This is a genomic window from Corynebacterium crudilactis, assembly GCF_001643015.1.
In the GTDB taxonomy this organism is placed as follows: Bacteria; Actinomycetota; Actinomycetes; order Mycobacteriales; family Mycobacteriaceae; genus Corynebacterium; species Corynebacterium crudilactis.
In genome coordinates, this window is record NZ_CP015622.1 from 2,133,846 (window position 1) to 2,249,188 (window position 115,343).

The window sequence follows — 115,343 nt, forward strand, 5'->3', positions numbered from 1 at the left end:
AAGCTTGTGGGGCCTCCCTCTTCCTCTAGGGAGGCCCCACAAGCTGGTCTGTTATAACCCCAAGGGGGAATGCTTAATCTACAATCCTTAGCTCAACTTCAAACCGGTATTCATCAGCTAGACATTCCAGCATTCCTCGAAGCTTGCCGAGTTCCTGCGGAGTTCCAGTGATCACCTCTCTGCACTCAGTAAGGCCAAGCACAAATGGATCACGACGCCATGCCGTAAACCACCGTGCGGTGAGCGGGTCCTTGCTAGAGCCGGAAAGCTCCGAAGGGCTCGGAATACACACCACCATTGAAGATTCCACGGTCTGGCGGAGCTCCTTTGGCATGCCACTGATTTCTAAAACAGCAGTATGCATGGGCAGAGCAACGTCATCGATCGAATCAGCTATGGAAGTTTTCAGTTGGGGTAACCCCATGTCCTCCCAGAAGTCCGCCGTAAGCAAATCCGCCTGATGACGGGTCCTGGTGGGCACGGTTAATGCATTGTTCGTCATGTCGGTTTCCTTCGGCAAAACTTAACTGCCTTCAGCCGCCACAAGTAGTTAATGAGTACATGCGGAAACTAAAGGAAGTAAGACGAGGTTCGTCTTCCCCAACGGCCTCGAGCTTGCATCAAAATTCCTTTAATGACTACAAACGCGATTGTTGTTCAGTTCCGAGACACCGGCAACCCTCAACTTCAGCTTTATCCCCCGTTCGCTAAAGCTAAAGTAAAGGTTTAAACTTTTCCAAATTTCCCCCATTTACGCATGTCACAGAAGTAACATCCGTCCCAACAGGCACCTTTATGCACTGTAATTACGTGGAAAGTTTATGAATTTAACTCAGCCCAGACCTCATCATTAAACGCAGTCCACAGCGGTTTAGCCCAAGAGCCAAAATTTCGGTCAGTTAAAACAACCCCGACTTGACCTGAGCCCGGCACAGTCCATATATAAGTTCCGGATTGTCCAAAGTGCCCCACGGTATTTTCCGGCATCGTATCTCCAGTCCAATGCGGAGCTTTCTGTCCCTTGATTTCAAAGCCCAATCCCCATGGGCATGGCTTCTGCATGCCATATCCAGGAACTGTGCCGATAAGGTCTGGGAACTGCACGCGAAAAGCCTCTGCAAGGGTCTCTGCCGCAATCAAAGTCGGTGCGATGAGCTCTTGGCCAAACTTAGAAAGATCAGCCACCGTGCTACGCGCCTCATGGCCGGCAGATCCCCACAGCTCTGAGCTTTCCATTCCAAGAGGGATAAATACTGCTTCGCGGAGATAGTCAGCAAAAGGCATCTCAGCTTCGGTAGCTACAGCATCAGCCAAGATGTCCATGCCAGCAGAAGAATAGATACGGCGCTCCCCCACGCCCTTTTCTGCAACAGGTTTACCAAAGGCCACACCAGAAGCATGTGAGAGCAAGTGCCTTACGGTGGAACCATCTGGGCCGAGTGGAGAATCAAGCTCAAACACGCCTTCCTCAATGGCCACGAGAAAGCCATAAGTAGCGAGGAGCTTTGTCACACTCATGAGTTCAAAAACACGATCAACATCGCCGTAGTGCTGCACAGCACCATCGGAAATGACACTTGCCGCAACATTGTCGACAGGCCAAGATTCAAGCGTCTTAAAACTCTGCATAAATCCAGACCTTAGCAACTAATCTGTTAAACCCCTGGCAACACAACGGAGTATGTTAATAAAATTCTTTTGGGTTTCGTTAGCTCGGGAATGAAGAACAGCCTAACCAAGCTCCCGAACCCCCAAGGTTTCCAGACCGTACTGGGAAAATTTCTGAGTTACTCTTCCACCAGCTCTTCTCCCATATCGGCAGGGATAGAGCTCATCAACAAGGCTTCCAATGCAGACGTCTAATCAGAAGGCGACTCTCTCCGCCACGCTCCTAGCCATTCCTGCGCCTTCCAGCTGAAAAGATCTTATAGCCGCAAAGTGTGAAGCTCCTTGAGATCTAGTAGCGCCTGCACATTCTGGAGAGTGTCCAAATTTCCCCATATATGCAAAGCGCGCAGCCCCGGGAAATCATGGGCAGTCTGTGCGATATCCAATTCCGCACTCTCCCCGATTTGGAGAATCTGGAGCTTCTCCACTCTGGTTAAGCATGGCAGGCACCTGCTGCAATTACATTTAGCTCAGCTCCTCCGCGAGGTGTCACAAGATGAAGCACATATCCAGAAGCGCCGACCGCCTCGAAAGTGAGTCGTTCAATTATTCGCGGCAAACGAATTTCAAGAAAATTGGTGGGATCAAGGGACAACTGCGAAAGTGGACTACTGCTGAGATTAAGCATGTCCTGTGGCTGAATCCTCGGCAGGGCTAACACCACAATCTGTGGTAATGCCTGCACAATTGTCTCAACTGGTAATGCTTGCAGTCCAGCAGTGATTCCACTCAGATCCAGGCTGTGCAATCTAGTAATTTTCCCCAGCTATAAAACATCAAAATCATCTGCACAATGAGCATTGGAAGCCATAAATGACGTGCTCGAAACATGCAATTGAATGGGATCTCCCGCAGTGATTCCAAGAGAAGAATATGCCCAAGTTATGCCCTTCAAGGAAAAGGTTTGCGCTGATGATGCTTGCACAGCCAGCACCGGCTTCACTCGCGAGAACGATAAGCTTGCACGTGAGCGCGTATTCCACTGCTCGTCAGGTTGTAGTGATTGTTTACTAAACTAATCCAAGGCCACAACTATTTTTCCGACGCGAGCATCTCCCAGAAGCTACCATGCCGCCCAATGATCAATACGTGGCTCAAAACATGCGAAATAATCACCTGCGAAAACCCTACGAAGCCCATTTCCTAAAATTAAATTCATGTAATGGGGTTATCTGAAACATGCCAACGAAGCTTAAATACGGACTAATATCGCACAGAGTAGTGTACAGAAAAATAGGCCCTGACCTGCAGAGCAATTAACCCCCGCTCATCACATGGATGATCGGGGGTAACACGTGGGGCCACCGGGGCTCGAACCCGGGACCAATGGATTATGAGTCCACGGCTCTAACCGACTGAGCTATAGCCCCTACCGCTACACGCTAGTGCAACTAGATCAGTATAACTATGTCCGCATTTCAAGTTGAATTAAGCCCACCTGAATTGCCCCTTTTCCACAATTTTCAAGAATGTAGCGCATTATCTTTAGTTATACGCTTGAGCTTAGGAGTAACCATGATGCATCTAAACAGACGCCGATTCTTGCAGTCCGCCGCAGTATCTGCCTGTTTAACAACTTTTTCGGTGGCACCCACACGTGCTCAGGAATCGCATTTTCAGCATGGCGTCGCTTCTGGAGATCCCACTTCAGATTCCGTCATCTTATGGACACGCCTTACCCCAACCTTTGATGCAACTCCGGGCAGTGGACGCGGCCCGGACGCTGTAATCACTTGGGAGCTCTCCCCCTCACCAGAATTTTCCACAATTATTCGCTCTGGAACTGTCATCACCACAGCCATACGCGATCACACAGTCCACATTCATGTCACTGGGCTCAGCCCCGCGACCCGTTATTTCTATCGCTTTATCTCTCACACTGGCGAAATCTCCCCGATGGGACGCACTCAAACATCTCCGCTTATCGACGCTCCCCTCCCGCACCTCCGCTTCGCCCTTGCCTCGTGTGCCAATTGGGAAGCAGGATTCTTTGCGGCCTACGGCGACATTGCCCGGCGCGCTAATGCAGGAGAGCTTAACGCGCTGATCTTCTTAGGTGATTACATCTACGAATATGCCACCGGAATGTTTGCAGGAAATGCCGGTGTCGTCCGACAGCATCGACCACTTCATGAAGCGACGACTCTCAATGACTACCGCACCCGGTACGGGCACTACCGAAGTGATACCCACCTTCAAGCAGCTCACGCAGCGCTTCCATGGATTGCGATGTGGGATGACCACGAATCAGCAAACAATGCACACCGTGAGGGGGCAGAAAATCACTCCGCCCACGAAGGATCGTGGCAGCAGCGCCAAGCAGCGGCACGGCAAGCTTTTTTAGAATGGATGCCTATCCGACAAGAAAGCACCTTGTTTCGAACTTTTACTTTCGGCGATCTCGCTACGCTGTCTTTGCTAGATTTACGTAGCTTCCGCGATGTTCCACCATCCCGCGAGCAATGGTTACAGGGACAACGTGCAGAAACTATGATGGGATCCCACCAATTTGAATGGCTCAAAACCAATGTAGAAAACACCACTACAGCGTGGAATATCATCGGCAGTTCCGTCATGGCTGCTCCGATGTCTCTCACCGGCCAACCATTTTTCCAACTGCCAGAACCGATCCCCGCAAATTTGGATCAGTGGGATGGCTATTCACATGAAAGAGATCAACTGCTTTCCATACTCACCGATTCCGCTACCCCCACGATGTTTCTTTCTGGAGACATCCACTCTGAGTGGGCAAATAACATCCAGTTCAATGGCCAAAATATTGGTGTTGAAGTGGTGTGCAGCTCAATTACCTCAGCAAATGTTAACGATTTCGCCAAACTCCCCGAAGATAATCCGGTATCTCTTCACGCGGAACAAGCAATTCGCACCAACAGTCCCCATGTGCGACATGTGGATCTGGATGCCCATGGCTATGCCACGGTGGATTTAAGCCACGAAGCAGCACACATGACATGGCATCGAGTGGCTGATTTATCACTTCCAGGGTCAGCAGTGACTCCAGTTATTGCACTTGAATGGAAACCATCCTCAGGATTCACCCATTGAGCTGCTGATTTGTATGTTTTTCAATGTTGAAGATATAGTTACATCTCGTTGCAAGGAAGCAGTTCCTGAAACATATTCCTCCATAGCTCAGTTGGCAGAGCATTCGACTGTTAATCGAAGGGTCACTGGTTCGAGCCCAGTTGGAGGAGCAAATTAAACCCACTGTCTTCGGACAGTGGGTTTTTTGCTTCAGCATCTCTTTTCAGGTTTAATCCTCAACTCCTCGTCGGTGGCCTCTTCGCTTTCGACTTCAGTCCACTGTCTTGAAATGCTCTAGATAAGTCAAAGCCGTTTTAAGGCCCTCAATTTCTGGGTTGCACATTTTTTACCTAGAGCAGTCCCCCTAAAGCTCTTAAAATCAATTCTAGAAGGTCACTTTTTGCGAGATTTAACTGGCAATTTCTACTGATTTCAACAAAACCGGACACAGGTGACAAGAGCTGAGAATTTCTTCGATCTCCCTCCTTCTTATCACTCCTGTTTGGTTTCCAGATCTACCGAGCTCACCATGCTAAAAACAGCATTCGCTACCCTCAATTTTGTATCTTCCGCGCTCCTGGCTATGATTGATAATCGTTACAAGGAAGCAGTTCCTGAAACATATTCCTCCATAGCTCAGTTGGCAGAGCATTCGACTGTTAATCGAAGGGTCACTGGTTCGAGCCCAGTTGGAGGAGCAAATTAAACCCACTGTCTTAGGACAGTGGGTTTTTGTGTTGAATTGGGACATCGGCAAGCAATTTTTGGTCTAATCTGGCTGCATGACGATTCCCGGAGCCTCTACGCAAACAGATATTCCTCTAGACACACTTCTTGAGGATTATGCTTTGCTTTCAGATACGCACACCGGCGCGCTGCTTTCCAACTTAGGCAGCATTGATTGGTTGTGTCTTCCGCGTTTTGATTCCCAGGCGATGTTCACCAGACTTCTTGGCGATCGGGAGCACGGGCATTGGAGCATTCGTATTGTAGAGGGCGAAGTAATTAGCCAAAGTTATCTTGGCGATTCCTTCGTAGTGCAGACTGTATGGCGCTCAGAAACAGGCACTGCTCGGGTTATTGATTTCATGCCGATTCATGGCAATGAAGAGCCTGATATCACTGATCTGGTGCGTTCCGTGCACTGTGTTGAGGGTGAAGTTGATGTGGAGTCGATTCTTCGCCTGCGTTTTGATTATGGTGAATCCACTCCTTATTTCCGGACTAGCGCGGTTGATGGCATCAGCATTGTGCAGGCTGTTGCTGGCCCCAATGCGGTGTATGTCCGTGGCCCGGAAATGCCGCATCGTCCTTCCAAGGACTGCCATAGTGGTGCATTCACGCTAAAAGCTGGAGACACATTGGAGTGGGTGCTCACGTGGGCGCCTTCTTTTGATCCACATCCTCCAATGCCCGATTACACGCGTTCGTTGGAAAGCACATTGAATTTCTGGTCAGACTGGGTCTCCAAGCTTCCTCACCAGCAGTTATATGATGCTGAGGTGCGCCGTTCAATGCTGGTGTTACGTGCACTTACAGATATCAGAACTGGCGGTATTGTGGCAGCACCGACTACTTCCCTGCCGGAGGATTTCGGTGGTATTCGAAATTGGGACTATCGCTTTGTCTGGCTGCGCGATTCAGCACTGACTATTGAAGCTCTTGTGGAATACGGTTTTTCTCAAGCTGCGCTGCAATGGCGCACGTGGTTGTTGCGTGCAATTGCTGGAGATCCTGAGAATCTGCGCATCATGTACGGGCTCGGTGGCGAACGGCACCTCCCCGAACGCGAGCTCCAGCACCTTCGCGGATACGAAAACTCTGCTCCAGTTCGTGTGGGCAATGGTGCCGCGGAGCAATACCAAGCTGATGTTGTTGGTGAGGTGATGGTGGCGTTGGAAACGATCCGTCGTGCAGGCTGCCTTGAGGATGAGTTTTCGTGGGGTATGCAAAAAGCAATCCTAGATTTCCAAGAAACCAACTTTGATCGCATGGATCAGGGAATTTGGGAGATGCGCTCGGAGCCGCAGTATTTCACTCATGGACGCGCGATGATGTGGGCTGCCTTTGACCGTGGGATTAAAGCTGTCGAGGAATTTAACCTCGATGGTCCTGTGGAGCGTTGGCGGGAACTGCGTGCGCAGCTCCGTGAAGAAATCATGACAAAGGGTTTCAACGAAAAGATCCGATCTTTTACCCAGTGCTACGACAACGAACAGGTCGATGCTTCGCTGCTGCAGCTTGCCCAAATAGGCTTCATCGGGTTTGAAGATCCAAAAATGCTCAGCACTGTAACGCGCATTGAACAAGAGCTTCTCGACGCCCACGGCTTCCTTCACAGGTATCACACCGACGGGTCTGACGGCCTTGCAGGCGATGAGTATCCATTCCTCATTTGTTCATTCTGGTTGGTGGAACAATACGCCAGGTCTAATCGTTTAGATGATGCCAAAGAAAAAATGGATCGTATTCTTGCGGTGCAAAGTCCGCTGGGGCTGCTTGCCGAGGAGTATTCCACAGATCATAAACGTCTAGCTGGAAACTATCCGCAGGCCTTTTCTCATATTGGTCTTATCAGTGCTGCACGAGCTATTAATTTCGAAGAAGCGCGAAACAGGTAGAGTCGATAGTGTCGTTTCTGGCACAACCATTTATTTTAGGGAGAGTTATCCACACATGATCCAGTTAGTGATAGGCGCTGCAGCAGGCTATGTGCTTGGCACCAAAGCTGGTCGCAAGCGTTACCACCAGATCAAAAAAGGATACGAAGCAGCGATTAACTCCCCCGCTACCAAAGCGGCTGTGAGCGCAACGCGCAAGGCAATTGCCAACAAGCTTGATCCGCAGCCGCGCATGAAGGAAGTAAAAAACCTGCGCACCAATGATGGGCACGAAGTCCTCGAACCGGATCAGGATTAAATTATCCTCTGAACGCGCGGGCGAGTAATTCCCGGCGCGCCTGTTCTAATGCGACCAAATCGGAAAATAGTGAGTTGTACGCTTGCTCGTCTTCCGAAGGTCGCATTCTTTGTAGCTGCCCCTTCAAAATAGCAATTTGATTACCCACGCGTGTTTCCTGCAACCGCGATAACACGCCATCTGTGTAGGACTCCAGATCTTGGGCTTCCACCTCAATTGGCTCCATAGCAAGCTCTGAGACCAACGAGGTACCCAGTAGGTCGGTCATATTCTCTGATACTGCTGGAAGCCAATCTGTGCCGTCTAATGCCCGTTCGCAGCCACCTGCGGCAGAGATAGCATCACGCACCATGCGGTATGCCGGGTTGGTGAAACAATCTGTAGGCAACCCATCAAAGTAATTGCCTGCCAGTTCTGGGTATTGCAACGCAATTTTGAGGGATTCCCGTTCTTGCCACAGCACTGGGTTTCGGGGGTTGGGCAACGTCATGGTTGCTCGTTTGCTTTGATCTTCCAGAGGCTGATCAAAACGAGGAGCACGAACAGGCTTTTTATCGCGCTTCGGACGGCGCGCTTCTTCATGGACTTGTCGAAGGACTTCAGCAGGGTCAGACCAGCCCACCCAACCAGAGAGCAGTCGCGCATATTCAGATTGCAGGGTGCGGTCACGAATATCAGCGACGATGGGTACAGCACGTCGCAGTGCTGCCAGTCGGCCTTCCACGGTGTCTAGTGTGTATTCACTGATGATGGATTGAATCACGAACTCAAACATTGGGATGCGACGGGCAACCAGATCACGCACGGCAGCATCGCCTCGTTCAAGACGCATATCGCAAGGATCCATGCCATTGGGAGCCACAGAGACGAAAGATTGCCCCGTGAACTTCTGGTCGCCTTCAAAGGCGCGCATGGCGGCTTTCTGCCCTGCTTCATCGCCGTCGAAGGTATAAATCAGCTCACCGCGGAAGTAATTATCATCCAGCATCAGGCGCCTGAGCATCTGCAGGTGTTCTTCACCAAACGCGGTGCCACATGATGCCACTGCGGTATCAATGCCGGCAGCATGCATGGCCATGACATCGGTGTAGCCTTCCACGACTACTGCTTGGTGTCCGGCAGCGATTGCTTTTTTAGCGGTATCTAGACCGAACAACACCTTTGATTTTTTGTACAGCAGGGTTTCCGGCGTGTTCATGTACTTGCCCATTTTGTCATCGTCGAAAAGCTTTCGAGCACCAAAACCAATGACATCGCCCGACAGATTTTTAATCGGCCACAATAGCCTGCGCTGGAATTGATCAATGGGGCCACGCTTGCCCATTTTGCTCAAGCCTGCAGCTTCCAGCTCTTTGAACTCAAAGCCTTTTTTTAAAAGATGCTTGGTCAACACATCCCAGCCGGCGGGAGCATAGCCACATTCGAAGTGATAAATGTGCTGTTGTCCGAATCCTCGCTGCAACAAGAAATCTCGCCCTGGTTGGGCTTCAGTGGTTTCTAATTGTTCGCGATAAAACTGGTGTGCAGCTTTATTTGCCAAAATCAGGCGTTGACGGGTTCCGGGTTCTTCTCGACGTCCGGGGCCACCGCCCTGGTAATTAATTTGGTATCCGATTTTCTCCGCACACACTTCCACGGCTTCGGGGAAGGAGATGTGTTCCATTTCCATCAGAAAGGAGAACACATCACCGCCTTTTCCGGTGGAGAAACAGTGGTAGTAACCACGGTTGGGTCGGACATGAAAAGACGGCGTCTTTTCATCTTTAAAGGGGGAAAGCCCCTTGAGCGAATCTGCACCAGCTGTTTTTAGCTGTACATAGTCACCCACGATCTCCTCGATCGGGGTGCGCTCGCGGATTGCCTGAATGTCACTTTCCGAAATACGTCCCTTTGCCATGCCCATCACTTTAGCCCGTCCTATCAATGCGCCTATATTGGTTGTATGCAAAACGGCAAGAAGACCCTCGGAGGAGTACTCGGAGTCATAGTTGTGCTCGCTGCTGCGTGGTTTGGAATTGATCTTTCAACTTCAAATCAACCATCAAACATGGCAACTCCTACTAGCTCTAACACTCCAACAACAGAGCCTATTTCCAGTGATGATGGAGGCAGCTGCTCTTTAACTGAGCTTCCCCAAAAAGCTGATGAAGTGGTCGACGATATTCTCGCTGGTGGCCCTTTTGATTATCCCAATAATGACGGCGTGCGTTTTGGTAACTACGAAGGTGTACTGCCAAAACAAGCCAACAACTACTACCGGGAATACACAGTAGAAACCCCAGGACTTAATCACAGAGGCCCTTTGCGTATTGTCACCGGTGGTTCCAACGCTCAAGACCCTGAGGTGTGGTACTACACCTCAGATCACTATGAGTCCTTCTGTGCCATCGTGGATGCGGAGAACTAGATGAATATCGTGTTGCAAGGTGCATTTAAAACTCGGCAAGAGTTTTTTGATCTTTTGGGTGCTGCGGCTTGGGGTATCGAGCGCCCCGCTCCCACAAATCTAGATGGAATGGTCGATCTGATCCGTGAAACCGGATTGGAAAAAATCACGGTGCGCGGTGCTTGGCATATCCTTGATGAAGATACTGAAAGAATTGAAGAAGTCTGCGATGATCTCGGTGTAGATCTTCGCTTTGGTCATCCTGCATAAACATCACAAGTGCCGCCCCTGTAAGGGGCGGCACTTGGCGTCGATAAGCAAAAATCTTTTACTCTACGGTGACAGACTTTGCCAGGTTACGTGGCTGATCCACGTTGTAGCCCTTCGCGGTTGCCACAGCACATGCAAAGATCTGCAGTGGAACGGTAGACAGCAGCGGCTGCATCAGGGTTGGTGCCTGCGGAATGCGGATGATGAAGTTAGCGTAATCATTTACTGCCTCATCGCCTTCTTCAGCGATCACAATGGTGACAGCGCCACGAGCACGGATTTCCTGAATATTGGAGACAACCTTGGCATGCAGAGAATCACGACCACGTGGGGAAGGAACGATCACGAAGACCGGCTGTCCTTCTTCAACCAGTGCGATTGGACCGTGCTTGAGTTCGCCTGCAGCAAAGCCCTCAGCGTGGAGATAAGCGATCTCCTTGAGCTTCAGTGCACCTTCCAGCGCAACAGGGAAACCAACGTGACGACCCAAGAACAGCACAGACTTCGCATTAACCATGTCCTGGCCAAGCTTCTTAATCTGCTCTTCCTCATCAATCACGCGCTGGATCTTGTCTGGCATTTCGCGCAGGCTTTCCAGCACAGATGCAACCTCATCGGAGAATTGGTTGCCACGCAGCTGCGCCAAGTACAAACCCAACAGGTAAGAAGCGGTGATCTGAGCAAGGAATGCCTTGGTGGAAGCCACCGCAATTTCTGGACCAGCATAGGTGTACAAAGAAGCATCTGCTTCACGTGGAAGCGTAGAGCCTACAGTATTACAGATGGCGATAACCTTGGCGCCCTGTTCACGTGCGTGGCGCACAGCCATGAGCGTATCCATGGTCTCACCGGACTGAGACAGCGCAACCACGAGAGTCTTCTCATTCAGGATTGGGTCGCGGTAACGGAACTCGTGTGCCAGTTCCACCTCAGTTGGAATGCGGCACCAGTGCTCAATAGCGTAACGAGCAACCTGGCCTGCATATGCAGCAGTACCACATGCGACAACGACGATTTTATCAACGCTACGCAGGGTAGCTTCATCGATGCGCAGTTCATCAAGGACAAGCTTGCCATCCTCATCGAGACGACCCATCAGGGTGTCACGCACAGCAGCTGGCTGATCATGGATTTCCTTATCCATAAAGGAATCGAAGCCGCCCTTTTCCGCAGCTGCAGCATCCCATTCAACATCAAAAAGCTTACCGGCTGATTCGGTGCCATCGAAGTTAGTGATCTGGTAATCATCTGCAGTGATGGTGATGATCTGATCGTTGCCAAGCTCCACAGCCTTGCGAGTGTAGTCAATGAAACCAGAGACATCTGAGCCCAGGAAGTTCTCGCCTTCACCCAAACCAATAACCAAAGGAGAGTTACGGCGGGCTGCCACAATGCGATCGTTGTGATCAGCATGGATAGCCAGCAAGGTGAACGCACCATCTAGACGCTGAGCAGTCAACTGCATTGCTCGGGTCAGATCACCTTGAGCTTCATTGTTGTAGATTTCTGCGAGCAAAGTCGCTGCCACTTCAGTGTCAGTTGCAGACACAAAGTTATAGCCCTTTGCATTCAGTTCTGCGCGAAGTTCCGCGAAGTTCTCAATGATGCCGTTGTGAACCACTGCTAGCTTGCCACCAGCAACAACATGTGGGTGCGCATTAGCATCAGTTGGTCCACCGTGGGTTGCCCACCGAGTGTGGCCGATTCCTAGAATGGAATCCGCCAAAGGAGCCCGAGCGATTTCTGCATCAAGGGCCGCTACCTTTCCTGCCTTCTTGCGGTAGCTAATTTCTCCGTCTGCGTGAACGGCAATACCGGCGGAATCATAGCCGCGGTATTCAAGTCGGCGCAGTCCTTCCAAAACTACGTCAAGCGCAAAGTAGTCACGGGAGTCGCCCGCCTGGCCAATATATCCAACAATTCCACACATGGGCACGACTTTACAACAACTTTTTCCACATCACTTAATGAACCAAACCGGCGAAACTCCGCATTCCGCTGACCTGTACAAACTCAAGAATCTAAGGTAGGGGAAACCAAAACGCACTCCCGATTGGGAGTGCGAATACACATTTTTTGGCAGCTAGTTTTACGGCAACTCAACGCTTAAGCTTTGGCAAAAACCTCAGATAATGCCTCAAACAATGGATGACCAGCAGCAACTCCAGTAAGTTCAATTACTAAAGCATCCGTTGTCTCACGGTTGCCACGTGCTGCAGCAAGACGTGACTGCAGCTCAGCTGCTTCCGCATCCGCGTCCACGTCAAAAGCCAATGCAGCAGCGACTGCAGCGACAAGATTGTTTGGCGTGTAACCACGTTCAGCAAGTTCAGCAGCCGGGCCGATAAAGCGCTCAGGTGCCGAAATCTTACGGATCGGTGCACGCCCCACGCGCTCTACCGTGTCAGGGAGGAAAGGGTTCGCAAAACGATGCAGAATCTTGTCCACATAAGCCTGCTGAACCTCCGGTTCAAAACCAAACTTATCGACGAGCAACTGCTTCGTCTCCCCCAGCACTGCGGCTACCTTGCGCTGTACGTCTGGATCTTCCAAAGCATCAGAGATCTTTGAAATACCTGCTTGATAACCAAAATAAGCGGTTGCAGCATGTCCGGTATTAACGGTGAACAACTTACGAGTGATGTATGGAGCAAGATCTTCCACCCAGGTAATGCCTGGAATATTCGGAACATTTTCACCAAATGGTGCAGATTCCACTGCCCACTCATAATAAGTTTCCACGGTCACATCCAGGCCTTGGCCCGGAGCTTGGTTAGGCACAATCCGATCAACTGCAGTGTTAGCAAACACTGCAATCTGATCAACCTCAGGGAATTCCGCACGTACTGCCTCTGCCAAACCATCAGTTGCGTTGATAGCGTTTTCACATGCCATCACCGCTACTTTGGTGGTATTGCCTGCTTCTGCTCGAGCTTTCAAGCCTTTAGCGATAGTCGGTGCGATGATTTTCAGCACTGTTGGTCCCACGGCGGTGGTAATAACATCCGCATCCAGAATCTGCGCTTGCAATCCTTCTAGATCCGAACCTGAATTCACACCAGAGAAACCGGAAACTTCAATGTCACGAGGCTCCTGCCCCACTTCATGAACCGTGTAGGTATCTTCCGCGTTGAGGGATTCAATTAATGCCTCAGCAACATCCGCGAAAACAATGTCATAGCCCGCTTCGTGGAGCAAAACGCCAACAAATCCGCGGCCAATGTTTCCGGCGCCAAAATGCAGTGCTTTCATCAGTTATTTACCTTTCCAAAAATTTCCAAGATTTCTTCTGCAGTTGTGGCTTGCTCCAGTTGAGCAACCGACTGCTTGTTGCCAAAAATCTTGGCTATCTTTGACAACAGTCCAAGGTGAGAACCATCGGCACCTGCGATACCAACAACAAACTTGGCTGGCTTTCCACCCCAATCAATAGGGTCGTCATAGCGAATGAAGGAAATAGCCGAACCATGGATGGAATCCTTGGCTTCATTGGTGCCATGAGGGATCGCTAGTCCATTGCCCATGAAAGTGGACACGGACTTTTCACGCTCGTGCATAGCATCAACATACGCCTGATCAACAGCACCTGCAGCCACCAGAATCTGCCCGGCTTCATCGATGGAGGAAGCACGATCAATCGCAGCACCACCCAACACAATGTTGTCCAAAGTAAGGATCTTGTTGCTGGTGTCTTCGGAAGCCGCAAGGGTAGCTGTGGCTGTGGTGGCGGCAGCTCCCGCTCCAGCAGTTCCTACGGGTTCTGCTGGCGTTGGTGCAACAGCGCCAGCAGAGCCTGCACCGGTACGCTGCTCGCGGATCATCTCCACGATCTCGTCGTATCGAGGAGAAGCCATGAAATTATCCACGGACACGTGAAGAGCCGACGGAGTGGGTTGTTGCGCACGGTTGAGCAAATCTTCATGAACCACGAGCAAATCGTATTCATCTTTGAGGTTATTGATCGCCGAGTTGGTGACAACAATATCTCCAGCAAAACCTGCGTCTTTAATCTTGTTGCGCAACACGGATGCTCCCATTGCAGAAGAACCCATACCGGCATCACATGCAAAGACAATCTTGTTGATCTGTGGAGCCTGCGCAGCAGCACCTGCGCCTAAAACTCCAGCGACAGAAGACTTCTTGCCCTTCATCGCTTCCATCTTTGCGGTTGCCTCAGTGATATCTTCTTCGCTCTGCTTGGAGAACTTCAAAATTGCTCCAGCAATAACGAAGGAGACAATGGCAGCACCTGCGACACCGCAGGTAACCGCCAAATAGGAATCCGAAGCGGTGGATGCATAAACCGCAATGATCGATCCTGGTGCGGCTGGGGAACGCAGACCTGCGCCCATGATGGTGTTGATAAATACACCAGTCATACCGCCACCAATGGCTGCAATGATCAGTGCTGGCTTCATCAAAACGTATGGGAAGTAGATCTCGTGGATACCACCGACGAAGTGAATAATGGCAGCTCCTGGTGCGGTTGCACGTGCAGCACCGCTACCAAAGAAGATATATGCCAACAAAATTCCTAGACCTGGTCCAGGGTTTGCTTCCAGAAGATAAAGAACAGACTTGCCTGTTTCCACAGCTTGATCTGCTGCCAACGGAGTAAGAACGCCGTGGTTAATGGCGTTATTAAGGAAGAGCACCTTGGCAGGTTCGATGAGTACTGAAGTCAGGAAGAGCAAGTTGTTGTTGATGAGGAATTCAACTGCAGAACCAGCAGCTTTCATGAAGATATTCATCACTGGAGTCAGCAAGAACATCGATGCCACTGCACCGATGGCTGCAAAAATACCAGCGGAGAAATTATCCACAAGCATTTCAAAACCAGGCTTAATCTTTCCAGCCCACAAGCCATCGAGCTTTTTCATCAGCCACGCAAAAAGTGGACCACAGATCATGGCACCGAGGAACATTGGTGAACCACTGCCGTCTTCACCAATAAATACTGGTGAAGAGGTACCAAGAATGACACCCATGGTGGCAATGGCACCAACAACGCCACCGCGGACATCATAAATAAGACGTCCACCGGTATAAGCGATCAAGATTGGCAGTAGATAGGTAACCATTGGCCCAACTAGGCTGCCAATTTTTTCATTCGGGAAAAATCCATCCGGAATGAACAGTGCTGTAATAAGGCCCCAGGCGATGAATGCACCAATATTGGGCATAATCATCGAGGATAGGAAGGTACCAAATTTCTGTACCGCTACCCTTGCACCACTCTTCTGGGGTTGTGCTTCAGTAGTTGTTGACATTTCCCAAACTCTTTCTCTTGAGTAGACAACTTTCATGTTTTCCCTCAAGCTAACCTCACTCACGTGATGTATGTCTAGGAGAAAAACACAGAAATCGGAAATGTTTCCAACTTGAAACCCACATAAATGATCACATCTTTTTCAAAAAAACAAGAGAAACCCACATACGCTGTGATTCAACACACTGCAGATGTGAGCTTCTCCCTTCTAAAACACTCCACCCCCGGGGCTAGGCAAAATCCTTCAATTTTCGCTACACAATTCCAATAGGCTGAACTCAGCCAAGAAATCCTGATATATCGGCCGCATTTTTAGCTAACCGCTCCAGCCTAGATTCCGTCATTGAAGCAATCTGATCCACCAAAACGCGAATCCGAGCTGATTCAGACTCTGCCTCGATAAACCATTGTCGATACATCGGATCTAATGATCCAGGAGCGCCTAGAACAAGATAATCAAACACTCGGAAAATCCGGTCACGCTGCCGATTTTGTCTGGCTAGATGGCCTGGATCATCCATCACATAAAGCACCGCCAGGGTCTTCAACAATTTCACTTCTCGCGCGGCAACCTCGGGAATGATCAGATCCCCATACATGCGCCCCATATTGGTCTTTGCATGTGCCATTTTTGTAGCTTCAATTGTGGAACCCACATATCTGCCCACTAATTCTGAAGTCATCGCTTTCAACGCAGCATAAGAACGCAAGGAGAAATCAAAATCTGCAGCAGCTGCCACCACTGGAAGCTCTCGTAGAGATGCTGCACCTTCGATTAATTCAGCAGCTGTGCCACCAAAAGCCACTGCCCCTTTTTCTGCCAGCGCAGCCAATTCCACCAAATCCCAGAGCACACTCAAATCAATGCGTCCGGAAACAATGCCATCTTCTACATCGTGCACGGAATAGGCAATATCATCAGAAAAATCCATGACCTGCGCTTCAATTGGAGGGCGTAGATCTTCATGGCCTTGTCTAATCCAGGCAAGGATATCTGTGTCCTCATCATAGGCACTGTATTTTTTATTCACGCTGCCATCTGCGTTTGTTTTCGCCCACGGGTATTTACACGCAGCGTCTAGGGCTGCACGCGATAAGTTCAGCCCGAAGCTTTCTCCATCCTCCGATACTATTTTTGGTTCCAGCCGAGTCAGGATGCGCAGTGTTTGCGCATTTCCTTCAAAGCCACCGCATTTAGCGGCAACCTCATTAAGTGCTTTTTCCCCGTTGTGCCCATAGGGCGGATGCCCTATGTCATGGCACAGACCAGCCAAATCGCACAGATCTGGATCCAGATCTAGACCTGCACCAATTCCCCGAGCAATTTGGGCCACTTCCAAAGAATGCGTCAGACGAGTGCGCGGAGTGTCTCCATCATTAGGGCCCACCACTTGAGTTTTGTCAGCCAGGCGCCGCAAAGCTGCGGAATGCAGCACGCGAGCCCGATCTCGGGCGAAAGCACTGCGGGAATCTTCAGTGCTGGCCCGCAGCTTGCTTGACTTGGGGCGCTCAGGGAGGCGTCGAAAAGCGTCTGCCTCAGAATATGGGTACATCTACTTTTTCAGCCTCCGGAGCTGCTCGTGGCGCGCACGCCGAGAAGGGCGCAACAGGCCTTGGATAAAACGCAAACCTTCTTCCACTTTATCGGCCACCGGCTTGCCAAATAGATACGACACGTCTTGGACCACTATCCCGCCCCATTCATGGGACAACGTCAGAAAATAAACTATCGACGGAAACTTCGTGGGACTACAGGTAGTCGGTGAAGGGTACGCTTCAAACCCCATGCGTCGCGCCATGCGCACCGCCCGATAAGAATGATTAGGATCAGTCACAATAAGCACCCGACCAAGCTCAGCTGGGCTTAGTGCAGCAAAAGACGATGCCGTGTCATTACCAATCGCGGACACAACAATCAGCGCTGGCTCCACACCAGCATCGATCAAATAGTCTCGTGCCACTTCAGCTTCAGTAAACCGATCCCCGGGAAGCTTTCCTCCCACGGTATATATGCTCTGCGTGTGGTGAAGCTGCCACAAGGTAGCAGTATGTTTCAGCCTCGCCTCAAACTGTTTCGATGGGCGCCCATCGTATTGCGCCGTGCCCAACACCACAATCGAATCAATGCTGCGCTGATCATTGGGGGTACTGCACTGTGCAAAAAGCGCTACCCGCAACGCTGGTTGCGCAATTGCAGCCACTAGTCCGCAGGCCAAGAGAAATCTACTCACCTTAACTAGTGTGCCAGCCGTACTCGTCTAAAGTGGGGGCCATGAACTTTAGTCTGGTACAACTTCAGAAAAATATCCGCCGCATATCAGTAACTGTGGCGCTTGGAGCTGGTGCGCTTTTTATAAGCAGTCCGTTTCTTAATGTTGACCCGGCCCATGCCACAGAGATCCACATTGTGGCTGAAGCTCCAGAATTTTACCAAGAAAATGTCACAGACTACACCGGACAGATTTCTTCATCTGATGTCTCCAATATTCAGGCAGCCATCGATGATGTAAAAGCCTCTGAACAAAAAGTTATTTTCGTTGTCTTCCTTAATTCTTTTGACGGTGTCTCCCCCGAAGCCTGGACGCAGCAAACTGTCGAAGCCAACGGCGGAAGCAACGTCCTTGTGTATGCCCTCGCTCCAGAAGAACGGCAATACGGCATTTACGGTGGTGCGCAATGGTCTAATGCACAGCTAGATGCAGCCGATAGCGCAGTCTTTCAAGCATTGACACAGCAAGATTGGGCAGGTTCAGCCGTTGCGCTGGCAGACGCTGTTGGATCTGGTTCTAGCTCCGGATCAGGTGCTGGGCCTGGCTCTAGTTCTGGTTCCGGCTCTTCCGGCGCTTGGCTTGCAGCTGCAGGTGTCGGAACAGCTGCAGCTGGTGGCGGAATTTGGGCATATTCCCGCAACCGAAAGAAGAAAACTGGCGCAGCAAATCTAGAAGATGCACGTGACATCGATCCACGCGATACCAACAGGTTAATGCGACTGCCAATGGAAACTCTAGAAAACTTAGCCCAAGAAGAACTCACTTCTACAGACGAATCCATCCGTCGTGGCAAAGAAGAGCTCTCCATTGCTACCGCCGAGTTTGGCCCAGAGCGCACCCGCAATTTCAACCGCGCCATGAACCACTCCACTGGCACGTTGCAAAAGGCCTTTGAAATCCAACAACGCCTCAACGATTCCATCCCAGAATCCGATGCTGAGCGTCGTTCCATGCTGGTAGAGATCATTTCTTCTTGCGGCCAAGCCGATGATGCACTTGATGCCGAAGCCAAAAACTTTGCCGATATGCGCAATCTACTGATCAATGCGGGCAGTAAATTGGATGAATTTACCCAAAAGACCGTTGATCTACGCACCCGCCTTCCACAAGCACAAGAAACCCTCACGGGGCTGCGTACTCGCTATGCACCTGAAGTAATTGACAGCATCGACGACAACGTCGATCTCGCCAATGCTTCACTCAACGAAGCAGAAAAGGTACTGCCACAAGCCCACGAATTAGAGTCCAAGCCAGCAGGACAACAGGGCGGGCTTATCGACGCCATCCGACTCATCGAGCACGCCATCACTACTGCAGACAAACTTCTCGAAGGCGTTGAGCATGCCGATGAAAATATCTCTACTGCCAAAGCAAACGTGGCTGACCTCATCCAAGAAATCTCCGATGAAATCAATGAAGCAGCCCAGCTTAAACAAACTGCCGCAGCAGATGGCGCTCGCGCCGATTGGGCTGCACTCGATGATGCTGTTCGCTCCGCAAGCTCAGTACTAGTCACAGCTTCAGCCGATGCAGAAAAGGATCCTCTGGGAACCTATACCGAACTCGTCGATATTGATTCAGCCCTTGATGTCCAACTCGACGCTGTCCGTGCCACAGCCGCAGATCAATCCCGCCAGCTGCGAGTATTTGATCAGCAATTGGAATCTGCAGGTAAACAGATCCAAAAGGCAGAAGATCTTATTTCCACCCGTGGCAAAATCGTTAAAGCTGAAGCACGTACTCACCTAGCAAACGCACAAAAGCTGTATGCCATGGCGCAGCAAAACCGTACCCGCGATACCCGTGCAGGAATTGATTACGGACGCCAAGCAGCAGTAGCTGCCCAGCGAGCAAGTAAATCAGCCCAATCTGACATCACCACCTATAACAATCGCAATAACTCCGGTGGAGGCACCACTGGCGCAATTGTGACTGGCATGGTTATCAACTCAATCCTCAACAGTGGTCGCGGAGGCAGCGGTGGCTTTGGTGGAGGATTTGGCGGAGGTGGAGGTGGAGGCTTTGGTGGTGGCGGTAGCTTCGGAGGCGGAGGTGGAGGCGGTGGCTTCCGAGGTGGACGCTTCTAACTCTTATTGTTAGGACACTAGTAAAACCAGACTGGGCGACCAAGACAAGAAATTCTTCTGGAATCTCGGTCAGTGTGTCCGGTTACAAACTTGAGAAACAGACCAGGTGACCAAGACTCTATATTCTTCTAGAGTCTTGGTCACCTGGTCTGTTTTAGCTTTCAAGTCCTAGATCTTTGGCCGGCGCACCGCAGAATCCACCAGGACACATGCCCAGCTTAAAAAGACTGCATCCACAAATGGCAGTGCATCGCTACCTGCAGTGCCCACAATGAACTCAACTTTTCCGCTGGTCATTGGGCGTAACCGCGCCACTTCGACACCATTGTTGGTGATCACGCGTTCTTTACGCCACGGTGACATCCTCTTCAGCGAATAGGATCGACGACCACACACTGCGGTTAATTCACTTACGGTGAAAGAGTTTTGGGTCATGGTATAAACCTCACCGCCTGACAGGGTTGCGCGACAGCGGAAACGCATGGTGCCTGGGGTCGATTCAATCAAGAGGCGTTCGCGATCCACGTAGAGCACGTCCGAGCGGACGTCGGCGATGACCTCGCCGGACTCGTCGAAAAGCTCATTGCCGAGCCACACCCATGTTTCTTCCGCATGGCTGCCGAAGATGCCTGCTCTGGGGCGCTGAGCGTCTACCATTGCATGGTCCTTTAGTTAAAAGTAAGAAAGATGATGATTGGCGTCAAAATGAGCAAGAATAACGTCAATCCCCAGCTAGAACCCAACATTCTGGATTCAAGAGTCTTGCGGGTAACCCAGGACAAGAAGATTTCCTGGTCCTTATCTATCGCTGCGTCTGTTTCAAATTCTAGGATTGCGCGACGCATGCCATTATTCAAGCCAGTGAATTGAGCAACTTTGTTTTCATCAGCATCATCGATGATCCAATTGTTTTTCTCTTCATTGATAGCAACCATCGTGGTGCCATCCATGTCGATCTCAATGCGCTTGGACTTGGTGAAAGTCTTCTCGCCAGCTTGAGCACTGAATACACGACCATCTGGAAGCTTAGCGGTTGCGGTTCCTCCAATATCAAAGGAAAGCTCCCATTGCTGATTATCAACCTGTGCAGTGGTCTCAAATGCCTTGCTGGGAACTTCACCGAAAGTGGCTAATACTTCTTCATCAGCGCCACGAAGTACGTTAATAAAAAGCTTTCCTTCGTTCTTGAAGCGCTTGCCCCAGGACGTATAGGAGGTCACAATCAGATCCTTCGATGTCATGCGAACAGAATAGCACCGGCTTGAATAAGCCGGTGCTATTTGTTGCTGTGATTAGAGTATCGCTTTTGCGATCTAGCAGCCGATGAGGCGCTGAGCCAAGTAGCCCTGCAGCTCATCGAGTGAAACACGAACCTGCTCCATGGTGTCGCGCTCACGCACGGTTACAGCGTTATCCTCGAGAGAATCGAAGTCAACGGTGACACAGAACGGGGTGCCGATTTCGTCCTGACGACGGTAACGGCGACCAATTGCACCAGAGGTGTCGTAGTCAACGTTCCAGAATTCACGCAGCTCTGCAGCCAGCTTTTCCGCCAAAGGCGTCAAAGTATCCTTCTTGGATAGTGGCAAGACCGCAATCTTGACCGGCGCCAGGCGACGGTCAAGCTTTAGAACGACGCGCTTATCGACGCCACCCTTTGAGTTTGGTGCTTCGTCTTCGTAGTAAGCATCCATCAGGAACATCATCATTGCACGGCCAAGACCTGCAGCAGGCTCAATGACGAATGGAATCCAACGTTCGTTGGTCTCCTGGTCGAAGAAAGATAGGTCTTCTCCGGAGCCTTCAGAGTGCACGCGCAGATCGTAATCAGTACGGTTTGCAACGCCCTCAAGCTCGCCCCACTTGGTGTTGGCAAAGTTGAATGCATACTCAATATCAACAGTGCGCTTGGAGTAGTGAGACAGCTTCTCTTGTGGGTGTTCGTATAGGCGTAGATTCTCAGGCTTAATACCCAAGTTGATGTACCACTGGTGACGAGTATCAATCCAGTACTGGTGCCATTCTTCGTCCTCGCCAGGCTTGACGAAGAATTCCATCTCCATCTGCTCGAACTCACGAGTACGGAAGATGAAGTTACCTGGGGTGATCTCATTACGGAAAGACTTACCAATGTTGGCAATTCCGAATGGAGGCTTCATGCGTGAAGTGTTCATCACGTTCTTGAAGTTCACGAAAATACCTTGAGCGGTTTCAGGGCGCAGGTAGTGCAGACCCTCTTCATCATCCACAGGACCTAGGAAGGTCTTCAGCAAGCCAGAGAAAGCCTTTGGCTCAGTCCAGTTTCCTGGCTGTCCGGTCTCTGGATCCTTGATATCAGCCAGGCCGTTTACTGGTGGGTGGCCGTGCTTCTCTTCATAAGCTTCCAGCAGGTGGTCTGCACGGTATCGCTTATGGGTGTTTAGGGACTCAACCAGTGGGTCAGTGAAGACCTCAACGTGGCCGGAAGTAACCCATACCTGGCGAGGAAGGATAACTGAGGTGTCAACACCTACTACGTCTGGGCGGGAAGTAACCATTGAACGCCACCACTGACGCTTGATGTTTTCCTTCAGTTCTACGCCCAGTGGGCCGTAGTCCCATGCAGAGCGGGTACCGCCGTAGATCTCACCACAGGGGTACACCAGTCCACGTCGTTTACACAGGTTAACCACGGTGTCGATGATCGATTGCTGAGCCACGTCGGATGCTCTCCTCCACGTCGAATGAAAAAATAACTGTCCCCTTTAGGACATACCCAATCAATCCTAGCCCAACAAGACACCACCCCTCCCCTGACCCCCGATATTGCGAAGAGCCGGAATTCGATAAATATTTTCTCGTTTCCTCCAACAATGATTCCAAGACCAGGTAAAATAGCAAGCGTGCTAGATCCAATTCGGATCTAAATGGACGGAAGGATTTCTCCCGTGATTCACAACTCCAATCGGAATTTCATAGCCTCATTAGAAAATTCTGAATCCTCCGCTTCAACTACTCTGAATGATCTTGCTTCACCCAAGAACATCAAGGCTATGAGTTCACTCATCAGGGCACTCGATTCACCACTTCGAATCCAAATTATCCTCGCTTTGAATGAACGCCCACACTTTGTCCACGAGTTGGTCAAACTAGTTCAAAGTTCCCAACCACTCGTGAGTCAGCATCTGAAAGTTCTAAAATCTGCAGGCATCGTTGATGCACAACGGCAAGGTCGGCAAATGACTTATTCCCTTGCACAGGGCCGCGTCCTAGACATCCTCCTGCTAGCACTCGAAGCTAGCTCCAATACACCTGAGTAGACTGTCCATGTACGTTTTGTGTCGTTGAGGAGGATTATCGGTGGGTATTAATCGCATCAGCCAAGGCTCTGCCCCGAAGCTGGGAGTGCGAAGCACCAGACAGCGAAAAGCCGTAATCGATGTCTTGGAGGAAATCGATAACTTCGCCTCCGCCAAGGAGATCCATCTAGAGCTTTCCTCACGCGAACACAATGTCGGATTAACCACGGTCTACCGCACGCTTCAATCATTAGCCGATATCGGAGCCGTAGATGTGCTTACTGTCACTGGCGGAGAAACTCTGTACCGCCAATGCCACGCGGAAGGCCACCACCACCATTTGGTCTGCACGAACTGCGGACACACTGTAGAAATTGACGGTGGCCCTGTCGAAACATGGGCACAAGAAATTGCTACCAAAAACGGGTTTAGCCTGAGTAGCCACGAAGCTGAAATCTTTGGACTCTGCCCAGCTTGTAATCAAAAGCAGAGCTAACGCCACTAACACTAACTGCCGAACAGATATCTGTTCGGCAGTTTTTCGTTCTTATAAAATACCCCTTGTTTTCGAATGTTTGTTTGAGTATTCTGGGTGCTAACAACAACGATCAGGAGGGAGAAACACATGAGCGCACTCACCACACACGTAGCTACCGTCACTACCGCGCTGCATGCTATCTCCAACCATCTGGGCACGTTCATCACTGATGATGACACCACACCTGAGCAGTACGCCACCCTCGAAGATGATCTCATCAACCTCGAAAACGCCATCAACCACCACGCCACCATCGCAGCCCAAGCTGCTGCCCTGGCAGAGCGAACCAATGCCGCCCACACTATCGGTTCCACACACCTCATCGACTACCTCACCACCACCTTCGGTCTCTCCAAAGCACGCGCCCACCACCGCATCACCCTCGCACACTCCCTCTATCCCAAACCGACCACGCCTAGCCCTGGCAGTAACGGTGATAAGTCAAATGGCGGACCTGACGGTAGCTCAAATGATGATGACTCGGGTGATGATGACCCCGACCCAGAACCCGAAGCTGAACCCGGACAGGAGCCTGCATCAGGGTCTGAACCTGGAACTTCTGGTGGCGCTGGTACTCCTGAGCCCACTCACCCCGGTGGAACACATATCAGCGCCGAAAAACACGCCATCATCACCGACGAACTCACACACCTCAACCCCAACACCACACCCAGTTATAAGGACCTACGCGACCAAGCGCTGGGCCAAGCCATCTGGCGCACCCCAGAAGACCTCCGCACCTGGCTGCGACACCAAATCACCACAGCCAACACTGTCTACCCCAACCCCATCACCGCCATGGGCAAACGCTACCTCGCCCTGAGCAAACCCGATGCCAACAACATGGTCCGCATCCACGGACTCATCCCAGCAAGCACCGCAGCACTAATCACTGCGAACACTGCACCGCTGACCAAACGTGGTGACCTGGTCGATATCCCCGCAAGTGATGACACCCGTAACCGAGGGCAACGCTACGCCGACGCACTGCACCACATCATGGACACCTACAACCACGGCATTGTCACCCCAGCACGCGGAGGCACAGCCAGCATTATCATCTCCATGACCACTGATGATATTGATGACATCAACCACAGTGATGCCAGCCCGTTGAACACGCTCTACCCCACCAACACCGGCTACTCCTTGAACCTAGCAGAGATCATGAACCTCATCGCCGCGAAATACGACTTCGCTGTATTACTGGACGGGGCTACCGGGCAGCCACTTAATGTCCACCGAATGCAACGCAATGCGAACCTGACCCAACGCATCGCCGTGTTCGCCTCAGAACTAGTGTGTTCTGCACCGAACTGTGACAGACCTCAGTTAGAGTGCGAGATCCATCATCTTGATCCCTGGATTCGAGGTGGGCTAACCAACCTAGTCAACCTGACGCAGCAGTGTTTTAACCATCATCCGCGCAATGATGACACGCGCAGTGGAGTCAATGGCAAGGGATTTATGGATCGTGATCCTGTGACTGGTCGAGTAGGGCATTATCCACCCGGTGGGGATAATGGTCCGGTGTTTAATCGCTCGGCGGCCGCTGATGCATCGGGTGGTGCGTGGGCACGACGAAAACACCGTGCTACTGGCCCGCCGGGAGGACAACAACCACCTGATCCTCCCGGCCCCTATCCCAATGATGGTGGGTTATTTCACCGACCCGCATCCTAAACAACAACCATGAGCACCAGGTACACAGTCATACCCAGACACGCTACTCAAGCACAGTGTCCAGACACGCCCAAATATGACCACTCCAAAACTTTAAAGAATCATGCCAAATAGCAAGCCAAGCACATAGGTCACTGATGCTGCACCGTAGCCAATGGCAAGCTGTCGCAACGCTCTGACTCCTGGTGGTTTTCCAGAGAGCAAGCCGGTTGTAGCCCCTGTTGCCATCAAGGAAATTCCCACCAAGATTAGTGAGGTAACCGCAGCTACTAGGCCTTCCAGTCCAAAGACATACGGAATAATTGGGAGGAATGCGCCCACAGAGAACGCCAGGAAACTGAACGTAGCAGCCGAACGAGCAGAGCCCGCACTTTGCACTTCTGTGCTGCCGAGGACGTTATCGCTCACGCGCTTTTGCTCGCCGATCTTGGCAAGCACACGTTTTGCTTTCACTTTAGCTTCGTCCTCGCTCATGCCGCGGGCTCGGTAGACCAGCTCTAGTTCGTTCGATTCGACATCGAGTGCGTGGAGGGCTTCGCGGGCTTTGGGGTCCGGGAGGGAGGCGTCGAGAAGCTCTGTTTGGGAACGCACAGAGATGTACTCGCCGGCGGCCATGGAGAGGGCACCGGACAGCAGGCCGGAGACGCCCGTAATGAGCACGATTTGGGCGGGCACGCCAGTGGCCATAACACCTATGACGAGTGCCACGTTAGAGACAAGGCCATCGTTGATGCCGAATACCGCGGCGCGGAAGTTACCGCTCATGCGTTCACGGCCACGGCTAGCTAGTCCTCGCACCACTTCTGCATGGATGCGCTCATCGGCGCTGATGTGCTGGGGTGCATCAATATCGTCGTCGTAGGGGCTGCGTGTTTCTGCTGATTGGATGAGTGCAAGGGTAAACACGGAACCAAAACGGCGCGCTAAAAAGCCCAACAGTTGAGTTTTTGCATCAGGTTTTGGCGGGTTCTGAGCCGCATCGCCGAGCTGTTCCACCCAATAATCTGCGTGGCGGTCTTCGGCATCTGCAAGTGTGAGAAGGATTTCTTGCTCTTCCCCACTGCGACGCCTGGCAAGGTCGCGGTAGGCGGCCGCCTCAGATCGCTCGTTTGCCAGGTAGCCACGCCAACGTTTGATTTGTTCTGGTGTGGGCTGGTTGGTGGACATTATGCACTTCCGAATCTACGATCCCGTTTTGCGTATTCAAGGACTGCGTCAAACAAGTCTTGTTTTTTAAAGTCGGGGAACAGCTTATCCTGATACACCATTTCGGCGTATGCAGATTGCCACAGCAGGAAATTAGAGGTGCGTTTTTCGCCAGAGGGACGCAGGAAAAGATCCACGTCGGGCATATCGGGTTCGTCCAGGAAGTTGGCGAAGGTTTTCTCGTTGATCTGCTCAGGGCGAAGTTCTCCGGCAGCAGCGAGTCGGGCGATTTCGCGGGTGGCATCAATAATTTCTGCGCGACCGCCGTAATTCACACACATGGCCAGCGTCATGGTGGTGTTGTCTTTGGTCAGTTCTTCTGCAGATTCCAACTCGCGGATCACTGAACGCCACAGACGCGGACGGCGGCCAACCCACCGCACACGGACACCTTTTTCATGCAAGCTATCGCGCTGGCGGCGCAGTACATCGCGGTTAAAGCCCATGAGGAAACGCACTTCATCGGTGGAACGGCGCCAGTTTTCAGTGGAGAAAGCATAGGCAGAAAGGTAGGGAACGCCGAGTTCAATGCAAGCGTCGACGACGTCAAGGAGAACTGCTTCGCCGCGCTTGTGGCCTTCGGTGCGTTTCATGCCACGGTCGGTAGCCCAGCGTCCGTTTCCATCCATGACAAGCGCAATGTGCTCGGGTAGGAATTGGGCAGGAATTTGGGGTACTTGAAATTCGCTCACCTAAACTATTCTGCCATGTGAGCTTTCTAAGCTTGGTCTAGTACCGCCAATGTGGGTAGTTTCCGCTCAATATGCCACTGCAGATGCGCGGTAGTCAGGCGGTGGATGGTGCTTTGCTGCTCGGGATGCTCGAGAGGAATGCGTGCTGTGTGACCATTGGCTACAAGCCACATCATGTGCAAAGTTTCTGCTGGTACAGCTATGCTTCCGGCTTGTCGGCAATACAAACACACTGCCCCACCAGCACCGGGATTAAACGCAGTGTGTGGTCCGGGACGTCCACAGGAAGCACAATCAAACAGGCTTGGTGCCCAGCCTGCATGGTTCATGGCACGCAGCATGAATTCATCCAAATCCAGCACAGGTTCGGCGGAATCTTGGATGTTTTTCAAAGCGCGGGTGGTTTCTTCAAAAAGATGCGGATCTTTTTCCAGACCAGCAATGTGAGTGGCGATCTCTAAAATTGCCGATGCGCAGGAATATCGAGTGAAATCTTCGATGATTCCGGAAGCGTAATAAGCAACCGTATCGGCCCCTGAAATGGTGGATAATTTCCGGCTGGGATAAAGCTGTACATCTAATTCAACAAAGAGCTGAAGCCGCGAGCCGAACCGTGATTTGGAACGGCGCACGCCTTTGGCAACACCACGCACAATGCCGTGGTTTCGGGTGAGCAACACAATGATCCGGTCAGCCTCACCGAAATCATAGGTTTTGACAACAAGTGCCCGGTCCCGAAAACTCTCTCTACGCATTGTTCCCGATTAGAAACCTAGGCGGTTCAATGCCTTTGGATCGGACTGCCAGTTCTTCAGCACCTTGATGCGCAGGTCAAGGAACACATTCTGGCCAAGCATCTTGATGATGTCCTGACGGGAAGTGTGAATGATGCGGCCAAGACGCTGGCCCTTGTGCCCCACGATGATGTCTTTTTGTCCAGGGCGCTCAACATAGATGATCGCGTGCACAGAAAGCACACCGTTGCGCTCAGGGTCTGGAAGGATCTCATCAACTTCAACTGCCACGGAGTGTGGCAGTTCATTTTTCAAGCCGGACAGCGCAGCTTCACGGATTGCTTCTGCGATGCGGGTGTCAGTGTCTTCATCGGTGATGTGATCATCAGGGTAGAACTTCGGGCCCTCCGGAAGCAGCTCGGTCATCACCTTAATGAGCGTTTCGACGTTTTCTCCTGAGGTCGAAGACACAGGCACAACTTCGCTGTTGCCACCGAGCAACTCATGCAGTGCCATCAGCTGGGCTGCCACCATGTCGCGGGACACGCTGTCCGCCTTAGTGACGATGCCGAGGATGGGAGTTTTTGGCGATACATTTCGTACAGCGTCAAGGATCCAACGGTCGCCTGGGCCAATCTTTTCATTAGCTGGGACAGTGAAACCAATCAGATCAACATCAGCGTAGGTATCTTTGACTGCTTCGTTCAGACGCTCACCCAGCAGGGTGCGTGGACGGTGCAGACCTGGGGTATCCACCACAATGATCTGTGCATTCTTGCGGTGTACCAAGCCACGGATTGGGTGACGAGTAGTCTCTGGCTGGTTAGCAGTAATCGCGATTTTCTCGCCGACCAGTGCGTTGGTCAAGGTGGACTTACCGGTGTTTGGGCGGCCCACGAAGCTGACGAATCCGGAGCTAAAGCCCTCAGGAGTATCGGTAAAACTCATAAATCCTCTTTAAAGATTGGGATGATCGAACCAGCCACTTCTAGAATGAAATGTGGGCTGGTTTCCTTGGACGTCCCAGCATAGTCCTGTAGTTAGCTAAAAAGAATTCTATGCTTCAGATTCTGCATCAAGATCGCCCACTACAACTACTGCTGAGTGCATGCGTAAACGACCTCGACGGTTTTTTGCGCCTTCGGCAGTGAGCTTTAAGCCACAGGATTCCACTGTTGCTCCGGGCAGTGGTACGCGACCCAGTTCGAAAGCAATGAGGCCACCGATGGTGTCCACCTGGTCTTCGATCTCATCGCCGAACTCGATTTCTTGTTCAAGTTCTTCTTCGATATGGTCCTTGAAATCTTCCAAAGATAACCGTGAGACCACGCGATATATGCGCTCCCCGATCTTTTCTATGGGCGCTACTTCGCGGGCATCGTACTCGTCGGCAATTTCGCCAACGATTTCTTCCAAAATATCTTCAATGGAAATCAGGCCAGCCACGCCACCATATTCATCGACAAGAATCGCGATATGCGTGTGGGCTTCCTGCATTTCTTGTAGCAGTGCGTCCAAAGATTTGGAATCCGGCACGAAAGTGGCCTTGCGCATAACTTCATCAACAGTGACGGATTTACCACCATCGGTGGCATAGTACGTCTGTTGTACCAAATCTTTGAGGTAAACAATACCAATAATGTCATCGACGTTTTCGCCGATCACGGGGATTCGGGAATGCCCAGAGCGCACACACAAAGCTGTTGCTTGCCCAGCAGTTTTTCCTGATTCGATCCAAATCATTTCCGGACGTGGCACCATGACCTGGCGAACGGTGGTGGATGCCAGATCAAAAACCGATTGGATCATGCGGCGTTCTTCAACTTCTACGATGCCGTGTTCCTGAGCGATATCGACCATTTCGCGTAGTTCAACTTCAGTAGCATATGGTCCATTCCGGAAACCTGGTCCAGGCGCAATGACATTCCCGATCCAGATCAACGCACGTGCAATGGGGCCAAGTACTTTAGCAAGACCGCTCAATGCCACTGCAGAACGCAGCATCACGCTGTAGGGATTTTTGCGTCCAACGGTTCTTCCAAACACGCCGACCACGGCAAAAGTTAGTAGAGCTACCACCATGATGGCGATAACAATGCCCCATGCCCAGCTCTTCATCACGTTGACTGCAATAGCTCCAGCAAACACAGCGGCAGAGGCATCGAGCAGCGTGCGCAGCATGATGAGCATGTTGATATGAAGTGCACGTTCATCAATCACGTGCAATAAATATGCTGAACCTGAGGCTTCATCTTTGTGCATTTGTTCAACGCGAGCACGAGATACTGTAGAAAGCGCAGATTCAACAGCACCTAGAAGGCCAGAGAAGAGCAACGCAACAACGGTCGCGATGCTCAGCCATATGACGGAGGATTCCACCTAGTTTTCAGCTCCGCTATCTTTTTCCATCTGCTCATCTAAGTCCAAGCGATCAGCAGCGGTGGGGAAAGCTCCAGCGCCGGATGGCTTTGGTTGGAAGCTGATGGCGCGGGATTCCACGTTGTCGTACCAATCTGCAAGCAGTTCATTTTGCAGTGCGAACATTTCGCGTTCTTCCGCAGGATCAACGTGATCATAGCCAAGCAGGTGCAGGCTGCCGTGCACGGTAAGCAAGGCAAGTTCATGTGCTAAATCGTGGCCAGCTTTTGTCGCCTGTTTTGCAGCGAATTCTGGGCACAACACAATATCGCCCAGCATGGCAGGGCCTGGAGTTACGCCATCTGGTCGGGAATAACCAGGTGTGAGCTCATCCATAGGAAAGCTCATCACATCGGTGGGGCCTGCCAGATCTAGCCATTTCACGTGCAGATCTTCGATGGTATCGAGGTCCACAATGTGGATAGAAGCCTCGGCGTCTGGGTGGATATCCATTTCACCCAAAGCAAAGGATAAGACATCGATGAGCATTTCTTCATTAACGCCGTCGTAGCCAGATTCATTGAATACTTCAATACTCATTATTTATTTTTCCTCCTGACGATTGCGCTTAACTTCACGCTCTTCATAGTCTTCATATGCATCAACAATGTGTCCCACCAGTTGGTGCCGGACCACGTCTGCAGAGGACAGCTCAGAGAAGTGCACATCTTCTACTCCGCGCAGGATATGGCGTACCAAACGCAGTCCTGATTTTTGCCCACCAGGAAGGTCTACCTGCGTGATATCGCCGGTAACCACCATTTTGGAGCCAAATCCCAGTCGAGTGAGGAACATCTTCATCTGAGCTGGGGTGGTGTTTTGAGCTTCATCCAGAATGACGAAAGCATCATTGAGGGTGCGTCCACGCATATAGGCAAGTGGCGCAACTTCGACGATGCCGGCTTCCATCAGTTTTGGAATAACTTCAGGCTCAACCATATCGCGCAGCGCATCGTGGAGTGGGCGCAGATATGGGTCAATTTTCTCGTTTAAGGTACCGGGCAAAAAGCCTAGTTTCTCGCCGGCTTCGACAGCTGGACGAGTCAAAATAATACGACTGACCTGCTTTGACTGCAAAGCTTGTACCGCTTTGGCCATGGCCAAATAAGTCTTACCGGAACCTGCGGGGCCTACTCCAAACACAATTGTGTTGACATCAATGGCGTCCACATAGTGCTTTTGGCCCAGTGTTTTCGGACGAATCACTTTGCCACGTCGGGCAATGATATCGCCGGTTAAAATTTCTGAGACTGACTGTGGAGTTTCCACGTTGATCATGCTGATCACATTTTTTGCCGTGTCCGGGCTGATCACATGTCCACGGCGAGCAATAGCTTGCAGTTCCTCAAAGATTTTTACGGCTCGGGCAATTTCATGCGCCGGACCGGTGAGCTCCACACGGGTGCCCCGCACGTGAATATCGCAATCAATTTGATTGTCCAACACACGCAGGTTTTCATCGTTAATACCTAAAACTGTTTGAGCAAGTGCTTGCTCTAGGTTTAAAACAGTGGTGAGCACTTCAGTGCGGTTTTTTCGCGGTGCAGTCACAGTGCTGGTTCGGCCTGCTTTCTGGGAATCACTAATACCTTGAGTGGAAAATTTTCTTCAATATTACCAGCGAGCGGAAAGCACGCCGATTGCTGCAAGAGCCACCATGCCTGCCGATGCTGTGCGCAATACTTCAGGCCCAAGCTTGACGGTGTGCGCGCCAGCTGCCACGAAACGAGAAATCTCTGCCGGAGCTACACCGCCCTCAGGTCCGATGATGACCACGAGGTTGCCAGAAAAATTCAGCTCGCGGATAGCTACGGTGGCTTCTTCATGCAGGATGATTGCCAGATCGGCATCATTAATAAGCTTTTCGACGCCCTCCTCGCCCACTACGCCAAGGATGTGCGGGATCGTTGCGCGTCGTGATTGCTTGGCAGCTGCTTCCGCAGCTGCCTGCCACTTCGCCAGTGATTTAGCCTCTTTGCCGCCCCATTTTGCCACACAGCGCGATGCTTGCCATGCCACAATTTTATCGGCGCCACCTTGGGTGAGCAGATCGATGGTCAGCTCGGAACGCTCTGATTTCGGGATCGCCTGCACGATGGTGACATGTGGGTTCGGAGCGGGAATTTCTTCCACTACATCCACCACTGCAGTCAACTGGTCTTTACCGCTCAAAGCGGTGACCGTGCAGGTGCGGGCGGTGCCACGTCCGTCGATAAGCGAAATCTCTTCGCCGACCTGGATCCGTTTGACGGTGACCGCATGACGGCCTTCCGGACCACGAAGCTCGATAACTTCGCCCGGCTTGGCTTCCGAATCAGAGATAAATACTGGCAGTGACATTATTTACGGAACTTGTTTCGCAGCTTGTCGAAGAAACCTTCTTCTTCACCTTCGCGGTGCACTGCAGAGTTTTCGCTGCGGTGTGCGCGGATTTCCTCGAGCAGCTCGCGGGTACGCTCATCCAAATCGGTTGGCACGAAGAGATCAACGTGCGCCATGAGATCGCCGTGGCCTTCTGCACGCAGCTTCGGCATACCTTCACCACTGAGGGTCACCACATCATTAGGCTGTGTGCCTGCAGGAATGATGATCTTTACATCTTCGCCAGTCAAGGATTCCACGTCCAATTCAGTGCCAAGGGCGGCATCAATCATTGGAACGCGGATGCTGGCGTGCAGGTTATCGCCATCGCGAGTAAACACAGCATGTGGTCTCACCATGACTTCAATGTAGAGGTCACCAGCAGCGCCACCGCCTGCACCAACTTCACCTTGACCAGCCATGCGAATGCGCATACCTGACTGAATGCCCGCAGGGATATTTGCAACGATATCGCGGCGTGCACGCACACGGCCATCGCCAGCACATTCAGTACAAGGATCTGGAATGATCTCGCCGGTGCCATCACAGGTATGACATGGACGTGAAGTCATCACGTTGCCCAGGAAGCTGCGTTGTACTTCCTGAATTTCGCCCGCACCCTGGCAGGTGCCACAGGTAACTGGCTTTTTATCAGACGCAGAACCTGAACCATGGCATTTGGTACACAGCACAGCAGTGTCCAAAGTCAGATCCTTCTTCGCGCCCTTGTAAGCCTCTTCCAAAGTGATGGATGTGCGCCACAAGGTATCGCTACCTGGCTGCACGCGAGAACGAGGACCACGAGAGCCACCGCCTCCGCCGCCGAAGAAGGCATCAAAGATATCGCCTAAGCCACCGCTTCCGCCGAAGCCGCCACCGAAACCACCTGCGCCAGCTCCGCCACCTTGCTCCATTGGGTCGCCGCCCATATCAACGATGCGACGCTTATCAGGATCGGTGAGAACCTCATGCGCAACGGAAGCTTCGCGGAATTTCTCCGCTGCCTCTTCACCAGGATTGACATCCGGATGGTATTTGCGGGCAAGCTTTCGGTACGCCTTTTTGATCTCTGATTCGGTTGCATTGCGATCGACGCCGAGAATGCCGTAATAGTCACGTGCCACGGTGGGTGATACTTCCTTTAGCTTCTAAACAGATTAATCAAAACAAATGGTCTACTATACCCGCGGCTACTCGCCGGCGAGAACACGACCAACATACTTAGCAACGGCGGACACCTTAGAAATTGTTCCCGAATAGTCCATATACGTAGGACCAACCACCCCCAAAGCACCAAGTGTGCTGCCCTGGGAACCGTATCCGGTCGTGATAACTGTTGCACTGCGCAACTCTACAACTTCATTTTCGCCGCCAATATGCACCTGAACTTGATTCAGATCAGTAACATTGGACAGTAGTTTCAGCATAACCACCTGTTCTTCCAATGCCTCCAAAACTACAGGCAAACTCGCTGAAGTTTCACGGCTCAAACGAGTGAGATTCGAGGTACCTGCCAAAATCAAACGGTCTGAAGGCTGATCAACAAGAGTATTGACCAACACTTCACAACATCTGCGCATGGCATCGCGGATATCCATGGGTGCCTGATAGGCCAATTCATCCAAGACATCAGAAGCAGCCGCCAACGTCTTTTCGCCCAATGCACCATTGAGTAAATCACGCAGCACATTAACTTCTTGCATCTCTAGTGGTTCTTCTAATTCCACATTGCGCTGATCAACACGACCGGTATCCGTGATCAGCACTAGCAGCAAACGCATGGGAGAAAGCGGTACCACTTCGCAGTGCTTCACGCGCGCTGTTTTTAATGTTGGCAATTGCACAACCGCGGCTTGGTGGGTGAGCTGTGAGAGCAATTGCACAGATCTGCGCAGCACATCTTCTAAGTCCACTCCACCTTCGAGGAAACCCAAAATTGCACGACGCTCTGCCAAAGAAAGCGGTTTGATGTCATGGATGGAATCGACGAAGAGCCGGTAGCCTTTTTCCGTTGGCACTCGACCAGAGCTTGCGTGCTCTTGGATAATAAAGCCATCGGATTCCAGCACCGACATGTCATTGCGGATCGTCGCGGAACTCACATTGAGCTTATGGCGCTCCAGGAGTGACTTAGATCCGACAGGTTCCTGAGACGCAATATAATCAGCGACGATGGCCCGCAACACTTCGTATCTGCGTTTCTCTGTTGCACTCACCATGCTTGATACCCTACTAAAATTTTAGTCTTCTTCACTGAGCAAAATATCAGCAATGATTCCGTCGGCAAGCAATCTTCCGGCTTCTGTGACCGCTAAATTGTCTGAAGCATTGATATGCAACAAGCCGCCGGCAATATGGCGATCAATCACCGGGCGTGCTGAGGGAGCAAAAAGCGCCATCGGAACGCCCTGTTTCAAGCGCAGCCCAAGCATGACCCTTTCGGTGTGGTGATCTTGTGCGCTCAACAATTCAGTTTCTTTAATCGGCAGCTCCCCCGCCGCAATTTGTGCAGAATAGCGCGCAGGGTGCTTGATGTTATAGAAACGACGATCCCCCATATGCGAGTGCGCACCAGGGCCTGCACCCCACCAATCACCATCTACCCAATAGCCCATGTTGTGCTTGCATTCACCGCCTGGTTTCGCCCAGTTGGATACCTCATACCAATCAAATCCAGCTGAACGCAGGCGGTTATCAATCAGTTCAAACCGATCAGCGTAGACATCTTCATCAGGGGCTGGCAGCTCACCTTTACGCACTTTACGAGCCATCGCAGTGCCGTCTTCCACGATCAAGGAATACGCAGACACATGATCCACATTGGCCTCTAAAACAGCATCCAGAGTGGCACGGACATCATCATCGGTTTCCGTAGGAGTGCCATAAATCATGTCTAGATTGACATGATCAAAACCCGCCAGACGCGCTTCTTTGGCTGCGGCGACCGGGCGGCCTGGAGTATGCGTGCGATCCAGCACCTTTAATACGCTTGACGACGCCGACTGCATGCCGAGCGAAATCCGGTTGTAACCAGCCTCCCGCAGCGAGCCAAAAAACTCTGGAGAGGTGGACTCCGGATTCGATTCAGTGGTGACCTCTGCACCAGTAGCGATGCCAAAGGTATTGCGGACTGCGTTCAGCACCCGAGTAAGCCCGTCAGCACCAATCAATGATGGAGTACCTCCACCAATGAAAATAGTTTCAGCCTGACGAGGATCACTCAAAGAGGCCACAGCCATCTCAAGCTCAACCTCTAGTGCATCAAGATAAGTATCTGGGCCCGCAGTGCTGCCTAATTCCCCCGCAGTATAGGTGTTGAAATCGCAATAACCGCACCGAGTTGAACAAAACGGCACATGAATATATACACCAAAAACTGACATGCACACCAGCCTAGCGCTTGCCCCCTATACATGATTAATTCATGTTAAACATAGCGTTTTGTTAATAAAGAGGTAGAGTGCACAGTATGAAACGGAAGATGGCTGCAATAGCGCTGGCAACAGCACTCTTATTGGGGGCTGCACCAGCGCACGCTTCCGAAAAGACCGAGCCCAGCACCGTTGCAGAGTCCGTTGCTTTAGATCCGAAAAAAGAAATCAAGGTTTCTACCCCCAATTACTGGGAAGATGCTGAAGCAAAACCTGGCGATATCATTCGGATTCCCTACCGAGGAAATCACACATACAGTGATCTCAAAGTCGAAGCTGCAGAACCTTTTCAGGATTTCAGCACCCTCATCGAGCTAGATAACAGCATTGTGATTGCGGTACCAAAAACCCTCACTGGCGTTGCCTCTGTGGCTCCAGTGTTCACGGTGTCCGATAAATTCGGTGAGATCGATACCTTCTCAATCACCGTGCAAGTTAATCCTCTGACCCAAACAGAACAAGAGCACCGTTCTGCGCTCTTTGATGTTATTTCTCAAATTGCTAACCGGATGCCTCATCTGCCCTTCGTGGCAGAGTTACTGAAGTACTAAAACTTTAAAGGAGGGGCCCTGAGATATTTTTATCTCAAGGGCCCCTCCTTTTCGTTCTTGTTGCCCTAAGACACCGCGTTGCGCTTTTGCGCAAGCTTGGCTGCAACCCGGGCCACCACGACGTCGATACGCGCGCGTTCGAGCAGGAATCTCGGTGGATTACTTCCACGCATGGTGCGCACATAGGCAGGATTCGCAGTGCCCACTGCATCGATCCACGCTTTTGTGGCACTTTCGACAACTGCGGCGACTCTGCCATAAAGCAAAGGCAATGACAAGGAATCCAAATCATTGGCTACCTTATCGGTCTCAGCCAACACCCATTCCACGGTTGCTTCCAACCGTTTCACCACAGCATCTGTACGGGCGTTGAGCGCAGTAGATAAATCGCGAACATCAACGAGGCCGGCATCAATATCGAAATCGCGTTCCAGCTCAAAGGCAGTGAGGCGTTCAGGCTTATCGACGTCCACCTCTACCAATTCGCGGGCGCTCACCGTGCCCTGACGAATACCAGTGGTGAGTGCATGACGCAGGCCGGAAAGCTCAGCCACGACGGTGCGGGAATCATCGCGGGCTTCAACGATGATCTCATCAAACTCGGCAAGGCAATCTTCTACCAACTCAAGGTCCCAGTCTGAGACTGCTTCCATGATGTGCTCGATATACTCAGCGACTTCATCGCCGATATTGTAAATCTCCTGAGTTAATTCTCGGTGGCGTAGCTGTGCTGTTGTCCCGCTCATCGCTTTCCAACACACCTTCCTTTTTGCTTGCCTAGCTAGTTTTCTAACCAGTTTCTCAGCTGGTTTCCAGCTAACTTGTGCATCATTCACTTCAGGAGTCACATGGTTCACAACCATGATTTTCATGCCCTTTAGTGCATTTCAACACCTCAAGACCCTCAAGTAACACTTGAGAGTTTCTCTCAACGGATTCTGACTTTATGTGAAACAGCTTGGAAAGGTGTGATGACGCGCCGGTGTGTCGAAACTTTTGAAAAGTGAAAAATAACTTCAGCGCACCGGCACATCAAAAGGGTCACAAAAAGCTCAGCGTGTTACCACGGCAGCGCTGGAATCCCCACCATGGCAGATACCAACTCATTAAGGATCTGGATTGGTTCACCACGTGTTTGTTCATCAGACAATCGAGACAAGTAGCGATCCACCACCTTCACCGCAGCAGGCTGCCCAATACATTCCGCTACATACTGAGGGTTATCCTGAGCGAAAAGCCACTCCGGATCACCAAAAGTAAGTCCCGGATTCGAGCCCAATGTGAAGAATTCTTCATCACCTTCTGACCCCTTAGCTGCGATATATGCAAAATCTTCCATCACGCCAAGAGCGAAAAGAGTAGGCTCCTCGCCAACCTCCGTGCGAGTCCATGCTGATCCGTCCCAATCGAATTGGGTCTCTGTAGTACTCATCATCGGTTGTAGATGTGTTCGATGGCGTCTGCGTAACGGCGAACCACGACATTACGCTTGACCTTCAATGTCGGAGTCAGTTCATCGTCTTCTTCAGTCAGATCGCGGTCCAGAATGTAGAACTTCTTAATCGCTTCCGAATGAGACACAGTGGCATTGGCATTGTTTACGGCATCTTGAATTTCTGCACGCAAGGCAGGATCTGTCGCGATTTCCGCGACCGCACGGGACTCAGAAATATTGTGGTTCAGCTTCCAGCGCTTCAACATATCTGGATCCAGGGTGACCAACAGACCAACAAAAGGCTTACCATCGCCGACGATCATGGCTTGGCTCACCAATGGATGAGCACGCACAATATCTTCCATCGGTCCTGGGGAAACATTCTTGCCACCAGCAGTGACAATGAGATCTTTCTTTCGACCAGTGATAACCAAGTGGCCGGTATCTAGAAGCTCACCCAAGTCACCGGTGTTAAACCAACCGGCATGGAGTGAATCTGCAGTTGCTTCTGGGTTATTCCAATATCCCTTGAACAACATCTCACCCTTGAGCATGATTTCGCCAGCATCATTGATCTTGACGGTCATGCCACCCAAAGGCTTACCCACAGATCCGATCTTGTGGTCGGTGTAATCCACCGCAGCGGCAGCCGCAGTTTCAGTCAATCCATATCCTTCATAAATTGGCAGACCGATGCCACGGAAGAAGTGCATGAGCTCCTGCCCCATCGCAGAACCACCAGAAATGGCGTACTGCACATCGCCACCAACAGCTGCACGAATCTTGACATAGACAAGCTTGTCAAACACCTTGTGTGCCATGACAAGCGCCTTGCTTGGGCCTTCTGCAGTATCAAGCGCCATCGAGTACTCAATGGCTGTCTTTTCTGCACGCTCAAACATAATCCGCTTAACTATGCCACCATCAGCAGCATTGGACGCAGCAGCATTGCGTACTTTTTCGAAAACGCGAGGGACACCCAAGATTAGATTCGGACGGGAACGCTGTAGCTCCAAAGTCAATGTGCTGAAATCAGACCAATGTGACTGCGTTGCACCAGTAATGGCAAAAGCAAGGTGAACTGCACGAGCAAGAACGTGCGCCAACGGAAGGAAGGTAAGCAACCGTGAGCCTGGCATAGCAATTGCGCCGACCTCATTGGTAATCAAACCACGAACTTCTGCCAACCAGTTGTAGTGAGTAAGCTCGCAGCCCTTTGGACGTCCAGTGGTACCAGAGGTGTACACCAACGATGCAAGGTCTGCGGCCTTGGTGGCGTTGATGCGTTCCCATACCAATGCATCATCAAGTTCGCGACCTTCAAATTTCAATGTTTCTAGAGCAGAAGCATTGATCTCCAAAAGACGACGCAACTTCGATGGTGAATCCTTCAGCCCTGGGGTGCCGTCTTCACCAATCACCAGATTCTTCATCAAATCAGTGTGATCAGGAGTTTCAGTGATGGCTAGAACCGCACCAGAATCTTCAATAATCCATTCAATCTGAGATAGTGAAGAAGAGCTGTAGATTGGCACGCTAACTGCGCCTGCTGCCCAGATAGCAAAATCAAGCACTGCCCATTCATAACGCGTATTAGACAACAATGCGACGCGGTCGCCTTGTTCCACGCCAACGGACAAAATGCCCTTTGCTACTGCAAAAACCTCATCCTGAAACTCTTTGGCAGTAACATTCACCCACTCGTAATTAGCCGGCTTAGTAAACAGCACACCGTATGGACGGGTCTTGATTTGATCAAGCAACGCCGTCAAACAGGTTTCAGATTCTCCAATGGTGTACTGGGCAGGTTCAGTGTATTCCTGCAGTGTATTCTGTGAAGTCATGGTGAGATTTGGCCCTTTCTTCAATCGGCTATATGCGTTTAGACGCCTGTTAAATCGTTTTCTCAATTACATTTCAGTGTGCCAATAACTTCTTGTAGCCACACCAATCAGGGTGTATAAGCCCAATCTAAACATCGTCTTTCGAAGTATTTTCCTTACAACCTACCTTTTAGTTGACGATATGCTGTGCTTACACACTATTGATGGCATGATGTTGTGTTGTGACTGCTCGCGGATTTTTGAATGAACTCGCCGACCTTTACGGCGTAGCAACTTCCTACACTGACTACCAAGGTGCCCACGTTGAGGTCAGCGATGACACTTTAGTGAAGATCCTGCGTGCCTTGGGTGTGGATCTAGGCCAAATCAATAACACAACTGAGTCTTCTGACACCTTGGATCTTGATTCAGCAACTTCCCACCCCAGCGATGACATCATCCAACGCGCAATTGCACGCTTCCACGATGATGAATTCTCCCGATCATTGCCACCATCTGTGGTTGCGGTAGAAGGCGATGAAGTAGTTTTCCCAGTACACGTGCACGATGGTTCACCAGCTTTGGTTCATATTGAATTAGAAGACGGCACCACTCGTGAGGTCTCTCAGGTAGAAAACTGGACTCCGCCACGAGACATCGATGGCATCACCTGGGGTGAAGCTTCATTCAAGCTCCCTGCAGATCTTCCACTTGGGTGGCATAAGCTGCACTTAAGCTCAAATCAGTGCAGCGCGGAATGTGGTTTGATCATCACTCCTGCACGTCTTTCTACTGCAGATAAATATCTCAAATCTCCTCGTACTGGTGTGATGGCTCAGATTTACTCTGTGCGCTCCACGCTATCCTGGGGCATGGGTGATTTCAATGATCTAGGAAACCTCGCGAGCGTTGTCGCCCAAGATGGTGCTGATTTCCTTCTCATCAACCCAATGCATGCTGCTGAACCTTTGCCGCCAACCGAAGATTCTCCATATCTTCCTACCACCAGGCGTTTTATCAACCCGATCTATATCCGGGTGGAAGATATTCCTGAATTCAACCAGCTTCCAGTAGATCTTCGTGATGATGTCGCAGAGATGGCTGAAGAATTCCGTGAGCGCAATCTCTCTTCAGAGATTATCGAGCGCAATGATCTCTACGCAGCCAAGCTCCAAGTGCTACATGCTATTTTTGATATGCCTCGCTGCGGCGACCGTGAAACAGATTTCGCTCACTTCGTGCAGCGCGAAGGCCAAGGTCTGATCGATTTCGCAACATGGTGTGCTGACCGTGAAATTGCACAATCTGAATCTGCTCATAGCACCAAACCTGATCGCGATGAACTCACCATGTTTTATATGTGGTTGCAGTGGCTGTGCGATGAACAATTAGCTGCAGCTCAAAAGCGTGCTGTCGATGCAGGCATGTCCATTGGCATCATGGCCGATTTGGCTGTTGGTGTGCACCCAGGTGGTGCAGATGCGCAAAACCTCAGCCACGTTCTCGCGCCTGATGCTTCTGTGGGCGCACCACCAGATGGCTACAACCAGCAAGGCCAAGACTGGTCACAGCCACCATGGCATCCACTGCGTTTGGCGGAGGAAGGCTATATTCCATGGCGTAACCTTCTGCGTACGGTACTCCGTCATTCCGGCGGTATCCGCGTAGACCATGTGCTGGGTCTGTTCAGGCTTTTTGTGATGCCTCGTATGCAATCGCCGGCCACTGGCACCTACATCCGCTTCGATCACAATGCGCTAGTCGGCATTCTGGCTCTGGAAGCAGAGCTTGCTGATGCCGTTGTTATCGGTGAAGATCTCGGCACTTTTGAGCCATGGGTTCAAGATGCTTTGGCTCAGCGCGGTATCATGGGTACCTCTATTTTGTGGTTCGAGCACTCTCCTAGCCAGCCAGGACCCCGCCGCCAAGATGAGTACCGGCCGCTCGCTCTTACCTCGGTGACCACACATGACCTTCCGCCAACCGCTGGCTATTTGGAGGGCGAACATATTGCCCTTCGTGAGCGCTTAGGTGTGCTCACTACCGATCCGGCGTCAGAAGATGCGGAAGATCTCCAGTGGCAGGCTGAAATCCTTAATACCGCTGCAGCTGTTGGTGCACTGCCCGCACGCGAATACATTGGGCTGGCAAGAGATGAACGCGGTGAGCTGGGTGAACTCCTCCAAGGGCTTCATACCTTCGTGGCTCATACCCCTTCAGCATTAACATGTGTTTCGCTGGTAGATATGGTCGGTGAGAAGCGTGCACAGAACCAACCCGGCACCACCAAGGATCTCTATCCGAATTGGTGCATGCCGTTGTGCGATGCGGAAGGCAATCCAGTTCTCATTGAATCACTGCGTGAAAACGAGCTGTACAACCGAGTAGCGCAGGCCAGCAAACGAGATTAGGGCTGCTTAGGTTGTGGTGTCCACGGTTCTGATGAACAATGATCTTCTCATTCATCTACACCTTTTAAGAGAGCCACCACCCCATGCGACTTCTTGGTCGAATCCTTAAAACCACGTCTGCGCTTTGGCCGTATTACCTCGGGATCATTGTTATCTCCATTGTGATTGCGGCCTTGTCGTTGCTTTCGCCTTTTATTCTCCGCGAAGCAACAAATTCCATCGTCGCGGCAGTCACCGGCGAAGTCACGGTTGATTCTGTCACCCGCACCATTGTTTTCTTGAGCATTGCGCTGTTCGTTGCCAGTCTTTTAAGCACGGTGATGACAAATATTGGTGGCTATATCGGCGATGTCATGGCCTCTCGTATGCGCCAAATCCTGGCTACCCGTTACTACGCAAAATTGCTGGCGCTGCCACAGAAGTATTTTGATAACCAAGTTACGGGCACCATCATCGCCCGACTTGATCGATCAATCAACGGCATTACGCAGTTCATGCAGAGCTTTTCTAATAACTTCTTCCCCATGCTCATCACCATGGTGGCGGTGCTTATTATCTCGGCTGCCTACTACTGGCCTCTCGCGATTTTGCTGGCTATGCTGTTCCCCATTTATATGTGGCTCACGGCGTTGACCTCAAAGCGTTGGCAGAAATATGAAGGCGAAAAGAACCATGAAATCGATGTGGCCAATGGTCGCTTCGCCGAGGTTGTTGGCCAGGTCAAGGTAGTCAAGTCTTTCGTCGCGGAAACTCGTGAGCTCTCTGATTTCGGTGGCCGTTACGGCAAAACAGTAGCCATCACCAAACCGCAGTCCAGCTGGTGGCACCGCATGGATACCCTCCGCGGAGCTGCTCTTAACATCATCTTTTTAGCCATCCATCTGCTGATTTTCTACCGCACGCTGCACGGTTACTTCACCATCGGCGATATGGTCATGCTGATTCAGCTGGTCACCATGGCACAGCAGCCGGTCTACATGATGAGCTACATCGTTGACGCTGCCCAGCGCGCCATCGCCGGCTCACGCGACTACTTCGAGGTCATGGCCCAGCCCATTGAGCCCACCGCTAATAAAGAGCTTGTCGACGCCACCTCCGCCTCAGACACCCCACGCGTGAGCCTGGCTTCGGCCACTCCATTGCCTGCCGGTGAACCAGCAATGGAATTCAACAACGTGACCTTTGCCTACGAAGAGGGCAAACCAGTCATTTCAGGAGTCTCTATCACAGCTCGCCACGGCGAACGCATCGCTTTGGTGGGAGAATCCGGCGGTGGTAAATCTACCCTGGTCAACCTGCTGCTCGGACTATACAAACCCAACAGCGGAAACCTCTCTGTCTGCGGCATTGATGTCACAGACCTCACTTCTGAAGAACTCCGCGCTTCAGTGGGTGTGGTGTTCCAGGATGCGAGTTTGTTCTCTGGATCCATCGCCGAAAATATTGCTTATGGTCGCCCCGGCGCATCCCGCGAAGAGATTATTGCAGTAGCAAAGAAAGCCAACGCGCACGAATTCATCTCTGCATTCCCCGAAGGCTACGAAACTGTTGTTGGCGAGCGTGGACTCAAGCTATCTGGTGGCCAAAAACAACGCGTCTCGGTTGCCCGCGCCATGTTGAAAGACGCTCCCCTCTTGGTACTCGATGAAGCAACTTCCGCCCTGGACACCAAATCTGAACAAGCAGTTCAAGCTGGTTTAGAGCAGTTGATGGAAAATCGCACCACCTTGATGATCGCCCACCGCCTATCCACCATCGCTGGTGTAGACACAATCGTGACCATCCAAAACGGCCAAGTTGATGAGATCGGATCGCCTGCCGATCTAGCGGTTTCAGGCGGTATCTATTCCGAATTGCTCCGCCTCACCAACTCCACGGCCGAAGCTGACCGCAAACGCCTGCGTGCCTTTGGTTTTACAGGCGATGCTCCTGTGGAGGAAGAGGACTAAACACCTTCTGGGTCGATAGACCAAACCACAGTGCCCACGCCAGCGACAAAACTAGGATCTGGGCACCTGTGACCGGTTTCGAAGCCAGATAACCAAACCAGGCTGCCCACGGACTGAACTTTTCGGCTTCGTGGGCACTCTCGTTTGGTTTCGCCCAAAACCCAAGTTTCGCCCCTTAAAAAGTGCCCTCCTAGAATCGATTTTAAGCGCCGCACAGCAGCCGACCCATATAAATAATCATTTTAAAAAATCAGGGCTTCATATAGGCTCCGTCCCCAAAGACCAAAAATTCCCAGCACCTCAAAGGTACTGGGAATTTTTCAAGCTCTTAGATCAAAGAAAATGCCCATGCAATAACAACGATGACCAGCAAGACTACCAGCGCTTGGGTGACACGGGACTGTGGGTACTTGCGCTTGCGTTTAGGTAGCTCTTGGTCTCTTTTGCGGAGCTCTTCTGGGTTAGCCATGGTTTGCTTCTTGTCCCTTTCCGGAGATTTTTGATGTTCCGATGCGCTGCGTCCAGGCTCCGAGGATGTCAACAACGCGGAGCAGAAGCACTGCTAGCAACGCGCAGATCACGACGGATCCGAAGATGACAATCGGTGACTGGATCCACAGCGGGGCTGTTGTTAAAAGCTGTGAGATCCTGTCAATGAATGCAGTCATGGGGTATTAGCCTACACTGGGTTGGCTAGATTGCCCCAGCCAGACCGCGGCGGCGAAGCAGTGGTCCGAGGTCTTTGGAACGTCCGCGTAATTGCTCGAAAGCTTCGCTGTAGTCGGAGGCTGCGCCGCGAGATAACACCAGGTCACGGAATTTTTGGCCAGTGATTCGAGCTGCTTCATCAGTGCCTGTTACACCGGCGGCACCTTCTTCGCGGAACCAATCGAAGCCATCGGCGTCAAGTGCTTCTGCCCACAGGTAGGAGTAGTAGCCAGCGGAGTAGCCGCCAGCAAAGATGTGGTTGAAGTAGGTGGAGCGATAGCGTGGGGCAACGTTTTCTACATCGAGGCCAGCGGCAGCAAGGGCATCTGCTTCGAATTGATCAATGTCATTTATTGCTGCAGCTTCCTCGGCCGATAGTGAGTGCCATGCGAGGTCGATGATGGATGCGGCAAGGTATTCAGAGGTGGCAAAGCCTTGTCCGAATTGGCCGGCTGCTTCTACTGCTGCCAATAACCCATCTGGGATGACTTCGCCGGTGTCTACGTGGCGGGCGTAGTTACGCACGACGGCTGGATCAAGAGCCCAGTTTTCGTTGATCTGTGAAGGGAATTCCACATAGTCACGAGGCACAGAGGTGCCAGAGAAGCTTGGGTAGCGCACTTTGGAGAGCAACCCATGCAGGCCATGGCCGAATTCATGGAAGATGGTGGTGACATCATCAAGGCTGAGCAGTGCTTCGCCTGAAGTTGGCTTGGTGATGCCCATAACGTTGATCACGACTGGTTTGGTGCCCAACAGTTCGGATTGGTCAACGAAGCTAGACATCCAGGCACCGCCGCGCTTGGATGGTCGGCCGTAGTAGTCAGTGAGGATCAAGCCGATGCCGGAGCCGTCGGCGTCGAGGACTTCCCAGACATCCACGCCGTCGGCATAACCGACTAGATCTGTGCGCGGTTCTACGGTGATGCCGTAGAGGCGGTGCGCAGCGTAGAAAACGCCGTCGCGGAGTACTTGGTTGAGTGGGAAATAGTTGCGCAGCTCGGTGTCATCGAGGGCATAATCGCGGGCGCGTACTTTCGCTTCCCAGAAGCTCCAGTCAGCGGCGCCGACTTTTTCCCCGTGTTCTTCGGCTTCTTCAGCAGATAGTTTGTATTCTGCCTTCGCGTTGGCAGAAGCTGCTGGGGCCAGATCATAAAGCAAGGCGCGCACGGCTGCGACATCATCGGCGGTTTCTTCTTCGATGACATAATCTGCGTGAGTGTCATAACCAAGAAGTGTGGCGCGTTCTGCACGCAAGCGCACGGTTTCTAGGAGTACGTCTTTGTTTAAGGTGGCTCCGCGCTGCTGGGATGCTTCATAGAGCTTTGCGCGCGAGGCTGATTCAGTTAAGACGGACTGTTCGGATTGCACGGTGGGCAGTTCCAAAGGAACCACAAACCCGTCTGTGCCTATTGTTTGGGCATAATCAGAGGCTGCAGAGACACGAGCAGAGCTGAAACCACCCAACTCTGTTTCTGCAAAGTTGACCGCCAGATCGCGGGTGTCTTTTAAGAGGTTACGGCCGAACTGTTCGGACAGCGCCGAGAGTCGCTGGTTGATGGTGCTCAGCTGGGCCTTTCCGGTGGCGTCGAGTGCTGCACCGCGACGTCGAAAAGCACGCTTGGTGTGGGCCAGCAGGCGTTGCGATTCCTCGTCTGCCGGTGCGGTTACGGCCTCAATGCGTGCGAAAAGCGCGGTATTGTGGAAAATCGCGTCCGAATGCGCGGAGAGCTGCGGCGCGATGGCGGCTGCGATCTCATCCATCTCTGGGGAGGAATCGGTGCCCTGTAGGTTGAAAAATACAGCGGCTACGCGGTTGAGTGCAAGGCCTGCACTCTCCAGCGCTTCAATGGTATTTGACCAGGTAGGAGCATCAGGATTAGTGGCAATAGCAGCGATTTCCGCATCATGTTCGGCTAAGGCGATCTCAAATGCCGGCAGAAAATCCGCCACCTCAATATTCGCGAAATCCGGAAGCAAATAAGGCAATGTGCTGGGCTTGAGCAGGTGATCAACAGTCATAGTCTTCGATCCTAGTTGCTAAGGTTTTGTTTATGTCTGCCACCTCTTCCGTCACTGTTCAATGCCCGGCGGGAACTATCACCGGCGAGCCTTTGTATTTCCGCTCGATTCCCTATGCCCAAGCCCGCCCTTTTGAGGATGCGGAAAAGCTGCAACCCTTGAACATTGATGCGCGCGGAAAGCATGAGGGGCTCTATTTATCGCTGGCAACGCCACAAGCACGCTTCGGTGCGGATGCTCCGGTGCTTGTCTATATTCATGGTGGCGGCTACGACAGCGGCACGCGGTTTGATGCCCGCACCGATCCAACATTTTTTCGGGAACAGGGATTTGTGGTGGTCTCAGTGGATTATCGTGTGGGTCTTGATGGTTTCGCACGCTTCCACAATGATGAGGAAAATCGCTATCGCGGCATTGATGATTGTGCGCTGGCGTTGGAATGGGTGCAGAAAAACATCGAGCATTTCGGCGGCGATCCCACTAATGTCACTCTCATTGGGCAGTCCGCCGGCGCTGGGATTGCGCTCTGGCTTGCGCGCCTCGACCACTATAAAGGTGCTTTTCGACGCCTGGTTGCGCTTTCCCCCAGCTTCCCACGCCAGCCATTTGCTGCCCGAAAAGGCGCGCTCCGCCGCGCACTAGGAAAACCCATCACTCGTGCTGCACTAGCAAATATCACACCGGAGCATCTGGAGAAAGGCTATCGACGCTTCACCCGCCGTTTCTTCAATGACCTGGCGTTAGGCCCCACTCCCTATGATCCAGATGAATTAGCTGATATCGATCTCATTATCTCCTCCACCCGCGATGAAATGTACAACCACCACATTGGGCAATGGTTTGATAGCCGTGGACGTGGCAGCAAACTGGGCGCACGCCTTCTGGGAGTAAGCAATCCGGCGGCCTATATTAAGGCAGCCCGAGCCATCGATGATCGCGTTGTGGGCCGGATGATTGGTGATTCCATGATTCGCCGTTTTGTTGTTCAAACAGAAAAAGGTTGGTGGGTTGAATTTCCCGGGAAGCACTGTGAAGATCTTTCGCTAATTTTCCGCCACGATTCCGAAGCACATCATCTCATCGCTGATTTTGCCCGCGCTAAAGCTCCCACGTGGCCTGCCTATTCACCAGACAATCGCGTGGCTCTCTCGCTTGTTGACGGCGGCCCCGGAAAGATCGTGACGGATCCCCTGAAAATGGTACGTTTGGCGTTCTAAGCTCTGCAAAGTCCATGCTAAGTCTCTATCCTGGCAAGCATGACTGATACTTCTCCGTTGCCTTCTCAGCAGAGTTCAGCACTTATCCCTGAGCTCTCTGTTCGCCCGATCCTTGATGCTGATGGCCTTATCATTGAGCATGAATCAGAAGAGTTTCCTGTCCCTACCCCAGCACCTGGTGAACAACCCTGGGAAAAGAAGGACCGCGAGTGGTACAAAGACGCTGTCTTCTATGAAGTTTTAGTCCGCGCCTTCTACGATCCAGAAGGCAACGGCGTCGGCTCGCTCAAAGGCCTGACTGAAAAACTGGACTATATCCAGTGGCTCGGTGTTGATTGCATCTGGATCCCGCCGTTTTATGATTCACCACTGCGCGATGGCGGCTACGATATCCGCAATTTCCGTGAGATCCTTCCTGAGTTTGGCACCGTGGATGATTTCGTCGAATTAGTAGACCAAGCCCACCGCCGTGGCCTGCGCGTTATTACTGATCTAGTCATGAACCACACCTCTGATCAACACGCTTGGTTCCAGGAATCCCGGCGCGACCCCACCGGCCCCTATGGCGATTTTTATGTCTGGGGAGATGATCCTGCCCTGTATGCGGAAGCACGCATCATCTTTGTGGATACTGAAGAATCCAATTGGACTTATGATCCAGTGCGCAAGCAATACTTTTGGCACCGCTTCTTCTCTCATCAGCCAGACCTGAACTACGATAATCCGGCTGTTCAAGAAGCCATGTTGGATGTGTTGCGCTTTTGGTTGGATTTGGGTCTTGATGGTTTCCGTTTAGATGCCGTGCCTTATCTTTTCGAACGCGAAGGCACCAACGGCGAAAACCTGAAAGAGACGCATGATTTCCTCAAATTGTGTCGCTCTGTTGTGGAACAGGAATATCCGGGCCGTATTCTGCTTGCGGAAGCCAACCAATGGCCTCAAGATGTCGTGGAATATTTCGGTGAAAAAGAACGTGGCGATGAATGCCATATGGCCTTCCACTTTCCCCTGATGCCGCGCATTTTCATGGGCGTCCGCCAAGGATCCCGCGTTCCCATCAGCGATATCCTTGCCCATACTCCAGAGATCCCCAAGACAGCACAATGGGGCATTTTCTTACGTAATCATGATGAGCTCACCCTAGAGATGGTCTCTGATGAGGAACGCAGCTATATGTATTCCCAATTCGCCGCTGAACCGCGTATGCGGGCCAATGTGGGAATCCGCCGACGTCTCTCCCCGTTGCTGGAAGGAGATCGCAACCAGCTAGAGCTACTTCATGGGCTGTTGTTATCGCTGCCTGGTTCACCCGTGCTGTATTACGGAGATGAAATTGGGATGGGCGATAATATCTGGCTTCCCGACCGCGATGGTGTGCGCACTCCCATGCAGTGGTCCAATGATCGCAATGGTGGATTTTCAAAAGCAGATCCAGAGCGTCTCTATTTACCGGCAATTCAAAATGATCAATACGGCTATGCCCAGGTCAATGTGGAAAGCCAACTTAATCGTGAAAACTCGCTGCTGCGTTGGCTGCGCAACCAGATTGTAATTCGTAAACAGTACAACGCTTTCGGCGCTGGTACGTACCGTGAAATAGATTCCACGAATACCGCCGTGCTCACCTTTTTAAGAGAACACCGTGGACAAACCATTTTGTGTGTCAATAATATGAGCAAACACCCTCAAGCAGTTTCCCTAGATCTACGAGAATTTGCAGGCCATACCCCTCGGGAAGTATCCGGTGGGCAGCTGTTCCCCACTATTTCTGAACGTGAGTGGACAGTTACTCTTGCACCTCATGGCTTCTTTTGGTTTGATCTCACCGCCGAAGAAAAGGATGACCTCGAATGAGCATTGCGCAACACATCATCACTGAGCGTTTCTACGGCGCAAAATCTCACACCATCGACAACGTAGATATTGTCCTTTCCCAACCTTGCGGAAACAACACTCTTGCCATCGTGCGCATCAACAATGCTTATTATCAGCTTCTAGTCGATGATGACGGTAAAGATGTGCTGGGTGATCATGTGTCAGAAGTAGGAGCAAGTTTTGGCACATGGTCCGGTAACAGTGCATTTCCTACAGGTCCCTTCCATGAACTGGGTTCAGAACAATCCAATAGTTCCTTTATTAGCGCTGATAACCAGGTCATCGTGAAATACTTCCGCAAGTTGGAAGCAGGTCTTAATCCAGATGTGGAATTGCTCTCGAAGATCTCCGACTGCCCTAATATCGCACCGGTCTTGGGTTTTTCTGAAGCCCAGCTGCATGGGCATGATTACACCTTGGTGATGGCTCAACAGTTTATTCCGGGCGATAATGCCTGGAAGCATGCGCTGCGCACGACCGCTACCAGCTTCGCTGCAGATGCTGAGAAAATTGGCCAAGCAACTCATAACGTGCATGCCGCGCTGTCCGAAGCTTTTCCCACAGCCGTAGTACCTGTAGATAATCTTGCGGCGGCACTCATCGCACGCCTAGATCTGCTGATCGCTCAAGCCCCAGAACTGAAACAATTCAAACAGCCTGCGATAGAGATCTACCAAGCTTTGGAAGGTAACGCCCGCATCCAACGTATCCACGGCGATCTGCACCTAGGCCAGTTACTCAAAACAGCAGAAGATTATGTGCTCATTGACTTTGAAGGAGAACCAGCCAGGCCGCTAGCGCAACGCCGCCTCCCTGATTCCCCATTACGTGATCTCGCTGGCATCATTCGCTCCATCGATTACGCAGCCAACCTTGATGGTTCGCATGATCAATGGGTTACTGAAGCAACCGCATTCTTCCTCGCTGGATACGGTTCCATAGACGATCAAGAACTCCTGAATGCCTATATCTTGGACAAAGCGCTCTATGAGGTTGCCTATGAAATAAACAACCGCCCCGACTGGGTAAATATCCCACTCGAAGCGGTTGAAAAGCTTCTTGATTAACTCTTATTCTGCGTCAAACGCTTCCAAGATAGCTTGGCGCAGCTCCGGAGTACTGAGCTGATCTACCATCCATGGGGAAAACGCGAACGGGGTGGCATCAACAGCATCGAAAAGCTTCTGCGCCTCAATCCACTCGAATTCCTCCACCTCATCATCCAATGGTTCTACGAATTCGCCCACTGCCAAACGCACCAGGTGGACTGGGCACAACTCCCACTCCACGATGCCAGAAGCATCCTCAGCGCGGTACTGGTAATCAGGCAGAATCTCCTCAATATCTAAGAAAGAATCCACCTCCAGGCCCAGCTCAGACACACCACGGCGACGAATCGCATCCGCATTCGTCTCATCCGGGCCAGGATGTCCACACATTGAGTTTGTCCACACACCTGGCCACGTCTTCTTCGACAACGCACGACGCGTCACCAAAAGCTCCCCACGTGGATTCAAAATGTAGGTAGAAAACGCAAAATGCAATGGTGTATCCGTCGTGTGCACCGTAGCTTTCGGCGCGGTTCCAATAGCGTTACCCTCGGAATCAGCTAGTACAACCAGTTCAACCTCAGTAGTCATGCCACCAAGTTTAGCCACAGCACAGTGTTAACCTCGCACCCAGTCACCAATCACACCTGGTACAACCGGCCCACGATCACCCAATAGCGCCGCAATATTGCGATCTTCTTCAACAGCAGAAGTCACCGATTTCACCTTCCCAGTATTCTTCTGCCCAGCGCCGACGCCTCCCGCGCCACCCATGGGCATCATCGGCATCATGCCTCGACCAATATTGCTTGTCGACGCTTTCCCACCCCCTGGAACAGCCGCCCCTGCCATGCCAGCCCCCAACTGAGAACTAGCTCCCACCGACGGCCCCGTGGTGTGTCGCCCCTGTTTATTCTGTGATCCGGCACCACCCACACTGCTCATACCACCGGCACCACCCATCATCATCGGGCTGGCCCCACCACCACTCATGGCAGAAGCACCATGAGTACGCGCCCCCATCAAAGAATCCGATTTAATCCCCGAACCAGCAGGACTCATCCGACCACTATTCGTAGAATTCCCCAGCCCTGGAGCCGGACCACCAATCATGCCGGAGTGTGAACCTACACCTGATCCCATGTTGGATCCCACACCACCAGAAATTGATTGCGACATCGGCAATGATCCACCACTACCACCAACTAAATTCTGACCAGCCGAAGCCGCAGCAGTAAACATCTTCTCAATATCGATCCCCTCAACCTGCTCAGACACAGCACCAAAACTCCCCGCCCCAGTAACCTGCGATATAGCTTCTTTCACTACACCACCCAACTTAGATGCACCCGCCGGTGTCAACCCCGACGAACTCCACGCAGCTCCCCCACCAGCAATCTCTTCCATACCAAGAGCAATCTGACCCGAATCACCATTCGATCCACGCATCTGCATCAAATTGCTCACCGGCGGAATACCTGTCAACACATCCGCCTGAAACGTAGCCTGAAACGACGCCAAAAACGCCCGCTCCGCAGCAATCCGTTTAAAAGGATCCAAAATAGCCTTAATAGACGCCGCCGCCATAAACACCTGCATCCGGTGCCCCATATAAATCCGATTCAACGTCCCCACCGACACACCCATCATCCGCGCATTCGCAGCAAACGTCGCCCCCGCAGCCGACACCTCATTAATCCGAGCAGCAGCCTGCTCAAAAGTCTCCCCAGAATTCTCCGCCAATACTTCACCTGCAATCGACGCCAACGAAGCAGACACATTGCCAATAGCCGACGCCATCGAGCTCCAAGAACCCTGCGCCTCCAAAACCGCCCCCGAGTTGGTTCCGGAAAATTGACTACACAACGCATCCAACGACATCGAAGGAAGAACCACCGGCGGATTAAACACGAAAGACTCAAACCTCGGTGCCGGCCGCGCCGGGAACATTACCGACTCTTCTACAACCTTGCCACCGATATCCGCAATATCCATCCCCCTTGCGAATAACTCATCTTGGCCGGTTAAAGCCTCACCAGATGCTTTTAACCCTGCCGATAACCACTCAATCTGCTCTGCGTATGAATTCAGAACAGAGTTCGCTGCACCAATACCTCCGTTAATTACTCGGCTATGTCCAGATCCCAATTGGTCAAGGCCGGATACTGTGGAAAATGCAGCTAAAGCTGCTGATTTCAGTCCTGATTGCGATGCGGTTATCGCTTGATGCTGAGCCTCTCTTAATTGAGACACCGCGCCGCTGATTGATGAGGGATCAATTTTCAATGTCATGGAATTCCCCTTAGTTGCTTAATAAGATCTTCTAGAATTACTACGGCATCAGAGCACAAAATTTCCGGCTCCCATCCTTCGCCCAATTCGAGGTAGTCAACAGTAAAACGGCCCCACGGATAATCCACCGCAGCCTCGCATTGACGACCAGTTTCAGTAATTTGATGCACATAAAGATCTGGATTTTCCTCGGATCCCCAATCCAAAGTTTCAAGATCTAAATTTACAAAATGTTGACGGTCTACTTGATCAGTTGAGACAAGCCACGTCCCCGAAAAATCCTCTCGATCAGATTTTCCAAAACTACAGCCCAAACCTGTAGAGCCTAAATATGAATCTTCAACTATCAGGTCTCCAAGACCGGCTTGGTGAAACTGTTCTTGGGTAAGTACCTCACACGGATGAAATTGGCTGGCCAAAATGTCATTGCTCGGCTCGTTAAGAGAAGCCACCTCTGATGATGAGGACTCTGCAGTAACAGTGACTGTTGTAGGAGTAGATGATTCACTCGTACAACCGCTGATGGTCAATGCACAGCCGCATAAGAGCAGCCAGGTTCGTCGCATGAAAATACCCCGAATCTTCGTAGTCGTGGCGAGCACCTTGGAAAGGCACTCATAAGCGTTAGACTGCAAAAGTTCGGGGTAGGTTCCCTAAAATTCAAAATATGTTTGAATCTATGCCAAATTATTCAAATTTCCTGAATAGATAACATTGCCGATGTGGAATTCTGCAGACCACAACGAGCCATTAGAGGTGTTGAATGCGTACTGCAGGTTGGTTGTCGCACCGGCTCCCAGTGGAAGATCGAGTGGAATATTGTCATCACCAGATAAAGGTTCGATGCTGGTTTGGGAACCGTTGTAATCATCGATTTTCAAAGTTGGGGCTTTGAAAGCATCGGTAGGAAGTGGTGCATCGTTCAGGTTTTTCACGGCGATGTGAATAATGGATCCGCCGTTGCTGCCATATCCGGTGCCACGGAAGATGAATTCGACATTCAAACCCGGATCTTTAATCTTGCTATCACCACTTGGAACCGTGATGGGATCAACTTCTTCCGCCTGAAATACTGGAGTGGCAGAGGTAGTTACCTCAATAGTTTCATCCGGCGATACAGTAGTTTGGCTATCAGCACTTTCGCCCGAACAGCCTGCTAGAAGTGCGACTGCCAACAGTGCGGGAATGGTCCTCAACTTCACTTCGGGCTCCTTCTTAGTAATAGGTTCTTAGAAAAGTTTACTAGCCTAGAGCGTATGCGATTTCCTGAACTCAAAGAACTAAAGAATCGCCGGACTCTGAAATGGACCCGGTTTCCAGAAGATGTGCTTCCTTTATGGGTAGCTGAAAGCGATTTCGGTACATGCCCACCGTTGAAAGAAGCCCTGGCAGATGCTGTAGAGCGTGAGGTATTTGGGTATCCACCAGATGCAACTGGGCTCAATGAAGCGCTGTCAGGTTTTTATGAACGCCGTTATGGTTTTGCGCCAAAACCAGAAAATATTTTCGCGATTCCAGATGTGGTTCGTGGTTTAAAGCTCGCAATTGAGCATTTCACCAAGCCAGGTTCTCCCATTATTGTTCCGTTACCTGCGTACCCGCCTTTTATTGAGTTGCCAAAGGTAACTGGCCGTCAAGCAATCTACATCGATGCGCATCAGTACGATCTGAAAGAGATTGAAAAGGCCTTTGCAGCTGGTGCTGGATCACTGTTGTTCTGTAATCCGCATAACCCACTAGGCACTGTTTTCTCCGAAGAGTACCTTCGAGAGCTCACTGATATAGCAGCGAAGTACGATGCCCGCATTATCGTTGATGAGATCCATGCGCCACTGGTTTATGAAGGCACACATGTTGTTGCGGCTGGTGTTTCCGAAAATGCGGCCAAGACCTGCATCACTATTACTGCAACATCTAAAGCATGGAACACTGCTGGGTTGAAGTGCGCTCAGATTTTCTTTAGCAATGAAGAAGATGTGCAGGCATGGAAGAACTTGTCGGATATTACTCGTGATGGTGTGTCCATCCTGGGGCTTATCGCGGCAGAGACTGTGTACAACGAGGGCGAAGAATTCCTGGATGAATCTCTTGACATCCTTAAAGATAACCGCAACTTTGCAGCAGCTGAGTTAGAAAAGCTTGGCGTTAAGGTTTATGCACCTGATTCCACCTATTTGATGTGGCTGGACTTTGCTGACACGAAAATTGCGGAGGCTCCTTCTAAGATTCTGAGGGAGGAGGGTAAAGTCATGCTGAATGACGGTGCGGCTTTTGGTGGTTTCAAAACCTGTGCGCGTCTTAATTTTGCTTGTTCAAGAGAAACCCTTGAGGAGGGGCTGCGCCGAATCGCCAGCGTTCTATAAATTATGAAAAAAGCTGTCCTGATTACTTCTTTGATGCTGTTTTCCATGTTCTTTGGAGCTGGAAACCTCATCTTCCCGCCAATGCTTGGTTTTTCGGCAGGAACTAACTACCTACCAGCTATCTTAGGATTCTTAGCCACGGGAGTTCTGCTCCCAGTTCTGGCCCTAATTGCGGTGGTGGTGTCGGGAGAAAGTGTCAGAGACATGGCCTCTCGAGGCGGCAAGGTCTTTGGTCTGCTGTTTCCTATTGCTGCTTATCTGTCCATCGGCGCGTTTTACGCGCTGCCGAGGACTGGAGCGGTGAGCTATTCGACGGCGGTAGGCGTCGATAATGCGCTTTATTCAGGCATTTTTAACCTGATTTTCTTCGGTGTTGCGCTTGGCTTGTCATGGAATCCGAATGGCATTGCTGACAAATTGGGCAAATGGCTCACGCCTATTCTGCTTGCATTGATTGTTGTGCTGGTTGTTTTGTCGCTGATCAAGCTCGATGGCACGCCAGGTGAACCTACAAGTGCATACGCTGTTCAGCCAGCTGGCGCTGGTTTGCTTGAGGGCTACATGACCATGGATGCGATTGCTGCGTTGGCGTTCGGCATCGTTGTTATTGCCGCATTCAAATATCAAAAGGTAGAAAAGGTTCGTACAGCTACAGTCGCAGCCGCATTGATTGCTGGTATTTTGTTGGCTGCAGTTTATTTGGGGCTTGGTTCCATTGGCCAGATTGTCACCGGTGAGTTCGGTGACGGCACGGCAATTTTGAATCATGCGGCGGCCTCCACGATGGGCGAAATTGGACGTATTATTTTCGTGGCAATTTTGATCCTTGCGTGTATGACCACTGCAGTTGGCCTGATCGGTGCTACTTCAGAATTCTTTAATTCTCTGCTTCCGGGCATCAGCTATCACGTCTGGGCCGTAGTATTTTCCTTGATTTCCTTCGGTGTTGCCACGATGGGACTCGATACTGTTCTGTCTATCGCAGCTCCAGTGATTAACTTCATTTACCCATCCGCAATTACTTTGGTGTTCCTGACACTGATTGAGCCGCTGCTCTTCCGCTTCAAGTGGACCTATTTGCTGGGTATTTGGACCGCTGTTGCGTGGGCTCTGCTGCTGGCTGTCCCAGCGCTGGTTCCTTATGTTGAGTGGGCTCCGCTGCACGAGATGTCTTTGGGCTGGGCGGTGCCTGTTCTTATCGCTTCTGCCATTGGTTTGGTTATTGATGGGAACAAGAAACGCTCCCGGACTGTTGCACAGAAGGAATCCATTTCCGTCTAATCGCTAACCGCGAGGAGTGCTTGCATGTCTGTTCCACTTTCACTGATTGATTTTGCCACCATTTTCGAAGGTGAAAGGCCCGGTGACAGCTTCAAGCGCTCAGTTGCCTTGGCTCAAAAAGCTGAGAGTTTAGGTTTCAAACGCATTTGGTACGCAGAGCACCACAATATGGAGAGTATTTCTTCGGCTGCTCCTGCAGTGCTTATTTCTCATATCGGTGCACATACCACCACGATTCGTCTTGGTGCCGGTGGTGTGATGCTTCCAAACCACTCCCCTTATGTCATCGCGGAGCAGTTCGGCACGTTGGCTGAGCTTTACCCAGACCGCATTGATCTTGGTCTGGGTCGTGCTCCAGGCACTGATATGAACACACTGCGTGCCTTGCGTCGCGATCCACAATCTGCCGAGAATTTCCCATCCGATGTTGTCGAGCTGAATTCTTATCTCACCGGTAGGTCTCGTCTTCCAGGTGTCAACGCAATTCCAGGCAAGGACACCAACGTTCCGCTGTATATTCTTGGCTCTTCCCTCTTTGGTGCACAATTAGCTGCACAATTGGGTCTGCCATATTCCTTCGCCTCACACTTTGCACCAACTCATCTGGAACATGCGGTGCAAACTTACCGTGATAATTACCAGCCTTCTGAGCTGCATCCTGAGCCTTATGTGATCGCTGCAGTCAATGTCACCGCAGCAGATTCCACCGAGCAGGCGCAAAGCGATTTCTACGAAGTTGCCCGTGCCCGCGTGAAGAACATGGCGTTGCGTGGCCGTCAGGTAACCGATGAACAGCTCGATGAACTTATGGATTCACCGGCAGCACGCCAAATTGTAGAAATGTTGCACTACACAGCAGTCGGCACCGGTGCGGAAGTCAAGGACTACCTTGAGGGCTTTGTAAAGACTGCACAAGCAGATGAACTGATGATCTCCTTGCAGTCCCCTAACACTGAAGCAACCTCACGCAGCATGGAAATCTTGGCTCAGTCCTGGCTTTCCTAGCCTTTTGAAGGGTTATCGCGTTTATATATATAAAATCCCCTTATCTCCCTTGTCGGATAAACAAGGGAGATAAGGGGATTTTATTAGTTAATCTTAACCAAGGTTCGGAGTCCCGGATGAGGTTGTGCAAATTCCTGTGGCAGGTCTTCCAAAGAAATCGGACCGCTGAGCAATTCTTCCCAAGGCAAGGACACAGCAGCTAAGAAATCAACAGCTTCTTGTAAATGCCGAGGTTCGTAATTGTGCACACCAGTGATCGTGCGCCAGCCACGAACTAGCCACTCTGGATCAATCCCAATATCACCTGCTGGGGCAACACTGCCTGCTAGCACAGCAGTTCCGCCGATGCCAAGTGTGGAAATCGCACTGCGTACTCCAGCTGAAACACCAGAAAACTCTAGGGAGATTTCTACTTCCCTCCCCTTTTTTAGGGGCTGGGCGCCCAAAGCAAGTGCTTGCGCCATGCGTTCCTCAGATGGATCAAACGTAAACACGGTCCGTGCACCACGAGCAAGCGCAGCCGCCACAGCAACCAAACCGAGCATGCCTAATCCATTGACAAAGACATCGCGGCCAGTAATCTCTCCAGCTGCTTCCAATGTGGCCATCACCGTTGCCACCGAGCAACCAGCAATGGACGCAGCCTCATCAGAGACCTCTTCTGGAACCTCCACCACAGTGACACCGGCTGGAAGCACAATGTGAGAAGCATATGTTCCAGACAATGCCCACGCACTGTCATATGATTCGTGCCCGACTTTCAGCACCTGCTCACATTTCGCAGTGAGCCCGCGTTGGCAATTAACACACTGCCCACAAGTTGAGGTCACGCTAAAAACTATCCGCTTATCGACGCCCGGCCCTGCCACGATAGTTCCCACTCCTTCATGGCCGAGCACAGAGGGGCACGCCCCGGCGCGCCGTCCAGAGACCGTGTGCCGGTCGGAGCCGCACACTGCGGCTATGTGCATTTCAACGAGGCGGTCGCCTTCATTAAGCTCTGGCGTAGAGATGGTGGTGAATTCGAATTCGGATCCACCAGCCCATTTTTGAATGTTGATCGAAGTCACGAGTTTTTATGCCTACTTGAGGATCAGCGCTGGAATAATCGCAACGGAATCAATGATGAAATCCGCGCCCTCTTTTTGGAAATCTTCTGTGGTCAAATGCCCGGTGAGTACACCGACGGAGGTAACTCCTGCAGCCAGAGCTGACTGAACATCGGCAGAGGTATCGCCGGAGCTGATTACTTTTGAGGTATCTTCCACTCCCAGGTCTGCCATTACTTTTTGGATAAGCAATGGTGCAGGGCGTCCCTGTTCTACTTCATCGCCTGCGGCAAAAGCATCAATGGTCTTGCCTACTTCCCAGCCCATTGAGCTGAGGATAAGATCCGTGATCTCACGGGAAAAACCAGTGGTCAATGCAACTTTAACGCCGTTATCACGCAAGGTGGCTAGGGCTTCCTCGATGCCTTCCAAAGGCACAGGTGGGTTCTCGGTGTAGGTGCGTCGAAGTTCTTCGCGGAACCACGCCCACGCATGGTTGTGGATGTCTTCGGTACGGTCTACGCCACCGATGTCCAGGAGCTTGCCAATCGCATAGTACTTTTCAGTGCCCATGAATGCTTGGAATTGCTCATCGGTGTATACCGCTCCTTCACGCTCTGTGGCTTGACGCAATACGCGGTACACCTCATCGCGATCGTTCACGGTGGTACCAGCCATATCGAAGACTGCGAGTTCAAACATGTGGGTGCTCCTTGGAGAGAGAAAGAGGTGCTGCTTTTTGAAAATCCACCAAGCAGCGCAGGTAGAGGAAAAGAAAATTTGGTTAACGAACAACCTTGCGCAGCCACATAGACAGCGCTTCAACGATAAGAACTACTGCGACCATCAGGATGAGAATCATCATGACAACATCGAATTGGTTAATGCGGGATGCATTGAGCAACAGGAAGCCAACGCCACCGGCACCAACTACACCAAGCAGTGTTGCGGAGCGGATATTAGTGTCCAACAGATACATGGTGTGTGCCACGAAAGCTGGGGCGGCTTGTCGGACCGTTGCGGAGAAGAAAATCTGCATTTCACTAGCGCCAGCTGCACGAAGGGCGTCTTGAACCTTTGTGTCTGTTTCTTCCAAAGAATCGGCAACCAGCTTGGAGAGCAAGCCAATGGCGCCTACAGAAAGCGCCAGCGTTCCGGCGACACCTCCCAATCCGGAGATAACCACAAAGATGATGGCCAAGATGAGCTCTGGGATTCCGCGGACAACCACGATGATGACGCGGAAAGTCTGATAGACAAACTTATTTGCCACTACGTTTCTCGCCGCAAAAATACCGATCGGGATAGCGATAATGCCGCCGATTAAGGTTGCAGCAAGCGAGATCTGCAAGGTGATAACCAGCTGCTCAAGCAAATTGGTGAGGGACCCTCCAGTCGATGGAGGGAAAAACAGTGCCAAAGTCTTTGGCAGATTTAGCAGGCCATTCCAAAGATCCTTCAGAGACATATCTACGTGGATGAAAGATGCAATGGCAAGGACGATCACCAGGATGTATGCGCCGAAGCGTCGGAAGCGTTCAGTGCTCCACGGTGGAGTGAGTTTCAGATCATTGACGCCAGTTTCGCGGTTTTTGTTGAAGATTTGGTCAACCCAGGTACCGCCGGTGATGCCGCCACCAGCATTGCTCATCAGTACTGCACGAATAGAACCAGAAACCAATTCGATGACAATGCACAAAGCAAGCACGATGATTGCCAAGGCCATTCCGCGTTGGTAATCCAACACACGCAAAGAATCAGCGATAGCTAAACCAATACCACCAACGCCCACATAACCAAGCAGCACGGAGGTACGCAGGTTGATATCAAAGCGGTGGAGTGCTGTCGCGATCAACTGTGGCATGAGAACTTGCGGGATCGAGGTCAAAATCTGCTGGGAACGAGTTCCACCTGCAGATTCGATAGATTCCCGAGCCCCATCATCTAGTTCTTCAATGGCGTCGGCATACAGCTTGGCCACCATGCCGACAGAGTGAATACCCATGGCAATGATGCCAGCGGTTGCGCCCAACCCGAACATGCGCAGGAAGATAATGGCCAGCACCAGATCAGGGATTGCACGGCACAGCACAATAACTGCTCGAGAAGTCCACTGCATGCCCTTGCCTGTGGTGGTGTTTCGAGCTGCCAACAGTGCAGTTGGAACTGACAACACTACAGAGAGCATCGTGGCAAGAAAGACGATCGCTAGCGTTTCAAAAATAAGCGACAAGGTCTCGCCCAATGGAGGAAAATCCAAGGGGAACATCCGGCTGACAAAGTTAGATGCATTTTCGAAAGAGCTGATGATAGTGCCGAGGTTAATTCCCAAAGAATTAACCGACCAGATGCCACCGATTAGCAACAGCACGAGAACAACTCCCGCTGCCATGCTTTCAATCGAGGTCTTCTTTTTTATTGGCATTACTGGGGTCTGTGTGGAAGTAACGATCCTCATCTCGCTACTCCAGTTTCGCTCTTTTCTTCTTCATCCAAATCCATTCCAGAAACACTGGAGTAAATTTCAGATGCAGCTTCTGCAGTTAAACCTGCAGTTGGGCGATCCAACACAACTTTGCCACTGCGCAAACCAACAATTCGGTCTGCGAAATCAATGGAGAGCTGAACCTGGTGCAAGGAACTGATCACGGTTAGGTTATCTTCTGCAGAAATCTGCCGAAGAAGGTTGATCACATCGAGTGCAGAAACTGGGTCTAGAGAAGCGACGGGCTCGTCGGCAAGCAAAACCTTAGGGTGCTGCATCAGAGCGCGGGCGATGGCAACGCGCTGCTGCTGGCCGCCGGAAAGAGTATCAGCGCGCTGATAAGCGCGATCTGCCAGACCAACACGATCTAGCTTCTCCATAGCTTCCTTGCGGACAGACTTTGGATACATCATCAGCGAAATACGTGGGCCTTTAAGCGAACCAAGCTGACCAGTGCACACATTTTCTAGTACTGACATCGGACCAACCAGGTTGAAATGCTGGAAGATAACGCCGATATCGCGGCGTAATTCGCGCATCCCCTTCTTGTTCAGGGAGCCAACATCTTGTCCAAGTACACGCACTCTGCCGGAGGTTGGAGAATGCAAGCCATTGAGATGGCGAAGGAGCGTTGATTTTCCCGATCCCGATAGTCCCAGCAAAACGGTGATCCCACCAGTTTTGAAACCGAGGTTTACATCATCGAGGCCGAGTACTCCGCCACCGAAATCTTTAGTGACATGATCCATCTGTACTGCGTAGATATCGTCAAGTTCAGGTTGCATTGCTGGGGTGACATGAGCATTAGTCATAAAAAATCTACTCCTTCTCCGTAGCCTCTGGGGTTACCCGATGTTGCGGCAAGCGTCGGCTTGAGTGACTTCACACAGATCACGGATGCCATCAAAATCAGAATCATCTACTGGCACGAAACCGTAGGTGATCTCTTCTGGCAGGACGCAATCTTCTTCTGAGGAGCAGATTCCCGCTTCAACGAGAGCTGGGATATTTGCCTTGGTGCGTAGGATCTCGGTGATCTGATCTGCGAGTTCTGGATCAAGGGTGTCGTGGTTGATGGAAATTGGATCTTCGGTGATTGGATCAGATTCCCAGATTTCCTTGAATGCGCCTGGCTCAATCTGTCCGGACTTTTCCAAAGTCATCAGCATGGTGTCGTGTGCAAATGCGACATCACAGGTGCCAGCATCAAGAGAGAGCAGGGATGCATCATGTCCACCGGACAGGATCTGTTCTAGATCAGTGTCCATGTCGATATTGACATCCATCAGGCCTTTCATTGGAACCAGGTAGCCGGAGGTAGATGCAGCATCCACGAAGCAGACGGTCTTGTCACGAGCTTCTTCGAGGCTGGTGATGTCAGAATCTGCGCGCACATATGCCAAAGAGGTGTAGGCCGGTGCGATATCTTTCTCATCAGTTGGAGAAGCTACTGCTTCCATGTTGATGCCAGAATCCTTGCCAATGACATAAGCAAACGGGCCAAAGGAAGCAACATCGATCTGGCCGGCACGCATGCCCTCGATTACTGCTGCATAATCTGAAGCATTTTGAAAGACAACCTCTTTGCCAGTCTCCTGTGAGATCAGGTTGGTGATGTGTTCATAGGAGGTTTCCAGGGTGGCTGCTGATTCAGAAGGAACAGCAGCAAAAGTGATCTGGTCTTCACTGGAAGAGGAGCCACAAGCAGCAAGTAGCGGAGCTGCGATTGCGGTGATGCCTGCGATACGGGTGATGCGAGAGGTGAAGAGCGTTGTAAGCTTCATGGAATTTTTTGAGCCTTTCAGGCGGTATGAGATTTAAATTTTGGAGTTGTACCAGTATTGACAAGTTGTGTTGAGACAGCATTAAGTCTGACGGGCACATCTGAGGATGAGAGGTTGGAAGCTACTGAATTTCACTGTGGAAGCCACGCAAATTTCCAACCTTTTTATTATGTAATACCTTTACAGTCTTGTCTATACAAGTTGGTAAAAGTTAATTAACTAGACACTTAATGTTCAACAATGCCTAACCAGTTCCTTCAGAAAATACCTAGTAGTGATACATTTCAGGGAAACTTGGCGTTCTCAAATGTTCATATGGAGTTAACAAGTTGAGCGAGGATACAGCCACAAGGAAGCACCCCTACCTCCCGATGACCATCCTGCTCCCTCTTAAAAATCTCCCCGAATAATACGGTCAGCCAAGCCGAATGAGTAGGTCATGCCAATACCAGAGGCGACAACTGCGACCGTCGTACGAGCATCAGGCTTTTCCAAAATGAGATCCGTTTTAACGCTATTTGCATAACGTCCCAGCCAGCGCTGCTTAATCACAGGCTTGCCAATTCCCAGATAATTGGTTGCCTTATCCAGAAGCAACTGCGCAATGCGCTCATCAATAAACGGTTCTGGAGACTTGGCATAAGCATGCGAATCTCCAATAAGTAGTCCTTCAGGAATTCCTGTCACCATAAGGTTTGCAATGCATCCTGTAAGTTCAGGCTCCCGCACTGCAAGCTCAGCCCTGAGCGCCTCATGGCTCGGCAGGACAGAAAATCCTCCATACCGAGCCAAGGAAGTGCCCGTCAACATGGAGAAATCGGAAGAAAACCTCTCCGGACGCTCAATGAGCGACATGACAAGCGTGCATACTTCCAATTCATGACGCTCTGCCATTTCAGGAAAGAGATCAACGAGCTCAAAGTTGGTGCACACCACTACTTCTTCAGCATTAAAGTCCCCCCGATTGGAGTAAACCGTTCCCTCAGCAACCTTGGTTACGTGGGTATTCCAGGTGAATTTCACCCCATTTCCTGCAAGCCAAGCAGCAATTTTAGGAGCAGCTTCGCGCGGATTAACCCGAAGATCACGAACCAGGTGAGCGCCACCAACAGCCCCAAGCTGCGGATTTCCAACTGCTTGAGAAGTTTGCTCAGCGTCAAGCATGACAACCTTGTCAGCACCGCGGTGAGCTGAAAATTCTTGGAGAATCTGCATTTCAACTTCAGTCACCGCAGGCACAAGGGTGCCAGATTCCGCCGCCCAGAGACCAACGGCCTGTGCCGCTTCAAGCCAACCTTCACGGGATTTCTCCATGAGAGACTGGACATCATCCGATTGACCTGTAAAACAAGCATGGCCAAAGTTTTGAATGGATGAGCCAACTGGGCGGTCTGCACGGTCAATTACATGTACGGAACGGCCTTCACAGTGGGCACGAAAAGCTGTTGCCAAACCAATAATTCCGGCACCAACGACAATGAGATCTTTTGTGGACATGAGGGGAATACTGCCAGACTTATCTAGACAATCTAAAATTTATATATACAAGTTAAAGAATTGTTCACCTATTCTTCATTTCTCCACCAAAAGTGCACCTGTATTTCACTATTGCACGATGAATAAGGAACATATAGAAGGAGCAAAAACATCGGGAAAAATTAGCCTGATACTTTACCTGTTTCTATGTATAGTGATGATACAAATATCTACAAGTTGTACTATTCAGCGTGAAAATCTAGACAACCGTTCAGGAATATCATGATTACCCCCATAAAACAGCACCATGAGATAATTGCCAATGAACTCAGGAAGGCAATCAGAGACCGCGAATTCAAAACCGGCGATCCTGTCCCTTCAGAAGCTGAGCTGTGTAAGCGTTTCCATACTTCACGAGGCCCCGTACGCCAAGCCATCGCTACCTTGCGCGCTGAAGGATTGCTGTCTTCTTCCAGAGGGCGTCGTACCGTTGTCTTAGATAATGTCCCTACGCAATCTTTCGACGGCGTGATTTCTTTTTCCCAATGGTGCAAGAATTCTGGCATTGAACCTGGTCAAATCACCCAACATCTCACCCGCCATCCGGCAGATGCGAAATTAGCTGCGAGTCTAGAAATTGAACCTGGAGCTCCTGTGGTCTCGGTGTATCGCCTGCGGTTGATGGATTCTGAACCTGTGATGGTCGAGCGGCTTAACTATCCATTAGAAGTCGGAAAGATCGTCTTGGCCTTCGATACAGATTCGGGTTCTATCTATCAAGAGCTCATCGATCAGGGCGTGGATATCAACAACGCGACCCGCACCATTGATGCCATTGCAGCTTCTGCCGAAGACGCCGAACTACTCAATATTCCAGAGGGCTCTCCCCTACTTCGGGTACGTCGACGTGCTTTTACTGTGGATGGCACGCCAATTGAATCATCCGAAGATTGCTATCTCCCATCCAAAGCCAGCTTCACGTTAAACACTGCGAGGGAACAACCAAGCCCACTGACAATGGTGCGTTCTGCCAGCTAAAGCCGACCCAACCGGTCCAGTTTAAGTTCAGGTTTTTGGCTCAACAAGATCTCAGCAAGCTCAAAAGGCTGAGGTGTCGCACCACGTGGAAATGTCACTGTATAAGGGCGAATTGATAACACCCCGGTAGTTTCTACACGTTCTTCAATATGGCTGGGCAGCAATGCCACATGTGATCTCGATTTCTGATCTGACCACAATTGGACGGTATCTAATTCTGCAAAGGAAAAACTCACACCGCTGCGTGGAATCTGTACCTGATCGCCAATAATTAATACTGCTTTCCGACGGCGCCCCCACACCACGCACATCGCCAACACGGCGGCAACAATGCCGCAGCCCGGCAACGTAGCTGCCAGTGTATAAAGAGTGCGCATGGTATCTTCTGCATCTTGCATTGCAAGGAGAAATAACAGCAGAAAAGGCACGCAGATGAGAACAAAAAGGATGCACGTCATCATCGCTTTAGATCTCACTAGCGCCGGTATGCCGGTGCGCACTTTTACTACGCTCATGAATACTAATGCTAACCCGAGGATCCTAAAATAAGGGACACCGCCACCAGTACAGGGAAAGAAATCAATGTGGTGACCACCCCTGTATCCCTAGCCATGGATTCTGCAGTTCTAAACCGCAGTGCATAGGTGTACACATTTTGGGCGGTGGGCAGCGCCCCGAGAATAATCGCAGACAATAATGCAGTGCCTTCCATCCCCAAGGACAGAGCTAACAATCCTGCAACAATCGGGTGCATAATGTTCTTAAACAATGCAGCCAGGAAAACATCTCGCCTGGAAACTGCCCCCTTTTCCAAGATTTTACTCTTTGAAAGGGACAAACCGAACACAATAAGTGCCAATGGAACTGAGGCATTAGCCAACATTTCGATGGGTTGTGCAAGTACTATTGGTACGCTCATCGATGTCAACGACACAAAAATTCCTGCAATCGCTGCCAACACCATGGTATTTGTCAGAGGAGTGACCACCAGATTGCGCACCAGATTAGTGGACTTCTTGTTTGTCATCATCTCCATAATGGTCATGGTGATCGGCGCATAAAAAGCTACCTGGAACAAAATCACCGGAATCACCACGGTGAAATCATCCAAAATATAGGCAGCCAATGGGATACCTAGGTTTCCCGCATTTGCATAAGAAGCCGCCAACATGCCGATCACAGACACTGCGGTGGTGCGTTTGAGAACAAACCGCATCAAGAGGAAAAATAAGAAACCTACGATTAATGCGGATACGGCAATAACCACAAAATTTAAGGAAAAGATCGTAGCCGCATCAGATTTAGTGACACGGTCAAACAACAACGCTGGAGTTGCAACATAGTAAACAAACAGGCTCAAAGGTTTCTGAGCCTGTTGGCCCAAGGTATTCCTCCTGCCCAGAATCCAACCAATTCCGATGACGATGAACACCACCGTGAAACCCATGAGCACCTGTTGCATGATCGTTATTGTGCCATGTTGTTTTGCTTCAAGATATTTAAGACCACCTCGGCAAGGTGTGTGGCCTGTTTACCAGTACCTTGCTCAATCTGGGTACGGCAGGAAAAACCATCAGCAATAATATGGCCCTCTGATTTTCTCACCTTAGGAAATAGCTCTCGTTCTCCCAGTGCAAACGACATTTCAGCGTGGTCTTTTTCAAAACCCCAGTTGCCTGCCAAGCCACAGCAGCCAGTAGCAATTTGTTCTTCTTCCACACCCAAGGCACTTAATACAAGCGCTGATTGTTGCGGATCTCCCAATGATCGTTCATGACAGTGGACTTGAGTTAAGGCAGTAGATTCAGTTGCAACAAGTGTTCCTTGTTCAACCAGTTGCGTAATCTTCGGAGCAATTACTTCAGCAAAAGGTTTAGTTTGGGCTGCAAGCCGTACCAGATCAGGGTTGTCAGAAAGCTCTGTTGCTTCATCTTGAAGCATCACTGTGCACGATGGTTCCAGCCCCACCACAGTAAGCCCCTGGTCGAGATAAGGTTTCATCACTTTTGCAGTTTGTTCCAGTACTTTTTTCGCCATGCCAAGCTGACCTGTTGAATGCCATGTAAGGCCACAACATACAAAGCCCTCCGGGATCACCACATTGAAACCTAAAGCTTCCAGAGTTTTGATCGCGGCATGTGCCGGGCCAGTATCAAGGTTTGTGTTGAAGGAGTCTGGCCATAACACGACTGTTTCACCAGTATTTTTCTCAGGCGTGTACTTCCGCAGTGAGCGATGCGCGAAGGAAATCAGTGGGCGGTCAGCAAGCCCGCCAATTTTGCGCACCAGTGGGGCGAAGAGTGTTGAGCGCATGGTGGCGTCGATAAGCGTAGGTAGAAACGGTATTTTATGCGCAACGTGTCCGAGCAAAGGCAGCCATCCCATGACGTAATGGGCCATTGGGCGGAGACGTCCTGCATAGTGTTTATCTAAGAATTCCGCTTTGTAGGTGGACATATCGACATTGACAGGGCACTCAGAAGCACAAGCTTTACATGATAAGCACAGGTCAAGGGCTTCGTTTACGTCCTCACTGCGATAGCCATCCTGAATGGATTCGCCACGGAACATCTCAGAAAGCAAACGTGCCCGACCTCTGGTGGAATGCACTTCATCACCAGTGATTTGGAAGGATGGGCACATCGCATCAGATTCCGAACGGCAAGCTGATACACCGACGCAACGGTTCACGGCATTAACCATGGAACCTTTATCATGCGAGAAACTATGCACAGGCGTGATCTCTAGTGTGCGTTGGCCTGGATCCATGCGAAGCCCCTGCATCACTGGATCAGCCCACACCAACACGCCAGGGTTAAACAGGCGTTGCGGGTCAAATATCAATTTGAATTCTTCGAAGAGTTTACGCATCTCAGGGGAATACATGCGGTCCAAAAATGATGAACGCGCGCGACCATCACCATGCTCACCAGACAAACTTCCGCCATATGAAGCAACCAAAGTGGCTGCTTCATTCATGAATGCCTCAAACTTTTTCAAACCTTCTTTAGTGGAAAAATCAAAGCTAATGCGCACATGGACACAGCCTTCCCCAAAATGGCCAAACGGAATTCCTTGATAATCAAATTTATCCATCAGCGCATAAAGGTCACGGAGATAATCAGCCAGGTTTTCTGGTGGGACAGCAGAGTCTTCCCAGTTCGGCCAAGCTTCCCCGCCATCAGCTAAACGCGTAACAATGCCTGCGGAGGACTCCCGAATCCGCCATAACTCGCGCATTTCTGCAGGTTCTGACACCACCACATAATCAATGGTATCAACGGTTGTTGCTACTTTTTCAGCCGCTGCGATTGCTGATTCAATAGTGTCGCTTCCGGTTTCGCAGTATAACCAGCCACCAGCGTCAATGCCTTTACGGTTGCCTGGAAGGTTCTGTCCAGCTTCCGATTGTCCTTGTTTACTGCGCAGAGCAGCCAGCAGGTCACCGCCCATACCCTCGATAGTGGCAACGCCTGGCAGCCGAAGTTTAGCTGCAGCACGTGCTGCATCGAATACGGTATCAAAGGCTAGAACGGCAAGCGCTTTTACTTTAGGCGTTGGAACCAATTTCACCGTGAGGCGTGTAATGATTCCAATGGTTCCTTCTGTGCCAGCCATAGCTTTAGCCATGTCATGAGCAAGATAATGCAAACCATATCCGGAAACCTGACGGGGAAACCGTCCGAGTTCTTTATTTATCAGCTCACTATTGTTAGCAGCAAGTTCCATGAGCTGGCGTTGGATAACAGGGTCATCACAACCATCTTTCGTCACTGTGACTTCTCTGCCGTCACCAAGCATGAGGGTAACATCCACTAAATTTTCAGCCGCAGTACCAAAAGCAACCGAATGTGAGCCACAAGCATTATTGGCAACCATGCCACCAATGGTGCATCGTGAGTGTGTAGATGGATCGGGGCCATAGGTTAATCCGAATTCCGCAACAGCATCACTCAATGCATCACACACCACGCCAGGTTCAACTATCGCAGTGCGGGCGATGGGATCAATATTTAGAATACGATTAAAAAATCTAGAGGTATCGATAATTAAGCCCTCGCCAATCGCATTTCCAGCTACAGAGCTTCCGCCGCCTCGACCAACAACAGACCATCCACGAGCAACGGCTACGGCAATGGATTCTCTAATCTGCTCAACATTTTCCGGCTCAGAAATCGCTGCGGGCACCCTCCTGAAAATTCCAGCATCTGAGGAATATGCCGCGCGAGTCTTCATATCCGTTCGAAGTTTTGCACGAGATTGTTGGCTATAGACTTCTGGGTCTAGCCGTTTAAATTTGATGGTGTGAGTCATGGCGTTGTCCTTACTGGGGATGAAATTCTCATATCAAAGAGCAGTTAGTAACATGTTACCGGCTACTTGGCTTAATTGTGAGATAATATCTGGCATGTCTGCTAAAAAGGTTGCGCACGCACGTTCACTCACAGATCAAGTTATGGATTATGTTCGAGAATCCACACTCAATAAAACAATGGTCACCGGTGAGTGGTACAGCGTTTACCAAATCAGCGACCAATTAGGAATCTCCCGCTCCCCTGTCCGAGATGCCCTACTCCGACTTGAAGAAGCCGGGTTAGTTCAATTCACCAGAAACCGTGGCTTCCAGATTGCAGAAACGAAGCCATCAGATGTGGCGGAAATTTTTGCGCTCCGCCTGGGCATTGAACCAGCTGCAGCATATCGTGCAGCGCTTTTACGTACTGAAGAACAGCTCCAAGAAGCAGACGAAACCATTGCACTCATGGCACAGGCTCGCTCAGATAATGATGAAGAAAGTTTCTTCACATATGACAGGCGCTTCCATCACCAAATCATGTCCATGGGACAATCGCAGCGCGGTGCAGATTTGGTGGAAAAACTTCGTGCACATACCCGCATTCTCGGAGCATCCACGGCAGGAAATAAACGCACACTAGCCGATATTTTAGAAGAACACGAACCAATCCTGGATGCTATTAAACGTCAATCTGCAGAAATAGCACGTGCATCTATGCGTGAACACATCCAGGTAACCGGAAAACTTCTTCTTGAACAAGCAGTAGAACAAACTGGTGAAGGTGACCCCAAAGCAATTTGGGAGCAGTACACCGATGGCGTTTAGAACAGGTTACTTAGTCAATTTCTGCTGAGCCCATATCTTTCGGCCGATCTGGGCTATACCGCAAGACGAATGCGCACACTGCACACAGTGTTGCCGCCACAAAAGCCCAAGGCGCAATGTTTCGAGTAGCGCTGGTAACGATGCCCTCGTTGAGCATGATCACGCCTACTGTCTGCACACCTACGATCAATGTGCCGCCGATGAGGAAAGACACAAGAAATACCACAAAGAGCACTCTAAATAACTTGAAAATGGAATTCATTTTTACCCCTTTATCCCGCAGGAACGATGACTGGCAAGATACCCATACCAACTAGCCAAGCAAGTAGCACCATGGGTACAACGAAATACGTAATCAACGGCACAAACATTTTTGTTGGATTTGCATCTGCTATCGCTGCGGATAAGTAAATTGGTGCGCCAACCGGAGGAGATGCTCCCTCAGTTGAGGTGCACAGCAAAATCACCACGATTGCCACTGTCGGATCGATTCCCACTGCAGCCAAAGCCGCAACAGCTGGCGCGCCAATAGCGGCAGCAGTAGCCGTTGAAGACAAAGGTGTGGCCACGATAATGCACATCACGCACACAATGATCACCATGACAGCTTTGGGGAGATCCATGGAATCTAGCCAATTGGACAATTGCGGACCGACGCCTAAATCTTCCATAATATTGGCTGCCGCAAGCGCAGAAAATAGTGAAATGCCGACGGTCGCAAACTGTGGCAGGTCACGAGAAATCTGAATTCTAAAATGAGCCAAGTTATTGGCGATTCGCTTGCGACCTTCGATCAATGCAATAGCAGTAATCAGGATCGGAACCCACACGATGATCGACATGGATTTGATACCCGGCTCACCGACACCGTTTACCTTCAACCATGCGGATAGTGGTCCGATGGTCAAGAGAACCGGAATGAGGATTCCTAGGAAAATAAGGGGTGAACGCCATCCCGCTTTAAACGCTTCGCCAAAAGGAACTCGCTGATCAGCAGGGGTTGCTGGAATTTTATCTTTACGGGTCCAATAAAAAACTACAACTAGGCGGTAGAACACTGCATATGCTCCACCACAGGCAAGGGCAATATACACCTGAGAAGCAGATGAGGCAGCTGCAGCGGGGAGGGCCAAGATGATAAACATCGTTGAGTTAGGAGGTAGAGCAACACCCAAACCAGAGTTTCCGGCAACTAGCGTTGCTGATCGTTCTGAGGTCCATCCGGTCTTTTTCATCCAAGGAATGGTGACAGATCCAACAGTGGCAGAGTTTCCGGCAGTAGATCCCGCAATCAATCCGATCATTGCCGAGCCAAGAGTGGAAACATAACCTGCACCACCGCGAAGCCTGCCGAAGATAGAGTTCAAAATGGCAATCAAGCGGTCAATTAAGCCGGTCGATTGAACGACAATGCCCATGAAGACAAAGGCCATGCCAGCAAATGTAACTTCAGACTGCGCCGCACTGACCACGGCATCGAATAATAACTTGGGCGCTTGTGCGCCACCAACCAGTGCAGTGCCGATCAACCCGACCAGCAACGCTTCTGAAATATCTCGCTTTAAGAACACATTCAACACGACGGCGATTGCGATAAAAACAAGTAGAGCGATGATTCCCATAAGCTCCTCCTTTAAGTGACCCGGAACACCGTAGCATGTTACATGCGATGAATTTGAGTCCCCACAATCATTTCTTTCCAGAAATCCAAACCGGACAGTGCCACACCTTTCAAAACTGCACGTAAATCGATTACGTCACACCAATTACCTCAAGTGCCTTTACCTCTATTCGGGGGTAACACCCTCAAGCACTCTTTAGTCCTAATCCACCTCCCCCATTTAGTTTCCTCAGACACACCGACTAATCTCAGAACCCATGAAGATCACGCGCGGATTCCTGCCGTCCTTGCTGTTGGCAAGCACAATCGTGGTTTCGTCATGCTCGGCAGGATCCACCGCTTATCAGCAATCTCCCCCTATTGATCAATCCTCGATCGTTATCGCGACCACCTCTGCCGCTGCTTCGCTAGATTTCACCAATGCTTCAGGTGCAGCTATCCCGCAGGCCATGATGTCCAATGTTTATGAAGGCTTGGTACGCCTAGATGCACAGGGTGACGTGCAACCGCTTTTGGCAACATCATGGGAAATCTCCGATGACCGCATGACATATACCTTCCATCTGCGGGAAGGCGTGCAGTTTTCTAATGGGGACCCTTTTACTGCACACTCTGCAAAGTTTTCTATTGACCGGGTAAAAACTGACTGGACCAACGGGCTTAAAAGTGGCATGGATGTTGTGGAATCCACCGAAGTTTTGGGTGAACACACCTTAGAAGTCTCATTATCAAGACCATCGAATCAGTGGTTGTGGAATATGGGTACTGCGATTGGTGCAATGATGACGGAAGCGAGCGTCGAAAAGCTTTCCACTGCTCCGGTTGGTACCGGCCCGTATACGGTGACGCACTGGTCGCCGGGCCGCGCTATTGGGTTTGGCGCGCGCGCAGATTATTGGGGCAATAAGCCGCTTAACGACGCCGCAACTATCCGCTATTTCAGCGATGCGACGGCGTCCAGCAATGCGCTGCAAAGCGGCGATGTAGATATTATTTGGGCAATGCAGGCACCTGAGCAGCTGGCAACCTTGGATAATTTCGTGGTAGAAGTAGGCACCACCAATGGCGAGATGCTGTTATCAATGAATAATCAGCGTGCACCCTTCGATGATGTGCGAGTGCGCCAGGCAGTGATGTACGCGATTGATCGTCAGGCAGTCATTGATACCGCGTTGGAAGGCTACGGCACGGACACTGGTGGAGTTCCCGTTCCGCCGACTGATCCGTGGTACCAAAAATCCACGCGCTACCTGCATGATCCAGAACGCGCTCGTGCGTTATTAAAGGAAGCCGGAGCAGAAGGAACACGAATCACCATGTCGATTCCTTCGCTTCCCTACGCCCAAGCAGCTTCAGAGATTTTATATTCGCAGCTTCGCGATGTCGGATTTGAGCCCGTGATTGAAGCAACGGAATTTCCGGCTGTATGGTTGGCGCAAGTCATGGGACAAAAAGACTACGACATGTCCCTCATCGCTCATGTGGAACCTCGAGATATACCTACCTTATTCAGCCCTGACTACTACTTAGGATTTGAAGACGCACAAACCCAAGAACTTCTCGCCGCTGCTGATAGCTCTCCCAATGAAGTGGAATTAATGCAACAAGCTGTGGACCGAATCATGGATCAAGCCGTAGCCGACAACCTCATGAATGTAGCAAATATCGTGGTAATGTCCCCCGAAATCACTGGAGTTGATCCCAATGTTGTTTCAGGAGCTCTTGAACTTTCCATGATTGGCAGGTCTTAAAAACATGACCAAAACCATTAGTTGGACACTGTTGCGCTATCTGCTTACTTTTGCGATCGCCAGCGTCATTATTTTTGTCCTCATCCGTATTATCCCAGGTGATCCAGCTGCCGTTGCATTGGGAGTCACTGCTACCCCAGAAACCATCGCAGCCCTGCAAGCAGAGCTGGGCACTAATCGGCCACTTATCCAACAGTATTTTTCCTGGGTCTTTGGCATGCTCAGTGGTAATTTCGGGGTTTCGTTGAGCTCTGGCCAAGATTTATCACCGCTGATCCTGGACCGTTTGCAAGTCAGCCTCATTTTGGTGGGATGCTCCATTGTCCTCTCCCTACTAATTGCAGTTCCGCTTGGAGTGTTCTCGGCACGACGTGGTGGTGTGCTTATTTCTGGAATCAGCCAGATCGGCATTGCCATTCCAAGTTTCCTCGCCGGCATTTTGTTGGTCTCTGTTTTTGCCGTTGGGCTGGGGTGGTTGCCTGCCAATGGGTGGATTCCGCCATCTGAAAATTTCCGCGGTTTCCTCGCCAGACTTATATTGCCGGTTTTAGCACTCTCTGCAGTACAAGCAGCGATCCTCACCCGCTATGTTCGATCCGCAGTAATGGATGTTTTAAGTGAAGATTTCATGCGCACTGCTAGGTCAAAAGGTATGAGCCACAACCGTGCACTGATCGTCCATGGGCTCAGAAACGCAGCTCTGCCAGTTCTCACCGTGACAGGTCTACAGCTGACCACTCTTGTCATCGGCGCCGTAGTTATTGAACAAGTCTTTGTCATCCCAGGTATTGGTTCCATGCTGCTAGAGTCTGTATCCAACCGAGACCTCATTGCTGTGCAATCCATAGTCATGCTTCTCGTAGCTTTTACTCTCTTGGTGAATTTAGCTGTTGACCTGCTATATCAAGTCGTTGACCCACGGCTTGGAAGTAGCACTGAAAGCAGTCCTGGCAGAAGCTTCGGCAGTGGCTTCGGTGGAGGCTTTAACAAGGGCTTCGCTGCAGAAAGCAGATCAGTATGATGAATCTGAAAACCATGCCACTGTCGGGAAAAATTGGTGGCATCATCGTCGGCCTTGTCTTTTTCCTTGCAGCCTTATCTTTTCTGTGGACCCCTTTTGATCCAGTGCAAGCTTTCCCGCAGGAACGGCTCGAAAGCAGTTCATTACGGCACCTGATGGGTACTGATCGTTATGGCAGAGATGTGCTCTCCCAAATTATGGTGGGATCCCGGATCACGCTATTAGTTGGTCTCATCGCTGTGGCTATCGCGGCGCTCATTGGCACACCTTTAGGTATTGCCGCTGGTATGCGCGGAGGAGTCGTAGAAACGTTTGTCATGCGTGGAGCTGATCTTATGTTGGCTTTCCCGGCACTGCTTTTAGCTATTATTTCCGGCGCAATTTTTGGTGCTTCCACTTGGTCCGCGATGATTGCCATTGGTGTGGCAGGTATCCCCAGTTTTGCCCGCGTGGCACGTGCTGGAACGCTTCAGGTGACAAGCCAAGATTTCATCGCGGCGGCAAAGTTATCCAAAGTTTCTTCAGTGCGCATCGCTATTCGTCATATTTTTCCTAATATCACCAGCATTTTGATTGTCCAAGCATCCGTAGCATTTGCCCTGGCGATTCTTGCCGAAGCTGCTCTAAGTTTCCTGGGTTTGGGCACAACTCCACCAGATCCTAGCTGGGGTCGTATGCTGCAAACTGCGCAAAGCTCCATTGGAGTAACTCCGATGCTTGCTGTGTGGCCGGGTCTTGCCATTGCTATTACAGTGCTTGGTTTTAATCTTTTCGGTGATGGTTTGCGTGATGCCATCGATCCAAAGCGGGAGGTCGGACGTGCTTAAAGTTTCAGCATTAACCGTCGGAAATAACTTCGTCCACGATGTTTCCTTTGAGATCAACCCTGGTGAACGCGTTGGACTCATCGGCGAATCCGGATCTGGAAAATCACTCACGGCGCTTTCGATCATGGGGCTCAGCGATCTTCCGACCACAGGCACTATCACTTTCAATGGTGCTGCTTCTGCAGGTCTGCGCGGTAGTCGCATCGCCATGATTTTCCAAGAACCCATGAGCGCACTCAACCCCCTCATGCGCGTGGGCCGGCAGATCGAAGAGATGATGACCGTGCATGGGAAAAGCAAAAAAGACGCGCGCAAGCGCTTAAAAAGCTTGCTTCTCGACGTCTCCCTCCCCGAACGAGTCGCTCGCGCATACCCGCATGAACTCTCCGGTGGGCAACGCCAACGCGCACTAATTGCCATGGCCCTTGCTAATGACCCCGATCTGCTCATCTGCGATGAACCCACCACGGCTCTCGATGTGACAGTGCAAAAACAGATCATCGAATTGCTCCTTAGACTCACCAAAGAACGTGGCACTGCACTGCTATTTATCACCCACGACCTAGGGCTTGTTGCACAAACCTGCGAAAAATTACTAGTGATGAAATCCGGTGAAATCGTGGAGCGTGGAAGCACCACCCAGGTGTTGCACTCCCCCACTCATCCATACACCCAGCAGTTATTGAATGCTTCTATTCTGGATCAGCCGGAGATTGTAGAAAATTACGGCGCACCTGTCATCACTGTTAATAACGTCTCCCGCACTTTCAAAAAGAACACTGCTCTAAACTCTGTCTCCTTAACAGTGTGCAAAGGTGAACGTCTCGGAATCGTAGGCGGATCCGGTTCAGGAAAAACTACTTTTCTCAAACTCCTCGCAGGTCTTGATCGACCCTCAACTGGTGATATTCAGGTCAGCGGCGGAATTCAGATGGTATTTCAGGATCCACAATCAAGCTTAAATCCCCGGATGACCATCAAAAACATCGTCGCCGAACCTCTCCTGGGATGGAGTGCTGCAGCAAAAAACGATCGCGTCATTGAAGTGTTATCGCAGGTAGGTCTTGGTTCTGATGTTCTCAACCGCTACCCACATGAATTCTCTGGTGGACAGCGCCAGCGTATCTCCATTGCTCGTGCCCTTTCTATCAAACCCGCCATCCTGCTTGCGGATGAACCCGTATCCGCACTTGATGTCTCTGTGCGTAAACAAGTTCTAGATCTGTTGCACCAACTTGTAGAGGAATACGGCATCACTTTGGTGTTTGTTTCCCACGATCTCGCAGTGGTGCGCCAAGTATGCACATCCGTGTTGGTGATGAATCACGGAGAAATCATTGAGCGCGGACGAGTAGACCTAGTCTATGATTCCCCTGCCTCTGATTACACAAAAGTACTCCTCGAGGCTGTTCCACGATTGCATATCTAACCGATAGTATCTTTCAACCCATGCCATTCTGTACGAGGGGGAAGATTCAAATCCTCAGGATCAATAGTGCTCAACAATTCTCGAAAAGCTAACGCAGGTTTACTTAAAGCCTTTGCTTTCGGAGTGACAATGCCAATCGTTCTAGTAATTGGCGCCCCCTCAAATGGTTTAAATACTAAACCTTGAATATTCATTAACGGCAACACAAATCCTGGGGCTGCAGAGAGCCCAATTCCTGCTGCACACATCCCTGCTACTGAACTCACTGATCTCGCAGTAACTATTTGGGATGGACGAATATCTTTTCCGTAGAGCGCTCGATCCACAATTCTTCTCACCGAGCTTGATTCGCCAAAAGAAACAAATGGCTCCTCGCTTAGCTGAGACCAAGAAATCTGATCTAAGTGAGCAAATTGATGCCAAGACGGAACAATACAAAAGAACTCTTCTGTAGCGAGTGGTTCTAGTTCAAATCGATCGGGGTCATCGCGTAAATATTCTGAATCAATGGCGGTGATGGATAAATCAATAGTTCCTTCTACAGCCCTAGACAGTACTTCTTCTGCCGTAAAGTCTGAGACTTCTACTCGAACATCTGGAAACTCTCTCCTAAATTTCACGATCAATGAAGGAAGAAACGTCGCAGCCAACGATGGCAAAGTGGCTAACCGTAGTACGCCGTTGACTCCGCGTACATAATCCTGAAAATAATTAGTTTCCCGAGTGTAAAATTCCAGGATATTTCTTGCCATCACCACAAATTTTTCTCCTTCATCAGTGAGGGAAAAATGCCTGGTAGTACGATCAAAAAGCTTGACCCCAAGGTGGCGTTCCACCAAGGAAGCTGTGCGGCTGAGGTTGGATTGAGACTGGTTAAGGTAGTCGGCTGCTTTAGTGAAGCCTCCGTGTTCAGCTATAGCACTAACAATGCGTAATTGCTCTAAAGAAATTCTATCTATTCTCATAACTCATAAATCTATGCCTTATTAATGTTTGACTCAACTATATGAAGTGAAACATACTCAAAGCAACATATAATCTCAATCACATAAGGGAGTCCTGTTGATTGCCACCCTCGGTTTCCTCACTGTCGGTATTTTTCTCGCCCTCACACTTTTTACTCGAGTTTCAGTACTCATCAGCCTTGTTCTAGTACCCATCATCTTCGCCATCATCGGCGGTTTCACACCAGAACTCGGAGACATGATCGGCGACGGACTAGTGCAAGTCGCACCAGTCGCGATCATGATTACGTTCGCCATTCTCTACTTCAGTCTCATGGTTGATGTAGGACTTTTCGATCCACTCATCAACAAAGTTGTCGGTTGGGCTAAAGGAGATCCGGTAAAAATTGCCATCGGCACGGCAATTGTGACAATGGCAGTTGCGCTAGATGGCGATGGAGCTTCAACATTCCTGATTACCATTTCTGCATTCCTTCCCATCTACAAAAGAATCGGCATGCGTCCCCTAGCGCTGACAGGAATCGTTGCCCTCGGTGCAGGTGTCATGAACTTGATTCCTTGGGGCGGGCCGACAGCACGAGCAATGGCATCGCTAGATTTGCTCAGTGCAGATATTTTCCTCCCGATGCTTCCAGCCATGATCGGCGGAATGATCTGGGTAGTTTTCGCAGCATTTATTATCGGCAGGATCGAACGAAAGAGAATCGGACCAGACGGCCTCAGTACATCATTTAATGAACAAGCACTCGAAGCTGAACGCGAGCATGCAGGCACTCCCATCTGGAAGACCATCATCAATCTTGTTTTAACAATCAGCCTTGTTGTTATTTTGCTCTTCCAGCTCTTCCCACTCCATGTCTCCTTCATTATTGCTTTCGTTATCGCATTGATCATCAACCGTCCTTCTTGGAACTCTCAGCAAGAATTGCTCTCCAAACACGGTGGAAATGTCGTTCTCGTCATCACCATGATCTTTGCGGCCGGAGTATTCACCGGAATTCTGCGTGGAACCGGAATGATCGAAGCGATGGCTCTTCAAATTGTTGATTGGATTCCGGAAAGCGCCGGTGGGTTCCTCCCCATCATGGTTGCTCTTGTCTCTATGCCTCTCAGCTTGGTCTTTACGCCTGATGCTTTCTACTTCGGTGTTGTACCTGTATTTGCAGAAGCAACTATGGCAATGGGCGGCGATCCTGCAGAAATTGGCCGAGCCGCAATCGTCGGACAGATGACTACCGGCTTCCCTTTGAGTCCGTTGACAGCTTCAACGTTCATCCTCATTGGCATGGCCAAGGTATCGCTTGGAGATCACCAGCGGTTCATTTTCGGATGGGCCTTTGGCACATCTTTGGTAATGGCAGTAATTGCCGTGCTGACCGGCGCAATCTCAATCTAGGCATAGGAGAACTTCATGAGCAAAATCATCCGACTTGGTGCAGGAGCAGGCTTTTCCGGTGACCGCATTGATCCAGCGCAAGAATTAGTAGAACACGCAGATCTGGATTATCTCATCTTTGAATGTCTCGGTGAGCGAACCGTGGCTGCGGGAGAACTACGAAAAAGAAGCGATAGTAATGCTGGTTTTGATCCCTTGCTTGAAGCACGAATACGCGCTTGCTTGCCAGCTGCAATTGCACACGGAACCCGCATTATTACTAATGCAGGCGCAGCTAATCCCCAGGCTGCAGCAACTCTAATTGCTCAGATTGCCCGCGATATTTCGCTTCCCCGCCCAATTTCCATTGCTGTTGTTACAGGAGATTCTGTACTTGATTCAACGCTGCAGGAAAATCCAACAGTGTGGGAGACCAAAAAATCTGTGGCGGACTCAGATGGTTCACCTGTTTCCGCTCATGCATACATTGGAATTGATGCCTTACTTCCTGCTCTTGAGTCTGGTGCTGATGTCATCATCGCAGGCCGAGTAGCCGACCCATCATTATATTTAGCACCACTAGTTCATGAATTCGGCTGGCGCCGAGACGATTATCATCTTCTTGGAGCTGGTACCGCAGTAGGACATCTTTTGGAATGTGCAGGTCAGTTAACTGGTGGATATTACGCAGATCCGGTGACCAAGCCCGTGCCAAATATGGCACAACTAGGTTTCCCTTTTGCAGAAGTATCTTCAGATGGATCTGCGCTTTTAAAAAAACTTCCCCATGCCGGTGGAATTCTCACTACCCGTACATGCACAGAACAACTACTCTACGAGGTTTCAGAACCAGCTGGGTATATCACTCCAGATGTTGTTGCGGATTTTAGTAATGTCATTTTTACCCAAGTGGGACCGGAAACTGTCCATATTAAAGGTGCAACAGGAACACCTCGCACGGATTTTCTCAAAGTTACATTGGGCTATCAGTCCGGATGGATGGGGGAAGGACAAATTTCCTATGCGGGCCCACGCGCTCTCGAGCGTGCTCAGTTGGCAGCAGATATCGTGATGGACAGATTGATAAAGCTGCATAAAATCCCGAAATCCTCACTAAATGTAGAGCTCATCGGCACAGGATCAGCTTTCCGGGGGCTTGAGACTACTGCCACCGCAGCACCCGAAGTACGCGTCCGCATAGCCGGGATCGTGCCTGAGGAAAGTCAGGCAAACATTATTGGGTGGGAAGTAGAAAGTTTATACACAAATGGGCCAGCTGCAGGTGGAGGTGCGCGCCAACAAACTAAAGAACTCCTCAGCATCCGTTCAGCACTACTCCCCCGTGAACTTGTATGCACCACAATCCAAATTTTGGAGGTTCCAGTATCATGATGATTCTCGATGATCTAGCTGCCACTCGTACTGGTGACAAAGGCGATACCTTAATCCTTGCCGTGTTACCTCATAACTCAGCCGCATTTCAACACTTGGTGCAACACCTTGATTGCACCACAATCGCAGCCCACTTCCACGTTTCAGAAAAAGTGGTTACTCGTGAAATTGTCACATCCGTGGAATCTATGGTGTTCACAATTCGTGGAGTGCTAGGAGGAGGAGTCACTGGCTCTCCAGTTTTAGATGGCCATGGAAAAACACTGAGTTACCATGCGCTCAACGTCTATATACCGATGCTTGATCTCACTGGCTAAACAAGAGCAGACGATAATGCGATGGTGGCCACTGTTGTATAAAGGGGGCCACCACTTCTACCTTTACCAGGTTCAGAGGATACCAATTCAATATCAGTTACTGGCCATTCTGGGCCTTCATATACGGAAAGTGCGTGTACTAGGTCTGGAATAACAGGATCCCAGTCGTGGCTTCGCTGGCGTTGTGTAGGTTTTGCCACGGTCAAATGTGCACGCTGGCGTTGTCGTTCTTCCGGATTAATGAGGCAATCAGCCATCAGGCGTCGTAGATTTTTGGTGTCTCCGCCAACGCCCATCCATAAATTCTTTCGGTTAAAGGAGCCAGCACCTTTGATCCTGATGGTGAATTCTTCATTTAATCGGGCTGCTGTGCTGAGGTGTTCGACGAGATCTTCTACTGAGCCATCAGGTAATTCGCCGTAGAAAGCTAAAGTGATGTGCCAGTTGTCCGGGTCAGCCCACCGCAAATCATCCTTGTAGGGACGAACTGCGTTAATTAGGTGCTCGGTAATCTCAATTGGTGGAGTAATCGACGCAAACAGTCTCATGAATCAATAATAACCACCTTCTTCCAAGATGAACGTAGAATGGAATAACCCCTTAATGAAATCGTTTGCATAACTCCTCTTTTCCCTAAGGATATTCTCATGAGTAATCGCATTGTCGTTGTCGGATCCATCAATGCCGACCTTAATTTGCATGTTGAACGTCATCCAGCTCCAGGGGAAACCCTTTTGGGCAGTGGCGGAAACATAACCGCAGGTGGCAAGGGCGCAAACCAGGCTGTGGCTGCCGCTCTTCAAGGTGCTGAAGTTGCGTTTATTGGCGCTGTTGGAAATGACCCCTATGCCGAACCAGCCCTGGAATTTCTCCGTTCCTCTGGCGTTGATCTCTCTGCAGTATCTGAGTCTGAGGAAACCACTGGCCTCGCTGTCATTACTATTTCTCAAGATGGCGAAAATAACATCGTGGTCATCCCCGGCGCGAATGCCCTGGTTGATTGCGATTATGTCAGTAGCCATTCTGATCTTCTGGCCGACGCGGGGATTGTGCTGCTTCAGGGAGAAATTCCTGCTGATGGTTTCAAGCAGGCGGTGCATCACACGATGGGTCGCGTCGTGGTTAATCTTGCGCCGGTGATCGATGTGGACAGGTCTTCTCTGCTTGAGGCAGATCCGATTATTGCCAATGAGCATGAGGCTGGCCTGATCTTGAAGCAGCTTGGGGTGGGCATTGAGTCCACAGATCCGCATGACTTGGCGCAGGCTCTGCTTGAGGCTGGTTTCGCTTCCGTTGTCATGACACTTGGTGCGGCGGGTGCCCTTGTTGCTGATTCATCTGGCATCACCGATATCACCACGCCAACGGTTCAAGCGGTAGATACTACGGGTGCCGGCGACGCTTTTGCAGGAGCCTTCTGCGCGCGATTGGTGAAGGGAGATTCGCTTATCAACGCCGCCCAGCATGCAGCACGCGTCGGTGCCTTCTCGGTGCAAAGCGCCGGAGCGCAAGCGTCTTATCCAGACGCTCAGGACACACTTCCGGCTGTATAAGAATTAGTCTTTAAGAAGAAGTGATGTGAAGAAGTATGTCGCTGTGGAGGATGCGTTCCTCTGACACCTCAAAAACCTGGTTCAGGTATTCCACCTGAGCATCGAAATCATGTGCGTTCATCATTGCTGATCATCATAGACTGGTTGCCAGATGAATTCACTAATTCTCAAGTTTTTCCGCTGTATAACTAGCCCCTCATGCCCAGAGATCGGCTTGAGCGTCTAGTTATACTTTCCGCGGAATAGCTCAGATTAGCTAGAAACCTTGATGGTTTCCTTCCTCTTTGTTTCTTTTGTCAATGGGCGATTACGCACCAGGCCAACATAGACTGCACCGGTGATGTTGTGCACCACTGCTGCGACGGCACCTGGAAGGGCAGCTTCTGGGCTGAAGAAGCGTCCTGCCATGCCGGATGCAAGACCAGCAGATTGCGTTCCGATCTCAATAGCCATTGTGCGGTTGGCTGTCTCTGGCATTTTGAACATACGGCCGGTGAGGTAACCCAGTATGTATCCAAATATGTTGTGCACGATGACGGCGACGAAGACGATGAGTCCGACTGTCATGAGACGTTCAGCATTAGCGGCGACTGCGCCGAAAACTACGCCACCGATGCCCATGATGGAGAGATAAGGAAGGACTGGCAAGATCTTATCGATCCACTTGCTGAGGAATATGCGTAGGACAAGGCCAATGATGACAGGCAAAAGAACTGTCTGCACCAAGGTCCAAGCCATGCCCATGCCATCGACCGCGGTTTCGGTGCCGGACAGCATCAGCATGAGGAATGGCGTCATGATTGGGGAAACAATCGTGGATACAGAAGTCATGGTGACGGAGAGTGCTACGTCGCCTCGGGCCAGGAATGCAATCACATTAGATGAGGTACCACCTGGTACTGATCCCAGCATGAGCAAACCGACTGCCAACGCGGGGTTGAGGTTAAATATTTTTGCCACCACGATTGCCAAAAATGGCATGATGACAAACTGTGCTATTACACCGATCAAGACAGGAAGTGGACGCTTGAGCACCATCTGAAAATCAGGCAGCGTCAAGGTCAAGCCCATCGTAAACATGATGATGGTGAGGAAGATATTGATGTATTCAGTCAGCGGAACAAACGGTTCCGGGAAAACAAACGCAATGATTGCGCCCAGCAAAATGAAGCTTGGGAACGCATAAATAATAATGGCCGCCGAACGGCCTTCTTTCTTGTCTTCTTCTATTCCTGTGTCAGACACGGGGGCAACTCCAAAAAAATTTAAAAATATGAGTGGCAAGTCGTGCTAGTGGTGGGCACAGAAAAAATCGCTGGTGTGCGAATTCTCATACTTTAACTTAAAAGTGATAACTAAAGCACAATCAGGGGATTCAGGCCTACAATTTAGAGGCATGACTTTCTTTATTAATTCCGGCGGTTTGGAGTTCTCCCCCGCCGGTGCACATATCGTTCACGCCAATTCTGCTGAGGGTGAACTTCTCTATTTAAGCTCCACATCCGAATACGGTGAGGGCACTGCTATTCGCGGTGGTGTTCCAATCATCGCTCCGTGGTTTGGTGGATTGCTGGGCTTGGACCCGATGCATGGTTGGGCCAGGCGTTCTGCGTGGGATGTCGATGAAAATAATGGACAAATCCACGCTACCTACAGCCGTGAAGGTTTGCTTCTAAATATTCGTACGCACAGCACTGATGCTGGTTTTGATATTTCTTTGCGCCTGAGCAACGACACTGATCAATCCAGCACTGTCCAGTTGGCTTTCCATCCTTATTTCAAGGTCGATGATGTGGAAAAGATTGAGGTGGAGGGCTTCGACGGCATCGATATTTTGAATCGACTCACCGATACAGTTGGCACTCAGGACGGTGTAATCACATTCGATGGTGAATACGATCGCATTGCTCTGGGTACTCCCCAGGTCAAGATTTACGATACAAATCGCATTATTACTGTTGAAGGCGAAGGTCATGATTCCACTGTGGTGTGGAATCCAGGCAAAAATCGCGCCTCCACCATGGCCGATATTGGCGATGGTGAATGGCGCGACTTTGTCTGTGTAGAACCAGCGTTGTTGGGTGCTGAGCAGAAGGGAGTGACGGTGGCTCCCGGCACATCAGTCACCCTTGTGATGCGGGTGGGCGTCGAAAAGCGCTAGTTTTGTGCTTTGAACTCGCGGCGGCGGGCGTGCAGAATAGGCTCGGTGTAGCCGGCTGGAGACTTGGTGCCTTCAAAAATCAGCTGCTTTGCAGCTTGAAAGGCGATGGACGCGTCGTAATTCGGCGCCATATCGCGGTAGGCATCATCGCCAGCATTTTGCTTATCGACGACCACTGCCATTCGTTCTAGCGATTCCACGACCTGTTCTTCCGAAACAACATCGTGACGAATCCAGTTGGCCAGCATCTGAGAAGAAATACGCAGCGTTGCGCGGTCTTCCATGAGCGCAATGTTGTGGATATCTGGAACCTTAGAACAACCAACGCCCTGCTCAACCCAACGGACAACGTATCCCAGGATGGACTGGCAGTTGTTATCCAGCTCTTCCTTCTTCTCTTCCGCAGACCATTCAGCATTTAGTGCCAATGGAATGGTCAAGATATTGCGCAAGGTATCGCGGCGACCGGCCACGCGCAGTTCCGCCTGCACCGCGAACACATCAACCAAGTGGTAGTGCGTAGCGTGCAAAGTTGCGCCTGTTGGTGATGGTACCCATGCAGTGTTGGCACCTTCACGTGGCTGACCAATCTTCTTCTCCAGCATCTCGGCCATGAGCTCAGTCATCGCCCACATGCCCTTACCAATCTGAGCCTTGCCTGGAAGTCCACGCTGAATACCTGCATCAACGTTGTTATCCTCATAAGACTGCTTCCACGGTGCAGTTTGCATATCAGCCTTGCGCACCATCGCGCCAGCTTCCATGGAGGTGTGGATTTCATCGCCGGTGCGATCCAAGAAACCAGTGTTGATGAATGCGAGACGATCGGCCACTTCCATGATGCAGGCATCGAGATTAACTGAGGTTCGACGCTCTTCATCCATCACGCCAACCTTCAAGGTGTAGCGAGGCAGCTCTAACAAATCCTCCACGCGACCAAAAAGCTCATTGGTGAATGCGACTTCTTCAGGACCATGCTGCTTTGGCTTCACAATGTAGATGGAACCCTTACGAGAATTGCGCTTCTTGTTCTGCGGTGCAATTCCAGGAATGGCACAAACAGAAGTAATCACTGCATCCATGATGCCTTCGAAGATTTCCTCGCCATCAATCAAGATGGATGGGTTCTGCATGAGGTGACCAACATTGCGAACAAACAGCAGGGAGCGACCATGAAGAACCAGCTCAGTGCCATTGCGGCCAATGTAAACGCGGTCGCTGTTGAGCTCACGAGTAAAGCTGCGCCCGTTCTTGGACACTTCCTCATTCAGCTCACCAGTGTTAAGGCCAAACCAGTTGGTGTAGCCCAAAGTCTTGTCTTCAGCGTCTACAGCGGCAACGGAATCTTCGAAGTCCATGATCGTGGTGATCGCGGATTCCAATAAAATATCCTTCAGGCCAGTTTTATCTGCCTTGCCGATTGGGTGCACAGGATCAATTTGCAGCTCAATATGCAGACCGTTGGTCTCCAAGAGGATTGCTTCTGGATCAAGGAAGTTACCAGTGAAGCCGCGGTAAGCATCTCGATTCTTCAAGCGGTACACATCATCACCGATATGAGCGGCAAGCTTTCCGTCACTGATGTTGTACTTATCAACATCAGCATGGGAGGCACCATCAAGTGGAACAACATTATCGAGGAACTCACGGCCCCACTCGATAACCTTCTGTCCACGAATCGGGTTGTACTCATTACCCTTTTCAGCGCCATCAGTTTCCGGAATGGCGTTGGTGCCGTACAGCGCATCGTAGAGGGAACCCCAACGAGCGTTTGCAGCATTAAGCGCAAAGCGTGCATTAAGAATTGGTACAACTAACTGAGGACCTGCAGTGCTGGAGATTTCCTTATCGATATTTTGGGTACGGATCTCTGCAGCTTCAGGTGGCTCAACGAGGTAACCGATTTCCTTGAGGAACTCTTCGTAGGCATCTTGGTCGATGGCGGTACCAGAGTTATTGCGGTGGTAGTCATCGATAAGTGCTTGCAGCTCATCGCGGCGAGCGAGCAGCTCACGGTTACGTGGGGTGAGATCCCGAGCAATGCTGGCGAATCCGGACCAAAACTTCTCCGCATCCACACCCACGCGAGGGAGTACCGCTTCGGTTACAAAGTCATAGAGAACTTGTGCAACCTGCATGCCGCCAACTTCGACGCGCACGGTGCTGTCTGTAAGTCCAGCAGTTCCAGCGTTGTCAGCGGTCTGAGCAGACAACTTTTGCTGTTCAGTCATTGAAGGCTCCTTTGAAGCGTGGGTTTTAAGATGATCTGTGTCAAAACCAAAATCTGGTTTAGATACGCCCGGTTTCGAAACATTTAGAAAAATTATTTTGACTACCCATATGAACTTGGTAGCGCTTTTCTTTTAGTTTCAACCCTTATCGGTATTGGCGATGTGATCAGACTAAGTGATCGCCATCACCAAAGAAAGGGATTTGCGAACTTTACTAAACACTCACCCCCGCTCGACCTCGAACCTCGCCCAGGTCACACCAATCTTTTGGACCAAAACCTAAAGTGCCAGCATTTTGCCACGTTTCTACGTTTGCGCAGTACATCCGTATTGGAGGATGGGTGCCCCAGCTTTCCCACAAAGAGATATATTTACAAACTTAGCAATAGGGGTGATCACCCCCGCACAAAACTTAAAAACCCAAATCGATTGACGTGCCAGCGACCGGTAGAGCAATGTGTGAACCACGCCACCACAGCAAACGATGTACATCACGATAAAACAGTGAAAGTGCATTAGCTCATACATTGTGGTCGGCACCGCCCATTGCGAATCAGCACTTAAGGAAGTGACTTTGATGTCAAACGTTGGAAAGCCACGTACCGCACAGGAAATCCAGCAGGATTGGGATACCAACCCACGCTGGAACGGCATCACCCGTGACTACACCGCAGACCAGGTAGCAAACCTGCAGGGTTCTGTCATTGAGGAGCATACTCTCGCCCGCCGCGGCGCAGAGATCCTCTGGGACGGAGTCACTCAGGAAGGCGACGGTTACATCAACGCCCTTGGCGCACTCACCGGCAACCAGGCAGTCCAGCAGGTTCGTGCAGGACTCAAGGCTGTCTACCTCTCCGGTTGGCAGGTTGCAGGCGATGCAAACCTTTCTGGCCACACCTACCCTGACCAGTCCCTCTACCCAGCAAACTCCGTGCCAAACGTTGTGCGCCGCATCAACAATGCGCTGCTGCGCTCCGATGAAATCGCACGCGTCGAGGGAGACAATTCCGTTGACAACTGGGTCGTTCCAATCGTTGCAGACGGCGAAGCTGGGTTCGGCGGCGCACTCAACGTCTACGAACTCCAGAAGGGCATGATCGCTGCTGGTGCTGCAGGCACCCACTGGGAAGATCAGCTCGCTTCCGAAAAGAAGTGTGGACACCTCGGCGGCAAGGTCTTGATCCCAACCCAGCAGCACATCCGTACCTTGAACTCCGCTCGACTCGCAGCAGACGTTGCTAACACCCCAACCGTTGTTATCGCACGTACCGATGCTGAAGCAGCAACCCTGATCACCTCTGATGTTGATGAGCGCGACCAACCATTCATCACTGGTGAGCGCACCGCTGAAGGCTACTACCATGTCAAAAATGGTCTCGAGCCATGTATTGCACGTGCAAAGTCCTACGCTCCATACGCAGATATGATCTGGATGGAAACCGGTACTCCTGACCTCGAGCTAGCTAAGAAATTCGCTGAAGGCGTTCGCTCCGAATTCCCAGACCAGCTACTTTCCTACAATTGTTCCCCTTCCTTCAACTGGTCTGCACACCTCGATGCAGATGAGATCGCTAAGTTCCAGAAGGAACTGGGTGCGATGGGCTTCAAGTTCCAGTTCATCACCCTGGCTGGATTCCACTCCCTCAACTACGGCATGTTCGACCTTGCTTACGGTTACGCTCGCGAAGGCATGACTTCCTTTGTTGACCTGCAGAACCGTGAGTTCAAGGCTGCCGAAGAGCGCGGCTTCACTGCAGTTAAGCACCAGCGCGAAGTTGGCGCAGGCTACTTCGACCAGATCGCAACCACCGTTGATCCGAACTCCTCTACCACCTCACTGAAGGGTTCCACCGAAGAAGGACAGTTCCACAACTAATACTGTCTAAAGGCTGACACTCCAGCCTTAAGGTGAATTTAGGCTCCTCGCATCTGTACCTCAGATGCGAGGAGCCTTTCCATATGTCATTTTCGGCTTCACTATAAAGCCAAGGTGCCCCCGGTTTTCCTATCCCACCACATAAGAAGAAATAGTCCATAGACTACCTCTTTAAGGCAAAGCTTCCAGTCACCTATAAAAGGACATCCATGTCTATTTCCCGCACAATCTTTGGTATCACAGCCGTAGCGACTCTCTCGGTATCTCTTGTTGCATGTGCTCCCCCAAATCAACAAGACTCTACAATTGAGCGCAGCAATGAAGTTCTCATTACTTCTCAAAGTCCAACCACAACGTCTTCTATAACAAGTACCACTCCTCCTGTAGCAGAAAATGTAGCCATCTCTGTTGCTCCATCTGAATTAGTTGATGGCGAACAGATTACTTTTGAAATCACTGGTCTCAATCCAGGAAGCGGCTACTACGCTGCAATTTGTGCCACAGGAACACCCACACCAAACACTGCCCCAATGTGCACCGGCGAAACCCCCGGGTTTTCTTCCCAAGCATGGTTAAACAATTCTCAGCCCAGCGCGACCGCTGCAATCTCAGATAATGGCACGGCAACTGTTGAGATAACAGCCGTGTCCACCGGCACAGGCATCGACTGCACCACCCAAGAGTGTGTAGCCAAGGTCTTTGGTGATGAAACTGAAGGCTTCCGTCATGTCGCAGAAACTCCAGTGGTTTTTGCAGCTGCTTAACCTATGTATGGAGTCTCCCTATAATTATTAATTATTTCCCAGGGAGACACTCTTTAATCTTTAAAATATTGCAGAACTGTGCTGCTACTTAAATCTTTTCGCTCAGTGATTCCCACAATTTCAGCTGTACCAACTCTAGTGGTGCAGGTTTTAAACCCCAGGCTTCAACGCCAATGTCTACTTGACCAAGACCGGTCATCGGAAATTGCGAATGTAGGTGCCCATGCACCAAAAGTGGCACGCGCAAACGTAAATCATCAAAACGAGATTCCATGCCAGGATGATCCTGCCCGGGTCGGGGGAAATGAGACAGATATACATCTTCACCTTCCCATTTCATCCGCTGAAATGCCTGGATGGATTCAAATACTTCCAAAAACCGGTGCTGTCGCTTATATGCATGCCGGTACATCGGATGACAGGAATCGTGATTGCCTGGAATAAGATGCTTTTCGACGCCGCCCAACCGCTCAGCAATCAAGCCCAGCGCGCGTTCTTCCGCTCGCTGCGCGCCTGAAGATAAATCCCCCAAGAGCCACAGCACATCCCCTGCAGCAACAAGGCTGTCCAGATTGTTCAGAATTACTTCATCATGTTCGTCTGGATCTTCGAAACCACGCAATGATGCCACAAAATTGTGACCTAAATGAAGGTCAGAGCTAAACCACACATTAGTCATAAGAGCCAGTGTAGCTTTTGCGATTGCTTAGTCACCAGGGAATACTGAGTAGTCCGAAAGCTTATAATACTAATACAGGAATATTTAACTCGACTTCTTTATAAAGACTTACAGAAAATTTCTTGCTCATCCAGCATCAACTTTTTGATGCCAATTGGAGAGGACACACATGTCCACCATTCCCGGCAAAGGTTTGCCTGCATCTCAAGAACCATCTGAGGAAGCTCATTATCCTCACGACACCCACCCCGGACTTGTTCCGGGTATTTCGGTCGATGATCAACGAAACAAATTCGGCCTAGACAAAGTCGTTTTCGGCGCTACTGCAGTGTTAATTTTGGCGTTTATCATCTGGGGCATTTCAAGCCCAGATTCTGTGGCTTCAGTTTCTTCCACAATGTTTAGCTGGGCCATGACCAATACTGGTTGGCTCTTGAACTTTGTCATGCTGATCGGTATCAGCACCATGCTCTACATTGCATTTTCGAGGTATGGCCGCATCAAACTCGGCACCGACGAAGATCAACCTGAGTTTTCCCGCTTCTCCTGGATCGCCATGATGTTTGGTGCCGGCATTGGTGTCGGCATTTTCTTCTTTGGTCCTTCAGAACCACTGTGGCATTACCTCTCACCACCGCCACACACTGTGGAGGGTTCTACCCCAGAGTCCCTACATCAGGCTCTTGCGCAATCACATTTCCACTGGGGGCTGTCTGCATGGGGTCTATACGCCTTGGTTGGTGGCTCTTTAGCTTATTCTAGCTACCGTCGTGGCCGTGTGACGCTGATCAGTTCTACGTTCCGTTCCCTCTTTGGTGAGAAAACCGACGGAATCGCGGGACGCCTCATCGATATTATGGCGATCATTGCCACATTGTTTGGTACTGCAGCAACCCTAGGTTTGTCCGCAATCCAGGTTGGCCAAGGCGTTCAAATTATTTCTGGAGCTTCAGAGATCACTAATACTGTATTGATCCTCATCATTGCAGTTTTGACTATCGGTTTCATTATTTCTGCAGTATCTGGTGTATCCAAGGGCATTCGTTATTTGTCCAATATCAATATCACCTTGACGCTTGGTTTAGTGCTCTTCGTATTCATCACCGGACCTACCTTGTTCTTGCTTAACCTCATCCCATCCAGCGTGCTCGAATACGGAAGTAAATTCTTCTCTATGGCTGGAAAATCTTTATCCTGGGGACAAGAAACTATTGAGTTCCAGGCAGGCTGGACTGCGTTCTACTGGGCATGGTGGATTGCTTGGACACCATTCGTGGGCATGTTTATTGCGCGAATTTCCCGTGGTCGCACCTTGCGCGAATTTGCGCTGATCACCATGGCTGTGCCGTCTTTCATTCTTATTTTGGCGTTCACTATCTTTGGTGGCACAGCTATCACGATGAACCGAGAAAACGTCGCTGGTTTTGATGGCAATTCTTCAGCAGAACAAGTGTTGTTTGATATGTTCAGCAACCTTCCGCTCTACTCCATCACACCATTCATCTTGATTTTTGTGTTGGCTGTTTTCTTTATCACTTCAGCCGACTCCGCTTCTGTAGTCATGGGAACGATGAGTTCTCGAGGTAATCCAAAGCCGAACAAATTGGTTGTTGTGTTCTGGGGTCTGTGCATGATGGGTATTGCTGTGGTCATGCTGCTCGCAGGCGGTGAATCTGCACTTACTGGTTTACAGAACCTGACCATTTTGATTGCTATCCCATTTGCTTTGGTGCTGATCATGATGGCGATTGCTTTTATCAAGGATCTCTCCACTGACCCAGCTGCGATTCGCCACACGTACGCAAAAGCAGCGATCTCTAATGCTGTTGTGCGTGGTTTGGAAGAACATGGCGATGACTTTGAGCTTGCCGTTGAGCCGGCAGAAGAAGGCCGTGGCGCCGGCGCTTCCTTTGATTCCACCGCTGGTCACATCACTGAGTGGTACCAGCGCACCGATGAAGAAGGCAATGAAGTTGATTATGACTTCTCAACTGGCGAATGGGCCGATGGCTGGTCTACTGAATCTGTGGATAATGCATCATCTCCAGATACAGACGCTACTCCCGAAGCAGACAAGAAAGACTAGGAATTAATTAAAGGCCGGGATTCACATCGTGTGAATCCCGGCCTTTAATTAATTTTTACACAGTTATTTATGCTGCCATGCCACGGTTAAGGGCAATGAAATCAAGCAGGTCTGCGTTGACGTTGCCAGCGATCTGCTGAAGTGCAGCAGTTGCTTCGCGGGCAATGAAGATCTTGCTGAAGACTGTGATCTTGGCGTCGCGGTTTGCCGCAGCACTATCCAAAATTACGTCTACCTGGGCAGGGTCGACCAGGCCGTCAAAGCGAGCGTGAAGATCTTCACGTACGCTCCACAGCGCATCCTGCTGTGCTGGACGAAGTGTTGTGATGTTAGAAGCTGTGTTAGCCATTGTCGTTTTCCTTTCTGTTCCCGAGGGAGTTAATAATCAAACCCCCGGCTGTTAACCTGATGTTAACTTTAGTTCACTTTCTAGCAATCTACAATCAGCCCGAGCAAAAAGTAATGGGATCAGCCCCACTAATTTCGCCCTACCCCCACAAATACATCGAGCCGACACCCTTTCCGTGCGGCAATATTTTTTACATAACACCAGGTCAACGCACCTTACAGTGACCTAAAATTAATGTAGATCACCTTATTTAAAATTAGTGATAGGAATTACCCCCAAGGTGTGAATAAAACTCTCTGATTGATGTTTATAGCCACTGAACTGCGCATATACCTATGCTTGGAGGCTAGACATAAGCTGAGAAGGACAGGGGCCGGCAATGAATGACTTCGAGACAACCATCGATCGGATCTCCAAAGAGCAAGATCCAGAATATCGAAGCCGCGTGGAACAATTCATTGTGGAAACTGTGCGCGCGTTGCCTAACCTGACAACAAAACAAGGCGCATCCCTGGCTATTCAACTCCTCGATGCAGTGCAATTGGCAGATACTCCAGGATCAAAGGGGGTGGCGTCGACAAGCACTCCCCGCGCATTACCTGCGTCATTCGATGCACTGACCAGCCTTATCACCCAGCTCGATGTGCGCAGTGATGCAGAATGGCGGTCCTTTGGGTTTCAACCAGTAGAAGCTGCGCATCCTCTTCTGATCGCTATTCCAAAAATTGAGATCTTTTACCAGCACACAGATGTAGAACCGGCAAGCGATGATACCGTAGCCCCTGATTTTCAGGAAAACCAAGCCCTGTGGCGCAAACGGATGGGATCAGTAACAGAACCGAACCTTATATATAAGGAGTTCTCTGGCCCCGGAAAAGCACAGCGTGCCGTAGAAATGCTGGGCAACCTCTGGAAAATCGGCATTGTGGTCACGCGTAATACAGAAAGTCGCTTAGGCTTATCTCGTGTGGAATACACTCCCACGCCCGGCGAAGTTCCAGTGCCGCTTCTATCAGAAAAGAACTGTTGGTACAGCATCAGAGTGTCTGAAACACTCGGCGAAAACCAGGTACCGGAAATTGTGCGCTGTGTGGCCGAAATTTTCTGCGGCTATCTCCCACAGATGTGGCTTAACCAACCTATCCCGGCTGGCAAGCTGCGCATTCAAGAATCAGAAGCAGCAGCGTATATCGCGTTGGCACGATTAGACCTTTCCCCGCGTACTGGAAACACCACCTGGACCAATAGCTATATTTCATCGCGTCCGCTCTCTCCTGCTTTTAGATGGGATGTGGTGCTGGAGGCATCTCATCAACTAGAAAACCTCCTTCGCGGCGACACGGGTCCAGTCACCGCAGTCCAAACGGCAAACGGTTAACAAAGAGTTCATTTAGAAATCATTTTGCGATCATCCACCTCCCATAAGTTTTCAATGTTGAAAGAAAACCTTGAAAGCGTTGAAAGTGGTTGAAGTGAAAAAACTTAATCTCCTCGTGGCACCCATTGCTACTTCCCTAGTGTTCTGCAATATCGCAGTTGCAGCTAACGCGGAGGAACTTACCGCCTCCCCAGTTGTTATCAATGAAGTTGAATCCAACGGCGATCCAATCGGAGACTTCGTCGAATTGGCCAATACCGATACCGTTAATTCCCTTGATATCTCCGGTTGGTCTTTGGTAGATGACAAAGATGAAGACGCAGTAATCCTGCCAGCGGGAACTGAGATTGAGTCCGGTGGATACTTTGTTATCTACACCGATTCCACCACCCATGTATCCACCCATAACACTTATGGTGGAACTGACCACTTCGGCTTGGGCAAAGATGACACCGTAACTTTGCGTAATGCAACAGGTGAAACGGTTGCTTCCTATTCCTGGAAGGATCTGGGCAAGCACGCAGAAAACACCTATGGACGTATTCCGGATATGGTTGGCGAGTTCGCGGATACTGGTGCTTCTACTCCAGGCGCAAAAAATATCGCCAGCGACGGCACCACCGATCCAGGTCTTGTACATAACGCTCAACTTCCTTTCCATGATGCGGAAGTAAAGGCTGTTGAACTCGGTGGCGCATTTAGTGGCAGCGATATGTCTGGCGCTGATTTCGACGCAGAAGGCACTGCATGGATTGCGAACAATGGCACCGGTGGCATCTACGCGCTCACCCATAATCCGGCCAACAACACTTATGAACTTGCAGGTCAGTGGACCACCACTTACCCATCAGGTGAAGGCACCTTAGATGCAGAGGGCATCGCAGTTGCGGACAACGGCGATATTTACATTGCTACCGAGCGCAACAACTCAGACAAGAGCACGTCCCGTCCATCCATCTTGAAGTTTGCTAACCCAACTGGTTTGGAAGGCCAGCAGGTTGCTCTCCAAGAATGGAACCTGTCTGAGTTCACTGGCCCGATTGGTGCCAACGGTGGACTGGAGGCAATTGTTCAGCTTGAAGGTTCCATTTTCGCAGTTGGCGTAGAAGACACCGGCGATGTTTTGGTCGTTGATCTGGCTTCCGACACACCAGTTCTGGTGCAGCGCTATGAGTCTCCTTTTGAAGGCGTGATGGCACTTGATTACAACGCGGAAACCAAGCAGCTGAGCGTTGTCTGCGATGAAGCCTGCGATGGCTCTTCGGAAATCGTTACCTGGAATGGTGCAGAGCTTACCAAGTCTGATGATTTCATCTACGAGCGTCCAGCTAACCTCGGCAATTGGGCTAATGAAGGTTTTGCGACGTACACCACGGAACTTGAATGCACCGACGGCAGCACCGTTTCAGCAACCAGCTACCTCTGGGCAGACGATGCTTCCACCAATAACTTCAATTCCTTGAACTCCGCCCAGGTTATTGATGGCGATTGCGAACTTGTTGGCACCGACGATGAGGACGAAACCCCTACACCAGGCAAGCCTTCTGACAATTCCTCTTCTGCCTTCGCTGCTGGCAGTGTTGCTGGTTCATTGGCAACCACGCTCCTTGCAGTAGTGGGAATTGCAGGCGCTGTTGGTGGATTTATCCAGCAGATCCTTGCTGCATTCCCACAGCTTAAGCAGTTCATCCGTTTCTAAACTCACTTTTTAAGCACCGCGCTCCGATAAACCATGGTTTGTCGGAGCTTTTGCATGCCTCCACCTTATGATTGGTTCACGTACTCCTCATACAGTGAAAGCTTGGAAAAACTTGACGTCTTCCTTTTTCAATCGTTTCCGCAAAAGCGAACCAGATCTCCTCGCGCTGCCTGCCAACATTCGAGATATTCAAGCAGCAACATTAGACATCTACATGGCGGAATCATTGGTGATCATCAACCTCGACGCACAAAGTGCCACGATGCTTCTCGACGCCGCCACCCACCTCATACCCACCCGCTTCACCGGACCTAAGGGCCGGCCGCTGAGCGTTATCCCCATTAATGATCCACGCTCACGCCCAACGCTGCATCCAGATCATGGTTGGATGATGCCACTGAGCCCACCAGTTGTGGAGGAATTATTAAACACTGGACTAGCCCCAGGAGAAAAAGAACTACTCAGCATCAACATTGCATTCATTGTTGATGTTGAGTAGTTAAGAATAGTTCTTAAAGCGCCCGGAAAACCACAGTGTAATTGCCATCCGGGCGAGCAACCACTCCAACGCCGCCTCGCGTGATGCGTCGTTCCAAAAGGTTGCTCTTATGAGCTGGGGATGCATCCCACAAAATTACCGCTCTTTCAGGAGTATTACTGTAGGCAACATTTTCATAAAAGTTTCCCCCTGGCGGGTGGCCTGCAGGCGCTCCCGTAGACGTAAGATGCTGCGCCCAACCACGCGCACCTGAGGCAAAATTATTATCCTGCACGATATGTGGCAAACCATGCTGTGCGCGGTAAGCGTTGATGTGGTTAAACACTGAAATTTCCGCAGCCTGTGCATTATTCGTGGCCATAAATTGAGCCTGCGCAACAGCTGGGTTAGCAGAGCTTGATCCCATAGCTGATGCTGGAGATGCTTCGATTACTTGCAGCGTACTAGCCGTGAGAATTGCTGCGCTTGTAAGAAGTCCCACGCGCTTATTTACCGAAAGCTTTAAGAAATTCATCATGCCTCTCACCTCACCCAATTTATGAGCATTACCTTAATTTACACAATTAAAGCTTAAGGCTTAATGAGAGGTTTTTCTTGGGTAACTAAGTTAATTTCCACACTTTTTAGATAATGGCTGGTCAAATGTGTTGGCATGGGTAACTTGGTTCTTAGTTTTCTTAAATTTTTACCCTTACCTCTTATATAATATTTACTTTTACTTCTCCATAAGAAAAACCGCTGCTTATCTTCATAAGAGATAAGCAGCGGTTTTTTCTTAACAGATATCAGGAAAGCTAGCTTCCCATGAGTCCCATAGTTGTTGGGAGCCAAATAGAGATCTGCGGTACGAATACCACGACGAACAACGCAATGATGATCGCAATCAAATACGGCCACAGATGCTTGATCACAGTTTCCACACGCAGTCCTGCCACCTGAGAACCAACGAAAAGCACGTTGCCCACAGGAGGAGTGATCACGCCAACGGAAAGGTTCATCACAACCATCGCGCCGAAGTGCACAGGATCCACACCCAGTTCAATAACAACAGGCAAGAAAATTGGAACGAAAATCAAAATTGCTGGAGTTGGATCCATCACGGTACCGATGAGCAACAAGATGAACATCATGATGAGCAAGATAACAACCTTGGAATCGGATACAGACAGCAGTCCATCCGAGATCATCTGAGGAATCTTCGCGAAAGCCATCACCCATGACAGCGCTGCAGAAACAGCAATCAGCAACATCACGATCGAGGTTGTGCGGGTTGCCTTAAGCAAGATCTCACCCATATCACCGATCTTGATGGTGCGGTACGCAAAGCCCAGCACCAAGCAGTAAACAACTGCGATAGCTGCAGACTCAGTTGGAGTGGACCAACCTGCCAAGATACCGCCCACGACGATAACGATCATGAGCAAGGACGGGACAGCGCGCCACAACACAATAAGTGATTGCTTAAAGGTTGGATGTACTTGATTACGCTTGTAGTTTTCTTTACGTGCCAACAGGGTTGCCACGATGACACACGCCAGAACCCACAAAAGCCCTGGTCCAACGCCTGCCATGAACAATGCTGCAATCGATGTAGAAGACACCAAAGAATAAACAATGAAGGTATTGGACGGAGGAATCAACATGCCTGCTGGTGCAGATGCAACGTTGACTGCTGCGGAATAAGGACGGGAGTAGCCCTCTTCCTTCATCTTTGGAGTCATCACAGTACCCACAGCTGATGCTGCGGCGACTGCTGCGCCTGAAACGGCACCGAACAAACCATTAGCTGCGATGTTCGTATTCGCCATGGAGGCAGGCATCCTGCCGACAAGCACCTTGGCGGCGTCGATAAGCCTTGTTGCAATACCGCCTGAGTTCATCAGCGATCCGGCTAATACGAAGAATGGAATGGCAAGAAGTGTAAAAGAGTTGGTGCCTGTAAACATACGCTGGGATACTGCCTGCGCGGCATTTTCAGGTCCAAGCACCGCCATCGCGGCAACCAGCGATGGTAAACCAATGGCAATTGCTACCGGCACCGAAGCGACGATGAGCACCACAATGCCGATAACGAGAATGAGAGCTGCTACAGCTGCTGGTGACAACATGGTTAGTTCCTACCTTCCGCTGAGTCTGCTGAACCGGCTACGTCCGCAGTAAGCGCGACATCTGGATCGTGGCCTTCCAACTCATCCAAATCGCGTGGCTCTTCTGATTCATCAATATCTGGGTACGGCTCTTCTTTGCCAGAGGCAACTGAGATCAAATCAATCACAGCAAACATCGCAATGAACAGTCCAGCGATTGGGATCACAACATATACCCAGCCAATAGTCAGTGGCAGAGCTGTGAGCTGCTGATTCCAGGCGATGGAAGCAGCCAAGTAGCCGCCCCAAACCATGCCCAACAGGGCGAAAACCACGATGAGCAGCTGCACAATGATCTGCAAAATACGCTGCGTGGAGCTGGAGAATTTACGAGCAACGAAATCCACCGCAATATGTCCACGCTCGCCGAAAAGGAATGCACTACCGGCAAAAGACAACCACACAAACAGCAGTTTGGAGAGTTCTTCAGACCATGTAGATGGGCTATGCAGAACCTGGCGGCTAAAAACCTGCCACACAGTCACACATACCAAAACGGCAAACAAGGCAATGCTGGCAAGACCCAGCGCCTTGGTAACTACCGACTTAAACTTCATCATGATGCGGAACCTCCTGTGGTCTCAGAAGTATCTGCCGCACGCACAGCGGTGTACAGTTCACGCTGGAAATCAGTGGTAAGAAATTGATCCTTGATCGGTGCTAGAGCATCTGCAAAGGCTTGCTTATCTACCTCGACGAACTCTGCTCCTCCAGCTTTAGCCTTCTCAATAACTGCATCAGTTTCAGAATTCCAGAGCTCTGTGTGCTCGGTCATGGCTTGATCCCACTCGGCAAGGAAGAGCTCACGGTCCGCTTCATTCATTGCTTCGAGGAGGTCATGGCGCATCACCATGTAGTCCAAACCAACAAGGTGGTTCGTGTTGCTGTTATAGCCGGCAACTTCGTAGTGGTTCTGGGTGACATAGCTGATTTCGTTGTTTTCAGCGCCGTCGAGAACTCCAGACTGCATTGCGGTGTAAACCTCACCGTAAGACAGTGGAGTTGCAGATCCGCCCATGAGCTCAATCATGCGGATATGCATGGCTGATTCCTGCACACGGATCTTCTTACCCGCCAGGTCAGCAGGGACTTTCACTGGCTTATCAGTGGTGTACAGGTTTCGTGTTCCCTGTGTGAAGCCACCGATCACAGAAATATTATCTGTATCGGTCAAGCTTTGGAACAGCGGTTCCATCAGGGCTTGATCCCTGATCACACTCATTTGGTGTTCAATGCTGCCAAATGTGGTGGGCATGTTGAGGACTTGGAAGTCCTTGTTCATGTTTTCCAGCTGCGTTCCCGAGACGATCGCCATCTCAATCGCACCGGATTTCACAAACTGCAGGACTTCCTGCTGTGAACCCAACTGCTCATTCGGGAACACTTCAATCTTCCATCGTCCATCGGTCGCTTCTTCAAAGCGCTCCGACAAATGGTCTAAAGCAATAAAGCTTGGATGGGATTCAGATTGGTTGAGTGCCAATTTAATATAGGTGGTTTTGTCCTCGGCGCCGATGGTATCGAGGTCTAATCCACCAAGGTCTGCACACGACGCGAGAGTTAAACTCAAGATCGCGATGATGCCTGCGGCAGCAGGTGCTCTTCTTCGCATGTGGTGTCTCCAGGTCAGATCACGGTTTATGTGAGTAACCATGATTCATTTCTAAAATGGCGCCACCTTGCAAAGGGATCACCATTGTGTGTCATACACTAACAGCGAGACCATTGAGTGACCTATTACACGATCCAGTAAATACCCCCGTAACGGGGGCATTAAACCACTCTGAAAATACAAGAAAAGACCGCTTTTCGACGCTCCCCCTCTCCTGCGCCGCTAACGGGCCGCAGAACCCAGCGCTGCTTATACAAAAGTGCCCTGTGGTTAAGCATATGCTTAACCACAGGGCACTTTGCGAAACTGAGACAGTTCCTATGCTTCGTCTGTGGACAATGCCGCGACGAATGCTTCCTGAGGAACCTCGACAGAACCGATATTCTTCATACGCTTCTTACCGGCCTTCTGCTTTTCCAGCAGCTTGCGCTTACGGGAAATATCGCCACCGTAACACTTCGCCAAAACATCCTTGCGCAGTGCGCGAATGTTTTCACGAGCAATAATCTTAGAACCGATTGCTGCCTGAATAGGAACCTCGAATTGCTGCCGCGGGATCAATTCCTTGAGCTTCACAGTCATCTTGTTTCCGTACCACTGAGCATTATCTCGGTGCACGATCGCAGAGAAAGCATCCACTGGCTCACCCTGAAGCAAGATATCTACTTTCACCAGATCGGCAGTCTGCTCGCCTGCTTCTTCGTAGTTCAAGGATGCATAGCCCTTGGTACGAGACTTCAGCATATCGAAGAAATCAAAAATGATCTCACCCAATGGCATGGTGTAGCGCAGCTCAACGCGGTCTTCCGATAGGTAATCCATGCCACCCATCTGCCCACGCTTAGTCTGACAGAGCTCCATCGTCGATCCCACAAATTCACTAGGAACAATGATGGTGACCTTCACGATTGGCTCATATACTTCGCGGAGCTTTCCGCCAGGCCAATCAGCAGGGTTATGCACGCGGAATTCCTTGCCAGCTTCATCCACAACGCGGTAATTCACAGATGGTGCGGTGGAGATCAGGTCAAGACCAAACTCACGCTCAAGACGGTCACGAGTGATCTCCATGTGCAGCAGACCAAGGAAGCCACAGCGGAAACCAAAGCCCAGAGCTACAGAAGTTTCTGGCTCATACGTCAGGGAAGCATCATTAAGCTGTAGCTTTTCCAATGCATCGCGCAAGTCGGGGAAATCTGCTTGAGAAATTGGGAACAGACCGGAATACACCATTGGTGTTGGTTCCGCGTAGCCACGCAGCGCTTCTTCAGCACCATGGTTTGCCCAGGTGACAGTATCGCCGACCTTTGATTGGCGCACATCTTTCACACCAGTGATCAGGTAACCTACTTCGCCAGGGCCAAGGCCTTCACACTTTTTAGGAGTCGGACTCACGATGCCAATTTCTAGCAATTCGTGAGCGGCACCAGTGGACATCATCTTGATCTTTTGGCGTGGGATCAGCTTGCCATCCATCATTCGGATGTAGGTAACAACGCCACGGTAGGTGTCATAGACAGAGTCGAAGATCATGGCACGCGCAGGCGCATCTTCTTCAAATTCCGAGGTAGGCGCTGGAATAAGTTCTACAACCTTATCCAAAAGCTCCGGAACGCCCATGCCAGTTTTACCTGAAACACGCAGTACATCTTCCGGTTCACAACCAACAATATTGGCGATTTCCAGCGCGTACTTATCAGGATCAGCTGCCGGAAGGTCAATCTTATTCAGCACAGGAATGATCTCTAGATCATTTTCCATAGCCAAATACAGGTTGGCTAGCGTCTGAGCTTCAATGCCCTGAGCTGCGTCAACCAACAAAATTGCGCCTTCACAAGCCTCCAGCGCACGAGACACTTCATAGGTGAAGTCCACGTGACCTGGAGTATCGATCATCTGCATGACGATCTGCTGACCTTCGTGCTCACCGCTTCGAGGAATCCATGGCAGGCGAACGTTCTGAGCCTTAATGGTGATGCCACGTTCACGTTCGATGTCCATGTTGTCCAGGTACTGATCACGCATATCGCGGGCATCCACAACATTAGACAGCTGCAGGATACGGTCAGCGAGCGTAGATTTACCGTGGTCAATGTGGGCAATGATGCAGAAGTTACGAATCCTGGATGGATCCGTAAATGTAGTTTCTGCAAATTTCTCTGCCATATGCGTCAGGGGTCCCTTCAATTAAATAACGGTGTCTTACTCTACCTGAGCAAACCAAAACAGTTAAACAGCCTTAAAGCGCCAAGCCATCAGGTATTTTTGATCTTTTCCTTAACCCCCTAAAGTACCCCCTTTTGATGTAACACAGAACTCAGTCTTGCGATAATGCCTAATGAGTCAGAAAATGAAGACAGCACTAAATACTGGGCCTTTTCAACACAGGCCTATAGCCGATACAAAAGGTGAGAACACATGAGCTCCACGCTCGCACGGAAGGCCTCAGGCGACAATTCCAATAAAGCAAAGCCTGGATTACTTAAACGTGTGTTCCAATTCCTCACTCACCCACCTCGTAAACAAGTGGACAATAGTCTGGCTGATATCCGCGAAGGCCTAGGTCTAGAGCTCGGCGGCCCAGAAGAAAACGCTAAAGGAGAAGATTCCTCCCCTGTTTTGCATGAAACAACAGAAATTTCTGTTGTTCCTACCGAATCCATGGCACGACTCATCTTCTATGCACCAGACATGGACGGACAGGCAGACCCTGGTGAGGTTGTCTGGATTTGGGCTCCAGCAGACGGTCCACAGCAACCGCCGCGCGAACGTGCCATCGTAGTGGTTGGCCGAAACCGAAACGCCATCCTTGGCCTCCTCATCTCATGCAATCCTGCTCATCGTACTGACGATGATTGGATTGATATCGGCTCTGGCAGCTGGGATCCCCGTGGCCGACAAAGCTGGGTTCGTTTAGACCGCATTTTGGAAGTATCCGAGCTGGGCATTACACGTCAAGGAACAGTTATCCCTCAAGGCCGATTTGAACGCATTGCCAATCGCCTACGCAATGATTTCGGTTGGCTCTAACATTTATTTGAATTTTAGACAACACTACTGCTATTCTTGAACGCTGTTGTCCATCTTTGATTTGAGCATTTAGTGACATGCGGACAGGACCTTGGGTTCGTTGCGCTTTATGCCAAGCAGCTTCTGCTGCGGGAGAAACATCCATTGATGGGTTTGTACACAACTTTAACTAGAAAGTTCAAGAGGTATTTGCGATGGCAAACATCAAGTCTCAGATCAAGCGTAACAAGACCAACGAGAAGGCTCGTCTGCGTAACCAGGCAGTCCGCTCTTCAGTCCGTACCGAGATCCGCAAGTTCAACGCTGCTATCGAAGCTGGCGACAAGGATGTAGCTCAGGCTCAACTCCGTGTAGCTTCCCGCGCACTGGACAAGGCAGTCACCAAGGGTGTCTTCCACATCAACAACGCTGCTAACAAGAAGTCCAACATGGCTGGCGCTTTCAACAAGCTCGGCTAATTTTTGGCTTTAAAAGTGGCTCTGATATCTTTCACAAGATATCAGAGCCACTTTTTCTTTCCCTGTAACTATCCCAACAGCCCGATGATGCCCTCATAAATAAGAGTGACACCAACGACGAGGAAGACAGCTCCAGCCACAAGATCGAACCATGGCCCGGCGCGCAGCATTGTTTTCCGCACTCGTTCCGTGGACACGATGATGCACACTGCTGAAAAGGTGAGGAAGGTTTGAGCCAAAATGGCAACGATAATTCCTAGTGCCAGCAGCGGTGATGGATGTGCGGGCATTAAAGGTGCCAAAATAGCAGCAAAATACATTACCACTTTGGGGTTAGATAGATTGGTTGCCAATCCTTGCCGGTAGACCTGTGTGCGGGTGCCAAGGGCGTCAACGGCATCTGGGATCGGTCTTGCATCGGCGTTAAAACGAAACTGGCGGGCGTCGATAAGCTCCTGTCCTGCGGAACGCAGCAGTTTGTATCCCATAAAGCTCAGGTATGTACCGCCCACTAATTGGATGATGCCAAGAATTGAGGGGTATGTGGAAAGCAGCGCTGCTGCGCCTACAACAGTTAATGTCACCCATACGGTGAGCCCGGTGACGATACCTGCCACGCCGGCAATTGCATGTGCTCTTGACCGCGAAGCCAGGCGAAGCAGGAAGAATGAATCAGGACCCGGTGATAAACTGCCCACTAAATTGAGCAGAATCAGAGTTCCAAAGGCGGTCCATTCCACTGCCCTATGACTCGAAACGAGCTACGAGATCCTCGCGACCAAACATTTTTGCAGTGTCCGTAGCGTTTGGAATTCCAGCTTGTGGGTCTGCTCCTGCAGATAATAATGCCTCAATGACATCTTCTTCTTTTTTGAAGATAGCGCCTGCCAACGGGGTCTGGTTGCGGTTATTTACGCGGTTCACGTCTGCACCACGTGCAATGAGAGCCTGCACGACATCAGCGTGACCTGCATATGCAGCAAGCATGAGCAAAGTGTTGCCATCTTGGTTTGAGAGATTGGCATCAACGCCGTTATCTACATAAGCACCTAGGGTAGCTGCTGATTCTGCTCCCCCTTCACGCGCCAATCCGAAGATTTTGGTTACCAATTCTTGAACATCATCAGGTAGTTGTGATTGCGTCATAGTGCTTCATCTTACCTTCCTGAATTAATCACTAACGCCTAGCTAGCTCTGCGACTTTTCGGACTGCAGATTCAATAGCAAATTCAGCATCGCCGCTTTGGCCTTTCACAGCAGCATCAAGATCAGCCATGAGGATCACAGCTTCACTAACGGAATCTCCAGACCAGTTTCTTGCCACTTTGGCGGTTTTCTCCACAATAAAAGGTGGCATGCCTAGTTCTTTGGAAAGCTCAAATCCATTGATTCGGCCACGTGTGGAATACAGCCGGGCTATTTGCCCGACTTTCATGCTCAGTGCTGCTGCCAATGCCACAGGGCTTGTACCTAATTGCAGTGCTCGCCTTGTGCTTGCCACTGCTTTAGCTACCTGGCCAGCGCATGCGGAATCTGCGATATCAAAACCAGATACCTCTGCGACACCGATATAATAAGCTCGGACTTTTTCCACTGTCACATTGCCATTGGTATCTTCCACCAGCTGCGATACTGCCGATGCTAGCTCGCGGAGGTCCGACCCAACGCCTTCCAAGACTGCATGTACAACATCTGGAGTGACTTTGGCTTTATGATTTTTGAACTCTTGTTGAACCCAACCTTGGCGTTCACGATCTTTGAGTTTCGCGGCGTCATGTACCACGGCAACCTTTTCGAGCTTTTTCACCATGGCTTTAGACCGTCCGCCACCAGAATGCAGCACAATCAGATATGTGCCTGGCCCAGGATTAACCGCTGCTGATAAAGCTAAATCCACTGCATCTTGACCAGCTTGATCCATATGGGTGAGTACTACTACCCGGTCTTCGGCAAACAGAGAAGGGCTTAGGGCATCGAGTAATTCACCTTGCGTGATCTCACTGGCTTTGAGTGTAGAGACTTGAAGAGATTCTGCATTATTCATCGATTGCTTGATATCGTGCACGATTTTTATTCGCGCACGCTCACTCAAGAATTCATCCTCTCCGAGGACGAGATGGACCGAAGGTTGAACTGAAATAGGTGCAGATGCCACATGTCTATCGTGCCACATGTGGTTCTAGAATCTCCCGTCCGCTGCATGCTGAGTGCCATCTACATGCAGAGTCACGTCCCCATCGCGGTAGGGAAAAAGTACGGGGATTCCTTCTTTGGTGATCGTAGGCCGGTCAGAACTCAATCCTGAAGGATCTTCCACAATGATCAATTCTTTATCGCGAGCTACATCGGCAATCTCTGATACCTCAGCGATCACGACAAAACGTACTGTGCTGGGATCTATCTGCGCAGGTAGTTTGTTATGCCACATGCCAAACGCAAAGAACAGCAGACTCCCGATGAGAAGTTCTCGCACAAATCCTTGATGCAAGGCCACCACGATCCATAGTCCTATAACGCATGCCCATGCGATACCCAACCATCCGGCGGCAACCTCCACCGTGGCATGAGGCAATTGCTGGCACCACTGAGCTACATGGTGAATCCACCAGGTGAATGGTTCAATGATTTTTAAAAGTGGGTATTCCACCGGCCACGGCAACAAACTAGCTAAGACTGCAATAAGTCCCAGCAGTGTAATGGGTGGAACTGCGATGTCGACCAACACATTGGCCAAAACCGCGACTAACGAGACTTGACGGGCCATCAACGCAATGATGGGGATAGTGACTAGATCTGCGGCGATGGCAACGGTCAGCGCTCTCACGAGGATATCGGGAGTATGCCACCGAGACAGTGGCGGCCCCAATGCTCGGTAGAGCAATGGATAGAGCATGACGATGCCTGCGGTAGCCGCGCACGAGAGTAAAAAGCCATAATGCACAGCCAGATTTGAATCATAAAAGAGCAAAAAAATCACCGCCAAACTCAGACCTTGTATGGGTTCCATGCGGGAGGAATTGATAATGGCTAATAGGCCCACAAGTCCTGTGACAGAGGCTCTTAAAACGCTTGGTTCAAACCCCACTAAGGAGACAAAAATAGCCAAAGATACAAGCGCGACTGCAACCCGCACGCGTGGTCCTACCGTCAAGAAATAAGACAAGAGCACCACAGCAGATACCACAATGGCTACGTTGCTGCCGCTTACGGCGGACAGATGAGAAAGTCCGGTATCAATATAGGTTTGGCTCTCTAGAGGGTCTTGCAGTCGAGTATCCCCCAACACCATGCCGGGTAATAATCCTTGCGAAGACTCCCCCACGCTTGATTCAACGGCATACGCAAACCCATCTCTGACATGATTTACCCAAGCGCTATAGCCAGTGGCTGCTTCAACTACATCGATGTCTTCTGCGGAGATAACGATGTCGCCAACGCCTGGAAAACTATCTGTTTGTACGCGACCTGAAACAGCGATCAAGGAGGCCTTTTCAATTGCCTCATCACCTGAGTAAAACAATGGTATCGGTGTTGGATACCCCGCAACCCGGAAACTAATCAGTTGATCACCGCTAGCTAAAACTTTAATAGTTTCAGCGTTACCTACCCAGGTCTGCGGAGGGGGAAATTCACGCGCACTGTGTATGCGTAGTGCTGCCATCAGCGTTGCACCAGCGCTTAATGCTCCGATAACTAGTGTTTGTCCCCACAACTTGAACACACAAGAAACCAGGACAGCAACGCATAAAAGCCCTGCTGATATCTTCCACGTGCCACTAAGGATCAGTGCCGCCACTGCCATCCACATCACCGCGGCAGCTGGGATAAGACGCAATTCAGTCATGGAACTACCAATGGAGAAAGCTGTTCAAACTTAGACGGCCCAATTCCTTTGACTTGAAGTAGATCTTCCACGGAGCTAAAACCACCGTTGGTATCTCGGAAATCAAGGATTGTTTGAGCTGTCTTTTCACCTACTCCAGGCAGGCTCACCAGATCAGCAAGCGTGGCGGTATTAAGGGAAATCAGCCCCGAACTAGATCCACTAGGTTCCCCGTGCGCTTCTTGTGGTGGTGCTTCGCCGATGGCAAGAACATGAATCTGGGTGCCGTCGATAAGCACTTGCGCCAAGTTGAGCGCCGTCAGATCGGCGTCTGGCAAGGCGCCTGCAACCCCTAAGGCATCTGCCACCCTCGAGCCTTCAGCAAGCGTGACCAGGCCGGGTTTTGATACATGCCCAACCACCGAGACCACCAGCTTCGAACTAGGAGCTGGCGTTTGATACGTTTCTGCCAAGGCTGCCATGGTGGGTGGAGCTGCCGGTTTATCCCGACTAAGAAACCATCCAGCCAACGCCACCATGACAATAATGCACACGATGATCGCATGCTTGAGAGAGATCTGAAATCGTGGTGTGGGATAGTTAACGCGCATGAGGTCTTCTGTGCCCGTGGGCTGGGTCAGACCTTTGAGTCGCGCTGCAATATCCGGCTTCATGCTGCACAGGCTAGATGTAACCGCGCAATTACCCTACTGGGGCAACATAAAAGCTGTGGATAGTTATTTCGTACCCGGTTTTCCTGTGGATAACTCAGGTGTCTCATTGGCAAACACAGCAGATACTGATACCGCGCCTGGACCAGAATGCACAGCTAGGGTTGGATCAATATCCACAAGCATGAAGCTTGAGCCCTCTGGCAGGGATTTCTCCAACAAATCTCCCAATTGTTTTGCTGCTTCACGGGCTTCATTTTGCCCGATAGCGATAAAAACAGGTTGGCCTTCAGCACGAATTTGTGCCAATTCCACCAACTTGGCAAACGCTTTAGATTGGGTACGTGTTTTCGCAGCAAGTTCCATCCGGCCACCATTAAATCTCATGATGGGGCGGGTAGCTAAAGCAGTTGATACGACGGCTGTCGCGGTGGATATTCTTCCGGATTTTCTGATTTCATCAATCCGATGCAGATAAATCCAGGTTTCTGAACGTTTTAATGTATCCACAGCAATGTCGTAGCAGTCCTGCAGCGATGCACCATCTTTAGCCATTCGTGCAGCGGCCATAGCTGCTGCACCGACAGCCATACCAAGTGAACAGGTATCCACAACACGTACTAAGCCATCGTCAAACACTGCGGCTGCAGTCACTGCGGAAGACCAGGTGGATGATAATTCTTTAGAAATATGCAGTGCAAGAACGCCATCATCGCCACCGCGTTCTAGTTGACGTGCATAGCTGGCAGCGAGCTCCAGCGAAGATAACCCTGAAGTACTGCGATCTTCGCCATCATTCATCACGTGTAGATTAACCACCGTGATGTCTAGCTCCTCTGCCACCGGCAACGGCAGACACGAAGAGGAATCAACAATTATCCGAACCGGCATCTCGTCGTGCCCTCCTACTTCGCGTTAACAACTCTTATTGTGTGACACCCATGTTCCAACCGTCGAGATACCATTGGGCATTCTCCACGTTGGTGCCATTAAATTGAGGGCTCTTGGACACGGGAGAAGACAATTTGAGATCGTCTTCCGGGTTTTCACTACCAGCATAATAGCGAGGACGTGCTGTTAGTTGTGCCCAGCAGGTATTTCCTAAACCGGAAAACATGGGATACTGCTCAAAATCTAAATCAAGCAGATTCGAAGTCAGCGCATTGATCGTGCCACCGTGGGCCACAATCAACACGGTTCCTTGATCCCAATCATCAAGAGAGACCATGAGCTCATCCACCATCTGGCGTGCCCGGCGCGCCACATCTACGCGAGATTCGCCTCCTGGCGGAGCCCACTGAGGATCGTGTCGCCATTGCGCACGCGCACCGGGATAAGCAAGATCGACCTCTGAGTGAGTCTTTGCTTGCCACTCGCCCAGGTGTGTCTCCCGCAGACGCTTATCGACGCGCACGTCCGCGTCGATAAGCGTTGCAACCGCCTGTGCGGTGTTGCGCGCACGGGAAAGATCTGAGCTGAACACATGCGTGATGTTGTTTTTTACCAGCACAGAAGCTGCGCTTGCCGCCTGTTGAAGACCTAAGTCAGACAACTCGGTGTCCAATTGTCCCTGCATACGGGACGTGGCGTTATATTCAGTCTGCCCATGTCGGAGCAGAATCAGGCGACGAGTCACAGAATTACCTCTTAATCGTCCTCGTAGCCAGGCTCGTATTCAGCTGGCAGCGGTGGCAAATCATTGATGTTATCGATGGTGCGGATATCGGTCTCATCAGACCAAGAAGCCTCACGCTTGAAGGTTTCCAAACCTTCGATTTCGATCAATGGGCAATCGCGGTAGAGGCGATCCAAACCATAGAACTCACGCTCAGGCTGACGCTGGACGTGAACAACAATCAATCCATAATCAAGCAGAACCCAACGGTTCTCGCGGTTTCCTTCACGACGCTTTGGCTCAAAACCAGCCTTGGTCATTTCATCTTCGATCTCATCGACGATGGCGCCAACCTGGCGCTCATTATCAGCAGATGCAATGACGAAACAATCAGTGATTGCGATCATGTCAGAAACGTCGATGACAGCAATGTCATCGGCCTTCTTTTCATCCGCTGCTTTCGCCGCGATAGTCGCGATGCGGATCGACTCTTCAAGTGCAGACACAAAATTCCTTAAAACAGCTCATGTGGTTCCTCACCCAATTTTAGGGTCCGAACCGACGCTGCGGAGAGATTCCACAACGTCAACTCCTCCCAGTTTTCCACGAAGGGGGCTGATTCACCTACTTTTGGAAAGAAGTTGAAACTTTCGACTAGCTTTCAGCCGAATTTTGGCCCCGTGGATCCATATCCAAATCAGATCCTTCTGGTCTGTAGAGCTGACGCTTCGCAATGTATTGCACCACGCCATCAGGGACAAGATACCAAACGGGATGATTTTTACTAGCCCGATCCCGACAATCCGTCGAAGAAATAGCCATTGCTGGAATATCCACCAAAGACACCCGATCTTGATGCACCTGCGGGATGATTTCACCATCGAGTTCATAACCTGGACGAGTGACACCAACGAAATGCGCCAGCTCGAAAGTTTTTTCCCAATCCCGCCAAGTCACAATCTGAGCAAGAGCATCCGCACCAGTGATGAAGTACAACTGCGCATCAGGATACTGCTTGCTCAAATCCTGGAGAGTATCAATGGTGTAGGTATCTCCACCACGATCGATATCCACACGTGAGACGGTAAACCGAGGATTAGAGGCAGTAGCAATCACTGTCATCAGATAACGGTCTTCTGCAGGGCTAACCTTTTTATTTGCCTTCTGCCATGGCTGCCCAGTGGGAACATACACCACCAGATCAAGATCAAACCGATCCGCTACCTCTGAACCTGCAACAAGGTGACCATTATGAATGGGGTCAAATGTGCCACCCATGATGCCGATTCGATCCCGACGCTTCACCTTTGTAATCATAAATCGACAGTATATCTCGTGGAGATATGTCTAGCTGTTCACAGACTCTGTAATCCACGAGGAGACTTCCTCGAAGATCTCCTCATCCCACGGCTTCGTGGTAACAAAATACTGCAAATGTACACCTCCTGGGCGAGTGTCTCCGGTACTCAACTGTGCTGAGACCATAGAAGAGCCTGCGGCAGAAAACTGCTCAAAAGAACGATCACACACAATATCGCCAGGCAAGCAATAACTGATTTTGAAAGGATTATCCTCACTAGGTTTGAGAGAACTAGCTATTCCGCCGGTCTGAACCTGATGCCCAACGATCGATGGATCATCCGCATCTTGTGATGGATTCGCGATATGAAGTGTCCCGACATATTGATCGCGGGCAATTAATGCATCTTCTTGGCCATCGACAATCAAAACGCCTTGAGAATACCCAGCCAAGAGATATTTGGGGGTACAACCAGTTGTTGTTTCAAAACGATCAATGGAACTCATAATATTTTCTCGACCACTAGAAACTGATGTACCCAATTTAAGTAGGCTGCTTCCTTCTGAAGACAAAGGAAAAACTGCAGGATAATCAACATTGTTCAGACCCATCACGTAGACGTCCTTCATCAAGGACTCCCCTGTTTTTGCCTGATAATAACTTTCTAAACGGCCAAAGAAACTACGGAAGTTTCTTTCCTCAAAGCCATTAGAAGTCCACGGAGCATCTTCGCTGTATCGTGCTGGGCGGATCTGCATATTTTGTCCGCTACCACGAGCCACTACTGCGACAACCGCTGGGCATTCACCTACTTGAGGTGGATCGAAAACCTCTTCATAAAGATCTGGGTCAAGATCCGGATGAATGGAGATGAAACTGTCATCTAATGGGTCTAGAAGACGATCAATGAAAGAAGCATGATCCTCCGGAAAAAGCAGATTCCAGAGGTTACTACTACCTGCACTAAGAGAACCTGTAGAAGATCCACTTGAAAGCCCACTACTCTGTGCGCTTGCGACTGGAGTGTTGGCTATTAAAGCTGCGCTTATTCCAACGCTAGCGAGTAACTTCCATAACTTATTCACAGACACTTGTGTGCTCCCCGCGGACCTATTGAATGAGATCTTTTGCTAACAAGATCAAAGATTACAACACGTCCGCACGCACCAGACTTCTTACTACCCCCTATTTTTAAGGCCTGATCTGGCCATTACCTTGAAGAATCCATTTGGTGGATGTGAGTTCTGGCAAGGCCATTGGGCCACGAGCATGAAGCTTCTGTGTGGAGATACCGATCTCTGCACCCATGCCGTATTGCTCACCATCAGTGAAAGCGGTGGATGCATTGATCATGACGGCAGCAGCATCTACGCGATCAACAAAGCGTTGTGCAGTCTCAATGTTCTTGGTGGCAATCGCCTCGGTGTGCTTGGTGCTGTATTTAGTGATGTGCTCAATTGCACCATCCACACCGTCGACTACAGCAACTGCGATATCGAAGGACAGGTACTCGGAGTCCCAGTCAGTTTCTGTTGCTTCCACAACATCTGTTGCGCCGAAAGCTTCCAACTCCGCGACCTTGCCATGAACAGTTACTTCTGCGGCCTGGATAGCGCGGATGACTGCAAGCTTGTCTGCATCGCTGAGGGAGGCGTCGAGAAGTGCTGTTTCGGTAGCGTTGCAGACGCTGCAGCGTCGGGTTTTACCGTTGATGAGCATGGCGATTGCTTGGTCTAGATCAGCCTCCGCATCGATGTAGAAGTGGCAATTGCCGGTTCCGGTTTCGATGGTAGGCACTGTAGCGCCGGTGACAACGGCATTAATTAGACCAGCACCACCGCGAGGAATCACCACGTCAACTAGACCACGGGCGGTGATTAGATCCTGCACAGAATCACGGGTTTCACATGGCAACAGCTGTACAGTTTCGCGTGGAAGATCGAAGCTTTCCACCACATCCTGCAAAATTTTCACCAACACAGCATTGGAATGCACGGCGGTAGAAGAACCACGCAATAGCGCTACGTTGCCGGATTTCAGTGCCAAACCGAAGGCATCAACGGTGACATTTGGGCGAGCTTCATAGACCATGCCCATCACGCCCAGTGGCACGCGGATCTGGCGCATCTGGATGCCATTTTCCATGACGTGTCCACGCAAAACTTCACCAACAGGGTCGGTCAGAGCAGCTACTTGGCGCAGTCCATCTGCGATACCAGCAATGCGCTCAGCGTCAAGGGATAAACGGTCAATAAGGGATTCTTCCATCCCATTATTGCGCCCAGATTCGATGTCTTGGGCATTGGCGGAAATGATTTCTTCTCCGCGTTCCACCAAGGTGTCTGCTGCTGCACGCAGGATTGCATTCTTGGTCCCAGTGCCCAAAACGGCAATATCGGGCACGACGTTCTTGGCAGCAGTCGCCTTGGCTAGAACTTCCTGGCGTTCGGTTTCACGGATCTGTGCTTCGGAAAATGTCGTTGAACTCATGATTAACCAGTGTACAGATCCATGTGTCGGAAAACACCTGAAGCAGGTTTAGTAGCCCGCCACCACGTCTACTTCAGTGAGCATTTTCTCGCCGGCTTCAAACAGCTCAATATTGCGCAGCGTCAACCCTCCGGTCAGTGCACGGATCCGCTCAGTGGTATTGGCAGAATGCGGGGTGATCACCACATTGGACATCTCCCACAGTGGGTGTCCATCTGGCAGTGGCTCCGGATCAGTTACATCCAACGCTGCTCCAGCAATGGTGCCTGTATGCAAAGCTTCCACTAGGTCATCTGTGTTAATCAAAGGGCCACGACCAACGTTAACGATCACTGCGCTGGACTTCATTTTGGCCAAAGACTCCGCATTAACAATCTGATAGGTGCTCTCTGTCAGAGGCAGAATCAGCACGAAGATATCGGCTTCTGCCCACACATGATCAGCCTGATACAGCGCGAAAGTTTCAGTTGCGCCTGCAACTGGACGGCCTGAATTATTCACTGCGATGGTCTTCACATTGAATGGTTTGAGCATTTCAATAACGCGCACACCAATGCCACCAGCACCTAAAATAGCGACGGTTTTATTATCATGCAGCCAGACCTTATTGTTTTCTACTTCGGCTGCCACGCTCCAGGATTTAGCCAACCGAGTTGCAGAATGCATGTGCAACTGTGCAAGCAGCAAACCGATAGTCGATTCTGCCACCGTATCTGCATATAGCCCACCAGCATTAGCCCAACGTGTCTGATCATTGACCACACCACGCCTCACCAGGGCATCAATGCCGGCCATGGAAGCCTGCACAAATTTAATATTGTCCGGCAGGTCCGGGAACTCTGGCGCAGAGCCGTTGAAGAAAATGAAGTCTGCGTCCTTGATGTCCTCAACCCGTTCATGTCCACCCCCCTCAATGACAGAGGTAGTGGATTCCCACAAATGCGGATACATAACAAACTTCATTTTTATCTCCTAAAAACTTCTGCTTTTCGACGCTTCCCGCCGCTCGTATACCTGCGCTTTACGCGCGGCTA

General features: G+C 50.6%; 105 protein-coding genes and 3 tRNA genes (1 of these 108 only partly in view). 39 read left to right on the forward strand and 69 right to left on the reverse strand.

Going from position 1 to position 115,343, the window contains the following annotated elements; genetic code table 11:
• Nucleotides 1–73 precede the first annotated feature (73 nt).
• From ccrud_RS09950 to ccrud_RS09965, 4 genes are all read right to left on the reverse strand, one after another.
• Nucleotides 74–502 carry a hypothetical protein gene (locus tag ccrud_RS09950; RefSeq protein ID WP_066566946.1) on the reverse strand — a complete coding sequence of 143 codons (429 nt, stop codon included), beginning with the start codon at nucleotides 500–502 and terminating at the stop codon, nucleotides 74–76.
• 317 nt (nucleotides 503–819) lie between these two features.
• Nucleotides 820–1,629 carry a serine hydrolase domain-containing protein gene (locus ccrud_RS09955; protein WP_066566947.1) on the reverse strand — a complete coding sequence of 270 codons (810 nt, stop codon included), beginning with the start codon at nucleotides 1,627–1,629 and terminating at the stop codon, nucleotides 820–822.
• A gap of 472 nt (nucleotides 1,630–2,101) precedes the next feature.
• Nucleotides 2,102–2,416: a hypothetical protein gene (locus ccrud_RS15590; protein WP_066566948.1), complete on the reverse strand. Its 315-nt coding sequence runs from the start codon at nucleotides 2,414–2,416 to the stop codon at nucleotides 2,102–2,104.
• A 548-nt stretch (nucleotides 2,417–2,964) separates the two neighbouring features.
• Nucleotides 2,965–3,038 (reverse strand) — tRNA-Ile (locus ccrud_RS09965).
• A 145-nt stretch (nucleotides 3,039–3,183) separates the two neighbouring features.
• Here ccrud_RS09965 and ccrud_RS09970 point away from each other — a divergent pair.
• The 5 genes from ccrud_RS09970 to ccrud_RS09990 all read left to right on the forward strand — a co-directional run bounded on the left by ccrud_RS09970 (nucleotide 3,184) and on the right by ccrud_RS09990 (nucleotide 7,632).
• Nucleotides 3,184–4,734 (forward strand): alkaline phosphatase D family protein, encoded by a 1,551-nt coding sequence (locus tag ccrud_RS09970; RefSeq protein ID WP_066566950.1) that lies wholly within the window; start codon nucleotides 3,184–3,186, stop codon nucleotides 4,732–4,734.
• Between the two features lie 76 nt (nucleotides 4,735–4,810).
• Nucleotides 4,811–4,883: transfer RNA gene (locus ccrud_RS09975), tRNA-Asn, on the forward strand.
• A 455-nt stretch (nucleotides 4,884–5,338) separates the two neighbouring features.
• Nucleotides 5,339–5,411 (forward strand) — tRNA-Asn (locus ccrud_RS09980).
• Between the two features lie 84 nt (nucleotides 5,412–5,495).
• Entirely contained in the window at nucleotides 5,496–7,334 is a 1,839-nt protein-coding gene (locus ccrud_RS09985; protein ID WP_066566952.1) for a glycoside hydrolase family 15 protein, read from the forward strand.
• 55 nt (nucleotides 7,335–7,389) lie between these two features.
• Nucleotides 7,390–7,632 carry a hypothetical protein gene (locus ccrud_RS09990; protein ID WP_066566954.1) on the forward strand — a complete coding sequence of 81 codons (243 nt, stop codon included), beginning with the start codon at nucleotides 7,390–7,392 and terminating at the stop codon, nucleotides 7,630–7,632.
• A 1-nt stretch (nucleotide 7,633) separates the two neighbouring features.
• On the opposite strand, the gene dnaG is transcribed toward ccrud_RS09990, so the two are convergent.
• Complete coding sequence (gene dnaG / locus ccrud_RS09995) at nucleotides 7,634–9,535, reverse strand: DNA primase (protein ID WP_066566956.1); 1,902 nt, start codon at nucleotides 9,533–9,535, stop codon at nucleotides 7,634–7,636.
• Between the two features lie 39 nt (nucleotides 9,536–9,574).
• Between dnaG and ccrud_RS10000 the strand changes: the two genes are divergently transcribed.
• Both ccrud_RS10000 and ccrud_RS10005 read left to right on the forward strand, forming a co-directional pair.
• Nucleotides 9,575–10,039 carry a guanyl-specific ribonuclease gene (locus ccrud_RS10000; protein WP_066566959.1) on the forward strand — a complete coding sequence of 155 codons (465 nt, stop codon included), beginning with the start codon at nucleotides 9,575–9,577 and terminating at the stop codon, nucleotides 10,037–10,039.
• Nucleotides 10,040–10,288: a hypothetical protein gene (locus tag ccrud_RS10005; protein ID WP_066566962.1), complete on the forward strand. Its 249-nt coding sequence runs from the start codon at nucleotides 10,040–10,042 to the stop codon at nucleotides 10,286–10,288. It abuts the gene before it with no gap.
• Nucleotides 10,289–10,346: 58 nt separating this feature from the next.
• Here the strand turns inward: ccrud_RS10005 and glmS are convergent, their stop codons facing one another.
• From glmS to ccrud_RS10030, 5 genes are all read right to left on the reverse strand, one after another.
• Nucleotides 10,347–12,218 carry a glutamine--fructose-6-phosphate transaminase (isomerizing) gene (gene glmS / locus ccrud_RS10010; RefSeq protein ID WP_066566965.1) on the reverse strand — a complete coding sequence of 624 codons (1,872 nt, stop codon included), beginning with the start codon at nucleotides 12,216–12,218 and terminating at the stop codon, nucleotides 10,347–10,349.
• A 176-nt stretch (nucleotides 12,219–12,394) separates the two neighbouring features.
• Nucleotides 12,395–13,540, reverse strand: coding sequence for a mannitol-1-phosphate 5-dehydrogenase (locus tag ccrud_RS10015; protein ID WP_066566968.1), 1,146 nt, complete (start codon nucleotides 13,538–13,540; stop codon nucleotides 12,395–12,397).
• Nucleotides 13,540–15,558: a PTS mannitol transporter subunit IICBA gene (locus ccrud_RS10020; RefSeq protein WP_066566971.1), complete on the reverse strand. Its 2,019-nt coding sequence runs from the start codon at nucleotides 15,556–15,558 to the stop codon at nucleotides 13,540–13,542. Before ccrud_RS10020 ends, ccrud_RS10015 begins: the two co-directional genes overlap by 1 nt.
• A 277-nt stretch (nucleotides 15,559–15,835) precedes the next feature.
• Nucleotides 15,836–17,110 (reverse strand): deoxyguanosinetriphosphate triphosphohydrolase, encoded by a 1,275-nt coding sequence (locus tag ccrud_RS10025; protein WP_066566974.1) that lies wholly within the window; start codon nucleotides 17,108–17,110, stop codon nucleotides 15,836–15,838.
• Nucleotides 17,111–17,749 (reverse strand): YdcF family protein, encoded by a 639-nt coding sequence (locus ccrud_RS10030; RefSeq protein WP_425394219.1) that lies wholly within the window; start codon nucleotides 17,747–17,749, stop codon nucleotides 17,111–17,113. It abuts the gene before it with no gap.
• Between the two features lie 80 nt (nucleotides 17,750–17,829).
• On the opposite strand from ccrud_RS10030, the gene ccrud_RS10035 reads away from it, so the two are divergent.
• On the forward strand, nucleotides 17,830–19,914 hold the full coding sequence (locus tag ccrud_RS10035; protein ID WP_066566978.1) for a TPM domain-containing protein: 2,085 nt from the start codon (nucleotides 17,830–17,832) through the stop codon (nucleotides 19,912–19,914).
• Between the two features lie 168 nt (nucleotides 19,915–20,082).
• Here the strand turns inward: ccrud_RS10035 and ccrud_RS10040 are convergent, their stop codons facing one another.
• The 3 genes from ccrud_RS10040 to ccrud_RS10050 all read right to left on the reverse strand — a co-directional run bounded on the left by ccrud_RS10040 (nucleotide 20,083) and on the right by ccrud_RS10050 (nucleotide 22,613).
• The gene (locus ccrud_RS10040; protein WP_066566980.1) at nucleotides 20,083–20,571 is read right to left on the reverse strand and encodes a hypothetical protein; all 489 of its coding nucleotides are present in this window, start codon (nucleotides 20,569–20,571) and stop codon (nucleotides 20,083–20,085) included.
• An 11-nt stretch (nucleotides 20,572–20,582) separates the two neighbouring features.
• Nucleotides 20,583–21,155: a hypothetical protein gene (locus tag ccrud_RS10045; RefSeq protein WP_066566983.1), complete on the reverse strand. Its 573-nt coding sequence runs from the start codon at nucleotides 21,153–21,155 to the stop codon at nucleotides 20,583–20,585.
• A 72-nt stretch (nucleotides 21,156–21,227) separates the two neighbouring features.
• Entirely contained in the window at nucleotides 21,228–22,613 is a 1,386-nt protein-coding gene (locus tag ccrud_RS10050; RefSeq protein WP_066566987.1) for a glycine--tRNA ligase, read from the reverse strand.
• A gap of 333 nt (nucleotides 22,614–22,946) precedes the next feature.
• Here ccrud_RS10050 and ccrud_RS10055 point away from each other — a divergent pair, with 333 nt between their 5' ends.
• The 3 genes from ccrud_RS10055 (at nucleotide 22,947) to ccrud_RS10065 (ending at nucleotide 25,413) form a co-directional block, all read left to right on the forward strand.
• Nucleotides 22,947–23,213: an ArsR/SmtB family transcription factor gene (locus ccrud_RS10055; protein ID WP_066569825.1), complete on the forward strand. Its 267-nt coding sequence runs from the start codon at nucleotides 22,947–22,949 to the stop codon at nucleotides 23,211–23,213.
• Between the two features lie 40 nt (nucleotides 23,214–23,253).
• Nucleotides 23,254–23,688: a Fur family transcriptional regulator gene (locus tag ccrud_RS10060; protein ID WP_066566990.1), complete on the forward strand. Its 435-nt coding sequence runs from the start codon at nucleotides 23,254–23,256 to the stop codon at nucleotides 23,686–23,688.
• A gap of 129 nt (nucleotides 23,689–23,817) precedes the next feature.
• Complete coding sequence (locus ccrud_RS10065) at nucleotides 23,818–25,413, forward strand: HNH endonuclease signature motif containing protein (RefSeq protein ID WP_066566993.1); 1,596 nt, start codon at nucleotides 23,818–23,820, stop codon at nucleotides 25,411–25,413.
• Nucleotides 25,414–25,506: 93 nt separating this feature from the next.
• On the opposite strand, the gene ccrud_RS10070 is transcribed toward ccrud_RS10065, so the two are convergent.
• The 11 genes from ccrud_RS10070 to hemW form a co-directional block, all read right to left on the reverse strand.
• Entirely contained in the window at nucleotides 25,507–26,580 is a 1,074-nt protein-coding gene (locus tag ccrud_RS10070; RefSeq protein WP_066566996.1) for a VIT1/CCC1 transporter family protein, read from the reverse strand.
• The gene (locus ccrud_RS10075) at nucleotides 26,580–27,311 is read right to left on the reverse strand and encodes an isoprenyl transferase (protein WP_066567005.1); all 732 of its coding nucleotides are present in this window, start codon (nucleotides 27,309–27,311) and stop codon (nucleotides 26,580–26,582) included. The genes ccrud_RS10070 and ccrud_RS10075 overlap by 1 nt, the downstream gene beginning before the upstream one ends.
• 26 nt (nucleotides 27,312–27,337) lie before the next feature.
• Nucleotides 27,338–28,066: a DNA repair protein RecO gene (gene recO / locus ccrud_RS10080; RefSeq protein ID WP_066567012.1), complete on the reverse strand. Its 729-nt coding sequence runs from the start codon at nucleotides 28,064–28,066 to the stop codon at nucleotides 27,338–27,340.
• A gap of 9 nt (nucleotides 28,067–28,075) precedes the next feature.
• Nucleotides 28,076–28,993, reverse strand: coding sequence for a GTPase Era (gene era, locus ccrud_RS10085; protein ID WP_066567015.1), 918 nt, complete (start codon nucleotides 28,991–28,993; stop codon nucleotides 28,076–28,078).
• 108 nt (nucleotides 28,994–29,101) lie between these two features.
• Entirely contained in the window at nucleotides 29,102–30,424 is a 1,323-nt protein-coding gene (locus tag ccrud_RS10090) for a hemolysin family protein (protein ID WP_066567023.1), read from the reverse strand.
• Nucleotides 30,425–31,003 (reverse strand): rRNA maturation RNase YbeY, encoded by a 579-nt coding sequence (gene ybeY / locus ccrud_RS10095; protein WP_066567026.1) that lies wholly within the window; start codon nucleotides 31,001–31,003, stop codon nucleotides 30,425–30,427.
• Nucleotides 31,004–31,006: 3 nt separating this feature from the next.
• A complete protein-coding gene (locus ccrud_RS10100; RefSeq protein WP_425394220.1) occupies nucleotides 31,007–31,984 on the reverse strand; it encodes a PhoH family protein in 978 nt (325 codons plus the stop codon).
• A gap of 93 nt (nucleotides 31,985–32,077) precedes the next feature.
• A complete protein-coding gene (locus ccrud_RS10105; RefSeq protein ID WP_066567036.1) occupies nucleotides 32,078–32,803 on the reverse strand; it encodes a 16S rRNA (uracil(1498)-N(3))-methyltransferase in 726 nt (241 codons plus the stop codon).
• Entirely contained in the window at nucleotides 32,803–33,948 is a 1,146-nt protein-coding gene (gene dnaJ / locus ccrud_RS10110; protein ID WP_066567038.1) for a molecular chaperone DnaJ, read from the reverse strand. Before dnaJ ends, ccrud_RS10105 begins: the two co-directional genes overlap by 1 nt.
• 66 nt (nucleotides 33,949–34,014) lie before the next feature.
• Nucleotides 34,015–35,043 (reverse strand): heat-inducible transcriptional repressor HrcA, encoded by a 1,029-nt coding sequence (hrcA, locus tag ccrud_RS10115; RefSeq protein WP_066567041.1) that lies wholly within the window; start codon nucleotides 35,041–35,043, stop codon nucleotides 34,015–34,017.
• Between the two features lie 21 nt (nucleotides 35,044–35,064).
• Nucleotides 35,065–36,207: a radical SAM family heme chaperone HemW gene (gene hemW, locus ccrud_RS10120; protein WP_066567043.1), complete on the reverse strand. Its 1,143-nt coding sequence runs from the start codon at nucleotides 36,205–36,207 to the stop codon at nucleotides 35,065–35,067.
• A gap of 86 nt (nucleotides 36,208–36,293) precedes the next feature.
• Between hemW and ccrud_RS10125 the strand changes: the two genes are divergently transcribed.
• On the forward strand, nucleotides 36,294–36,806 hold the full coding sequence (locus tag ccrud_RS10125; RefSeq protein WP_074025505.1) for a hypothetical protein: 513 nt from the start codon (nucleotides 36,294–36,296) through the stop codon (nucleotides 36,804–36,806).
• A 65-nt stretch (nucleotides 36,807–36,871) separates the two neighbouring features.
• Here ccrud_RS10125 and ccrud_RS10130 read toward each other — a convergent pair whose 3' ends face one another.
• The 3 genes from ccrud_RS10130 to ccrud_RS10140 all read right to left on the reverse strand — a co-directional run bounded on the left by ccrud_RS10130 (nucleotide 36,872) and on the right by ccrud_RS10140 (nucleotide 40,085).
• Entirely contained in the window at nucleotides 36,872–37,552 is a 681-nt protein-coding gene (locus tag ccrud_RS10130) for a hypothetical protein (RefSeq protein WP_066569827.1), read from the reverse strand.
• 314 nt (nucleotides 37,553–37,866) lie between these two features.
• Nucleotides 37,867–38,241: a hypothetical protein gene (locus ccrud_RS10135; RefSeq protein WP_245670242.1), complete on the reverse strand. Its 375-nt coding sequence runs from the start codon at nucleotides 38,239–38,241 to the stop codon at nucleotides 37,867–37,869.
• Nucleotides 38,238–40,085 (reverse strand): AMP-dependent synthetase/ligase, encoded by a 1,848-nt coding sequence (locus ccrud_RS10140; RefSeq protein ID WP_066567050.1) that lies wholly within the window; start codon nucleotides 40,083–40,085, stop codon nucleotides 38,238–38,240. The genes ccrud_RS10135 and ccrud_RS10140 overlap by 4 nt, the downstream gene beginning before the upstream one ends.
• A gap of 221 nt (nucleotides 40,086–40,306) precedes the next feature.
• Here ccrud_RS10140 and malQ point away from each other — a divergent pair, with 221 nt between their 5' ends.
• Together malQ and ccrud_RS10150 are read left to right on the forward strand one after the other, a co-directional pair.
• The gene (malQ, locus tag ccrud_RS10145) at nucleotides 40,307–42,475 is read left to right on the forward strand and encodes a 4-alpha-glucanotransferase (protein ID WP_066567052.1); all 2,169 of its coding nucleotides are present in this window, start codon (nucleotides 40,307–40,309) and stop codon (nucleotides 42,473–42,475) included.
• Nucleotides 42,476–42,558: 83 nt separating this feature from the next.
• Nucleotides 42,559–44,424 carry an ABC transporter ATP-binding protein gene (locus ccrud_RS10150; RefSeq protein WP_066567054.1) on the forward strand — a complete coding sequence of 622 codons (1,866 nt, stop codon included), beginning with the start codon at nucleotides 42,559–42,561 and terminating at the stop codon, nucleotides 44,422–44,424.
• Nucleotides 44,425–44,752: 328 nt separating this feature from the next.
• On the opposite strand, the gene ccrud_RS15345 is transcribed toward ccrud_RS10150, so the two are convergent.
• From ccrud_RS15345 to ccrud_RS10160, 3 genes are read right to left on the reverse strand one after another with little or no spacing between them, the layout of a single operon-like run.
• Nucleotides 44,753–44,893, reverse strand: coding sequence for a hypothetical protein (locus ccrud_RS15345; protein ID WP_074025506.1), 141 nt, complete (start codon nucleotides 44,891–44,893; stop codon nucleotides 44,753–44,755).
• On the reverse strand, nucleotides 44,886–45,092 hold the full coding sequence (locus ccrud_RS10155; RefSeq protein WP_066567063.1) for a hypothetical protein: 207 nt from the start codon (nucleotides 45,090–45,092) through the stop codon (nucleotides 44,886–44,888). Before ccrud_RS10155 ends, ccrud_RS15345 begins: the two co-directional genes overlap by 8 nt.
• A gap of 25 nt (nucleotides 45,093–45,117) precedes the next feature.
• Nucleotides 45,118–47,154 carry a M3 family metallopeptidase gene (locus tag ccrud_RS10160; RefSeq protein WP_066567065.1) on the reverse strand — a complete coding sequence of 679 codons (2,037 nt, stop codon included), beginning with the start codon at nucleotides 47,152–47,154 and terminating at the stop codon, nucleotides 45,118–45,120.
• 32 nt (nucleotides 47,155–47,186) lie between these two features.
• Here ccrud_RS10160 and ccrud_RS10165 point away from each other — a divergent pair, with 32 nt between their 5' ends.
• Genes ccrud_RS10165 through ccrud_RS10175 form a run of 3 tightly spaced genes read left to right on the forward strand, consistent with a single transcriptional unit; the run spans nucleotide 47,187 to nucleotide 51,313 of the window.
• Entirely contained in the window at nucleotides 47,187–48,371 is a 1,185-nt protein-coding gene (locus ccrud_RS10165) for an alpha/beta fold hydrolase (RefSeq protein ID WP_066567068.1), read from the forward strand.
• 39 nt (nucleotides 48,372–48,410) lie between these two features.
• Entirely contained in the window at nucleotides 48,411–50,225 is a 1,815-nt protein-coding gene (treS, locus tag ccrud_RS10170; protein ID WP_066567071.1) for a maltose alpha-D-glucosyltransferase, read from the forward strand.
• Nucleotides 50,222–51,313, forward strand: a complete 1,092-nt coding sequence (locus ccrud_RS10175) for a phosphotransferase (RefSeq protein WP_066567073.1) — start codon at nucleotides 50,222–50,224, stop codon at nucleotides 51,311–51,313. Before treS ends, ccrud_RS10175 begins: the two co-directional genes overlap by 4 nt.
• Nucleotides 51,314–51,316: 3 nt before the next feature.
• On the opposite strand, the gene idi is transcribed toward ccrud_RS10175, so the two are convergent.
• The 4 genes from idi to ccrud_RS10195 form a co-directional block, all read right to left on the reverse strand.
• The gene (gene idi, locus ccrud_RS10180; protein WP_066569830.1) at nucleotides 51,317–51,886 is read right to left on the reverse strand and encodes an isopentenyl-diphosphate Delta-isomerase; all 570 of its coding nucleotides are present in this window, start codon (nucleotides 51,884–51,886) and stop codon (nucleotides 51,317–51,319) included.
• Between the two features lie 27 nt (nucleotides 51,887–51,913).
• Nucleotides 51,914–53,587 carry a hypothetical protein gene (locus tag ccrud_RS10185; RefSeq protein ID WP_066567075.1) on the reverse strand — a complete coding sequence of 558 codons (1,674 nt, stop codon included), beginning with the start codon at nucleotides 53,585–53,587 and terminating at the stop codon, nucleotides 51,914–51,916.
• Nucleotides 53,584–54,153: a DUF3558 family protein gene (locus ccrud_RS10190; protein WP_066567078.1), complete on the reverse strand. Its 570-nt coding sequence runs from the start codon at nucleotides 54,151–54,153 to the stop codon at nucleotides 53,584–53,586. Before ccrud_RS10190 ends, ccrud_RS10185 begins: the two co-directional genes overlap by 4 nt.
• Before the next feature lie 111 nt (nucleotides 54,154–54,264).
• Entirely contained in the window at nucleotides 54,265–54,789 is a 525-nt protein-coding gene (locus ccrud_RS10195; RefSeq protein ID WP_066567082.1) for a hypothetical protein, read from the reverse strand.
• A gap of 54 nt (nucleotides 54,790–54,843) precedes the next feature.
• Between ccrud_RS10195 and ccrud_RS10200 the strand changes: the two genes are divergently transcribed.
• The 3 genes from ccrud_RS10200 to ccrud_RS10210 are packed head-to-tail and all read left to right on the forward strand — an operon-like array spanning nucleotide 54,844 to nucleotide 58,236.
• A complete protein-coding gene (locus ccrud_RS10200) occupies nucleotides 54,844–55,950 on the forward strand; it encodes a MalY/PatB family protein (RefSeq protein ID WP_066567085.1) in 1,107 nt (368 codons plus the stop codon).
• Complete coding sequence (brnQ, locus tag ccrud_RS10205; RefSeq protein ID WP_074025508.1) at nucleotides 55,951–57,231, forward strand: branched-chain amino acid transport system II carrier protein; 1,281 nt, start codon at nucleotides 55,951–55,953, stop codon at nucleotides 57,229–57,231.
• Between the two features lie 24 nt (nucleotides 57,232–57,255).
• The gene (locus tag ccrud_RS10210; protein ID WP_066567096.1) at nucleotides 57,256–58,236 is read left to right on the forward strand and encodes an LLM class flavin-dependent oxidoreductase; all 981 of its coding nucleotides are present in this window, start codon (nucleotides 57,256–57,258) and stop codon (nucleotides 58,234–58,236) included.
• Between the two features lie 83 nt (nucleotides 58,237–58,319).
• On the opposite strand, the gene ccrud_RS10215 is transcribed toward ccrud_RS10210, so the two are convergent.
• From ccrud_RS10215 to ccrud_RS10240, 6 genes are all read right to left on the reverse strand, one after another.
• Nucleotides 58,320–59,306, reverse strand: a complete 987-nt coding sequence (locus ccrud_RS10215) for an alcohol dehydrogenase catalytic domain-containing protein (protein WP_066567097.1) — start codon at nucleotides 59,304–59,306, stop codon at nucleotides 58,320–58,322.
• Nucleotides 59,307–59,318: 12 nt separating this feature from the next.
• Complete coding sequence (locus tag ccrud_RS10220) at nucleotides 59,319–59,987, reverse strand: HAD hydrolase-like protein (RefSeq protein ID WP_066567099.1); 669 nt, start codon at nucleotides 59,985–59,987, stop codon at nucleotides 59,319–59,321.
• A gap of 82 nt (nucleotides 59,988–60,069) precedes the next feature.
• Nucleotides 60,070–61,743, reverse strand: a complete 1,674-nt coding sequence (phnE, locus tag ccrud_RS10225; protein ID WP_066567107.1) for a phosphonate ABC transporter, permease protein PhnE — start codon at nucleotides 61,741–61,743, stop codon at nucleotides 60,070–60,072.
• Nucleotides 61,740–62,582 (reverse strand): phosphonate ABC transporter ATP-binding protein, encoded by an 843-nt coding sequence (gene phnC, locus ccrud_RS10230; protein WP_066567109.1) that lies wholly within the window; start codon nucleotides 62,580–62,582, stop codon nucleotides 61,740–61,742. The genes phnE and phnC overlap by 4 nt, the downstream gene beginning before the upstream one ends.
• Before the next feature lie 33 nt (nucleotides 62,583–62,615).
• Nucleotides 62,616–63,554, reverse strand: coding sequence for a phosphate/phosphite/phosphonate ABC transporter substrate-binding protein (locus ccrud_RS10235; RefSeq protein ID WP_066567112.1), 939 nt, complete (start codon nucleotides 63,552–63,554; stop codon nucleotides 62,616–62,618).
• Between the two features lie 390 nt (nucleotides 63,555–63,944).
• Nucleotides 63,945–65,051 (reverse strand): TIGR03364 family FAD-dependent oxidoreductase, encoded by a 1,107-nt coding sequence (locus ccrud_RS10240; protein ID WP_066567115.1) that lies wholly within the window; start codon nucleotides 65,049–65,051, stop codon nucleotides 63,945–63,947.
• A 261-nt stretch (nucleotides 65,052–65,312) separates the two neighbouring features.
• Here ccrud_RS10240 and ccrud_RS10245 point away from each other — a divergent pair, with 261 nt between their 5' ends.
• Nucleotides 65,313–66,068 (forward strand): GntR family transcriptional regulator, encoded by a 756-nt coding sequence (locus tag ccrud_RS10245; RefSeq protein WP_066567118.1) that lies wholly within the window; start codon nucleotides 65,313–65,315, stop codon nucleotides 66,066–66,068.
• Here ccrud_RS10245 and ccrud_RS10250 read toward each other — a convergent pair.
• From ccrud_RS10250 to ccrud_RS10260, 3 genes are read right to left on the reverse strand one after another with little or no spacing between them, the layout of a single operon-like run.
• Nucleotides 66,065–66,583, reverse strand: coding sequence for a hypothetical protein (locus ccrud_RS10250; protein WP_066567121.1), 519 nt, complete (start codon nucleotides 66,581–66,583; stop codon nucleotides 66,065–66,067). The two genes, ccrud_RS10245 and ccrud_RS10250, sit on opposite strands and share 4 nt — an antisense overlap.
• A gap of 11 nt (nucleotides 66,584–66,594) precedes the next feature.
• Nucleotides 66,595–67,530 carry an AEC family transporter gene (locus tag ccrud_RS10255; RefSeq protein ID WP_066567123.1) on the reverse strand — a complete coding sequence of 312 codons (936 nt, stop codon included), beginning with the start codon at nucleotides 67,528–67,530 and terminating at the stop codon, nucleotides 66,595–66,597.
• Between the two features lie 5 nt (nucleotides 67,531–67,535).
• Entirely contained in the window at nucleotides 67,536–70,382 is a 2,847-nt protein-coding gene (locus ccrud_RS10260; RefSeq protein WP_066567124.1) for an FAD-binding and (Fe-S)-binding domain-containing protein, read from the reverse strand.
• An 85-nt stretch (nucleotides 70,383–70,467) separates the two neighbouring features.
• Here ccrud_RS10260 and ccrud_RS10265 point away from each other — a divergent pair, with 85 nt between their 5' ends.
• The gene (locus tag ccrud_RS10265) at nucleotides 70,468–71,190 is read left to right on the forward strand and encodes a GntR family transcriptional regulator (RefSeq protein ID WP_066569834.1); all 723 of its coding nucleotides are present in this window, start codon (nucleotides 70,468–70,470) and stop codon (nucleotides 71,188–71,190) included.
• A gap of 10 nt (nucleotides 71,191–71,200) precedes the next feature.
• Here the strand turns inward: ccrud_RS10265 and ccrud_RS10270 are convergent, their stop codons facing one another.
• Together ccrud_RS10270 and ccrud_RS10275 are read right to left on the reverse strand one after the other, a co-directional pair.
• The gene (locus ccrud_RS10270; RefSeq protein WP_066567126.1) at nucleotides 71,201–71,452 is read right to left on the reverse strand and encodes a hypothetical protein; all 252 of its coding nucleotides are present in this window, start codon (nucleotides 71,450–71,452) and stop codon (nucleotides 71,201–71,203) included.
• Between the two features lie 10 nt (nucleotides 71,453–71,462).
• A complete protein-coding gene (locus tag ccrud_RS10275; RefSeq protein WP_066567132.1) occupies nucleotides 71,463–72,812 on the reverse strand; it encodes a TRAP transporter permease in 1,350 nt (449 codons plus the stop codon).
• Nucleotides 72,813–73,068: 256 nt separating this feature from the next.
• On the opposite strand from ccrud_RS10275, the gene ccrud_RS10280 reads away from it, so the two are divergent.
• The 4 genes from ccrud_RS10280 to ccrud_RS10295 are packed head-to-tail and all read left to right on the forward strand — an operon-like array spanning nucleotide 73,069 to nucleotide 77,839.
• Entirely contained in the window at nucleotides 73,069–74,562 is a 1,494-nt protein-coding gene (locus tag ccrud_RS10280) for an ABC transporter substrate-binding protein (RefSeq protein ID WP_066567140.1), read from the forward strand.
• Between the two features lie 4 nt (nucleotides 74,563–74,566).
• Complete coding sequence (locus tag ccrud_RS10285; protein ID WP_082868835.1) at nucleotides 74,567–75,583, forward strand: ABC transporter permease; 1,017 nt, start codon at nucleotides 74,567–74,569, stop codon at nucleotides 75,581–75,583.
• Entirely contained in the window at nucleotides 75,580–76,410 is an 831-nt protein-coding gene (locus ccrud_RS10290; RefSeq protein WP_066567143.1) for an ABC transporter permease, read from the forward strand. The genes ccrud_RS10285 and ccrud_RS10290 overlap by 4 nt, the downstream gene beginning before the upstream one ends.
• Entirely contained in the window at nucleotides 76,403–77,839 is a 1,437-nt protein-coding gene (locus ccrud_RS10295) for a dipeptide ABC transporter ATP-binding protein (RefSeq protein ID WP_074025510.1), read from the forward strand. The genes ccrud_RS10290 and ccrud_RS10295 overlap by 8 nt, the downstream gene beginning before the upstream one ends.
• Here ccrud_RS10295 and ccrud_RS10300 read toward each other — a convergent pair.
• The gene (locus tag ccrud_RS10300) at nucleotides 77,836–78,804 is read right to left on the reverse strand and encodes a LysR family transcriptional regulator (protein WP_066567152.1); all 969 of its coding nucleotides are present in this window, start codon (nucleotides 78,802–78,804) and stop codon (nucleotides 77,836–77,838) included. The two genes, ccrud_RS10295 and ccrud_RS10300, sit on opposite strands and share 4 nt — an antisense overlap.
• Before the next feature lie 97 nt (nucleotides 78,805–78,901).
• On the opposite strand from ccrud_RS10300, the gene ccrud_RS10305 reads away from it, so the two are divergent.
• From ccrud_RS10305 to ccrud_RS10315, 3 genes are read left to right on the forward strand one after another with little or no spacing between them, the layout of a single operon-like run.
• Complete coding sequence (locus ccrud_RS10305) at nucleotides 78,902–80,200, forward strand: CitMHS family transporter (protein ID WP_066567154.1); 1,299 nt, start codon at nucleotides 78,902–78,904, stop codon at nucleotides 80,198–80,200.
• 15 nt (nucleotides 80,201–80,215) lie between these two features.
• Entirely contained in the window at nucleotides 80,216–81,571 is a 1,356-nt protein-coding gene (locus ccrud_RS10310; protein WP_066567156.1) for an acyclic terpene utilization AtuA family protein, read from the forward strand.
• A complete protein-coding gene (locus ccrud_RS10315; protein ID WP_066567158.1) occupies nucleotides 81,568–81,888 on the forward strand; it encodes an AtuA-related protein in 321 nt (106 codons plus the stop codon). The genes ccrud_RS10310 and ccrud_RS10315 overlap by 4 nt, the downstream gene beginning before the upstream one ends.
• Here the strand turns inward: ccrud_RS10315 and thpR are convergent.
• Entirely contained in the window at nucleotides 81,885–82,436 is a 552-nt protein-coding gene (gene thpR, locus ccrud_RS10320; protein WP_066567160.1) for an RNA 2',3'-cyclic phosphodiesterase, read from the reverse strand. The two genes, ccrud_RS10315 and thpR, sit on opposite strands and share 4 nt — an antisense overlap.
• Before the next feature lie 99 nt (nucleotides 82,437–82,535).
• Here thpR and rbsK2 point away from each other — a divergent pair, with 99 nt between their 5' ends.
• Nucleotides 82,536–83,441, forward strand: a complete 906-nt coding sequence (gene rbsK2, locus ccrud_RS10325; RefSeq protein ID WP_066567164.1) for a ribokinase RbsK2 — start codon at nucleotides 82,536–82,538, stop codon at nucleotides 83,439–83,441.
• Nucleotides 83,442–83,693: 252 nt separating this feature from the next.
• On the opposite strand, the gene ccrud_RS10330 is transcribed toward rbsK2, so the two are convergent.
• Nucleotides 83,694–84,686 carry a bile acid:sodium symporter family protein gene (locus ccrud_RS10330; protein WP_245670243.1) on the reverse strand — a complete coding sequence of 331 codons (993 nt, stop codon included), beginning with the start codon at nucleotides 84,684–84,686 and terminating at the stop codon, nucleotides 83,694–83,696.
• Between the two features lie 151 nt (nucleotides 84,687–84,837).
• Here ccrud_RS10330 and ccrud_RS10335 point away from each other — a divergent pair, with 151 nt between their 5' ends.
• Entirely contained in the window at nucleotides 84,838–85,602 is a 765-nt protein-coding gene (locus tag ccrud_RS10335; RefSeq protein ID WP_066567167.1) for an aldose epimerase family protein, read from the forward strand.
• Here ccrud_RS10335 and glcB read toward each other — a convergent pair.
• Nucleotides 85,599–87,833 carry a malate synthase G gene (gene glcB, locus ccrud_RS10340; protein ID WP_066567172.1) on the reverse strand — a complete coding sequence of 745 codons (2,235 nt, stop codon included), beginning with the start codon at nucleotides 87,831–87,833 and terminating at the stop codon, nucleotides 85,599–85,601. The two genes, ccrud_RS10335 and glcB, sit on opposite strands and share 4 nt — an antisense overlap.
• Nucleotides 87,834–88,410: 577 nt before the next feature.
• On the opposite strand from glcB, the gene aceA reads away from it, so the two are divergent.
• Nucleotides 88,411–89,709 (forward strand): isocitrate lyase, encoded by a 1,299-nt coding sequence (gene aceA, locus ccrud_RS10345; protein ID WP_066567174.1) that lies wholly within the window; start codon nucleotides 88,411–88,413, stop codon nucleotides 89,707–89,709.
• Between the two features lie 209 nt (nucleotides 89,710–89,918).
• Nucleotides 89,919–90,473, forward strand: coding sequence for a thiamine biosynthesis protein (locus ccrud_RS10350; protein ID WP_066567180.1), 555 nt, complete (start codon nucleotides 89,919–89,921; stop codon nucleotides 90,471–90,473).
• Nucleotides 90,474–90,561: 88 nt separating this feature from the next.
• On the opposite strand, the gene ccrud_RS10355 is transcribed toward ccrud_RS10350, so the two are convergent.
• On the reverse strand, nucleotides 90,562–91,152 hold the full coding sequence (locus tag ccrud_RS10355; protein ID WP_066567183.1) for a metallophosphoesterase: 591 nt from the start codon (nucleotides 91,150–91,152) through the stop codon (nucleotides 90,562–90,564).
• A gap of 169 nt (nucleotides 91,153–91,321) precedes the next feature.
• Between ccrud_RS10355 and ccrud_RS10360 the strand changes: the two genes are divergently transcribed.
• The gene (locus ccrud_RS10360; protein ID WP_066567187.1) at nucleotides 91,322–93,238 is read left to right on the forward strand and encodes a BCCT family transporter; all 1,917 of its coding nucleotides are present in this window, start codon (nucleotides 91,322–91,324) and stop codon (nucleotides 93,236–93,238) included.
• Nucleotides 93,239–93,305: 67 nt separating this feature from the next.
• Here the strand turns inward: ccrud_RS10360 and ccrud_RS10365 are convergent, their stop codons facing one another.
• Entirely contained in the window at nucleotides 93,306–93,587 is a 282-nt protein-coding gene (locus ccrud_RS10365; protein WP_066567192.1) for a three-helix bundle dimerization domain-containing protein, read from the reverse strand.
• 379 nt (nucleotides 93,588–93,966) lie between these two features.
• Between ccrud_RS10365 and ccrud_RS10370 the strand changes: the two genes are divergently transcribed.
• The 3 genes from ccrud_RS10370 to ccrud_RS10380 all read left to right on the forward strand — a co-directional run bounded on the left by ccrud_RS10370 (nucleotide 93,967) and on the right by ccrud_RS10380 (nucleotide 97,163).
• Entirely contained in the window at nucleotides 93,967–94,965 is a 999-nt protein-coding gene (locus ccrud_RS10370) for a hypothetical protein (RefSeq protein WP_066567195.1), read from the forward strand.
• 85 nt (nucleotides 94,966–95,050) lie between these two features.
• Nucleotides 95,051–96,664, forward strand: a complete 1,614-nt coding sequence (locus ccrud_RS10375; protein WP_066569838.1) for a lamin tail domain-containing protein — start codon at nucleotides 95,051–95,053, stop codon at nucleotides 96,662–96,664.
• 112 nt (nucleotides 96,665–96,776) lie between these two features.
• Nucleotides 96,777–97,163, forward strand: a complete 387-nt coding sequence (locus ccrud_RS10380; protein ID WP_099092710.1) for a hypothetical protein — start codon at nucleotides 96,777–96,779, stop codon at nucleotides 97,161–97,163.
• A gap of 13 nt (nucleotides 97,164–97,176) precedes the next feature.
• Here ccrud_RS10380 and ccrud_RS10385 read toward each other — a convergent pair whose 3' ends face one another.
• From ccrud_RS10385 to lepA, 5 genes are all read right to left on the reverse strand, one after another.
• On the reverse strand, nucleotides 97,177–97,680 hold the full coding sequence (locus ccrud_RS10385) for a CAP domain-containing protein (RefSeq protein WP_066567200.1): 504 nt from the start codon (nucleotides 97,678–97,680) through the stop codon (nucleotides 97,177–97,179).
• 277 nt (nucleotides 97,681–97,957) lie between these two features.
• Nucleotides 97,958–99,271, reverse strand: coding sequence for a TRAP transporter large permease (locus ccrud_RS10390; RefSeq protein WP_066567202.1), 1,314 nt, complete (start codon nucleotides 99,269–99,271; stop codon nucleotides 97,958–97,960).
• Between the two features lie 2 nt (nucleotides 99,272–99,273).
• Nucleotides 99,274–99,870, reverse strand: a complete 597-nt coding sequence (locus ccrud_RS10395; protein WP_066567205.1) for a TRAP transporter small permease — start codon at nucleotides 99,868–99,870, stop codon at nucleotides 99,274–99,276.
• Nucleotides 99,867–100,922, reverse strand: a complete 1,056-nt coding sequence (locus ccrud_RS10400; protein WP_066567207.1) for a TRAP transporter substrate-binding protein — start codon at nucleotides 100,920–100,922, stop codon at nucleotides 99,867–99,869. Before ccrud_RS10400 ends, ccrud_RS10395 begins: the two co-directional genes overlap by 4 nt.
• A gap of 318 nt (nucleotides 100,923–101,240) precedes the next feature.
• Nucleotides 101,241–103,088, reverse strand: a complete 1,848-nt coding sequence (gene lepA, locus ccrud_RS10405; protein ID WP_066567210.1) for a translation elongation factor 4 — start codon at nucleotides 103,086–103,088, stop codon at nucleotides 101,241–101,243.
• A 252-nt stretch (nucleotides 103,089–103,340) separates the two neighbouring features.
• Between lepA and ccrud_RS10410 the strand changes: the two genes are divergently transcribed.
• Nucleotides 103,341–103,952, forward strand: a complete 612-nt coding sequence (locus ccrud_RS10410; RefSeq protein WP_066567214.1) for a type II toxin-antitoxin system PemK/MazF family toxin — start codon at nucleotides 103,341–103,343, stop codon at nucleotides 103,950–103,952.
• Between the two features lie 194 nt (nucleotides 103,953–104,146).
• Nucleotides 104,147–104,410, forward strand: coding sequence for a 30S ribosomal protein S20 (gene rpsT / locus ccrud_RS10415; RefSeq protein WP_066567217.1), 264 nt, complete (start codon nucleotides 104,147–104,149; stop codon nucleotides 104,408–104,410).
• Between the two features lie 68 nt (nucleotides 104,411–104,478).
• Here the strand turns inward: rpsT and ccrud_RS10420 are convergent, their stop codons facing one another.
• The 13 genes from ccrud_RS10420 to proB all read right to left on the reverse strand — a co-directional run.
• Nucleotides 104,479–105,150 (reverse strand): LysE family translocator, encoded by a 672-nt coding sequence (locus ccrud_RS10420; protein ID WP_066567219.1) that lies wholly within the window; start codon nucleotides 105,148–105,150, stop codon nucleotides 104,479–104,481.
• Nucleotides 105,151–105,154: 4 nt separating this feature from the next.
• Nucleotides 105,155–105,556, reverse strand: a complete 402-nt coding sequence (locus ccrud_RS10425) for an ankyrin repeat domain-containing protein (protein ID WP_066567221.1) — start codon at nucleotides 105,554–105,556, stop codon at nucleotides 105,155–105,157.
• Between the two features lie 31 nt (nucleotides 105,557–105,587).
• Complete coding sequence (gene holA / locus ccrud_RS10430; protein WP_066567223.1) at nucleotides 105,588–106,583, reverse strand: DNA polymerase III subunit delta; 996 nt, start codon at nucleotides 106,581–106,583, stop codon at nucleotides 105,588–105,590.
• 6 nt (nucleotides 106,584–106,589) lie between these two features.
• Nucleotides 106,590–108,254 carry a ComEC/Rec2 family competence protein gene (locus ccrud_RS10435; RefSeq protein WP_066567226.1) on the reverse strand — a complete coding sequence of 555 codons (1,665 nt, stop codon included), beginning with the start codon at nucleotides 108,252–108,254 and terminating at the stop codon, nucleotides 106,590–106,592.
• On the reverse strand, nucleotides 108,251–108,907 hold the full coding sequence (locus tag ccrud_RS10440) for a ComEA family DNA-binding protein (RefSeq protein ID WP_066567229.1): 657 nt from the start codon (nucleotides 108,905–108,907) through the stop codon (nucleotides 108,251–108,253). The genes ccrud_RS10435 and ccrud_RS10440 overlap by 4 nt, the downstream gene beginning before the upstream one ends.
• Nucleotides 108,908–108,970: 63 nt before the next feature.
• A complete protein-coding gene (locus tag ccrud_RS10445) occupies nucleotides 108,971–109,795 on the reverse strand; it encodes a DegV family protein (RefSeq protein WP_066567232.1) in 825 nt (274 codons plus the stop codon).
• Nucleotides 109,796–109,829: 34 nt separating this feature from the next.
• Nucleotides 109,830–110,540, reverse strand: a complete 711-nt coding sequence (locus ccrud_RS10450) for a histidine phosphatase family protein (RefSeq protein WP_066567240.1) — start codon at nucleotides 110,538–110,540, stop codon at nucleotides 109,830–109,832.
• A gap of 11 nt (nucleotides 110,541–110,551) precedes the next feature.
• Complete coding sequence (gene rsfS, locus ccrud_RS10455) at nucleotides 110,552–111,025, reverse strand: ribosome silencing factor (protein ID WP_066567243.1); 474 nt, start codon at nucleotides 111,023–111,025, stop codon at nucleotides 110,552–110,554.
• Nucleotides 111,026–111,173: 148 nt separating this feature from the next.
• Nucleotides 111,174–111,836, reverse strand: coding sequence for a nicotinate-nucleotide adenylyltransferase (nadD, locus tag ccrud_RS10460; protein WP_066567246.1), 663 nt, complete (start codon nucleotides 111,834–111,836; stop codon nucleotides 111,174–111,176).
• Between the two features lie 30 nt (nucleotides 111,837–111,866).
• On the reverse strand, nucleotides 111,867–112,910 hold the full coding sequence (locus ccrud_RS10465) for an alpha/beta hydrolase family protein (protein WP_066567254.1): 1,044 nt from the start codon (nucleotides 112,908–112,910) through the stop codon (nucleotides 111,867–111,869).
• Nucleotides 112,911–113,010: 100 nt separating this feature from the next.
• Nucleotides 113,011–114,309: a glutamate-5-semialdehyde dehydrogenase gene (locus ccrud_RS10470; RefSeq protein ID WP_066567258.1), complete on the reverse strand. Its 1,299-nt coding sequence runs from the start codon at nucleotides 114,307–114,309 to the stop codon at nucleotides 113,011–113,013.
• Between the two features lie 48 nt (nucleotides 114,310–114,357).
• Nucleotides 114,358–115,272 (reverse strand): D-isomer specific 2-hydroxyacid dehydrogenase family protein, encoded by a 915-nt coding sequence (locus ccrud_RS10475; protein ID WP_066567261.1) that lies wholly within the window; start codon nucleotides 115,270–115,272, stop codon nucleotides 114,358–114,360.
• Between the two features lie 58 nt (nucleotides 115,273–115,330).
• On the reverse strand, nucleotides 115,331–115,343 hold the final stretch of the coding sequence (gene proB, locus ccrud_RS10480; RefSeq protein WP_074025630.1) for a glutamate 5-kinase. The gene runs 1,097 nt beyond the window's last position; the window shows 13 of its 1,110 coding nt (coding positions 1,098–1,110); the start codon falls outside the window, past its right edge — the gene reads right to left on this strand; the stop codon is at nucleotides 115,331–115,333.

Excerpts from the sequence above, each read along its gene's own strand:
- ccrud_RS09950 (WP_066566946.1), bottom strand. The coding sequence starts at position 502 with ATGACGAACAATGCATTAACCGTGCCCACCAGGACCCGTCATCAGGCG.
- ccrud_RS09955 (WP_066566947.1), bottom strand. The coding sequence starts at position 1,629 with ATGCAGAGTTTTAAGACGCTTGAATCTTGGCCTGTCGACAATGTTGCG.
- ccrud_RS09970 (WP_066566950.1), top strand. The coding sequence starts at position 3,184 with ATGATGCATCTAAACAGACGCCGATTCTTGCAGTCCGCCGCAGTATCT.
- ccrud_RS09985 (WP_066566952.1), top strand. The coding sequence starts at position 5,496 with ATGACGATTCCCGGAGCCTCTACGCAAACAGATATTCCTCTAGACACA.
- ccrud_RS09990 (WP_066566954.1), top strand. The coding sequence starts at position 7,390 with ATGATCCAGTTAGTGATAGGCGCTGCAGCAGGCTATGTGCTTGGCACC.
- dnaG (WP_066566956.1), bottom strand. The coding sequence starts at position 9,535 with ATGGGCATGGCAAAGGGACGTATTTCGGAAAGTGACATTCAGGCAATC.
- ccrud_RS10000 (WP_066566959.1), top strand. The coding sequence starts at position 9,575 with ATGCAAAACGGCAAGAAGACCCTCGGAGGAGTACTCGGAGTCATAGTT.
- ccrud_RS10005 (WP_066566962.1), top strand. The coding sequence starts at position 10,040 with ATGAATATCGTGTTGCAAGGTGCATTTAAAACTCGGCAAGAGTTTTTT.
- glmS (WP_066566965.1), bottom strand. The coding sequence starts at position 12,218 with ATGTGTGGAATTGTTGGATATATTGGCCAGGCGGGCGACTCCCGTGAC.
- ccrud_RS10015 (WP_066566968.1), bottom strand. The coding sequence starts at position 13,540 with ATGAAAGCACTGCATTTTGGCGCCGGAAACATTGGCCGCGGATTTGTT.
- ccrud_RS10020 (WP_066566971.1), bottom strand. The coding sequence starts at position 15,558 with ATGTCAACAACTACTGAAGCACAACCCCAGAAGAGTGGTGCAAGGGTA.
- ccrud_RS10025 (WP_066566974.1), bottom strand. The coding sequence starts at position 17,110 with ATGTACCCATATTCTGAGGCAGACGCTTTTCGACGCCTCCCTGAGCGC.
- ccrud_RS10035 (WP_066566978.1), top strand. The coding sequence starts at position 17,830 with ATGAACTTTAGTCTGGTACAACTTCAGAAAAATATCCGCCGCATATCA.
- ccrud_RS10040 (WP_066566980.1), bottom strand. The coding sequence starts at position 20,571 with ATGGTAGACGCTCAGCGCCCCAGAGCAGGCATCTTCGGCAGCCATGCG.
- ccrud_RS10045 (WP_066566983.1), bottom strand. The coding sequence starts at position 21,155 with ATGACATCGAAGGATCTGATTGTGACCTCCTATACGTCCTGGGGCAAG.
- ccrud_RS10055 (WP_066569825.1), top strand. The coding sequence starts at position 22,947 with ATGAGTTCACTCATCAGGGCACTCGATTCACCACTTCGAATCCAAATT.
- ccrud_RS10065 (WP_066566993.1), top strand. The coding sequence starts at position 23,818 with ATGAGCGCACTCACCACACACGTAGCTACCGTCACTACCGCGCTGCAT.
- ccrud_RS10070 (WP_066566996.1), bottom strand. The coding sequence starts at position 26,580 with ATGTCCACCAACCAGCCCACACCAGAACAAATCAAACGTTGGCGTGGC.
- recO (WP_066567012.1), bottom strand. The coding sequence starts at position 28,066 with ATGCGTAGAGAGAGTTTTCGGGACCGGGCACTTGTTGTCAAAACCTAT.
- era (WP_066567015.1), bottom strand. The coding sequence starts at position 28,993 with ATGAGTTTTACCGATACTCCTGAGGGCTTTAGCTCCGGATTCGTCAGC.
- ybeY (WP_066567026.1), bottom strand. The coding sequence starts at position 31,003 with ATGAGTATTGAAGTATTCAATGAATCTGGCTACGACGGCGTTAATGAA.
- ccrud_RS10105 (WP_066567036.1), bottom strand. The coding sequence starts at position 32,803 with ATGTCACTGCCAGTATTTATCTCTGATTCGGAAGCCAAGCCGGGCGAA.
- hrcA (WP_066567041.1), bottom strand. The coding sequence starts at position 35,043 with ATGGTGAGTGCAACAGAGAAACGCAGATACGAAGTGTTGCGGGCCATC.
- hemW (WP_066567043.1), bottom strand. The coding sequence starts at position 36,207 with ATGTCAGTTTTTGGTGTATATATTCATGTGCCGTTTTGTTCAACTCGG.
- ccrud_RS10125 (WP_074025505.1), top strand. The coding sequence starts at position 36,294 with ATGAAACGGAAGATGGCTGCAATAGCGCTGGCAACAGCACTCTTATTG.
- ccrud_RS10130 (WP_066569827.1), bottom strand. The coding sequence starts at position 37,552 with ATGAGCGGGACAACAGCACAGCTACGCCACCGAGAATTAACTCAGGAG.
- ccrud_RS10135 (WP_245670242.1), bottom strand. The coding sequence starts at position 38,241 with ATGATGAGTACTACAGAGACCCAATTCGATTGGGACGGATCAGCATGG.
- ccrud_RS10140 (WP_066567050.1), bottom strand. The coding sequence starts at position 40,085 with ATGACTTCACAGAATACACTGCAGGAATACACTGAACCTGCCCAGTAC.
- ccrud_RS10150 (WP_066567054.1), top strand. The coding sequence starts at position 42,559 with ATGCGACTTCTTGGTCGAATCCTTAAAACCACGTCTGCGCTTTGGCCG.
- ccrud_RS15345 (WP_074025506.1), bottom strand. The coding sequence starts at position 44,893 with ATGGCTAACCCAGAAGAGCTCCGCAAAAGAGACCAAGAGCTACCTAAA.
- ccrud_RS10155 (WP_066567063.1), bottom strand. The coding sequence starts at position 45,092 with ATGACTGCATTCATTGACAGGATCTCACAGCTTTTAACAACAGCCCCG.
- ccrud_RS10160 (WP_066567065.1), bottom strand. The coding sequence starts at position 47,154 with ATGACTGTTGATCACCTGCTCAAGCCCAGCACATTGCCTTATTTGCTT.
- ccrud_RS10165 (WP_066567068.1), top strand. The coding sequence starts at position 47,187 with ATGTCTGCCACCTCTTCCGTCACTGTTCAATGCCCGGCGGGAACTATC.
- treS (WP_066567071.1), top strand. The coding sequence starts at position 48,411 with ATGACTGATACTTCTCCGTTGCCTTCTCAGCAGAGTTCAGCACTTATC.
- ccrud_RS10175 (WP_066567073.1), top strand. The coding sequence starts at position 50,222 with ATGAGCATTGCGCAACACATCATCACTGAGCGTTTCTACGGCGCAAAA.
- idi (WP_066569830.1), bottom strand. The coding sequence starts at position 51,886 with ATGACTACTGAGGTTGAACTGGTTGTACTAGCTGATTCCGAGGGTAAC.
- ccrud_RS10185 (WP_066567075.1), bottom strand. The coding sequence starts at position 53,587 with ATGACATTGAAAATTGATCCCTCATCAATCAGCGGCGCGGTGTCTCAA.
- ccrud_RS10190 (WP_066567078.1), bottom strand. The coding sequence starts at position 54,153 with ATGCGACGAACCTGGCTGCTCTTATGCGGCTGTGCATTGACCATCAGC.
- ccrud_RS10200 (WP_066567085.1), top strand. The coding sequence starts at position 54,844 with ATGCGATTTCCTGAACTCAAAGAACTAAAGAATCGCCGGACTCTGAAA.
- ccrud_RS10210 (WP_066567096.1), top strand. The coding sequence starts at position 57,256 with ATGTCTGTTCCACTTTCACTGATTGATTTTGCCACCATTTTCGAAGGT.
- ccrud_RS10220 (WP_066567099.1), bottom strand. The coding sequence starts at position 59,987 with ATGTTTGAACTCGCAGTCTTCGATATGGCTGGTACCACCGTGAACGAT.
- phnE (WP_066567107.1), bottom strand. The coding sequence starts at position 61,743 with ATGAGGATCGTTACTTCCACACAGACCCCAGTAATGCCAATAAAAAAG.
- phnC (WP_066567109.1), bottom strand. The coding sequence starts at position 62,582 with ATGACTAATGCTCATGTCACCCCAGCAATGCAACCTGAACTTGACGAT.
- ccrud_RS10235 (WP_066567112.1), bottom strand. The coding sequence starts at position 63,554 with ATGAAGCTTACAACGCTCTTCACCTCTCGCATCACCCGTATCGCAGGC.
- ccrud_RS10240 (WP_066567115.1), bottom strand. The coding sequence starts at position 65,051 with ATGTCCACAAAAGATCTCATTGTCGTTGGTGCCGGAATTATTGGTTTG.
- ccrud_RS10245 (WP_066567118.1), top strand. The coding sequence starts at position 65,313 with ATGATTACCCCCATAAAACAGCACCATGAGATAATTGCCAATGAACTC.
- ccrud_RS10250 (WP_066567121.1), bottom strand. The coding sequence starts at position 66,583 with ATGAGCGTAGTAAAAGTGCGCACCGGCATACCGGCGCTAGTGAGATCT.
- ccrud_RS10255 (WP_066567123.1), bottom strand. The coding sequence starts at position 67,530 with ATGCAACAGGTGCTCATGGGTTTCACGGTGGTGTTCATCGTCATCGGA.
- ccrud_RS10260 (WP_066567124.1), bottom strand. The coding sequence starts at position 70,382 with ATGACTCACACCATCAAATTTAAACGGCTAGACCCAGAAGTCTATAGC.
- ccrud_RS10270 (WP_066567126.1), bottom strand. The coding sequence starts at position 71,452 with ATGAATTCCATTTTCAAGTTATTTAGAGTGCTCTTTGTGGTATTTCTT.
- ccrud_RS10275 (WP_066567132.1), bottom strand. The coding sequence starts at position 72,812 with ATGGGAATCATCGCTCTACTTGTTTTTATCGCAATCGCCGTCGTGTTG.
- ccrud_RS10280 (WP_066567140.1), top strand. The coding sequence starts at position 73,069 with ATGAAGATCACGCGCGGATTCCTGCCGTCCTTGCTGTTGGCAAGCACA.
- ccrud_RS10285 (WP_082868835.1), top strand. The coding sequence starts at position 74,567 with ATGACCAAAACCATTAGTTGGACACTGTTGCGCTATCTGCTTACTTTT.
- ccrud_RS10290 (WP_066567143.1), top strand. The coding sequence starts at position 75,580 with ATGATGAATCTGAAAACCATGCCACTGTCGGGAAAAATTGGTGGCATC.
- ccrud_RS10300 (WP_066567152.1), bottom strand. The coding sequence starts at position 78,804 with ATGAGAATAGATAGAATTTCTTTAGAGCAATTACGCATTGTTAGTGCT.
- ccrud_RS10310 (WP_066567156.1), top strand. The coding sequence starts at position 80,216 with ATGAGCAAAATCATCCGACTTGGTGCAGGAGCAGGCTTTTCCGGTGAC.
- ccrud_RS10315 (WP_066567158.1), top strand. The coding sequence starts at position 81,568 with ATGATGATTCTCGATGATCTAGCTGCCACTCGTACTGGTGACAAAGGC.
- thpR (WP_066567160.1), bottom strand. The coding sequence starts at position 82,436 with ATGAGACTGTTTGCGTCGATTACTCCACCAATTGAGATTACCGAGCAC.
- rbsK2 (WP_066567164.1), top strand. The coding sequence starts at position 82,536 with ATGAGTAATCGCATTGTCGTTGTCGGATCCATCAATGCCGACCTTAAT.
- ccrud_RS10335 (WP_066567167.1), top strand. The coding sequence starts at position 84,838 with ATGACTTTCTTTATTAATTCCGGCGGTTTGGAGTTCTCCCCCGCCGGT.
- glcB (WP_066567172.1), bottom strand. The coding sequence starts at position 87,833 with ATGACTGAACAGCAAAAGTTGTCTGCTCAGACCGCTGACAACGCTGGA.
- aceA (WP_066567174.1), top strand. The coding sequence starts at position 88,411 with ATGTCAAACGTTGGAAAGCCACGTACCGCACAGGAAATCCAGCAGGAT.
- ccrud_RS10350 (WP_066567180.1), top strand. The coding sequence starts at position 89,919 with ATGTCTATTTCCCGCACAATCTTTGGTATCACAGCCGTAGCGACTCTC.
- ccrud_RS10355 (WP_066567183.1), bottom strand. The coding sequence starts at position 91,152 with ATGACTAATGTGTGGTTTAGCTCTGACCTTCATTTAGGTCACAATTTT.
- ccrud_RS10360 (WP_066567187.1), top strand. The coding sequence starts at position 91,322 with ATGTCCACCATTCCCGGCAAAGGTTTGCCTGCATCTCAAGAACCATCT.
- ccrud_RS10365 (WP_066567192.1), bottom strand. The coding sequence starts at position 93,587 with ATGGCTAACACAGCTTCTAACATCACAACACTTCGTCCAGCACAGCAG.
- ccrud_RS10370 (WP_066567195.1), top strand. The coding sequence starts at position 93,967 with ATGAATGACTTCGAGACAACCATCGATCGGATCTCCAAAGAGCAAGAT.
- ccrud_RS10385 (WP_066567200.1), bottom strand. The coding sequence starts at position 97,680 with ATGATGAATTTCTTAAAGCTTTCGGTAAATAAGCGCGTGGGACTTCTT.
- ccrud_RS10390 (WP_066567202.1), bottom strand. The coding sequence starts at position 99,271 with ATGTTGTCACCAGCAGCTGTAGCAGCTCTCATTCTCGTTATCGGCATT.
- ccrud_RS10395 (WP_066567205.1), bottom strand. The coding sequence starts at position 99,870 with ATGATGAAGTTTAAGTCGGTAGTTACCAAGGCGCTGGGTCTTGCCAGC.
- ccrud_RS10400 (WP_066567207.1), bottom strand. The coding sequence starts at position 100,922 with ATGCGAAGAAGAGCACCTGCTGCCGCAGGCATCATCGCGATCTTGAGT.
- lepA (WP_066567210.1), bottom strand. The coding sequence starts at position 103,088 with ATGGCAGAGAAATTTGCAGAAACTACATTTACGGATCCATCCAGGATT.
- ccrud_RS10410 (WP_066567214.1), top strand. The coding sequence starts at position 103,341 with ATGAGCTCCACGCTCGCACGGAAGGCCTCAGGCGACAATTCCAATAAA.
- rpsT (WP_066567217.1), top strand. The coding sequence starts at position 104,147 with ATGGCAAACATCAAGTCTCAGATCAAGCGTAACAAGACCAACGAGAAG.
- ccrud_RS10425 (WP_066567221.1), bottom strand. The coding sequence starts at position 105,556 with ATGACGCAATCACAACTACCTGATGATGTTCAAGAATTGGTAACCAAA.
- holA (WP_066567223.1), bottom strand. The coding sequence starts at position 106,583 with ATGTGGCACGATAGACATGTGGCATCTGCACCTATTTCAGTTCAACCT.
- ccrud_RS10435 (WP_066567226.1), bottom strand. The coding sequence starts at position 108,254 with ATGACTGAATTGCGTCTTATCCCAGCTGCCGCGGTGATGTGGATGGCA.
- ccrud_RS10440 (WP_066567229.1), bottom strand. The coding sequence starts at position 108,907 with ATGAAGCCGGATATTGCAGCGCGACTCAAAGGTCTGACCCAGCCCACG.
- ccrud_RS10445 (WP_066567232.1), bottom strand. The coding sequence starts at position 109,795 with ATGCCGGTTCGGATAATTGTTGATTCCTCTTCGTGTCTGCCGTTGCCG.
- nadD (WP_066567246.1), bottom strand. The coding sequence starts at position 111,836 with ATGATTACAAAGGTGAAGCGTCGGGATCGAATCGGCATCATGGGTGGC.
- ccrud_RS10470 (WP_066567258.1), bottom strand. The coding sequence starts at position 114,309 with ATGAGTTCAACGACATTTTCCGAAGCACAGATCCGTGAAACCGAACGC.
- ccrud_RS10475 (WP_066567261.1), bottom strand. The coding sequence starts at position 115,272 with ATGAAGTTTGTTATGTATCCGCATTTGTGGGAATCCACTACCTCTGTC.